This is a genomic window from Flavobacterium aquidurense, assembly GCF_001404985.1.
GTDB classification, from domain to species: Bacteria; Bacteroidota; Bacteroidia; order Flavobacteriales; family Flavobacteriaceae; genus Flavobacterium; species Flavobacterium aquidurense_B.
The window spans coordinates 288,358-403,700 of sequence record NZ_JRLF01000006.1; the positions used below are offsets into that span (position 1 = coordinate 288,358).

The window sequence follows — 115,343 nt, forward strand, 5'->3', positions numbered from 1 at the left end:
CAAATACTGCACTCCCTTGAATTTGGTCAGCGCTTCCTGTAGCATATGTCCTGAATTTCGGGAATAAAGTACAACCGGAATTCTTTTTAGAGCTTCAATATCCCGAAGTAATTTAAGAAATCCGGATCCATCAAGATGCGGCATGTTAAAATCCAGGAAAATTATATCGGGTGATAATTTTGAATCCTGAAGTTTTTTTAGAGCTTCAAGTGCACTGCCTTCTACTGATGATCTAATTTCATGATTAATTGCATTTAGAACTAATACAAAAGTCTCTGCATCATCATTTATATCGTTGACTAATAATATATTTTTGTATTTCATTCCCTAACTATAATTTTAGGCCAAAAAATCTAATTTAAGGCAGTTATTGACTTTAAATCACTACAATTTTATGACAAAATAAAACGATATCAAATACCAGTAATGCTAATTTGTAATAACGCTGAAAAACTTTGTAATAACTTACAATCTATGTAAAACTGATGTTGAAGTTTTCATACTATCCTATTTTAAAATTGGGATATAAGGATGTTTTACAGGATATTTTTTTATCTTTGAAATGCAGGATTTTTAATCTAAATGGCTTTATCTTTGAGCCTCTAGAAAATCGATATTCATTATGGAACAGAAAATACATCAGGGGAAAAACGTAAAGCGCTTCAGAGAAATGCTTAACATAAAGCAGGAAGCATTAGCTTATGATCTGGGAAATGACTGGAATCAGAAGAAAATTTCTATGCTGGAGCAAAAAGACGTAATTGAAGATAATCTGTTGAAACAAATTTCAACTGTATTAAAAATTCCTGTAGAAGCTTTTCAGAATTTTGATGAAGAACAGGCTATTAATATTATTTCTAATACTTTTGACAATTGTCAACAACCTGCATCTGTATTTTACAATTCAACCGTTAATCAAATTGATCAATTTATTAAACTACACGAAGAAAAAATTGCTTTATACGAGCGTATGTTGAAAGAGAAAGATGAAATGATGGTAAGGCTTGAAAAATTAATAAATAAATAATTTTTTATAGAAGATATATTAAAACAAAAAAGAGACTTTCGAGTCTCTTTTTTTGTTTTGAATACTATTTACGGGGTGAATTCGGAGACATTTTAATAGCTTTCCTTAAAAATCTTCGAAAAGAGGCTTTTCAATTTTTAAAAAAGCACTAATTGATTTCTTCAAATCAGTTTATTTTAATTTACTATATGCTTCTAAAAGAAGGGATTTATTCCTCTCCAAAAAGGTTTTCAGCGATTCGGGCTGTATTTTAAACTCTGCTATCTCATGAGGATCAACTTTATACCCTTCAACATTTTGCCAGATAAAAGCTTCGGTCCCCCATTTAAACAACCCGCTTTCGGTGGCTTGCTCATCTGTTATACTGATGGCCTCAAATTGTTTACCGGTAACGGATGAAAGCGCATCAGCGACCTCTCCCATTGTAAGTGAATCACCCACTACAGCAAATTCTTTTTTGTTGAATTTCTCGGGGTTTGAAAATGCCTCAGCCGCAAAACGGCCGATATCTTCAGGGGACACCCAGTCTATTTTTGTATCCGGCTCGGTCGGGCTTATTATTTTACCCTGAGAAATAGTAGGAAACATCCATTCATTTTTAGGAGGAAGCAGGTTTACCATGATAAACGGAGGTTTTATGATTGTCCAGAAGGTAAATCCGGCATCTTTAACAGCGTTTATGGCTGCAGCTTTCTCTTCCCAGTACAGTGGCTCCCAGCGGCCCTTTTCCCAGTCCGCAAAGTTTTGGTGATCTCCCGCGCGGGCAACCGAGGTGTGAACTATCTGCTGAATCCCGGCGGCTTTTGCTGCAGCAACCAGATTTTTTGCATGTCTGGTTTCCTCTCCCTTATTCCCAGGGTGTGAACCCATCTGCATCGAGAATACGCCTGTTGCACCTTTAGCAGCCTCAGTCAGACTTTCTAAATCATCGAACGTCGATTCAGCTAATTCAACATTCCTTACAGCGAGTGCTTTTGCAGCTTCACTGTTTTTATTTCGCACAATAGCCCTTACCGCTATATTTTTAGCTAATAATGCATCAATAACTGCTCCTCCCTGAGTACCTGCTGCGCCAGCTACCAGTATTAATGATTTATCTTTCATATTTTTGTGATTTAAATTTTTTGTAAATTTACGCCCTAATTGGTTTACAAAAGATACCAGTTACCTAAAGGATGCCAGATATACAAAAAGATAATGCCGAAAATGCACAGCAAATCAAACATCTGCAAGATGCCCTCTATGTGATAAGTGGGAAGTGGAAACTGCCTATCTTGACAGCTGTACACCAAGGAAACAGTCGATTCCGTGACATTCAGAGGAGTGTGAACGGTATCACAAGCAAAGTCCTGTCAAAGGAACTTAAAGAACTGGAACTAAACAAGCTCATTTTGCGCAGGGTCTATGATGACTCACCTCCGACCGTCGAGTATACAGCATCTGTGTATTGCGATACGCTGCACAATATGATTTCCGAAATGATTGAGTGGGGTAAAAACCACCGTGACAAGATAAGGGAAGTTTAATTGTTATTGCCTTCTAATTTGCCAAAAAAAACTAAAGCTGTTATGATCAAAAGATATATCATTACTCTATAGCAGTCATCTTATTTATCCTCAAAAGTTAAAACTATGAGGCTCCCCTTGCTCTACGAAGTGTTCTTCTTTACGCTGTGAAAATGTCTCTGACTTTGCGACATTTTAAACAAATATAATTGAAAAACAGAGACTTCATTAAGTCTCTGACTTTAAAAATATTTTTCTTAGATACTTTCCTTAATGTAAAATTCCAAGACAATAATAAGAACTAACAGTAAAAAGTCGGGAGACATTTGCGTAGGTTTTCATAAAAACACTTTGAAGAGCGGGAAATAGTAGAATTTATACAAAAAACAATATTTAGCCTTTTACTGATATTTTTAAATCTTATAATAGACATGATACTTATTTGTATATCTCAAATTTGAGAGATAATCAAATAATTACCCAACCATTGCAGAGGAAGACCATATGAAATGAGAAGTCAGTGGAAGCAAAACTTCAATCGAACCTTTAAACTTAATTCTTCAGGAGATTTAATTATTAAATTAAAATGAAAAAATGAAAAAGAAAATATTTATAGCAGTAATATCTCTAATTGTTTTTTATTCAGCTTATTATTATTGGCAAAACAGATATGTTGAACTTCGTCCCGTAATTCCGGCCGAAGAAAACTATACCCGTCAAATAATATTTTTTGACAATGATCTTTACAAATTTGCAGAACCAAATGAAATTTCGCCAAGTTACTATAAAAACATAAAATGGATTTTGGATGGTTCCAGAGTGGATTATATTGAAAAAAACGGAATTATTTATGTACGAAATAAATTTTTGGACGACATGAATATGGTTTGGAATTACACCACTAGAGCTATATCTACGGAGTATTTTGAGTTAGAAAAAAAGAGGGATAGCACTCATCTTATTTACGAAAAGAAATGTGCAGATCTTCGGAGAAAAAAAATAGAATCTATTTTAAAAACTATAAAGACAGACTCTATTAAATTCCATGAAGATCACAAAAATAAAGGGAATTAAATACTCCGCTCTACGAAGTCTTCTTCTTTACGCTACGCAAATGTCTCTGACTTTGCGACATTTTAAACAAATATAATTGAAAAACAGAGATTTCATAAAGTCTCTGACTTTAAAACTAATTTTATTAAAAGATTTTTCCTGAATGTAAAAATCCAAGACTTTCATTCAGGCAATCTTAATTAAAGAAAGAAAAAATACTTTAAAATTTGGAGTAAACTTATTTTTGTATATTTTTGTATCGTTCATTACAAAATAAAAATCAACAATGAGAGGAAGACCAACAATCTACGAAGACGCTAATATTGTAAAAAAAGCACAAGAAGTTTTTTGGCAAAAAGGATATAATGCTACTTCATTGAGCGATTTACAAAAAGCCACGGGAGCCGGAGCCGGAAGTTTTTACAATACTTTTAAAGGCGGTAAAAAAGAGGTTTTTCAAAAAGCAATTGAAGAACGAAGATTGGCATTTGACGCTTTTAAAATTGAATTAAGCAAAAGCGAATCGCCTTTAGAATTGATTAAGGATTTTTTTAGAAGCATCGCTTCCGCGGAAGAAAATGAACATCTTAAAGGCTGTATTATTGCCAATACGGTTGTAGAAATGACTTTTATTGATGGCGATCTGGAAGCAAATGCGGTTCAGATTTTGAAAGAAGTAGAACAAATGTTTACTCAGTCCATTAAAAACGAACAAATAAAAGGAAACCTAAAAACGCAGACAGATCCTGAAATACTGGGTAGATATTTAATAACATTTTGGTGTGGACTCAATACACTGAGAAAAATGTATCCGGACAAAAATATCCTGAAAAATCAAATCGAAATGCAATTAGCTGTTATCAGCTAATTTTTTTGACTATTTATGTATCAATCACTACAAAATTAAACAATAAAAAATGAATTTAAAATTAGAAGGGAAAAGAGCTTTTATAAGCGGTTCGACGAAAGGAATAGGTTTTGCGATTGCAAAACAATTATTAAATGAAAAAGCTGAAGTCATAATTAACGGACGGGATGAAGAAAAAACCAATCTGGCTGTTCAAAAATTAAAAGAAGAATTTCCTGATGCCTCAGTTTCAGGAATAGTTTGCGACTTGGGAAATAAAGAAGAAGTAACTACATTACTAGCCAAACTAAACAATATTGACATTTTAATAAACAATGTGGGAGTTTTTGAATTAAAAGATTTTGAAAATATAGAAGAGGAAGAATGGTATCGAATTTTTGATATCAATGTAATGAGCAGTGTCCGACTTTCTAAGAAAATTTTACCACAAATGCTTCAGAAAAATTCAGGAAGAATTATTTTCATCAGCAGTGAATCAGGCGTGAATATTCCTGGAAACATGATTCATTACGGAATGACAAAAGCGGCTATGATGGCCGTTAGCAATGGTCTGTCTAAATTAACTCTGGGAACTGAAATTACTGTAAATACTATTTTAGGCGGTCCAACTTATTCTGACGGAGTTGCTTCGACAATCGAACATATAGCTTCTTTACAAAACATAGAAGTCGAGCAAATGAAAAGTGCCATTATACAGCAAACCAATCCGCAATCTTTAATACAGCGTTTTATCGATCCTGCTGAAATTGCTTCTTTGGCAGTTTATTTATCCAGTCCACTTTCAATTGCTACAAACGGTTCGTGCCTTCGAGCGGATGGCGGTACATTAAAAACGATTTAAATGATACATACAAACCGCTTTAAAATAAAAACACAAAATAATTACACAAATTCATTTGAAAATAAGCCAATTCCTTTAAATCCTTAATAAAATGATTTGATAATCTGTCCTTTAAGGTTCACAAAAGCCAAAAGGCGCCAATTGAAGACAATTGGCGCCTTTTTTTTTATACCTAATCACATAACTAAAAACTTACGTTTATGCGGCAGGGCTCACCCTTTCCAATTCCTTACAAAAAATTTAAACCCCGCCTGTATAGATATTAATGTAGTCATGAGCAGCAGAGTATAACAATAAGTAATTCCCATAACTGAGCAAGGGTCTTCTATTTAGCAATCAATGCAATACTGGTTTTGGCATACTGGTTAATTGCAATTTTCACCTCATCAAAATTAGGAGCTGAGAATTTTGGTTTATAATTTTTAGAAAATCCAAATCCTTCTGTCGGATAACCAATCATATTTCTATCACATTTTCCGTTATTATTCAAGTCTTGATAAACCGCAATAGCATAATCGCCATCCGGTAGGTTTTTGAACGTGTAGAGCACTTTATTTTCTGTAGCTTTTACTTTTGCGGTGGCAATCTGTGACTCACTATCAAGAAACCCTTTCTCTTTATCGTACAATCCAAAAAAAACAGATCCTTTACCGGGTTTTACGCCCGATACTTCAACGCTGAAATTATGTTGTGCAAACAGTGCCGAATTAACTGCCACAAGTACTATCAAGCTTATCATTTTAATTTTCATAATTTATATTATTTAGGATTTAAAATAGAACATTTTCTAGTTTCTCTTTCTCTAATTGGTTAAAAAAGTGATTCATTTTTTTAACATTCCCTTTTTTAAACGCCTGATAGGGTTCTGATTGTGAGAGCAGCCATTTTTTTATAATACTTTTAAAAATAAAGGTGATTTTTTTTTGGAGAGGATGAATTTTCTCGCGGACCATCTCGAAATAATCGTTCAAATTTTGCTGTCGAAAACCTATAATATTATTTAAATCTTCACCATCTTTTAAAATCCCGCAGTGAAAATTTTTCTCTGCAAACGCCTTTTGTGGAAAATCAGCTTCGCCTAAGCCAAATTCAGCAAACATTTTGTCTAGAAAAGATCCATAAGTAATAACACAATCCTCTCCCCCTCCCAAATTGAATATTTGCTTCTCTAGTTTTTTTTGGTTTTCAATTGCTTTAGCAAAAGCTCTACCCGTATCTTTTGGCGTGCAGATTTCCATTGGTGTATCCAGCGGCATGTGAAACATCAATTTGGATATCTTATGGTTCCCCATAATTGCAGCCAGACGAAAAATACTCCATGATAATTTGGATTTCCTAATCAACGACTCACACAACACCTTTGTTTCTCCATACTGATCTCCCGGACTGGGCTGCAAAATATCATCGACACTTATCTGGGGATTCTTCATCCGATCACCATAAACTGAAATACTGGAACTGAAAATCAAATAACAATCCGGTGAATTCTTCTCTAAAGCGTAAATAAGATTTTCGGTCCCTCTCACATTGACACTGTAAGCCATCTCCGGATCTATATCTGCAAGAGGTGGAATGACCGCTGCCAAATGGATAGCTACATCCTTATTTTGGGTAACTTTTAGCACTTCTTCTCTATTGCTGATGTCACCATAAATAATCTCTACACGAGATCGAAAGGGAGCCAGTTTTTTTACTGAATTTTGGGTTTTTAGATCAAAAACCGTTATTTCATAATCTGTATGCTCAACCAAATGCTGCAAGGTTTCAAATCCTACAGTTCCAGATGCACCCGTCAGAAGTATTTTTTTTCGTGATATCTTGTTTTCCATTTTTTTTAATTTAACATTTATCTTTTTCAATCTGCTTAATTTTTTGATGAAAAAGCTATATTTGTTATACAATATGTTCGATATTTAACTTTGTGTTCTTTTTTGATTACTATGTAAATCTATTAAAGAAGAATGTATTTGCTGTTTCAAAAAAGGGTACTACTGTACTTTAGCGAACAAAGACTACTGCTTTTGTAGCGTATATAAAATAATTTGTGATGGATTTAAGAAAAGACAGAAGGGTTCAGTATACTAAAAAAATATTGCGTGAGGCATTATTTAGTTTGCTGCACGAGAGGGAATTGAGCGAAATTACCATAACCGAACTGTGTAAAACAGCCGATGTCAACCGCAATACATTTTATCGGCATTATAATATTCCGCTGGATATACTGCTTGAAATAGAAAATGATGTTTTTGAAAAACTCTCAGCGGTTTTGCGTAAAAGCACCAATATGGATGATGTAATACTGCTTAGCTGCCAGTTACTGGAAAGCGATAAGCAGATGAGTAAAATTGTGTTTACCAAAGCGGATGGAAGCGGAATTCTGTCGCGAATCCTGAGAAGTGTTCGGAATAATTTTCCAGTTGAAAATCAAATAGAACTTACTGCCGAAGTAAAGCCTTTTACTGAAATGGCATACCAATTTGGCGAAAAAGGAAGTATTGCTGTCATCAAAAATTGGATCGAAAATGATTTCTCTATTCCTGCTGAAAGTATTGCACAAATGATAAGTTATCTGGTAAATAAACTCAATAAATTATAGCAATTTTTATAAGCCTTCAGAATTCCAAAAAAAAATTAGCTTACTTCTCATCTTTAATGTTAGTATGCCTAACGGGTTTATATTTGGAGCATAACAAATGGCTGAGAGAAAAACAGCAAGTTCTTTCATTAAGTTGCAAATTTGTTCACTGTCTTTTTCTACAGCTTTTCTAATGGTTATATCATTTTTTCAGGATTTTAGGCAAGCAGTTCTATATTTTCATACCCTTTCTCACTAGAAATATAGCTTTTCAACGAGGCTATTGTATCACCTTCTTTTCCAAATGAAAATGTAATTTCACTCTCCCTCGCATTAGAAAAAGTCCGGGCAATGCCCTTTTTAATAAAATAGATATGACTTATTTAACACGCCTGATTCCTAAGAATGGATTGCAATGCATAATTTGGTAAAAGCTTGTGCAATAATACAAAAAACAGCGGCTGCGGTATCAAACAAATCCTCAATTACGTTAATATAAACATAATTAAAAACTCGTTTTTTGATTCCTTATTATTTAATGCACTACATTTGGCAAAATTAAATATTTAAGATGCAAGAAGGTACAGTAAAATTTTTCAATGAAGAAAAAGGTTTCGGATTTATTACTCCTAATGATGGAGGAAACGAAGTTTTTGTTCATGTTTCAGGTCTATCAGAAAATATTCGTGAAAACGATTCAGTTCGATATGATATTCAGGAAGGCCGCAAAGGTCCAAACGCAGTAAACGTAGTGATAGCATAACATACTATAGCATTAGTTTATATAAGCACTTGTCTAGACAGGTGCTTTTTTATTTATATCAATTGAATACATATTTATGAATACTTAAATCAGCTTTTTAAGCATGCCGTCAAATATAAAACCATGAAAAGGCAGGACAGCATACCAGTATAACTTCCCCATAATTCCATTGGGTTTAAAAGTGGCAGCCTGATATAAGGTATTGTTGATTATTTTAAACTCCAGCCAGGCTTCACCCGGAAGTTTCATCTCCGCATATAAAACCAGTTTGCCCTGCTGCTTATCGGCATATACCACCCTCCAGAAATCCAGTGCATCCCCTGCGTGTATTTCCTTTTTATTTGTTCTTCCCCTTCTGGTTCCCACACCGCCAAAAATCTTATCGATAAACCCGCGCAGATCCCAAAGCCAGTCGGCATAATACCATCCTGTCTCTCCTCCTATTGACCAGATTCGTGCAATTGTATATTCCCTGTTTATTATTGTTCCTTTTCTTCTATCGATATAACAGCCCCTTTTTGGGACTTTTAAATATTGGGAAACATTTCCTTTGAACTGTCCGCTTATGCGCGAATCTTTCCAGCTGGAAACGATATCATCATCACTAATCTTTTTCAAAGCTCTCTCTAATGCCTGCCGGTAAGAGATAGGTGTAACTCCCAGTAAACGATTAATCCTGTTATCGCTGCAAATAACTTCTACTTTCATACTGCTGACCAACGCTGATGCCAGTTTAAAAGAAGTTGACGTGACAAAATACAGCCAATAAGACGATAATTTCGGGGTCATCACCGGTACCGTATAAATGTATCTTTGGAGTTTTTTTGCTTTGGCAAACTCCAGCAGCATTTCTTTGTAGGTCAATATATCAGGTCCTCCAATATCAAAACTTTCATTATAGGTCAATGGATTTAAGAGCGACCTAATTAAAAATTCCAAAACATCGCTTATAGCAATCGGCTGGCATTTGGTATTGAGCCATTTTGGGGTAATCATAATAGGCAGTTTATCCACCAGATCGCGTATTATTTCAAAAGAAGCACTTCCTGATCCTACTATTATTCCCGCCCTGAGTACAGTTGATGGAACTGCTGCGGTTCTTAAAATTTCTTCTACAGCCTTTCTTGACGATAAATGCTTGGATAATGACTTATCATTTACAATTCCGCTGAGATAAATAATCTGTTTTGCATTTGTCTGGTTTATTTTTTCGATAAAATAATTTGCCGAAATGCTTTCCAGCTGATCATAATTAGAAGCGCCGGACATCGAGTGAATCAGGTAATACGCCGCATCTATATCATCGGGAATATTTTTAAGACTTTCCGGATCCAGAAAATCAACTTCGATGACCTGTATTTTATTTTTAAATTTTTCAGGAAAATAGAACCTGTTTTTATCCCGGACGCAGCAGATTACTTCATTTCCATGATCCAGTAACAAGGGCAGAAGCCTTTTTCCGATATAACCTGTTGCGCCTGTTAAAAGAATTTTCATGTTATGTTGTATTTACAGTTTAAAACTTACCAAACCATAATCCATGGCGAAAACCTGACCCGAAATTGAGGCTGCATCTTCAGAAATAAGATAGCCAGCCATCCGGGCAACTTCCTGGGGTTTCAGATAATTTTTCAAAGGGTGGCGCTCCATCATGTTTTCCTTCATCCTGTCGTTTCTTAAAATAGATCCTGACAAAGAAGTCTCCGTGATAGTCGGGGCAATAGCATTGATGCGAATTAACGGGGCAAGTTCAGCACCCAGCGATTTAACGATTCCCTCTACTGCTGCTTTGCTGGCCGCAATACTGGAGTGAAAAGGCATTCCTAGTTTTGCCGCAACGCTGCTGAATAAAACAATAGAAGGATTTTTGCCTTTTTTTAATGCAGGCAGATAATGCTGAATCATTTTGACGGCTCCTATCACGTTAATTTCAAAATCATTTCTGAAATCATCAAGGCTTAAGCTCAAAATGGGCTTAAGGTTTATGGAACCCGGACAATAAATCAAAGCATCAATATTTTCAAATTCAGGCAAAGCATCCCGCAACACATCGACTGTAAAATGACTAAAATTAGGATGGATCACATCAGGAGCTGTTCTGCTGATATTGAAAACCCGGCAATTTTCCAGCTGCTGTATTAAAACAGCATTCCCAATTCCTTTACTGCCCCCGACAATTACAATAGTTTTCATTTTTTTAAGATTAAATTTAAGAAACGGTATAATTGTTTTTACTGCAATTTTTAAAAAATAAGATATTATTGATTAATTATCAAAAAACTTAAGTGTGTTTTCGTGTAAGATAATATACGAATGTTAAAGGTAATAATTGTTTAACTATTTTTAATAAATATTAAACAAAATAAAAAATATTTTATATAATTTAGCGATGCTCTCATTAATTCTCAACCGGGAATCCTTCAAAAATACGATTATGAAAAAAATAAAACGACAATTTGCAGATCGTGACCTGGACCGCATTATTGAAATGGCATGGGAAGACAGAACTCCCTTTGAAGCCATTGCCTACCAGTTTGAACTTCAGGAAGCGGATGTAAAAGCCATAATGAAGAAAGAACTGAAATTCAGCAGCTATACACTTTGGCGCAAAAGGGTTGAAAATTGTAAAACAAAGCACATGCAGAAACGCAGTGCAGGAATTAACCGCTTTAAGTGCAAAGAGCAGCGGGCCATTTCCAATAATAAAATAGCAAAGCAAAAGTAACCTGCTTATCATTATTGGAATTATGGTACACTATATTGAATCCGTGTAATAGTAAAGTTTTAAAAACCAATAGCTTCGCCATAAGAACCGCACTAATTAAACCTAACCGCTATGTATCAAAATCCAAACCTTCTGCAAAATATAATTGACTCTATTCCACTGCCCATTGGGGTGTATGTGGGAGATAACCTTAAAATTGAACTGGCCAATGCCGCCATGATCAAAACGTACGGAAAAGGAGATAATGTACTTGGAAAATCCTATTTTGAGATTGTTCCCGAAATTGAAAAACAGCAGATTTTCGAACAGGCATTAAATGTACTTAAAACCGGAACAGCCTTTCATGCTATAGGTAAAAAAGTAGATTTGGTAATACAGGGCATTATGACCGAACACTATTTTAATTATAGTTTTATACCCTTGTTTGATGATCAGGGAAAAGTGTATGGTGTACTTAATACCGGCGCTGATGTAACGGATTTCCAGCTGGCAAAACAAGAAGTACAAAACTCGAATGAAAGACTTAAAATGGCTATTGAGAGTTCCGGAATAGGAAGTTACGAAATAGACCTTGCTACAAAAAAAATTAAAACATCCGGAAATTTCAATGCTATTTGCTCCATTGAAAGTGAAGCAACCAGTGAAGATTTAATAGCAAAACTTGATCCTGATGACCTGCCTGCACGTGAAAAAGCACATGAAGAAGCTAAAACAACCGGAAGAATAAGCTATGAGGCCCGAATTGTCAATACTGACAAATCCGCCCGCTGGACTAAAATTAATGGTAAGATTATAAATGATGAGGATGGCAATCCAAAAACTATCATTGGAATTATCCAGGATATCCATGAGCAGCGGGAATTTGAGGAAGAATTAAAAAAACAAGTATCCAGCCGTACCGATGAACTCATACGCTCCAATAATGACCTGATGCATTTTGCCAGCGTGGTCAGTCATGATCTTCGCGAACCAGTGCGGAAAATTAAAATTTTCAATACCCTTTTGAGAAATGATATAGAAGACAATGTTAATGAAAAATCAAAAAAATACCTTCATAAAGTAAGCCAGTCTGCCCAAAGAATGGAAAATATTATCGAGGGGATTTTGACCTATTCTACCCTGGACAAAACCTTACAGCATATCGAAACCATAGATCTTAATGAGATTATTGAAAATATAAAAATAGACCTGGAACTGATCATAAAAGAAAAAGATGCAATTTTAGTTACCTGTGATCTTCCTGAGATTGAAGGAGCGCCAATTCTAATTAACCAGCTTTTCTATAACCTATTGCAAAATGCCTTAAAATTTTCAAAAGCAGATCAGCCGCCAAGGGTAATCATCACCTGTACTGCTGAAAATATTGACGGCGTGGATTCTTTAAAAATTACAATCAAAGATAATGGTATTGGTCTGGATAGCGAATTTGCAGAAAGAATATTTACTGCCTTTGAAAGATTACATTCTAAAAGTGAGTATGAAGGAAATGGCCTTGGCCTTGCTCTATGCAGAAAAATAGCAAAAAGACACAGCGGGACTATCACGGCTGCAGGAGAAAAGGATAACGGAGCTGAATTTATTGTAACACTACCACTTAAACAGACAGCAAATACTATATAAAAAATTAACATCCTTGATGGAAACAATTATTCTGTTCTGAACTAAATGATCGATGATACGCTTAAGGATTATGCTTAATACTAAGATATTTCTTTTAAGTTGAATCTCCTGAAATCCAAAGGTGAAATGCTCGTATATTTTTTAAAATATTTTACAAAATAAGAGTCATCATCAAAACCCAGACAATAGCCAATCTTACTGATGTTGTAATTAGTATCAAGGAGCATTCTTTTTGCTTCTACAATAATCCTTTCGCAGATAATCTCAGAAGGACTCTTATCTAATAATTGACTCGTAAGACCCGATAATGTTCTGGATGAGATCTGCATAAGTTCTGCATAATGGGAGACTTTAAATTCTTTTTTATAATTTTCCTCTACGAGATTAACAAATTTTATCAATTGGAGCTGCTTTTTATCCTCAGGTAAAAACCGGCGCCCATCAAGTATATTTTCTTTTTCCCATCTGTACTGAACCTGAATTAGAAATACTTTGAGGTAAGATCTTAAAAGCTCTTCATGGCTATTTTCATTTTTATCTGTTAATTCATTTTTAATTAGCTTTAAATATTCATCTAAAATAAAGGTATCATCTCTGGCAAGCAAACAAGATGGCTCTTTGCGATTATGCAACAGGCTGTGTTTCGAAAAAAAAGCAATATCCTTGTTGTTCTGTATCAAAAACTCTTCATTAAACTGAATTAAAACTCCGCTGTAATTGGTATTCCTATCGAAATAATGAACATCATCTTTAGTCAAAAAGAAAAGAGTATTTTCATCAACATCATATGCTTTCAGATTAACAAAATATCTGCCACTCCCCTTTTTAAACCAAATGATCTGATAGTGTTTTTCAGCATTAGCTTTCCTTCTTTTTTTATCATATTTTTTTAAATAATTATCAATTTCATATAGAGAAAACCTTGGCACATTGTGCTGATATTGATTTAAATGATACTCAGGAGTATTATTGGTATCCTTGCTAATTTTTTGCATTCACAGCGATTAAAAAATTTACGATTGCCTGAGAGTAAAACCTTCATTAATAATGAGATTTTACTCCCTGCATTTACTATTTCTCACTCTTTATTTGTATTACAACTTTACCTTTCGCACGGCCGCTTTCTACATATTGCAAGGCATCATTGGTTTGTTCAAAAACAAATACTTTATCTACTACAGGTTTAATAACTTCAGCTTCTATAAGATTAGTAATTTCCTGAAGCTGACTTCCTTCGGCCCTCATAAATAGAAAACTAAACTTAACCTGCTTTTTTTCAGCCTTACTTCTTGTCGAAAAACTAAGCAGTGTTGTAATCATTCTAATATACCATGGCAAGCCCATTTCTTTGGCAAATTCGTGTGTCGGCGGTCCTGAAATAGAAATGATCTTACCGTCTGGCTTTAAAATGTTTAATGATTTTTCAAGTGTTTTTTGATCCTGGCTGTTTACTACAACATCATAATCTTTAAGTATATGTTCAAAATCATGCGTTTTGTAATCGATCAGTACATCAGCGCCCAGGTTTTTAAGGAATTCAAAGCTCTTATCACTTGCAGTTGTGGCAACTAGTGCGCCAAGATATTTTGCCAGCTGTATGGCTACAGTCCCCACACCGCCTGAACCTGCCTGTATGAATACTTTCTGCCCCTTTTTTAAATCTACACGCTCAACCAACGCCTGCCATGCGGTTAGTGCTACTAATGGAATAGATGCAGCTTCGTTCATAGAAATGTTTTTGGGTTTGAATGCCACATCTTTTTCATTTATGGCAATATACTCGGCAAAGGTTCCTACATGGTAATCTGCAGGTCGCGAATATACTTTGTCACCAACTTTAAATTTCTTGACATTTTTCCCTACTTCGGTAATGATTCCGGCAACATCATGACCAAGAATCATAGGCAGTTTATAAGGAAGTATCAATTTAAATTCACCTTTTTTAACTTTTGAGTCCAGGAGATTAACACCTGCTGAATAGACCTCAATCAAAACATCGTTGTTACCTACAACAGGAGTTGGAACATCTGCAATTTCAAGAGCTCTTTTAGTATATTTATTTATGATAAATGCTTTCATATTAGTTTTTTAAAAGTTGATGGCTCTTCTTCGGATTAATTAATTTAAAGGCTGTTTTTGGGAAAAACCTATTAATTAGGTTAAACAGTTTTGCGTCGCCCACACGTATTGTATAATGTTCTTTTTGAAGCCCGGCAATAAGGCCTTTTACCATTTCTTCAACAGATATTTTTTTATCTTTCCGGTCTGCAGTCATTTCTGTAGCAACCAGCGGCGGAATCAGTTCAAATATTTTTACATTACTTCCTATAATTTTCAAATGTTCACGAAGTGATACCGTGTAAAATGCAAGTGCAGTTTTAGAAGATGAATAAGTAGCCTCTACCAGCGACGGACTCTGACTAAGTATTGATGTGGTATTTATTATCGCTGCTTCTTTTCTTGATTGAAGCATGTTCATAAAGATGTTGTTAAGCCTTACTACCCCCAAATAATTCACTTCCATTTCGTAGGCAGCACCATCAGTATGTTTGTCATTTGCAATGCCTAAATTTGACGGTGGTACAAGTACAGCAGCATTATTATACAAAATATCAATACCACCCAATTCTTCTACTTTGTTAAAAAGAAATTTGACCTCTTCTTTATTTGCTACATCACTTTGAATTGTTGTGATAGCAGGATTTGCTTTCTTAGCAGCATCAAGTTTGGCCTGATTTCTTCCGGTTACGATTACTTTAGCACCAATTGCCAAAAACTGTTTGGCTGCTTCAAGTCCAATGCCGGATGCTCCGCCGGTTATTAATATAGTTTTGCCTTGTATCTTCATTATGATTTATTTAAAAATTATTTTTTATAAACTTCACTATTTTAGACTTTTTAGTATATTCTATAATATACTTTTTAGTATATTTTTAATCAAAAAAAAATTATATTGTATATTGTTCTAATTCAGACTTTAGACTATTAACAAGTCCCTGCATTGGCTTTGCTGTTCCCATAACTCTGCACATTACTATACCACCTTCAACCGATGCTACTAATTTAAACGCAAAGACAACAGGATCAAGTTTATCGGAAAACTCACCAATATTAATCCCTTCCTGAAGTAAACCCGCTAATTCCTGCTGACCGCTTCTAAATACTTTGGCAACTTTCTCTTTTATAAGCGGATAATTATCATCTGCTTCTACAGCAGTATTTAGTATAGGACAACCACCGGAAATATAAGTTTCAATTGGGTCTTTATAAAAATCCAAAAATGCAAACACTTTGCCTTTAATTGTTTTTGCCTGATAAACCGCTGCTCTAATTCTGTCTGAAATCATTTTCAAGGACAAGTCAATAACCTGATCTGATAAATCTTCTTTATTTTCAAAATGACCGTAAAGGCAGCCCTTGGTAAGTTTTGTAGCTTCCAGGATATCATCAATATTTACTCCCGAGATACCTTTTTCATTATAAAGAGGTACTGCAGTTTCGAGTATAAATTGTTTTGTTCTTTCGGCTTTACTTAGCATTAATAATTAATTAGGGAACAAATATACTAAAAAGTATATTTTAAAATAAAGATTAGAAATGTTTTTTTTTGATTTTCGAAAAATCCTTAAATAACATATAGAATTTTGTCCTTTTGAGGTGACTAAAACCAAAGTTTTGAGTTTATTTATATTCAGATAATAGAGTTTAAAAAAAAAAATCTTCTTACCAACTCTTGTTTTTATCTTCTAAATATTAAAAAATGTTGAATAACTGATTTCATTCCTATATATCGGCTGGAAAATATTGGAAGACTAAAGCAATCTCTGAATTTATAAATTATTTTTCCAAAACTTTATTTATTACGTATCGGAATCTTAAATACAGTAAGGCAGATGATGTTAACAATCCCAGAGTCAAACCATACCAGATTCCCTTTACTCCTCCATCGAAATAAATTCCTAAAACATAAGCCACAGGTAGGCCAATAAGCCAATAAGCAACAAAGGTTATCAAAGTAGGAACGTTTACATCTCCCATTCCTCTTAGTGTTCCCAGTCCAACAACCTGTGTACCATCAAAGAGCTGAAACAGCGCAGCAATTATCAATAAATGTGCAGCCAGCGCTACGACACTTGCATCATTTGTTATTAAGTAAGGTAGATATTGATTAAAGAGTGTGAAAATTACCGCAAAGAACATCATAAAAATGATAACTAAATGATAAGACGCATACGCAAACTTCTGAAGTCTTTTGTAGTTTTGATTTCCGAAACTATTTCCGACTTTAATAGTTGCCGCCGATGCAATTCCTCCTGCCATCATATAGGTCATTGCCGCAAGGGTTATTGCTGTTTGATGAGCAGCCTGTTCTGTTGCGCCTATATTGCCAGCCATTAAAGCTGCAACTGCAAATACTCCAATTTCAAAAACATACTGCATCGCCACAGGCAATCCTATTTTTACAACTTTTAGAATTTTTGAAAAATCAACAAACTTAACAGCGAAATGTTTTATATAAACCCTAAAATTCTCTGATCGAAGCACATACCACATCATGACCAACATCATTAAAACACGATCTATCAATGTTGCAATTCCTACTCCCTGAACTCCCATTGGCTCAATTCCAAACATTCCCTTTACCAGAATGACTGCAATAATTACATTGAGTACATTTCCCCATATCGTGATAGACATTGCTTGTTTTGTAAAACCCAGTCCTTCTGCAAATTGTTTAAAAGTCTGAAATATCATTAAAGGCAGAATAGATAAACTTAAAATAAGCAAGTAAGGTTTTGCTGTTTCTACCACCTGAGGATCCTGATCTGCATGTTGCATCGCAAACATAGAACCATAATATACTATTAAAAAAAGAAAAATTGCAGCTGCGACATTAAGCCATAAACTGTTTGACAGAAGCTCGGCACATTCCTTAAAATTTGATTTTCCATTTTCCTGAGCAATTAAAGGGGTCAATCCGTAGGCGACGCCTAATCCAATTACCAAAACAACCATGAAAACAGAATGAACAAGAGAAACTGCCGCCAAAGATATCGTTCCGGCATAATGCCCTATGATAATGGTATCGAAAGTCTGTACCAGGGTATGCCCTAATTGAGAAATTACAACAGGTCCTGCAAGTGCTATTGTACTTTGGTAATATATCTTATTGGATTTGTATTTTTTGAACATATTAAAAATTTAACTGCTTCAAAGCAGATTGAATGTATTGAAATTAGTATACTTCAAACTTTAATTTTAAAGTATAGCAATTATTTTATTGTAAATTTATATTATTCTGTAATAACCCAATTAAAATACTATGAAAATATACCATTTTGGTAATCTGAAAGGAACTGGCCGCTGGTTATTCTGTCTGAGTTTTGAAAAATCGCATCATGTGTCCGGGTTCCGAAAATTGAAGGCCATAGGCTATCTCAGCAATAGTTTTCCCGGAATGTATCAGGTCATTCTTTATTTCAAAAAGCAGTCTCAGTTTTAAGAGTTCTGTGGCGGTAACATTAAACTGCTTTTTTACACAATCGTTAATTGTAATCCTGCTCACATTTAATAAATCGGCATAATAGTCAATACGCTGCTTCTTCTAAAAGAGTTTTCACATCAGCAATTAGTCTTGTGGTTTCCTTTGGATTTGTACCATCGTAAACCCCGCGAACATGCCTGTCTTTATCTATCAGCAGAAATCCGCCGCTGTGTACAAAACCTCCCGGCTCATTTTTATCAGGATATGCAGTCGCAAAATAGCTTTCGGTTGCAATTTTATAGATGCTGTCTCTGTTTCCCGTAACAAAATGCCAGTTCTTTTTTATATCATTATCTACCGTATAAGCTTTGAGGCGCGGTATAGTATCATGTTCCGGATCAATGGTATGAGAAAGAAACAATACCTTATCATTGTTTTTGTAAACGTCGTACACTTTTTTAAGCTGTGTATTCATTTTTGGGCAGATCGAAGGACATGAAAGAAAAATAAAATCGGCTATATAGATTTTCCCTTTAAAAGTATTATTGTTTATCTGCAGACTATCCTGATTGGTAAACGAAAAATCTTTAATACGAGGATATTGGGTTTCATTTCCTTTTACTATCGGATTTCCTAAAATTGGCAGTTTCTCCTGTGCTTTCTCACACGATATTACAAGTAGAGAATGCAAAAGAATCAAAGCTATTTTTTTCATATTTTTATTATTTAAATATTTAATCCAGCAGATTATGTTATAAACTGCTGACTTGTTTGCATGTATAATTTCAATGAAGATTGATCAATAAAATCCTTTCGGTTTTCAAATAAGAATTGCCAAGCCAATAACAAAAGCGTTGAATGAAGTTGTTGTTATAGCTTGATGAGGTACATAACTTTACAAAACCAACTGTCAAAAACTTTTAAATTTTCAATTTAATCTTTGAGTTTTGTCAAGAATAAATGAATACTTAAAAATCAATTGAGTTTATAGCAATGGTAGTATTGTCAAGTTGCGAAAGACAATGACAAATTTCTTTAATGAATTTGAAAAGAATTTTAGACGTATAAAATAGCGGCGGGCGGACGAAAAGTAGTAGAGGAAATTCCAATTGGTTTGCTGCTTAAAAAAGCAAAAACATTTTTGTGGTATTCTACAGGAGATGCAAAAGTAAAGTTTACCTCAGAGTTGCAGATATAGACAATCTCTAATTTTTCTTTAAGGCTGTCCTGCATTTGTTTTTCGTTATCAGAATATTTTTTTAGGCTTTTCTGCAGTTCGCATCGCCCATTACAAGAGTTAAAAATCTGTTTGCGCTGTACACAAATTGTACTGGCGATTTCCTGTTGATTCAGTTTGAATGAAGCATAAACAAAAATACTACCCAGGGAAGGCAGAAAAATAAGACCGCAAAGTAGTATGATAATATACTTTTTCAAGAATGTCTATTTGTTTATAAATGCAAAAATACACTAATTTTATTTTCATTCTGAAGAAACTTCTTGTTTGCTTTAACAAAAAATATGGAACAAATTGACACCAATCACGAATTTGACAAGCAAAACCATTCCTTCAATAGGATAATTAATTAACCATTCTTATTTTCTTCAGCCAATTTTGGATTTCAACCTGAACTTGTTTTTCTTTTTCGCCTTCCATTACAAATAAAATTCCATCTCTTTCAATACCACCTTTGACAGAGAAACCTTCTAAAACATTGCTTTTTGGACATAATTCTTTGACAGTTTGAAAACTGCTGCCAACTCCATAACCTGCATTGGTATTAAAGGGAATAACTGTTTTTCCTTCCAAATTATATTCTTTTAAAAAGCTTTTCATTGGAGGCGGCAGCTGCATGCCCCAGGTTGGAAAACCCACAAATACAATATCAAATTTTTCTATATTGGTTATTTTCGTTTTTAGAGGAGGCAGAAAACCTGTTTCATTTTCTTTGGAAACCTGGCTCACGATTGCTTTGTAATCTTCCGGATACGGTTTTTGCAATTCAAGTTCTACTAATGCACCACCAGTATTTTTTTGAATGATTTCAGCAACAGCCTTGGTGTTTTTAGTTCGCGACAAATACACAATCAATATATTTTTATCTTTGGACAATTCTGATTTATTTTGAGCTGATTCCTGTGCTTTACTGCAACTTGAAAATAGGCAGATGATTGCAGTTATTACAAACAAGAATGTTGTTGATTTCTTCATCGTATTAAGTTTAGCAAAATTATTTATCTAATCCTTTTTCTTTCAGCCAGGCAGACATCAGATCAGCAATCTGAATATTATTTAAATCAGAAAAAGGAAAATGCGTATTACCTTTAAGACCTGCTTCCGGAAGATGAACCACAGTTACATCGCCACCTTTTTTGTTTACGGCATCACGCCATAATCTTGCCATTTCCAATCGTGCTCTCCATCCGTCAGCAGCTGAATTTTTTGATGGTTTATCCGGAATATTATCTCCATAGTAAATTACTATCGGAATTTTAGTCAGTTTCATAAAATCTTTTATAGGGATAGCAGTAGCTTCTAAAGCACCTGCTGAACTGGCAATTGGAGACGGAACTTCACCTTCAGGAAATAAAAACCCGCTTCCCGGCTCATAAGATACAATGGCTTTTACATTTTCATTTTTAATAGCCGTAATCCAGCCCATTCCTCCAGAATGTGAATGCGTAACCAAAATGGCAGGACCAATTTTCGTGAAAAGTTGTGAAGCTGCATCTGTAGTAACCTCTATATCAATTGCTCCCAGATTTGGTGTCATAGAACGGAAGTACTGATTAAGTGTTTCCATATCACGCGCAAATTGTACTCCTTCAAAATAATCGGGCCAAATTCCCACACGGAAAACACCAAACCATTGCTGTTCATCAGGAACCGGTTTTATCGAAGCTTCTGAAGTACTTCGTCCTGCATTTCCCCTTCTGGGCTGATTAATCAAATAAACAGGGAATTTTCTACGAAGAAAAATATTCTGAAATCCTTCACGTCCGTCTGGTGTCGTTTCCCATGTTTTAGAAAACTGACCTATACCATGCCACATGACCAAAGAATATTTATGCGCTTTAGCTGGTATTTGATAAAAAACGTAAGCGTGATCCCCTCTAAAAGTCTGTCCTGCGGGAGTAATATTGTAAGGATCAAATGTACCAGGGTTTTCAATGATGGTTCCTCCTACTGCAAAACTTCCCTGTTCTTCAATAATTATTGGCTTTTGTTTTATTTTCTTTTGCGCTGTGATCGAACAACTGTTTAATAGGAGGAAAAGACACAAAATGCTGCATCTTGCACTAATTATCTTTTTCATATTATTTTTCTTTTCTCAATTTCTAAAATTTATTATCCAGGTGTCATTAGCTTTGTAAAAGACAATGATCCTAATTTCCAGCCATTACTTTCTTTTACATACACTTCTGTCACAATAAATGGATTGGTAACTTCATTTCCTCCTACTACTGCTAATAATGTAATTTTGCTCAAAACTATCGCAGTATTATCTATAATATTTACTGAAACCTCGTGAATGTCTGCTTTCTTGTAATGAATTCCTCCACTTTTAATCACATTAATTTCCTGAGTTTTCCCCCAACTTCCTCCCATATGAACAAAAACAGATTTATCATCAAACAAAGGTGTGAGTTTATCGACGTTCTTATCGGCCATCCATTGCCATTTTTGCTGTGAAAGATGAATTACTTCCTTTTCAGCAATAGTATTTTGTGCGAAAGAGTTGTTTGCCATTAGAATAAGTACAAGCAATCCAAAAAGTGATTTTTTCATAATGATGTAAATTTTTAATTTCTATATTTTTTTCTATTTATAAATTTGATGCCACATTTAAAGCCACAGATAAGAATTCATCTGTAATAAATAAAATCATTTCTTTTTTTCAGGCGCTTCCACATCAGAAAAAGCTAAAACTCCGGCTGGCAATCTTTCGCCCAAAATTTTAATTCCATTTAATGCTGCATTGAATTCCTGCAATTCATTTGCAGAAAATTTTATTTGAGAAGTCCTTGTATTTTCTAACATATGAGCCATTTGTGTCGTCCCAGGAATTGGTACAATCCAAGGCTTTTGAGCAAGTAACCAAGCCAGAGAAATTTGAGCTGGCGCAGCTTGCTTTTCGTTACTCCATTTCTGGATTAATTCAACCAAAGCCATATTTGCTGGTAGATTGTCAGGAGAAAATCTTGATTCAATACCACGAATATCTCCTTGAGCAAACCTTGTTCCTTCGTCAATTGCTCCAGTAAGAAAACCAACTCCAAGCGGGCTCCATGAAACAAAGCCAATTCCGAGTTGTTCGCAAAGGGGGATAATTGTTTTTTCAGGACCTCTCCATAAAAGAGAATATTCGTTTTGAATTGCGGTAATCGGATGAATGGCATGTGCCCGTCTAACTGTTTCCTGACCTGGTTCGCTAAGTCCGTAATGGAGCAGTTTACCTTCTTTAATCAGGCTTTGTATAGCACCAACCACATCTTCTATTGGAACCTGCGGATCAACACGGTGCTGATATAATAAATCAATTCTATCGGTTTTAAGACGCTTCAGCATTCCTTCCACTACAATTTTTATGTGTTCGGGACGGCTATTTAAACCCGGTAAACGTTTTCCGGTTTCCTGATCGATATTCCATCCAAATTTTGTAGAAATCACAATTTTATCACGGAAAGAAGCGACTCCCTCGCCTAGTATTTTTTCGACCTCGAAAGGGCCGTAAGCTTCCGCAGCATCAAATAAAGTAACTCCATTGTCATACGCTGATCGGATAATTCGGTGCATTTCTGGTCGTGAAGGAATCGTAGTTTGGTAGTTACGGCTCATATTCTGAACGCCGATACCAATGCTCGAAACTTCCAATTTACCAAGCTTTCTTTTTCCGGGAGCTAGTGGCTTGTTATTTTCTTCTGAATTTAACTCCTCAATTTGTGAATTTGCGAGAGAACGCAACGGAAACAAAGCGCTTGTTGCCAATGCTAAACCTGCTGTTTTTAATATTGATCTTCTATCCATTTAAATGTTATTTGGTTTTGTTATCTGCTTAATTTTCTTTCACTTAACCATTTCACCATATTAGGATCTCTGTGGTCAAAAAACAGGCTTGCATTAGTATCCAAAGTCTGGATAGCTGTCATATCTTCGTTTGATAATTCAAAATCAAAAATGTTGATATTTTCTGCCATTCTTTCTTTGCGAACAGATTTCGGAATCGCTACAACTCCCCTTTGAGCGAGCCATCTCAAGATAACCTGCGCAGTAGATTTATTATATTTTTGACCAATTGTTTTCAGAATCTCATTCTGGAAAATGTCATTTTTTCCTTCCGCAAAAGGTCCCCATGATTCAATTTGAATATTATTATCCTGAAGAAATTTTTGAGATTCATTCTGCTGATGAAAAGGATGTGTTTCTATCTGGTTTACTGCCGGAGTAAAGCCTGTATTAGCAACCAAATCCATTACTCTGTCAGGATGAAAGTTAGAAACCCCAATTGCTTTTACTTTTCCTTCCTTATATAATTCCTGCATGGCACGCCAAGAGCCGTAGATATCACCATAAGGCTGATGGATCAGATACAAATCAAGATAATCTAATTGAAGTAATTCTAATGATTTCTGAAAAGCTATTTTTGTATTTTCATAACCTGCATCACTTACCCAAAGTTTTGTAGTTATAAAAAGTTCTTCTCTTGCAATCCCGCTTCTTTTTATACCTTTTCCAACAGCTTGTTCATTCATGTAAGAAGCAGCCGTATCAATTAATCTGTAACCCGTTTTAATTGCATCTACTACCGCCTGTTCGCATTCTGCCATATCCTGCATTTGAAATACTCCAAAGCCTAAAATGGGCATTTCGACACCATTATTTAATTTTATATTGTACATTGTAATATGATTTATAATTTTATTATTACAAATTTCCGAACTTAAACTGACGGCACTGGTATACGGATTACGGAATCTCCTACCAAGATTACTGATGGAGAGCTAATTGCTGTTTAAGCTATACTTAAATAGCTAAATTTGTGTAACAAATAACGAAAGACATGGGACAAGTATATAACTTCGAGACAATTAGTGCATATAATGATTTTAATAATCATGAAACATTATATCCTTTAGTTAGTATAATTGATTTTAGTAAAGCAGAACCAAGAACCGGTTCTAAAATGAACTTTGAATTATATTGTATATTCTTAAAACAGGTAAAATGCGGAGACTTGAAATATGGTCGTAATTATTACGATTATCAGGAAGGAACATTAGTTTTTATAAAGCCGGGACAAACTATCGATGTAGAAAATAAAGTAGATATTTACCAACCCGCAGGACATGGATTAGTTTTTCACCCCGATTTGATCCGTGGTACATCACTTGCTAAAAGTATTACTGAATATAGTTTTTTTGGTTATGATACCAGTGAAGCGCTACATTTATCAGAGAAAGAAAAACAGCTTGTCTTTGACTGCTTTGCTAAAATTGAAGTAGAATTAAAACAATCAATTGACAAACACAGCAAAAAACTAATTGCATCCAATATTGAGTTGTTTTTGAATTATTGCGAAAGATTTTACGACAGGCAATTTATTACCAGAGATACTACCAATAAAGGAATTGTTGAAAAATTTGAAGAACTTTTAAATAGCTATTTTTCCTCAGATAAGCCTAATAGTATAGGATTACCTTCTGTTGCTTATTATGCCGGAGAACTAAATTTATCTCCTAATTACTTTGGCGATCTTATTAAAAAAGAAACCGGAAAATCTGCTCAGGAATATATTCAGAATAAAATTATTGAAACTGCAAAAGACAAAATATTCGACTCGACAAAGACAATCAATGAGGTGGCTTATGAATTAGGATTTAAATACCCGCAGCATTTTACGCGATTTTTTAAACAGCACGTTGGCAGTACTCCTAATGAATATCGAATTATGAATTAAGGAAATGAAGCCGATAAACGTCAGTCATAAAATTTATGTTGCTGTCCTAAACAAATTTTGATGTTTATTTTCTAAAAACATTTATTTAATTTTTAATATTATTTGAATCAAATTCTTAAAGAATAAATCAAATAATCTTATGGATTTCAACCTGAATAAATATTTTAAAAAAAATCAAAACAAAAACCATTCTAAATTATTTGTTTTATAAAAGCCTCACCATTATTATCTTAAAATACTCTTTTAATGATAATTTAGCTTTTCTACGAAATCTATTACCAGTCAATTTTCGTATATGAGGTTAAAGCATTTATCATGGAAACATTATCAATATTTCATATAAAAATTCTGCAAATACTTGCCGGAAGATATGACATGAGCATTACTTTAGAAGAGTTGACCAGCCTTCTTTCTCCTGTATTTAATTCTCAAACAGTATTTATCGACAATATGCCTACCGAAAAGAAAAACCAAGTAATAGTACTAGATGCTTTACTAGTTTTGAACGACCAGGGATATGTCTTTTTAAATTCAGATACAGACAAAAGCTGCATAACTGTAAAAGGTTTGATTCAAATAAACAATAAGATCTTGTGCAATTAGCTTCGATCTGCAAGAAAATGCATCTTTCCCTGAAAAATTAAACTTTGGCTTTCAAAATCTTTGCACGCTTTATATGAAGTTTATATTATCTGATACTTAGCCATTTTAATTATTAGCCGCTATCCAGTCATAAATTTCTGTTTGAGAACGTCTTGATGAATCTTTATTAATTACATCCAAGTCATTTAATCCCTCAGAAGTAATACTTCTTCTTTTTGTATTATCTGCCAACTGCAGCTCAATGACTTTATTTATTTCTTGCATAAGATTTTTATCTGATATAGGAAAAGCAACTTCAATTCTTCTGTTTAAATTTCGGCTTAACATATCTGCAGAAGATAAATAGATCTTCTCTTTGCCGTTATTTGCGAATTTATAAATTCTGCCATGTTCTAAAAACATATCCACAATCCGATAAATTTTAATATTCTCCGAAACATTTTTAATTCCAGGCAGCAAAGTACAGATACCGCGGACAATAAGCGTCACTTCAACACCATTTTGGCTTGCTTCAATTAGTTTTTGTATAATATCTTTTTCATCAACTCCATTTACTTTTAAAAGCAGAGAAGCGTGTTTACCTTCTTTTTTATTTTTTATCTCATTATCAATCATATCTATTAACTCCTCTTTCATATTAAAACCCGCAGCCAAAATATGATTTAAAGTTTTTGATTTTTTTTTCGTTTTTAAAAAAGCGAAAACTTTGTTCAGATTGTTGGTGTATTTTTCTTCTGAAGTAAAAAAACCAAAATCAGAATAAATACTTGCTGTGCTTTCATTGAAATTTCCTGTCGATAAGTAGCTGTAATTCTTCTTTTTGCCTTGCTTATCTTTCATAGTAACCATAGCTGCTTTAGCATGAACCTTTAAATTAGGCATACTTTGAATTATTTTTATTCCGGCTTTCTTCATTTCTTTAGACCAGAATAAATTGTTGTACTCATCAAACCTCGCTTTTACTTCAACGAAAACAGTGACCTTTTTTCCGTTTTTTGCGGCGCTGATTAATGCGTTTGCAATCAGGGACTGGGATGAAATACGATATAAGGTGATTTTAATCTCAGTAACTTCTCTGTGAATTGCAGCCTGATTAAAAAACTGTAAAACGTAATGGTACGACTGATACGGAAAATGAAGCAGCTGGTTCTGTTTGTCTATGATCTCAAAAATAGAATCATTGCTTTCAAAAGGCTGATGTTTTAGAGCGGGATAATTTTTACCCTGCAGTTTGGGCTTTACCGGATTTGGAAATCTGAATAAATCAAAGAAATTATGATGAGTTCCTCCTTTTATCATTTCGTTATCGTGCAGGTTAAATACTTTTTTACAGACTAAAACAGCCTCAGGATCCATATTAGAATCATACAGAAATCTTGTTGAGGACCCATGTTTTCTTTCTGCTACTTTTTCTTCAATTTTGGCTATTAAATCTCCTGAATTTTCATCTTTTATAAGGTAATTTTCATCTCGGTTTAATTTTATTGCATTACAGGAAACAACTTCCATTGAAGGAAATATAAAGGTTAGGCAGTTTTTAATTATAGTATCTAAAGAAATAATATAATGTTTGTTTCCAATACTTTGCAGCTGTTTAAACCGGTCTAATTTGTCTGAGGGAATATTTACATAGGCATAATTAATTTTTTCATTGGCATCCATCAATTTTATAAGAAGATACAAACCTCTGTTGTCCAGAAAATAGTTTTTTGATTTGGGACTCGAAATGTAAATTACCTGAATGTATGACAGTATAAAACTCTTAAAATAATATTCAATTTCCTGCAGGTGATCTGCTGGTATTTTTTGATTTTCATAATAGGTAATATTATTTTCAGCAAGTTCGGGCAATATTGAATTTCTCCAGATTTCTCCAAATCTATTCTGCTGCCTGTTGACCTCTGTCAATATCTGTTCCAATAAATCTATGCTCTTTTTTGAATTCTTCTTGAGCAGTTTGTTTATTTTAACCCTGAAAAATTCATCTAAATTTGAAGAATGAATCGCTAAAAATTTAATTCTTTCATACAATGCGTTAGTAATATCATCAGCTTCATCTAAAATACAATTATTGAATGACAGCCATGAAATTTCTGAGGGAATAAGATAGTTTTGCACGTCTAAAAGGATGTTTAATGAAAATTAAAAAAGGTATAAATTTCAGTAATAATTACTTTTAATTCAAGTTTAACCCAGAAATTAACCATAATTTCATTTAAGGCTAACATTTCTAAAATTGCCAATTTTGATTAATTATAAATTCGGGTCATTTTAAAGTCTTCCGGAAGATGTAAAATCATCGGGAATTTTTCGACTTTTACAGAACTGGTATCCAGTCCAAAACCTTTTTCCTCAGACAAACTGAATTTCTTAAGTAAAAAATAACTGTTCATAATTACTTTTTCAGACCACGTAAAATCATTGTCCATTGAAAGTATTTTTTTAGATAACACAAATTTAAAATCTCCCATTATGTTATTGCTGTTCAATGACACGTAACGGCTGGTTATGTCTACTTCTCTTTTTATTACCATGTCGCGAATCACTTCCTTAAACATTAGATTTGTTTTCATAGGCTCTCTAAATCCAAGATAAAAATCAATTCGGTATAAATCATCCTTTACCATTTCGGTTACTTTATAGTCTCTCCTGTAAGGCTGATCAACAATATTAATGTGAATGAACCAGTAGATATCGGCTCTCTTAGGACGCATTTGTAAGATAGAATATATTGCTTTTTGCTCAATGTCACTTGTTCTTACAGCATTTGTCATGTAAACCAAATGTGTTGCATATTTGGGAATCGATTCGTCTATACTTAGTTCAGAAAGTACTTTTTTATATCCTTCAATTGGGACATATTTGGTGTAATTTTTACTAATCGATTTTGCTTTCCACCAGGTTGCCATTACTGCAATCAGGATCAATGCGACAAATACGGCAACATATCCGCCATGCATGAATTTATTTAAACTGGCAATTAAAAAACTAAGTTCGATTACCATATAAATTGTTATAGATGCCGAAATAATGTACCACGGAATTCTTCTCATGATCAGATAATAATTAAGCAGCAAAGTGGTCATAATCATACACAAAACAATTGCAAGTCCATAAGCGGCTTCCATTTTTTGAGATTCCCTGAAATGAAGTACAATCATAATACAACCCAACATCATAAGCCAGTTTATTGACGGGATATACAATTGTCCTTTTTGTTCTGTAGGATATTTGATTTTCACCTTTGGCCAGAAATTCAATTTTATCGCCTCATTAATCAAAGTAAATGAACCGCTTATTAAAGCTTGCGAAGCGATAACCGCTGCCAGTGTGGCAATTACAATTCCGGCAGGTATAAACCATTCCGGCATCATTAAGTAAAAAGGATTTGCATATTTTCCGCCAAGACTAAATAACGTTTCTCCCTCATGCTGAATCAAATAAGCGGCTTGTCCGAAGTAATTTAACAGCAACGCACTTTTAACAAAAATCCAGCTGATTCTGATATTTTTTCTGCCGCAATGCCCCATGTCAGAATATAAAGCTTCCGCTCCTGTTGTACACAAGAAAACAAAACCCAATACATAAAATCCTTCCGGATGAATGCTCAGCAAATGATATGCATAATAAGGATTTACGGCTTTTAAAACATCTGGATGATGTGTAATTTGCATGATTCCCAAAACTGCCAGCATACCAAACCAGATCAGCATTATAGGTGCAAAAAATTTCCCAACCAATTTAGTTCCAAACTGCTGAATGGCAAAAAGCGCAACCAAAATGGCTATAATTATAGGTACGGTATCAATTTTAGGATATAAGGTTCTCATCCCTTCAATTGCCGATGATACAGACATTGGCGGTGTAATAATTCCATCAGCAAGTAATGCGCTTCCGCCAATAATAGCCGGAACAATTAACCATTTTACTTTCGTACGCCTCACTAAGGCATAAAGCGCAAAAATACCGCCTTCACCATTATTATCAGCGCTTAGTGTAATGAAAATGTATTTTATTGTGGCTTGTAAAGTCAATGTCCAAAGTACCGCTGATACTCCGCCCAAAACTACATTTTTATCAATATTGTGAATTCCAATTATGGCTTTCATTACATATAATGGCGAAGTGCCAATATCACCGTAAATTATTCCTAATGCTATAAACAAGCCTCCCAGCGTTAATTTACTGTGCAAATCGTTATGTTTTCCGCTCATAATTTAAAATATAATACTGCTAATTATTAAACATTTTGTGTTTCGTAACCCTCTATCCATTGTTTTTCTTCAGCAGCAATTATTTCTAACTTCGCTACAATATGAACAAGATTATTCTCCAGAGAAATTCGTCCGTCACGCAATTCTTTGTTATAAAAATCTTTTTCTGATTTGTAAAATCATCTCTCCTGTATAAATATACTCAGAATTATCGTGACTTTTCTTCGGAGAGGTTCTTTTTAAGGCTTCTTTGAGATAAATATCGATTTCAATTAAGGCTCACGATTTTTTTTAAGTTACTGAAGAATCATATTTTTAATCTCAACCGTAATTATTAGATTCTGAAATATTGGAGCGGCTGCGTATTTGTTCGCTAAGAGTTTGTTTTTTGTGTTTAGATTTCAATTTTATTCATTTCTGAGTTTTCAAATCTAAATTTTGATACTAATACTTACAGTAAAATAATTTAAATTTACCTTCACAGACTTGATTTTTTAAGTTCAAAAATCCCTTCTAAAATTTATATCTAGAATCTTATTTTCATTCAATTACCAGTTTTTTAAAATTTATACCTTACGATACATACAAAACATTTTCGAATCAAAATTAGAATAATTAACTAATAACAAAATTCTACTCTATGAAAACTAAACATTTATTAATCAGATTATTAATTTTTAGCATAATGATATTTAATACAAAAGCTTTTGCCCAGCAGGATAATAGAAAAGTTCGAATTGCCAAAATAGAAGTTTATCCCTCTTTTCTAAATGAATATAAAACAGCACTTGCGGAGCATGCAGAAATTGCCGTTAAAGTTGAACCCGGAGTGCTCGCTCTTCAGGCTGTGTATGACAAAAAGCAACCGGAATTGGTAACGGTTTTTGAAGTATATGCCAGTGAAGAAGCATATCAGATACATTTAAAAACACCACATTTTTTAAAATATAAAAATGGTACTTTAAAAATGGTAAAATCTTTGGAACTTATAGAGGTCTCTCCTATTGCACTTGAGATTAAACCTGAATTAATTAAAAATAAAAAATAGAAATAAAGGAAATTAATAGATAATAGTATCCTATTTCAACAACATTCTTTCCGTAATTGTTTTATTTGAGGAAGTCTCAATTCCGGTAACTTCGGCATACTTTACATTGGGCAGCCAGAAAGAACCTCCTTCAATGCGTACAAATATTTTTTCTACCAGTATTCTTTTCTGATTTACACTTACGAAAACATGGTATTTTTGATCTGAATCTATCTTTTTTAAGGTTAAGGGTAACTTTTTGTATGATACAAATTGAATTTCAAACTCTTCATTATCCAGGGTTTTACTTTCTAATCCGTATGCAAATTTTCGTTGCATATAACTAAAATCCTTTTTTTCTCCTTTCTCAGCATATCGAATCCAATAGGCTTTTATAGGATTGTTTTTATCTATTTTTCCATTTTCCTGGTAGTTTATGGCATAAATAGCAGTGTTTATATTGGGATCTCGCTGAATATAAAATAACATATTATCTACATTTTTAGGCGTAGGAAAATGTAATGGCGACGGATTTTTGGATTGTGCCAATAAATTTCCGGAAATTATATTTACTAAGATCGTTATCACGATTAGTGATTTTGTAATATATTTAAATAATAATTTGTTCATAAACGAAATTTTCATTGGTTGTAAATATTTAAATATCCCAAGGCTTCGGGCAATGTCATTAAGTTAAGCTTTTAGAAAATAAAATTATTGCAAATCAAATCCGTTTTATCCGCGTTTTTACGAAGTAAATCTGTTTTATCCGCATCAAAATTAGACGCTGATTTTACGGATTCGCAAAAGCGAAAACGCTGATAAAAACGGATTTTTTAATTATATACTAATTTGATTCGATTACATTCTGTTTTTCATTTGCCTTAAAAACCCAATATTTAATCAGTGGATAATTAAACCCATACGAAACGAAACTATCCGTGATTAATCTTCCGATTCTATAATCGATTTGAAATACTTTTTGCAGAATAAGCGTACCAAATGATTTTAAGGAAATACTTCCCAATACCACCAACGCAAATTTAAAAAGCTGACTATTGATGTGGCTGCTACAACCGGATTGATTTTTAAATACCCAAAATCTATTGATACTAAAATTGACAATGGCGCCAACGGTTCCGGAGATTAGAATAGAAAAGGTAAAATGCATTTTAAATACTTCGGTTAATAAAATCATTAGACCATAATCTGTAATGCCGCCTAAAAATGCCGCAACTTGTGCTTGTAGAAAAGTCATAATAGATTTTTTTCTGAACATATCAGCCTTGGTTTTTATCTTTTAAATCGCCTAATTTTAAAAGCTTTAAGCTATCAATAACATTGATTATAAATAAGATAATAGAGATTAAGCCAGCCAAATAGGTAATTGATCCAGGAAATAAAACTTCTATAATTAAAATTAAAGCAATAATAAATCGAAGTTCTGTTGGGCCAACAAATCCCGAATCTATACTGTACTCATTTGTAATTCTGTATCGTAACTGACTGATAATGATAGACCAGCCATACAATGCGACAAAAGCAAAGGCTACTATTTGTGTGCCATTTTTAGCATAAATATAATAGCCAAAGCCTATAAGTACAATACCAACCCAATCGGCAATAATATCGAGTGCAAAACCATACCAACGGCGTTGAATATTTCTATAATAAGCCAATCTTCCGTCTAAAGAATCGCCTAACCAATTTATAGCCAAACCAATGATACCCAAAAGTAAATACCAATTTGCTACATAAGTGCCTAAAACAAAAGCTAAAAAAACGAATCCTGAACCAAGCGTACCAAGTAAAGTGAGCAAATTAGGCGAAATGAATCCAGGCACTTTTGGAAGCAAGAATACAATCGTTAACTGTTCTGCTCTTTTTAAAATATTAGTTCGCTTACGGTCGGAAAATGTTCTTTGTATAATTGCACTGTAATCTTCAAGCTGTGTTTCTTTTCCCATTAATAACGCAATATTTGCAAGCCTGATACTATAGCCAGTTCCAGTTTTATCATTTTTAGTTTTGCTTTTCTTTGCCTATTTTTAAAAAAATCGGTGGTTCTTTTTAGTTTACCTGATCTAACCAGATAACTAAATGCGATAATAATCAGCATATTATTTTACAATTCCTGCAAAACGTTGATAGAAAACCGTTGGACTGTTCTCATTTTTAGGAGCGTATTTTCCGGCTATAATCGGGATATAAATAACCCTCCTTCTACTTTCTTCGCCACGAATAGATGATTCTGCAACTCTGTGCCACAAACGGCCATCGTGAATCGTTAAATCTCCAGCTTCCGGATTGATGGATACTTCCTGTGGATCCGGTTTATTATCTAAAAAGTATTTTTTACGAAAAAGCATTTGATAAATACTTTGTTTATGAGTACCCGGAATAATTTTAAGACCGCCGTTTTCGGGTTGTAAAGTGCTTAAATGAATCCCCACATTGAGCATCGGGTTTAATTTTGCACCATAAAAAATATCTCTCAAACCATCTGTATGCCAGCCCATTTTAGTAAACTTACTTTCCGGCCCATTGATATAATGGTTAAAAACCATTCCGTCTTTTTCTTCAGTACCTAATCTTGCTTCATCGCCTGCCAATGGCAATAAACTATTAAATCTCGGGTCAAGTAAAAGACCGCTTAAGGTTTGATGATGTTGATTGATAAAAGCAAAACGTTGTACAATAGCAGAGCCATCTAAATCTTTTCCGTATTTAATGGGAACACCGTTTATTTTTTGAAGATTGTTGTCAATCCATTTTTGCTCGACTTGTTTTGAGGCATCAATGATGGATGAAACAGTTTCCGGATTTATAAATTTTTTGAAATGGATGAAACCATGTTCGTTAAAAAACGCAATTTGCTCATTAGTTAATTGCTCAGTAAGGGTAAAGGTTTTATAAGAAGATACCATGATAATATAGATTTAATAAATGAAATAATATAGTTTGAAATTTTATCTAAAACAGAATAACAACAGCAACAACAAAACATTAGCATGTTGGCGTGCATTCGTTTTTCAGATAAATTAAACCTATTTTCTCTTTTATTTGACATACTCTATAGAATTAGTAGAATTTAATACAAACTTAATATAATTTTTCTTTTACAAAGAATATTTTTTTTATTTTTTTTTCGAAAAAATTAAATTTTATAAATTCCGGCAGCCGTTTTTTCGATAAATCCCTTTGGTAGTATGCGATTGGCGTAAACCGAAATGATATTTGTAAAACCCGGAATAACTTCAGATTTTTTATTGAACATGGCTTTTACGGCCATTTTTGCTACTTCATCTGGCTGCATATTAAACTTTTCAGCCATTTTACTAAAAGCATTTAAACCAGCTCTTTCTGCAAAACCAGTATCAACCGGACCCGGACTAAAACAAGTTACTGAAATCGAAGTTTGGGCAAGTTCGAAACGCAAGGCTCGGGTAAACGATAAAACAAAAGCCTTTGTAGCCGAATAAACAGCCAGCGTAGGTACAGCCTGATAAGCTGCGGTACTCGATATATTTAAAATGTAGGCTTGTTTTTGTTGTGAAAGTATGGGCACTAATAAATGCGAAAGTTCTACCACTACATTCATGTTAAGCTGCATCATACCAAGCTGATCCGTTAGAGAAGACTTACTAAAATCGCCCCAAACACCATAACCGGCATTGTTCACTAAAAAACCAACCGGATAGTTATTCGTTTTTATCCAATCTATTACTTTTAGCGAGGCATCATGTATCGAAAGATCAAGCGATAAAACAGCAGCATTTATGCCGTATTTAGCCTTAAGATCATCAGATAATGCTTTTAATTCCTCTTCACTTCTTGCAACAAGCAATAATGGATAACCTTGTTTAGCCAACTCATAAGCAATAGATTTTCCTATGCCTTTGCTGGCTCCGGTTATTAAGGCATATGATTTCGTTTTTTCGCTCATTTTATTCATTTAATCATCAAATATAAAGATTAATTGTAACCTTAGTGTGTACAATCTTTATATTGATTACGCTCACCTTCCCTATCTTATGTGACTTATTACAGTCTGCATTCTTTATGCAGTTGTTGATTTAACGCTTCAAAAAATCTAAAATAAGTTCATTATCTTACATAAAATTAAACTTTAATATTATGGAAACATCCTCTGTCATTTTCATAAAAATTCTTCAGATCCTTGCCTGAAGATACAATATGAGCTTCTCTTTAGATGAGATAACAAAGCTTATTACTTCATTTTCTGATGTTTCGAAATTTACTGAAGACATTAATGCCCAAAAGGAAAATAAAGCAAAACTACTGAACATTTTAATCTTAGTGGATTATGAGGGTTATATTTTTCTTAATCCATACACAGACGAAAGTGTAAAACTATAAAAGGTTTAATTAAGATAAATAATAAAGTATTTTGGAATTAAGTTCTTAAAAGATACCTTCTTCTATTTAGTTTAATTCTGTTTGTAATAATCAAGATATTCATCTTAGATTAATACGAATTATATAAAATAAAACCATATGCATATAAAAACAGAAACAAATTTTAACTGCACCTTTGTGGTTATAAATTATCCTCTGGTTTACTTTACCAAAATTTAATTTCCTATACAAAAAAATCATACAATATAAATAGTTCTGCAGTGTTCATTCCAAGGACTACTATTCTGTGTTTATTTAGTTTTTAATTCAGTTTGATTTACTGAGAAAAATTTTTAAGTAGACATAAAATGGAAGATTATGTTTATTATGGACGCCCGTCTGATATGTAATGTATCCGGCGGGTTTTTCATTTATAATTATCAAACATAAATATTAGATTTGATAATATTTTAAAGCTTATTTTACGTTATGACGGCAGTAAAAAAGTAATTTCTTTTAACAGACGTTAATATTAACATAATAAAAAACTATTTTTTAACTCGTTATCATTTATGCACTACATTTGACCAAATTAAATATTTAAGATGCAAGAAGGTACAGTAAAATTTTTCAATGAAGAAAAAGGATTCGGATTTATAACTCCTAACAGTGGAGGAAACGAAGTTTTTGTTCATGTTTCAGGTCTATCAGAAAACATTCGTGAAAACGATTCAGTTCGATATGATATTCAGGAAGGCCGCAAAGGTCCAAACGCAGTAAACGTAGTCATAGCATAACATACTATAGAATTAGTTTATAAAGCACCTGTCTCAAAACAGGTGCTTTTTTATTTAAACCCATTCAACACCTGTTTTCTCTAAATCCTTAAATTAGTTTTTAAGCATTCCATCAAATATAAAACCATGAAATGGTAAGACAGAATACCAGTATAGTTTGCCCATAAATCCCCGCGGTTTAAAAGTGGCCGCCTGATATAAGGTATTATTGATTACTTTAAATTCCAGCCAGGCTTCGCCCGGAAGTTTCATTTCGGCATATAGAATCAGTTTCCTTCGGTTTTATTGGCGTAAACCACTCTTCAGAAATCCAGTGCATCACCTGCATGTATTTGCGTTTTATGTGTTCTCCCTCTTCTGGTTCCCACACCACCAAAAATTTTATCGATGAACCCGAGCAACTCCCAAAGCCAATCGGCATAGTACCAACCTGTTTGCCCGCCTATTGACCAAATTCGTGCAATTGTATACTCCCTATTAATAATTGTTCTTTTTCTTCTGTCAATAAAACCCCCTCTTTTGGGAACCTTTAGATATTGAGAAACATTTCCCTTAAATTTTCCGCTTACCTGTGCATCTTTCCAGCTGGAAATAATAACATCATCACTAATCTTTTTTAAAGCCCTCTCTAATGCCTAAAAAATACCTTAATAAAATAAGCCAGTCTGCTCAAAGGATGGAAAATATCATAGAGGGAATTCATAGCCTTTGAAAGGCTGCATTCTAAAGATCAGTTTGAAGGCAATAGCCTTGGTCTTGCCCTGTGCAGAAAAATCGCAAAACGACACAATGGAAAAATCACTGCAACGGGAGAGAAAGACAATGGGGCTGAGTTTATAGTTACGCTTCCTTTAAAACAAACGGTCGATACTATATAAAAAACTGTCGTTTGACACTTTTAAAATATCACAGCTGTTTTTATTCATTTAACATTTTATAATTGATTTAGTCCACATTAATCCGGTCAAGAAATTCTTTGGTAATGGGCTTAACGTGAAAAGCAACCACATTGTTATCACTAAGGGATCGTGCGATATCTTCATTATCAATTGTTGAAGATATAATATAGGTTTTGCAATAATTTTTTAAAGTGGGGGACAGCTTATCGTAGGCTTGCATAAAATCAAATCCCGACATGACGGGCATATAAATATCGACAAATATTACCTGTGGCAAAGCGGCAATATTTTCCTGATTTTCCTGGAGATATTTAAGAGCCTTTGCTGCATCTGAATATTCTAAGACATTTTTCCCAAAATTGTTTTTAATGATCATGCGTGACGGAATATAAAGATCTATAATATTGTCATCAATAATCATTACGTTTTCAAATTTTGCTTGTGATCCTGTTATCATGGTTTCAAATTTTTTAGTTTGATAATAAATGTGGTTCCCTGCCCCTTCTCTGACTTTAATTCTATAGAACCCTGCAAAATTTCTATTGTATCTTTTACGATATATAACCCAATACCGGAGCCGTCCTTATTGCCGGAAATTCTAAAAAACATCTCAAATATTTTTTGATGATATTCTGGTGCAATTCCCACTCCGTTATCAGTGATATTAATGTAAAGATACTCTATATCTGAGGCGCCTGTTATTCTTATATATTTTCCTGTTTCTTCTTCTTTATGGTATTTTATGGCATTAGAAATAAGGTTTTCCAAGATGGTATTAAAGCGGAGCCTGTCTGTATAAAATGGCTGCAATTCTTTTAAATCAATTTCATAATTAATTCCTTTTGCTTCGCTCATAGTCTGAAGAGAATCCAGTATATCCGATACTGTTTCCTGAATCGAAATCTTTTCTATTTCAAGTCCTGTACGGTTGTTTCGGGAATAACTTAAAATATTTTTAATAAACTCATCTAAACGGTTGATACTATTGCGTATCATTTTAGCATGTACAAGAGTATCCTGCTCCTCACTTTCGTCTTCTATAAAAGAAAGGAGCCCAAGAATTGAGGTAAGTGGAGAACGTAAATCGTGTGATACACTGTACACAAAACGATCCAGTTCTGAATTGGTTTTGATAAGTTCTTTATTTCGTCTTTCTAAATTTAATTCTGCTTTTTTTCGATCAGTAATGTCGTTTGACAGGATAAAACGTGCCGGAATTCCTTCATAAATTATTTCATGTGCAATAACTTCTACTGGAATAACAGTGCGATCCTTCTTTTGATGATTCCATACCCCTCTATTAAAATTTGTTGCATTAATATCTGAAGAATTAAGGGATTTTATAAAATGATCTTTATCCTTGTCCGGTCTTATATCCAAAACATTCATCAAAAGGAATTCCTCACGGGTATATCCATATTGCAATACTGCCATTTTATTAACATCTAAAAATTTTAAAGTAACTAAATCAATAACCCACATGGGCATTGGATTATGGTCAAAAAGATAGCGGTACTTTTTTTCATTTTCTTTAAGGGTGTTCTGAGCTTTTTTATGTTCACTGATATCACGGACAAAGAGAAGCGTGTTTCCATCTTTTAGTTTTTTTGCAGACAATTCTACATCAAGCAAAATTCCGTCCTTTCTTTTAACTCTTCGTTCTTCCCTTATTGTTTTTCCTCTTTTTAACGCATATACTCTTAAAGGTTTTATCTTAAGATCTTCCTTCAAAAAGAAATCTGCTATAGAAAGCTCTAAAATTTCTGCTTTTGTATAGCCTAATTTATCACATGCATAATGATTTGCCTCTATGATTTTCATAGACTCATCCATAAAACAAATAGCATCACTTGCCTGTTCTATAAGTGAAGTATAGCGCAGTAAGCTCTCTTCTATTTTTTTGCGGGATAAAACCTGTTCTGTTACATCATTGCCAAAGAAAAGAATACCGTCAATAGTACCGTCAATACCTCTGTGTGCCTGATAAATGAAATTTAAATAAGTATCATGCAGTTTTCCATCACCGTGATAATCAAATCTAATGAGCATTTCATTGGCTGAAAAAGTTTCGCCGGTTTTATAAACAATATCTAAAAATTCAAAAATGCCTTGTGCTTCAAGTTCAGGCAAAACTTCTTTTACGGTTTTGCCAATGATATCTTTTTTCTCAATTAGATTTAAGTATAAATTATTTGCCAATTCATAAACATGATTAGGTCCTTTTAAAATTCCCATGCAAGCGGGAGCCTGCAAAAACAAATCATCGAATCGCTGTCTTTCAATTTCAAAGGCTTTTTCTAATTTTTTTTTATCGGTGATATCTTTGGCTATTCCATAGCTAATTTTATAGACATCATCCCAGGCGGCCGACCAGAGTAAGTGCACAACACTTCCGTTTTTATGAACATATCGATTTTCAAACATCGTTAACTGTACACCATTTTTTACATCATTCCCTGCCCCTTCGGTAATTTCAATATCATCATGAAATATAAAGTCCATATACTTTTTGCCTATTAATTCCTCAGGCTTATATCCTAAAATAATTTCTGATGCTTTATTCACATTTACAAACCGTCCCTCTTCATCATAAGAACAAATCAGGTCTAAGGAGAAATTTAAAATTTTATTATGCTCATTTAAGGATTTCTGAAGTTCTTTAGTCGTCCCGGAAAGTTTAATTTCTGCTATTTTACGTTCTGATATATCCTGATGTTCCATCAACGCCATAGTCTGGTGTTCCTGCTTATCGATATGCTGAAGTATAACCACAACTATTTTTTTTAAAAATCCGGCTCTTGTTTTACTAATAGACCTAAGTTTTCCTTTTAAAGGACTCAAGGCAGTATTAAATAACACAAATATTTTTTTGTGATAGGTGAAAATATATAATCTTTTCATTTTATATAATATTGAATTTTAATCCTTAAGTTTTATAAATTTGTTAAAATCCTCCTGTCTTCTTTTTGCAACAGGCAAAACTGTTCCGTTTGAAAGTTCACAGAAATAACCATCCTTTTTTGAGATCTTAACCACGTGACGAATATTAATGATATAAGAATGATGAATTCTAAAAAAATAATTATTGTCCAGAATAGCGGTGTATTCTCCTAAATTCCTGCTTGACATAACCTTACGTCCATTTACCAGAAAAAAATTAGTGTATTTTCCATCAGCCTGGCAGGATATAATTTCTGCCATGGGAATTAATTCTATTTTATCCAAAGAAGCAATGGCAACATATTCATTTGATTGTTTAATTGCGTTTAAAGTATTAACATTATTAATGTTTTGATTTTGGTATAAACGCTCCATTTCAATTCTTTTGATCACTTTGTAAACAGCTAAAATCATGGCATTAAAATCAATTGGCTTTAGGATAAAATCAATTGCATTGTGTTTAAATGCCTTCACGGCAATATTTTTGTTATTAGAAATAAAAACTAATTTGGGAATACTAAATTCCAATTGTTCAAGCATTTCAAAAAAGGCGTCATCCTGAAGTTGCATATCCAGAAACACGACATCAGGTTTGTTATATTTTATTACAGATATACCTTCAATTATAGAAAAAGCTTCACCGATTATTTTTATAATCATAAAGTTCTCTTCTTCAAATTTTTTCAAAATAAGTAAAGTGTCCGTTTGCTCCGTTATGATTATGGCCTTAATAGATGTCATGAGTTGTATGTTGAATGGATTTAGGTTTTATTTTTTAATGTTTAAAATAAATTAGTCATCTGATTTTTATCGCTTTAATTAGAAAAAACAATCTATAAACAGCGTATTTAAATTAAAACAATAATAGCGCACAGCCTGACACATTTACATTTTTTTGAAACATAAAGTAATAAGCGAGGATATATAAGAATAAACGAAAGCAAAGTGCTATAATGAGATGAATTCTCAGCAACAGTATTTTTAAGTGGAATTAGTGAGGAATTAACTGATCGTTTTTCAGTTACATCGTTTTTAACGACAACTATTGTGCCATTAATTATCTTTTAATAATTTAATTGATTGATTACTAATTAATTAAAACCAAAAAGAGAAAAAAGTTACAGTACTGCAAAACTTAACTACAGCTGTTTCTAAGATACTTTAACAACACTTTGTTTGCTTATCAATTTTTCTGGTCGCTATCTACAAAACCGGTTATACCTCATTAAAGATGGGTTGTTACTTATCATTTTCAATTCAAAATCCCTTCGTTTTTATTTGCAAACGAAAATCTATTTATTATCTCAGCTAATGTAAATGATACAGGTTGATGACAAAATCGTACGCAGATAAAAATGGGCAATGTTTTTTAAATTTTAATACTACACCGCAACTAATCAATATTTATGTTATGAAAAAGCCAGCTTCATGTTTACTCTTTCTTATTCCAATCATAGCCTTTTGTTCAAATCCTCCTCCTCCTGGTTTACCGGATGAACCTGTATCTGTACCTATTGACTCTATGATCTTTGTATTATTTGCCGCTGGTATTCTATTTGGCAGCTATATTATTTTCAAAAAAAACAGATCAATTTAAATCCGGACGATCAGCATACATTCAAACTATACTAAACCAAAAGGAATATGAAAAAAATTTTACTCGCATTATCTGTTTTAATTTTTATCAGGAGCGCTGCCCAAATTTCTGTAGGTTCAAATACACCAGTTTATGTAAAGGGCCAGGTGCTTTATGTTGGTCAGAATATAAATTTAAATTCTAACTCAAATCTTTATTTAAGAAACAATTCGCAGTTAGTACAGGGCACAGCCGGATCTTCTGCAAATACCGGAACAGGAATAATCTCGGTTTACCAGGAAGGGACTTCAGATAATTTTGATTATAATTATTGGTGTTCTCCAGTAGGAAACAATATAGCCTCCTTAGTCAATAATAATTTTGGAATTACACAACTTTATCAGCCCACAACTTCAACAGCATCATCTACTGCTGCTATATTGCCTGTAGGGAGTTACAACGGATTAGCTAACCCATTGACTATAGCCTCACACTGGATTTATAAATTAACAAATGCAAATAACTATTCGCAGTGGACACAAGTGGGAAGTGCCACTGCGATTCTACCGGGAGAAGGATTTACAATGAAGGGAACCAGTGGTTTTGACAACACAGATCCAGAGGGAACCGGAATTGTAAATAACCCGGGTATTGGCGCCCAAAGATATGATTTTAGAGGAAAACCTAACGACGGAAATATTAGCGTAGCTGTAGGTTCTAATGACGCAGCAACACTAACAGGTAATCCCTATCCATCAGCAATACATTTAAATGCTTTTCTATTGGATCCTGCCAATAGTGCAGCAACGGGTATCGCCTATTTCTGGCAGCAAGACAAAAATGTTAAATCTCATTTTCTGTCTGCTTACAGAGGAGGTTATGCCACCTACTCTCCTATTGATATCACATCTAATGGCGTCTATGTCGCTGCCACATTTAGATCATACAACACTGACGGAACTGTAAATAGTAATCCTCCAACCGGAACCAGTCAGGCAGTAGCCAGAAAATACCTTCCTATTGGGCAGGGCTTTTTGATAAATGGCAATTCTAACGGAGTAGTCACATTTAAAAATTCTCATCGCGTATTTTACAAAGAAGGCGGCACTTTGTCGCAGTTTGAAAAACCAGCAAGAAATTTAAACCCTAAATTAACTTATACTACCAAAAATGAGGATGATGCTGTGATCAATCCTCCTCTTGTTTATATAAAATTAAACACTATAATAAACAATGAGTTTACAAGACAGCTTGCAATAGCTTTTATTGCTACAGCGACTGACGGGATAGATAAAGGTATTGATGCAAAAAACATGGATGATGACCTTCCTAATGATGTTTCTTTTTGGATCGAAAACGGAAATTATGTAATTCAAGGTGTTAATTTCGATTTGTCTAAAAAAATTCCGCTTTCAGTAAAAGCAACACAAAATACAACCTTTAAATTTTATATCTCTCAAATCACGGATTTCGATGAATCGCAAAATGTTTATCTCTACGATGCACTCGATATGTCTTATCATGACATTAAAAATAGCCTCTACGAAGTCGAAGTCGTTCCCGGCACTTATACTGATCGTTTTAAAATAACTTTTACCAATCAGACCTTAGGAATAAATGATGAGGTAAAAACTAATTTCTTTATTTATCAGGATAATAAAAATCAAGTCTTAAAAGCGTTCAATCCAAACAATGAAATCATCAAATCATTTGTGCTTTATGACATGCTTGGAAAAGCCGTGATTACTAAAGAAAATTTAGAAGTCGAATCCAATTTTAATTTTTCTACATCAGGAGTGAGCTCCGGAATTTATATCGCAACATTCGTTACAGGGGATAATGTAAAAATTACTCAAAAAATTATCATCTCAAATTCTGCAAAATAGCAAAGTCTTTAGATTATAAAGTAGTAACACAAAATATTTCAAAATCTTAAATTAATAATCCAGAATTATGATCATAACCTCATATACTTCAAAAAATACTAGAACCATACTACTTTTGCTTTTGTTTTTTGTAACAATCTCAGGCAATGCACAAGTAGGTATTGGGACTGTTACACCCAATGCAAGTTCAGTTTTAGATATCGTTTCTACTACCCAGGGTATGCTCGCTCCCCGTATGACAACTTCGCAGAGAATCGCTATAGCAACACCTGCTGAGGGATTACTTGTCTATGACACTGATTTAAAATCATTCTATTATTATAGTGCTACAGCCTGGATTGCTATTAATAGCGGCGGAGGTCCAAGATTAAATTTTAAACGTCTCAGATCAACTGATAATTTAGCCGTCGTTCTGGCAACAGAACTTGCTGCTGGTGGCGGCGCAAAATATGTTTTGAGCTCTAATACATTATATGAAATAAATGGTACCGTAATTTTTGATTTTCCTATAGATCTCAATAATGCTTATATACAAGGATTAGATGCCAACGAGGATATAATTTATAAGTCATCAGGAATTATTTTTGACGGGACCACAGGCGGCAGCATTAGAAGTCTTACTATTTTAGCGCCAGGTGCAACTGTTTTTAATTTAAATGCCTCAGCATCGACCGCTACATTTTTACTTAGGGATACTGTAATTGCCAATGCTGCCAATATTGGAACGATATCCGGTTATGGATTAGTTTTTATGAGTATTGTCAATTTTTCAGGAAATACAAATGGTATTACGTATAGTAATATTGGACAATTGCTGCTCAGTAATCAAGCATGGTTTGTAAACAACTCCGGTACCTACGAAAAATTTACAGGAGCCTTTACTTTGATAGAAAAGCAAGGAGGCTTCCTTAATGTGGGTCCCGGAGCATATGGCCTGGATGTTTCGACAGCCGGACTCTCCATTAGTGGTGATGCTGTTTTAGAATCTGTAGTTTTTACAGGTGCCACATCGGCTAATTATGTTAAACCATATGCGCCCGCTTCAACTTACACAGGCTACAATTTTAGTAATGCATGGAGCGTTAGGGCTGCAGGGATTCCCACTGAAGCAGATACCAATGCAACCGGAGATTTTTCTATGGATGCAGAAACCGGAGGTGCTATACCACTGAACATGAGTGCCGGTACTCCCAGTACCAACGTACGAATATATTCACCATCAATTCCTACTGTATCGAGCAATTTATTTCGATTTTCAACCGATGCAACTTACAACAGATTGAAATATGTTGGTAAAAAGAAAAGAATTTTTCAGGTTTCAGGGGCTGTAAATTTTCAGGTTCCATCAGCGGGAACTTATATTGTTTATTTATATAAAAATGGCGTAGCAGTGCCACAATTTAAGTTTTATGGCAGGGGAACTGCAGCAAATGATATTGTCACACTGCCAATTAATGCCTCTATTGAATTAAACACCAATGATTATGTAGATTTTTATTTGCAGCGCTACAGCGGCAGTGATGGTGCCGATGTTCTTATTTCGAACATGACCATCATTATGAAATAGTTTCCTTAAAAAATCTGGTTGAAGCCCAAAATGAATTATTTATGAAGTAATATTTAATAAAAATAATTGTGTTAATTATACAACACTTAACCCGGATTGTATAATTTTTCTGAAAATTCCACCATCACCTTTACCACTTGGAAATAATCCAATTTAAAACAAAAACAAACAAATGAAAATTAAAAATTTACTATTCACCTTTGCTATATTATGTATCGCATTAATTACAGGATGCGAAAACGACGATTTTAAAGAAGTCGTTGGCGTTTGCCCTGTGGTACAGTCGACTACGCCCTTGAGTAATGCATTAAACGTTCCGTTGGGACAAGTCATTACCGCAACATTTAACGAAGAAATGGATCCGGGTTCGATTACTTCGACCACGTTTATTGTAACCGGAACATCTCCTATTGCAGGAACAGTTACGTATTCCGGAAAAACAGCATCATTTACCCCACAGGCTTTGCTTGCAGAGAATATGACCTATACGGCCAGAATTACGACAAAAGCCAAAGACGTAATGGGTAATTTTTTGCAAGTTGAATATGTATGGGTATTTTCGACCGGCGCAACTTTAAGACCTGTAGTTATTACTTCAGATCCTATTGATACGGCTATTGCTGTGCCTTTAAATCAAAAAATTTCGGCCACATTCAATATGGCTATGGATGCATCGACTTTAAACACTACCACTTTTAAAGTAAATCAGGGTATTAACGCTGTAACGGGAACAATCTCGTCTACCGGATCAACAGTAACTTTTGTTCCTGCAAGCCCTTTATTACCAAACAAAATTTATACTGTAACGATTAGTACCGGTGCAAAAAACACATTGGGTACTGCAATGGCAACACCATATACGTCGAGCTTTACAACAGATATGATACCTACGGTAACTGCGACAGACCCCATGAATAATGCTGTAAATATTGCCCTAAATCAAACTGTAACAGCTGATTTTAGTACTATCATGGATGTAGCCTCAATAAATACAGCAACCTTTACGTTGAAAGAAGGTGCTACAACAATTGCAGGTACAGTTTCTTATTCTGGCACTACCTCTTCGTTTAAACCGACTACTGCATTAGTATTAGGAAAAACGTATACAGCTACCATTACAAATGGAGCAAAAAGCGCAGCCGGAACACCATTGGCTGTTGATTATGTATGGAATTTTACAACAATATTGTTACCTCCTGCGCCAATCAACATAGATCTTGGTACTGCCGCAATGTTTGGTGCTTTTGGTGGAAACGCCGGAGTGACAAACCAAGGTTTAAATACAGTAATAAGCAATGGAAGCATAGGAACAACTGCTGCTTCAACCCTTATTACAGGATTTCATGACGGTCTTGTAATTTATACCGAAACTCCTCTAAATGTTGGAAATGTTACGGGTGATATCTTTACCGGACCTCCGGCTCCGGGAACAGCAACATCATTAGCCATTGCACAAAAAGCATCATTAGATGCTAATGCGGCGTATTTAAGTATTTCGCCAGCAGCAAAACCAGGTGGTTCAGATCCAAATGCAGGAGAACTAGGCGGATTGACATTAGCTCCGGGAGTATACAAATCAGCAAGCGGTACTTTTAAAATCACCAATGGCAACCTGACTCTCGATGCTCAGGGTGACCCAAATGCTACCTGGATTTTTCAAACTGCTTCAGGACTTACCGTGGGAATTGCAGGACCTACAGGTGCTAAAAGTGTTATAATGACAAACGGCGCCTTAGCCAAAAACGTTTTTTGGTATGTAGGTAGTGCAGCGACTATTAACAGTGCCGGTGGCGGAACAATGGTTGGAACTATTATCGCCAATTCCGGGGTTACTTTTTCTACCGCGGGCAATGCAAATCAAACAGTGCTAAACGGAAGAGCAATATCTTTAGTCGCATCTGTTACAATGGTAAACACAACCGTAAATGTTCCCTAAATAACACAACTCAATAGTATATCCCGTTTTCGAACGGGATTTTTTTCATAAAAAAACACCTAAATAAAAAGAAATGAAAACTAACATTAGTTTTAAATCAAAATTATATATAACGCGACTTTCAGATAAAGTTCTCTTAAACAAGTTCTTACTCTTAACTTTGTTATATATCGGGGCTCAAACAACGCTCCAGGCACAGGAAGTATATTACACCAAACCTTCATGGTTCTTTGGTGTTGCCGGTGCAACCAACTACAGTTTTTACCGTGGTTCAACCAATCAGCTTAATTCAAATTTGACTCCGCCGGTCACGTTTCATAATGGCGAGGGAGCCGGACTTTATCTGGCGCCGTTAGTTGAATTTTATAAACCAGATACAAGATTAGGTTTTATGTTTCAGGCCGGTTATGACAGCAGAAAAGGTTCTTTCGATCAAAAAATTACGCCTTGCAACTGTCCCGCAGATTTATCTACAGGATTAAGTTATATTACTGTAGAACCAAGCATTCGTTTTGCACCTTTTAAATCTAATTTTTATGTATACGCAGGTCCGCGTTTGGCCTTTAATATTGATAAATCATTTAAATATACGTTAGGAACAAATCCTGCCTATCCGGATCAGGAACCGTCTGAGGCAGTAAGAGGCGATTTTGATCATATCAGCAAAACGCTTATTTCTATGCAAATTGGAGCCGGTTATGATATTCCGTTATCCTCGCAAAATCATAAAACACAATTTATTTTGTCTCCTTTTATAAATTTTCAACCTTATGTTGGGCAACATCCCCGCACGACAGAAACCTGGAATATAACGGCTCTTAGAGTTGGTATGGCACTTAAATTTGGACAAGGAACTGCAATCGAAACACCTCAGGCTCCGGAGTCTAAAGTTCAGTTTTCTGTAAATGCTCCTAAAAATATCCCGGGAGAAAGAAGTGTTCGTGAGGTTTTCCCGTTACGTAATTATGTTTTTTTTGATCTTGAGTCCAACAAAATACCAAGTCGTTACAAATTATTGAAAAAAGAAGAGGCAAAAGATTTTAATGAAGACCAGATTGGGATCACAGCCAGTACAAATTCATCAGGTCGTTCTGCAAGACAAATGGCAGTTTACTATAACGTCATTAATATTCTGGGAAATCGAATGGTAAAAAATCCTGGAGCAAATGTTACACTTGTTGGTTCGTCTGAAAAAGGAACTGAAGATGGTGCTGCGATGTCTGAGTCAATCAAAACCTATTTAGTGAGTGTATTTGGAATCAGTGCATCGAGAATCACCACTAAAGGGCAGTTAAAACCAGCCATTCCGTCTGAACAGCCCGGAGCCACAAAAGAATTGGTTTTACTTCGCGAAGGAGATCGCAGGGTTTCTATCGAAAGTAATTCGCCTGAATTATTGATGGAATTTCAAGCTGGTCCTGATGCCCCATTAAAACCTTTAGAGCTTGTCACTGTACAAGAAGCGCCTATCGACAGTTATATTACAATCGATGCTCAGGGTGCGCAAAAAGCATACTCGTCATGGTCTTTAGAAACTACAGATCCAGACGGAAAAGTAAAAACTTTTGGTCCTTATACTCAGGAAAAAATAAGTATTCCCGGTAAAAGCATTATGGGAACCCGCTCTGAGGGTGATTATAAAGTAAAACTGATTGGTACAAACAAAAACGGTACTACCCAGGAAAAAGTTACCACTACACATATGGTATTATGGACGCCTGCCAAAACAGAAGAAGGTCTTAGATACAGCATACTTTTTGAATTTAATAAATCAAAAGCAATTGCTATGTATGAAAAATATTTAACAGATGTTGTTACGCCTAAAATACCTAAAAATGCTCTTGTGATCATTCACGGTCACACTGATATTATTGGTGAAGAGTCGTATAACCTTAACTTATCTTTAGAAAGAGCCAATGAAGTAAAAGGCATTATAGAAAAGACCTTGATAAACTCAGGCAGAAAGGATGTGAAATTTGAAGTACATGGTTTTGGAGAAGACGAAAATATGTCGGCTTTTGAAAACAAACTTCCCGAAGAACGTTTTTACAACCGTACCGTAATAATTGACATTATTCCCTCAGTAAAATAAAATTTAAATTTTGGTGTAAACCAAAATAGGCTTCGCTAAGGTTCACAAAGCCACGAGTTCACAAATTTTTATACTATATTGAGCACAATTATTAAATCCCCATTCTTGACGAACGGGGATTTTTTTATGTTTTTCCTCTTATGTACTATCGTATTCTAAAGCTTAGATATGCATATTTATTATGCCAGACAATCCATCTGAACCTTATTCCTGATTTTCTCTACTCCCCTTTCTTTTATTAGCGCCACGGCATCGAGCATTTTGGTTAAATGAATGTAAGGCGTCGTTAGGTCTGTGTCAGGATCTCCGGCACGGGGAGACAATGAAAGCTCCAGGATTAAACATAGAAATAATTGAAATTCTTCGAGTGTTTTTTCATCAAATGCGTTTTGAAATACAATAAAAGGATTGTCGTATTCTTCCTTGGTTAGTGAAGAAAGATGAAGAACTGTTTCTGAGTGCAAGGAATCCTTTACTTTCCATTTTTTGCGTTTCTTTTTCAGGCAGTAACACACTTTAAGCAAAGATTTGATCACGGTATACAACACAAAAACACCCGAAGGATTGTCTTGTTGACACACTTTTGTTTTATAGCTGTAAATTAATACCTCGGTTAAATTTTGCTTGTAATAATCAAGATCTGCAAAGTCAAAAAGGGAATCGATTGCCTTAAATGGGTTTCCTGTTACAAAGCTTGACCAAAAACCAGTGTCGAACGATATTTTATTCTTTTTCATACTCAAGGAGATTTAAAATTCTTAAGCGAAGTTCCATTCTTTTAAAAAGATAAACTATTCTAAAAAAAGATATATTATCTTACAAAATATATGTTTTACCAGATATTTTTTTATCTTTGAAATTCATGCTTTTTAATCCAAATGGCTTTATCTTTGAGCCTTTAGAAAATAGATATTCATTATGGAACAGAAAATACATCAGGGGAAAAACGTAAAGCGTTTCAGAGAAATGCTTAACATCAAGCAGGAAGCATTAGCTTATGATCTGGGAAATGACTGGAACCAGAAGAAAATTTCTATGCTGGAGCAGAAAGATGTAATTGAAGACAATCTGTTGAAACAAATTTCGGCAGTATTAAAAATTCCAGTTGAAGCTTTTCAGAATTTTGATGAAGAACATGCGATTAATATAATTGCAAATACATTTACTAATAATGATAGTGCAATTGGTATTCAGAAGAATGATAATTGTACGTTTAATACAATTGACAAAATTGTACAATTATATGATGAAAAAATTGCGTTGTATGAGCGTATGTTGAAAGAGAAAGATGAAATGATGGCGAGGCTTGAGAAATTGATAAATAAATAATTGTTTATAAAGATATATTAATGCAAAAAAGAGACTTCAAAAGTCTCTTTTTGTGTATTATTTAAATAAAAAAATATTACAATTAATTATATTACTTCTTTTTTTTAAATTTAAACTGTAATACTTCCAGATTTAAAAACTAATCTCTAATTGGGATTTTTTTTTACAATTATTTACTGAAAACCCAAAAGATTTTTCGATATTTATTAGTGAGATAAAAAATAAAGCCATCTTTAAATCGCTGGAGTTTCAAAATTATATTTTTTTAACTCTGTTTTGTATTTAAAACTCCAGTTATATTATTGTCCTTTAAGTAATAAGTACCGCTAAACCCTAATGTTCCAAGGTATTCTTTTCCAAATGTAGCTCCACCTATCACTTGTTTTTCACCAAGAATAGTCCATACAATCTTTAAATTATTCTCTTTCAGATACTGTAAAAATGGTTTTTTTCTAATTAAAAAGTAAGAATTAGAATTATTATTAGTACTTGCATCAAAACAAGTTAAATCACCATTAGAATTGAGAAATTCTCCTTCCTTATCCGAATATTGTAGTTTCATTCCATTAAAAATTCCTAAACTTGGCTTCATAAAAGTGATTGTTTCTTCTTTAGATTTATCAAATTCTTCTTCCCACATATAAGTTTCTACTGGTATAAGTACTGAGGAAATAAAACTACCCGTTTTTCTGTCATATACATCCCGTTTCTGACCTTCATACTCTAATTCATAACAGATGTCTCTATAAGCTTGCGACCAATAATATTCTCTATTAAAAACCTCGTATTTTTCTCTATTTTCAGGCATCCACCTACCCATAAAATCTTGTTTAACTGACCAACTCGTAAAATCATCAAAATCCTTTTCTTCTAAAATGTAGCTTCTAATTTGACACCACATTCTTTTATGCTGGTTATCCCATTTTTCCTCACCAATTTTTTTTGCTTCAGACCATCCGGGGTGTCCTTCTAAAACAAGCCACTCATTCTTTTCACTATCAATTACGTTGATAAGTTTTTCAATAACTGGAAGATTGTCAGATTTCTTTACCCAATCCTCCAAAGAACAATCCCAATTAAATGTATCTTTACTAATCCACCAATAATCTATCTCTTCATCTTCTCGGTAGGTTTCCGTAGTTTTTATTAAAATTGTAGGATCGATATCTCTTATATAAGGATTCCAAGGACCTTGATATGGTTCTTCTTTTCCATCGTTTGCCCATCTTTCATATTTTTTAAAATTATCAGATACTCTCGCTGTAATTTCGTACAATGCCAACCATTGATATTTTTTGCCAATCCTCTCAATGATTGCTGCTTTTCTTCCATTGTATTCTAAACTATTGTCATACTCTCCATGTTTTTCAACATCATACCCATATTTTTTAAAAATCCAGTCAACTGCAATATTACTTAAATCATCTGGGTTTACATCCCAAGTACTTAATGCGCTCTGAAAAGTATACCTACCAAAATCACCATATCCACCTGTACCTCTTCCGTATTCAGTTGTCATAGAACTTAAAATCTCATTCTGTGACCAGTATATTTTTTTAAAACTTGGATCATCATAATCAAATTTATACAACTCGTCTATTTCTTCATTTGACAACACCGTTTCTGGGAAATAACTTTTATAAGGAGGTCTTGCATCTATAATATCAAAAGTTAATTTCTGCTTTAAATAATAGGTATATTCAATAACTCCTCTCGCATAATCACGTAGCAAAATGTGAGGATAAACTTCTTCTTTTTGTTTAAATATTGATTTATAAATATATTCACTTAAATCTGCAAGCTTTTCTATCTGTTTAGTTCGCAAACTACATCCATAAGCCACGGCGAAAAGTCTTTCATAAACAGATGGATCATTACATTTTTCAAAACTTTTTAAAACCTCAATCAAGACACCAATTCTATTCTGTAATAAGTTAACAAGCGCTTTTGTAGAGCTGTCCCTAAGCTCTCTGTTTGTAGAAGTATGAAACCACGCTAATGTAATGCTTGTTAATTTAACAGACTCATCTGAGATATGAAGTTTATTCTCTTGGTTCCATCCCCAATCTATAAGTCTTTTAAAAGATGAGTCATTATCAAATTTATCTTTTAAAAGATATGTCCAGGTTGCATCTCTATCTGCCATACTGAGACTAGACAAATGTCTATGTAACGAGTATGCGTTATAAAAATGTTCTGGCACAGAAGTTACCGATATAATTGTTTCCCAAAATAATTTATGAGTTTCATCATATGAAAACACAACCTCGTCAACATACTTTTCTGAACTATCATTTATAGTTTCATATTTACGCCATAGAAGACTTTCAACAAATGATTCTGCTATCGTGTAGTTGTCTTTTAAATTAGGAATTAATTCATAAAATTCTTTGTTGATCTTTTCAGGAATCTGAATAGAAAAAGCATCAATTAGTCCCTTATTAAAATATAAAGCATTTTCATCCTCTATATATTTAAAAAAACTTCCTCCTTCTTGAAATTCAGTCTCCAAATTTAAATCTGTGTTCAGTAAATATTTACAAGTAAGATGATCTTCAAACCTTTCATAAGCCAAATAAATTCCTTCTTCATAATTATCCTTCTCAATCCAAAATAAATTCTTTGCAAAAACTCCTTCAGAAATAAGCTCATCTAAAAAAGTTCCTTTTTTGGTAACAAATTTTGAAACAATTTCTTCAATTATTTCTATTGCTTTTTCATAACTGACATATCTTAAATCGCTATCTAACTTGTAATGTATAATAGCTTCTACACATCTATCTGCTAAATTAATGCCAGTCGAATAATCAAATCTTTTAGAACTTGCCAATACAGTATTCACATTCTTTATGAAAAAATTAATTATTGAGCTAATTCCTTGAACTCCATCTGGTATTTTATTTTGACCAGATTTAGATATACCCTCACAAAAAAGTTTTAGAAATAACGGATTGTGAAACTCTGGGTGTAAAAGAGGTATGCTAGGCAGTTGAATTCCATAATTGGAAAAAAACAATTTACAGGCATCGTATTCATTATTTCTAAATCCATAAAGCTTATTTTCAATAAGACTTAATTCTTTAATATCTTCTTTAGGAAATATTAAATCCTTATAGGATGAACGCACGCTTAGAACCAAACCTAAGTATTCATATTTTTTTACTTCAGAAATAAAACTCCTAATATTCTCTGGCCAAATATACTTTCCCCTTCCTTCATTAACTGCATCAATAAAAATTATAATTCTCTTTTCTGTTATTTTTGCTCTCTCGTTAATGATACTTAAAAACTCTTCTGATGTTGTATTTTTTATCTGGAGCCAGCTAAATATTTGAGTCCATGGATTATCCTCTGTTGTAAACTGTTGCCCTAGAAGGAAAATACTTTCGTAATTTTTTTTAACTCTTTTAGTTACTATATCTCCTAACATATGGGATTTCCCTATACCTGCCTCGCCTTCTAAAATTAAATAAGGATTATTAGCTGTTTCACATAAACCATCTTCGATGAAATCCCTAAATTTATAAATATTGTTTTCAAAATCTCTAAGATTTCTCAATTCAGTTCCATATTTATGATAATGCGAAAAATCATTTTTTTCCTTTTGAAGTTTATATTCTTCCTTATTATAATACTGTTTTAATTTACCCGTAATTTCTTCAATTGAATCCAAAATGGTTATAAAATTGTCAAATCCTATTTTTTCATTATTTTCGAAATCTATTGCAGAATAGAACTGATAAATTTCATCAAACTTCTGCTCTAATAATTCAACATCTTCTTTTACTTCCTCTTTCTTTTTTAATACTTTTCTTCCCTTAATTAACAGTTCATCAATGATAGCAGCTATAGATTTTTTAAAATCTGAAGTGCGTCCAAGTGCGTCAAAAATTTTTGAGACTTCCAGAGCAAAATTAAGTTCAGGAGTATATCGCTTTCCTAAGACAATAATTGATTTTTCACATTGATTCTTAAACCAATCTTTATCCGGAATAAAATTTAATGAGGATTTTATATCTATAATCTTTTCGTGAATATCATCAACTTTTACTTCAATACTATTTAGCCTTTCAATAGTTTCAAATATTTTAGTTTTATAGTTTTCATCGATAAAGAGAGACTTAAGTTTTTTGTCTTCTTTTATTTTGGAAGTAAACCTCCCGTAGAAAAATTCTAATTCTTCTTTAGTAGGAACTATAATGTTAGGATTTTCTTGAAATCTATGAAGCAAATCTTCGTAATTAATAGTCTGTTTTGCAAACAAAAGATATTTATTCAATTCCTCAAATATTATCTGAGATTGGAAAAAATAAAATTTAGAGTCACCTTCCTTTACTAAATAATGCTGGCGAAATTCCGTTATCGTTTCAAGAATAATTTCTATTAATTGATTTTTATATTTCTTTTTCGGAAAAAATAAGTTTTTTAATCTACCGTAGCCTTCTTCTTTTGTGAATTGATCTAGAAATTTTAAACTTACGTAACCTGCAATCGTAATTAAAGTAATTGGTTCCATGTATGTTCGTTTTTATTTAAATGTTATTATATTTCCTTGTATAAAATGCTTTAAGATTAATGTTTACTAAAAAAATCAACACATTTTTTTTATTACTCTATTGCATTGTTCTATTTTCATTTGATTTTCTTAATCACATGCTAAGTTAAAATTTATTGCTAAAATGTAAAAAAAATGATACATTTTTCGAATTAATTAAAAATTAATATAGAAATAAAACTCATAAAAGAGATTTCAATTGAAATCTCTTTACTTTCCCAATGTTAGAAATTCTTTACCAGGACTAATATATTATAGCCATTAATAAACCAAGCGGCTTGTTGGTTCACAAATCAATTTATGCGCGCGATGCAAAAGTGTATGCCATTCAGGAATTGAGAAATCAAATTGGGAAATACAGAATTATAAACGAAAACACAACATTTAAAAAAAGGCATTAAAAATCAACTACAAATTGATACTCAATGCCTTTAATATTATAACAAAAACTACTTATTTTTTCGCTTTCAAAACTTTAAAACATATAAAAAGAATACCTAACCAAATAGGAATTAATTCTACGGATAACTTCATATTTGTGATCCACATGATGGACAAAATACCAAATAAAAACACAAAACAGATATAATTACTTACCGGATAAAATAAGGAAGGAAACTTAGTTTTTGTGTTTTCCTTGTCTTTCGAAAGTCTAAATCTTAGATGCGTATACGAAATCATAACCCAGTTAATAACTAAACAAGACACTACTAAAGACATTAAAATACTAAAAGCTTCTTCGGGCATTATTTTATTTATTAAAATACAAATCGCTGCAAAACACGAAGAAATTAAAATAGCATTAATGGGCACTGAATGTCGGTTTAGTTTCTTTAAAAACTTAGGAGCACTTCCCTGATCTGCTAAACCATATAACATGCGTGAGTTACTATAAACACTGCTATTATATACAGATAATGCTGCAGTTAATACAATTAAATTAAGCACATTGGCAATAAGCTTTGTAAAAAATATTTTGGTACCAAAAAGCTCAAATTCCATCCCATTTAGATTTTGAAAAACCATTACAAACGGGCTGCTATCTGTCGTAATTTGTCTCCAAGGTGATAAAGCAAATAAAATGACCAATGCACCAACATAAAATATAAGGATTCTATAAATAACCTGATTTGTTGCTTTCGGGATGTTTTTTTCTGGGTTTTCGGCTTCTGCAGCGGTAATTCCAATAAGTTCTAAACCTCCAAAAGAGAACATAATTAGCGCCATTGCAGATAATAAACCCTGAAAATCACCAGTTGCAGTTTTTTCGAAGAAACCTTTAGGGAAAAAGCCTCCATCGTTATATAAATTATGAATTGTTGCGTGCTCTCCTCCTGTTCCACTTATTAGCAAATACGTTCCAAAAAGAATCATGGCAATAATGGCAACCACTTTTATGATCGAAAACCAGAATTCAGTTTCTCCGTAAACTTTTACAGAGGCAAAATTCAAAGCATTAATCACCAGAAAGAAAAATAAACTGGATGCCCAAAGCGGAATTTCGGGCCACCAAAACTGCACATAAACACCAATGGCAGTAAGTTCTGCCATACTCACTAAGATATATAAAATCCAATAATTCCAACCGGATGCAAAACCCGCAAAAGAACCGCAATATTTATAAGCAAAGTGACTAAAACTTCCTGAAACAGGTTCTTCGACCACCATTTCGCCAAGTTGCCTCATGATAAAAAAAGCGATAATTCCGGCAATGGCATATCCTAAAATAACAGATGGTCCTGCTAATACAGCCGCCGGGCCAATACCCAGGAAAAGTCCTGTACCTATTGATCCGCCTAAGGCAATTAACTGAATGTGGCGATTCGTCAGTCCGCGTTTAAGCTGATTATCTTGTATGTTTTCTTGTGTGTTTTTCACAAATTAGTTTTTTAAAATGAGTAAAATGTACCCACAAATGTATAATCAGCGAATATAAGTTAAAAAAGGAATCCTGCAAAGCATGAAGATGATAGTTGTTTTCTTTAAAGAGATTTATAAAAGAAATTTTTAATGAATAGTAATAATGTCAACAAGCGAAGAAAGTCCACAATTTATGCCGTTAGAAAGAAAACATTGGTAGTATAGAAATAAATAAGTCCTAAACGGGATTTCAATCGAAATCTCGTTTACTTTTGCCCAATGTTAGAAATTCTTTACCAAGACCAATATATTATCGCCATTAATAAGCCAAGTGGCTTGCTGGTTCACAAATCATTTTATGCGCGCGATGCAAAAGTGTATGCCATTCAGGAATTAAGAAATCAAATAGGTCAACATGTTTATCCTGTTCATCGTTTAGACCGCAAAACATCTGGTGTTTTGTTATTTGCACTGGATAAAGATGTTTTGAAAATTATGAATGATCGTTTTGCAATTCGCGAAGTCGAAAAAAAATATCTGGCAATTTTACGTGGCTGGTCGCCTCAAGAACAAACAATAGATTATGATTTAACGAATGATGATGATGTTAAACAAAATGCAATAACACACTTTCATCGTTTACAAAATGCCGAAGTTGCCTTAGAATTCAACAATAAACCCACTTCACGATATTGTTTGGTAGAAGCGATTCCTGAAACCGGACGTATGCATCAATTGCGAAAACATTTTAAACATATTTTTCATCCCATTTTAGGAAGTCGGCCACATGGCTGCAACAAACAAAATAAATTATGGCTGGAGAATTTTAACCTTACAGGAATGATGCTTCATGCACATCAGTTAATTTTTAATCATCCCATAAACAATCAGCAACTAATCCTGAATGCCAAGATCAATGAAGAGTTTAGCAGAGTTGGTACTATTCTAAATCTGGATTTGAGTAAGTATGAATAGAATAATCTTTGGATAATTATAAGTATTAGCAAATCAGCAACAACCTATATTCTCCTTCATTTTCTATTGGCGCCCTATGAATGCAAGGCAATACTTGTTGTTTTGGATGATCTACCGCAAGTCGCCAAAGATGTCCTAAACCTAAATTAACAGGCTCTGCATTTTCATGAATCTGATAATGCAAATCAAAATAATTTTCTTTCAAAAACTCTTCAAATCCTTCCTCTGGTCCATCATACAGTTCTTTTAGTTTGGTTCGGATTTCCGGAATTATAATTTTTTGTTCTGCCTGCGAATTAGCAATAATATCGCTTGCGGCTCCGTGATAGGTACATAAAAAAGTATCTGTTGCAACGGGCGAACGATCAACATGAAACGAATACACATCTGTAGCTATAAAATCAAATTCGTCATCACGTTCGTAACACTTTAGTAAATTAAGAGAAGGCGAAGCGCCAAAATCAGCTAATAACTGTAGATCATTCAAAATTATTTCCCTTGCCATATTTCCCTTTTCTGATAGCTGCAGGGCGATTAGGTCTTCAGGAAAAACTTCGGTTATATTTTCTTTTAAAGATAATTGGGTTACAATCTCCTTAAAATCGCCATCTAAATTTCTGTGCCAGCATAACGCATTCATTTCTCCATTGAAACTGGTATTTACAAGCTCAGAGAAAGTAGATACGGTCCCAATTTGGCTGTTGTCAGAAAATGTATTGCTCATAGTACGATATTAAGAAGCTAGTTACTTTATATATCGCAAAATTATGTAATAGCAGTCAGTTGTTGGTGTTTTTATCGCTATAATTTTTGCTGTTACTGCTTTTTTTGTCACAAAAATTGATAGACATCAACTGCTTCTTTTAAAATATTTGGGTATCAAAAAACCTAAATTGAAGTTATTACGTAATTGAGTGAAATACAAAATTAGTACTAATGAATAATCGGAATTGCATGCTGAATAAATACTTTTTTAAATCCTTATTTTTCCTTTTTGTTTTTTCCTTTTCTTTTGGGGCATTTGCACAAAAGAATCTCTATGCAGGAATTGAAATAGGAAGTAAGGGAATTAAGTTTTCTGTTATAGATGTAAATAATATTAAAAAAGGAGATTATGATATCATCGAATACTGGACAGAAAACGTTGGTATAGCAAGAGGTATTTCTATCGATGGTAATCTGGCTCAGGAAGACATAAACAAAGCCGGAACTGTCGTACTTGAAAATTTTTCGAAAATAAAAAAGATGTACAGTGTTGCCGATGAAAATATTTTTATCGTAGCTTCTTCCGGAGTTGCCCTTGCACACAATACGCAATTATTAACGGATAAAATTAAGGCTTTAACAAACAAAGACCTGGATTTTATTAACGCAGAAACAGAAGGCAAAATGTTGCTAAAAGGCGCCATTCCTCCTACTGACTATCAAGATGCGATTGTTTTGGACATAGGCGGCGGAAACACAAAAGGTGGTTATGTAAATGTGCTTAATGACAATAAATTTGAGTTTTTTCCTTTAAAATTAGATTACGGTACGATCACACTTACAGAAGCAATTAATAAAACGATTGTAATCCCGAAGGAAATAAACAGTATGTCAGTCTATACGGAGAAATCATTTGAGTATGCTCCAATTTTAAGACAAAAAATAAAAGACATGCTCAATAGTAAACCTTTATCACTCCAGAAAAAGAAAATATATCTTTCAGGAGGAGCTGTTTGGGCATTTGTAACCTTATACTACAATAAAAATAACGAAGATCATTTTGTGCCTTTAAAAATGGAAGATATTGTAAACTATGATGCCATTTTAAAGAACAACTTTATTACGTATGAAAACCTGGCTAAAACAAGTAAAGAAGCCGAAAAAGTAACCAATACGTACAGCCAGAAACATTTAATTTCAGGAAATAATATTTTGATATCCTGTCTGGAAAGTATTCCGGATTTGAAATCGAAGAAAATTTATTTTGCAAAAGAAGGTCAAATAGCCTGGTTAGTTTCTTATGTAGTGGACCGCTCTAAGAAAATTAAAAACAATTTCTAGTATTCGCATAAAAGCCAGAGTTTACTAAATATTCTAAAACCTTTACCCACCATTAAATATAAATAAAAACAATAATTTAAAATAGTTTAATATGTCAGATTTTTTACAACAATTTGGGGATGAAATTAAAAAGAACATTCCCGGTTATATTGCAGTTGCAGTAACCGAAATTAAAAGTGGTATTTCTTATTTTAGCGACTCTGTTGTTGCTGATTTTGATCCTGAATTGGCCTCGGCTTTTAACTTAGAAGTAGTAAAAGCTAAATTAAATGCGATTAGTGCTTTAGGCTTACAACAAAATATTGATGATATTATGATTACACTTACAAATCAAATTCACATCATTGATATCTCAGAAAATAATGAATACTTTATTTATCTGGCTGTAGATTCTAATAAAGCAAATTTAGGAATGACAAAAGCCCTTTTGAATAAATTTAAAAAAGATATAACTCAAAAAATGTAAGATCCTTTTTATTGAATTTATTACTCTTTTTAAAGTTGCATTTATTAAATCAACTTTAATTTGTAATTTGAAATTCTTAAAATAAAAAAGCTTGTTGAAAGATAATTTCAACAAGCTTTTTTTATTAATAGATTATGGTTTTGGCTGAGATAATGTCAAAACCAAATCTTATTTATTTAGAATTGCTAACAAAAATAGCATCTACAATTTTCTTTTTAATAGTCTCCTTTTCTTTTGAAACCACAAAAACCAAACGATAAGCCAAAAGAAATCCAACGAAACCTAAACAAGTCAAAAATATCCAATTTGCCCTGTAACCATAATCTGCAATAATTGCCATACCCGTTTTTGTACTCAGGATGTGCGCAACACTATAACTCATAGTAAATGCTGCCATAAATTTGCCTTCCTGCTTTTTTAAAGATCTTTTTTTAACAAATGAATTTGCAAAAGGAAAAGTAAACATAATCCCGATAGTCATAAAAATCATCATGACAATTAAGGCTAAAACACTATGCTCGATCAGTAAAAACAAATAACTGATAGCCATTGACAGTATTCCAAAAGAAACCATCAAGAGCTTATTAATGTTTTTAGATTCTACATAACTTACAATTGAAAGTTCGAAAAGTAAAATCAATACTCCGTTAAGCGCCAGAAACAGTCCACTTTCTATACTTGAAAAATTAAAAACTTCTTTATAGTAAAGCGAGAGTGTTGTAAACATTTGAAAAAACAATATACCGGTTATCAAAGTAACCACAAGGTGTATTAAAAATGGTTTATCCTGAAAAATTGAATTTTCTTCTTTTAAGTGTTTAAACGTATTTAATTTATAAGGCAGTTTCTTTTCTTTTACAAAAAAGGCAAACAACAAAATGCTCAAAATACAAGTAAGTCCATCAATATAAAACAAAAAAGTATAGTCTAAAAATGTAATAATGATCCCTCCAATCAGAGGTCCAAACATAAATCCTAAATTTACCGAAGAGCGAATTAATGATAATGCCTTGGTTCTTTCCTTTTTACCCGCATAAGTATCTAATGAAACCAACATTGCCGGGCGGTACATATCAGATATAGTCGTTAAGATCAATACTCCAAAACAAAAACTATAAAAAGTAGTTAGAAATTGTAATAAAATAAAAACAACTCCACTACCCAAAAGACTAAAAATCATTACTTTATAAAAACCGATTTTATCAGATAATTTTCCGCTGATCCAGGTACCTATAAATGAACCTGTACCAAAAAATACCATTACCCACCCAATCTGATTATAACTAAAATGAAGCTGCTCTAACATATACTTCGAAAGAAACGGAACAACCATTGCTCCCAGCCTGTTGATAAATGTAGTAATAGCCAAAACTTTGACTTCTACAGAGAACTGAGTGAAATTATTTAAATAGTTTTTAAGTAATTTAGTAATCATAAATGTATAATTATAGATGAAAATTAAAAGAATTATTAGGCTTAAACCAAGTTGTTTTTAGTGTGATAATTTCATTTCGTAATAATAATAGTTTGAAATAAAATTAGTTCGTACAAAACCAAAACTTTCATAAAGCTGATGAGCTGCATAATTCTCTATATCTGTATTTAACGAAATATGATCAACTTTGGTTTTTTTTGCATAATCAATACACCTGATCATAATTGCTTTTCCAATTTGTTTTCTTCTATAATCAGGTTTGACATATAAATATGAAATATGCCAATTGTATTTTGTTTTTGAAGATGTACTCATCTTGTAATATAAAACGATAAAAGAAATTGGAATATTCTTTTCTTTTGTGATGAAAATTTTAGCCTTATTTCTACTCAGTTTATCTTTTATAAACAGTATCGCATTTTCTAAATTAAGCAACTTTTCATCTATCAGTTTAGACTCGCAAATGATATCTTTTACTAAGTGAAAATCCTTATAATTTATTTCTGAAATTTCATGCAGATCCTTCATTGTAAAAAATTAAAATAAATGCATGATAAGTTCTTGTTTTTAAGGTGTTTCACTACTTTTTTTAAAGGCACAAAAATACATTATTTTTTGGTATATGAACAAAGAAAATGTGGAAATATTTAGTCTTTTTTTTCAATTAAAAACATAATTTTTTCCAAACTTATTTATCACAAAAAGAAGCATGTTTTTATTATTTAAAAATGATTTTAGCATGGGTAAATTTGAAGTAAATACTTTATAAAAAAAAGGAGAAATCCTGACTATTATTTCTCATCGCAGCAAAATTTATTAAAGTTAGATTTTGTTGCCAAATTATCGAAACTTTACCATCAAGGACAAAAGATAAATACCATCTTTTGTCCCTTTTTTTATTGTTTAAAACAAAGTTATAAGTGTCAAAAAGATTTTGACTACATATAACTTCTTCCCCATCTTTCTACTTAAACCATTCTAAATTATCAGGAGATTGCCCATGACAGAAAATCCCTTTCTCATAGCATTAAATTGTCTACTGAAGCATATTTTGATATTTCGATTCTAAACATACTGTAGATTTACTTTTAAATATAAGAAAATAACTATCAATTTTTATTATTGACTTTCTACTTTTTAAAAACGAACAAAATAATATTATATAAGATGCTGGAATTAATACTAAAAAAAAAAATGAGGAAAAGATAACTGTTGACAATGAAGATTTTATAAATCATGTCAATATTATTATTCAGAAAAAAAAACGGATTCTTCCTTTAGTGTACCTCAATTAGCAGAGCAAATGCAAATAAGTAAATTGACGCTTAACCGTAAGTTATGCCAAATTGGTTATTCGCCCGCGAAGCTCATTTTATATCATAGAATGAAATTAGCAAAAGAAATGCTGAACTCAGATTTGTATTCAATCGAAGAAATAGCCTATCAATCCGGATTTAACGGACTAACTGGCTTCAGTCGTAAGTTTAAGCAGGAATTTAACAGCAGCCCATCTGAATATCGCAAGAACGCATTAAGGCAAAAGCCTGAAGCATGGAGTTGGAAAATCCCTCTGGATGAAAATTATTTTAATGAACTTATTGAACTTAAAAAAAAAATAAATGGTTGGCAAAGATGTTTGTTGTCATTGTGGACAATCTCGATAACGATTTGTTTTCTGTAGAAGAACTGTCTCACCGGTTATTTATGAGCCCATCAAATCTTAACCGTAAAGTACAGCGTTTGTTTGGATTTTCTACTTTGAAACTGGTACGCGATTTAAGACTGCAACAAGCATCAGAATTGCTTAATATAAAAGACAAATCAGTAAATGAGGCAGCTGAAGGAGCCGGTTTTTATGATGCAGCTCATCTTTCGCGCTATTTCAAAGAAACTTTTGGATGTTCGCCCAATGATTACAGAGAGATAAATGTGGCGTTTTCTTATATAGATAAATTAAAAGAAGAATCGATGAAGCAAATTGATAAATAGTTGCACGTTTCATACAAAACGAATAGGAAATACCACTGTAATTTTGACTTATTAGAATTGATCAGGTGCACAGTGAGATTCTAAAAAAACAAATTCATCAACTGATTCTGCAGATTAGGAAATGAAAAAACCAAGAGTTATCTGAAAGTAAAATCTTATTCAAAAGTGTACATGAGATTTTTATCTCGAATAGCAAAAGAACAGTTTTATTGTTTAAGAAGGTAAAGACAGATTTCTCAGGTAAAACAAAACATAAGTATATCAGTGGAGCAGAACCCACTTTAAAAAACGAAAAGAGTAACCCTCATATCAACTAACAAATTTGAACAACCAACCAAATCATGCAAAATTTGTCCTTGTTTTTTTGACCATATGAATCTTCAGTATTCAAAAATCAAATATGCGTTTGATATAAAAAACAGCAAACCAACAACGTGCATAATCAGGGTAATGTTCAAAACTAAAAACATTAAATCATGGATAAAATTAAATTAAACTTCATTAACAGATCTGGAGATACCAACAACAGTAGTGTAGTAATTTTTCAGCAAAATGTGGCTGAGAGTTTTGGAGAAATTGCAATTGCATGGAAAGTTATTGCAAATTGCGGAAGACTGGATAACCACCCTTTTGTTTACCCATTAAATTTTAAAGTTTCAGCGAGTGATTCTTACGGAAATTACACCCCGCAAATTGATGCATTTGATGGTCAGGCTTTTGATATGATAAAAAGTAGTTCAGGAGATATTCTTCAACTATCTACAACTCCTTCAACAAGTCCTACTGAAGTTGAAATAAGAAATAATCTTGGTACAGGTGCCATCAATGCTAATTGCTATAAAGATGGTAATTTACTGGCTACAAAAACAGGTTTAGCCCCTAGCCAAAAAGCCGTTTTTGAGTTTCATCCTCGTATTTATATCGGAGTTATTTCTCAGGTTGAGGAAGGAGCAGTAATGAATTCTGCCATTATTTCTCAATTTAATTCAGAAATTAATTTATTCGGTATTTCCAGTGCTGATATTGTAATGACAGGAGGCGGACCAGGTAAAGGTTCAACTGCATTCAATTTTACCTTAGAAAATATCAATAAATAATACTTTTTTGAAAAAAAGAAACACAGTAAGAATTTATTACTGTGTTTCTTCTTATTCAAAATCTCAAATTTAGAAATCTGCTATTAGATCTACATAAAAAATGAAACGTTATGAATGAATTAGACAAAAAATCATGGTATTCTGGAGACTGGACGCCAATAAACAATCTACAGGTTCCTTATAATGGATTGATAATTTCTGCCACGCCTAATTATGGTCCGTCTACAAGCCCGCCAACTCCTCAAAAGCTGACAGCTATTTTGATCGATGTGGTCGATTATACTTATGATCCAAATGGTGTTTCCAGCCAATTGACGCTTACAAAAGGAGGCTGGAACGATATTCCCATTCCTGAAGATAACAGTGTATCCCCTCCGCAGCCCAATTTCAAATTCACAGTTTCGGGTACCGGCAATTCAGACTATGGACAAATACAGCTAACGACTACCTCTCAGGGAATTTATTTAAATATTCAGTTTTGTTATGGTCCAGAAAATAAAAAGAGAGAAGAATTGGGATTTATCATGAAATTTTTAGAGACTTATACACCAGGTGGTGATATTGAGACTATTGAAGTAGAGTGTTAATTTAATAAATACGGTCATGTTTACAGATATTTATTTTACAAATTTAGGCCCCACTTTATCAGATACCGGTATTTGCTTTTTACAAAATACCTCGAAAGCAATTTCATCAGAAACTCCGTTTAAGGTCATTAGCTGTTGTCAATATGGTTGGAACCATAAGTTCTCTATACCGTGGGATCTTCATTTTCGTTTAATAAAATCATCAGGAAACAGTTCAGAATCATATTCTTTATGGCCTATATCTGTGCAGAAGAAGAAAAAAACACTGATTAGTAAAGAAGGAATTGTAACCGTTATGCAGGAGTATCAAAACGGAAAACAAGTCTTTCATTTTGAACAAACCAGAGGCAATGCATATTCAGGAGTGCAGCTATATCGCGGATCATTGCTTGTAGCTACACAGTCATTTATACAAAATCATGCACAAATTGATCTGGATAGCACTATTTTTTTGGTCGAAAACAGACATTCTGATGCACAAAAATATGCTCAGGAAAACAATGCAAATTCGGTACTAAGTTTTGACTTTACCGGACTCAAGGCCGTACATCTGTTTTTGGTTCATACCAAAGAAAAAAGAGAACTGACCATTCGTAAAACAGAGCATTGGTAAGCCTTTGCAAGTCATACATCCAGCATTTAATTCCTATCAGAAAAACAAATTATTAATAAAACTAAAAAAAATATTATGCAAGGTTATATCATTTTATATTCAAGAGAAGGGTACTTTTTGATTTTTGAAAAAAGAGAAGAAGCTTTCTTTTTTCATGGTTCTAACGGAAGACCATCTGAAATTTTTCCACCAAACGGAATCCCAATTACAAATGGTCCGGGCAGGTTTGCTTTTCCTGGAGGCGCGCTTGACCCTGGCGAAGAGCCATTTAAAGGCTGTTTGAGAGAATTTAGGGAAGAATGCGGTAATGCCATTAGTTTTGGTTATGTACCAGCCAACCAGCCTCAGTCTTTGTTATATCTAGACAATTTAACAATCGATACCGCCCAGTATAGTATTCTATCCAACCAGCTTAATACTGTTGGGAGTAATTATACGACTTTGTATCTGGAATTTTCTAATGATGATCTGAGACAAATTCAGAATCTCATTTTAACAACCAATTTTGAAGCAGCAAAAAAGGTACGTTTAGGTATTCATAATAATCAAATACGAGACTATGATTCTATTTTTAGAGACTATCCTTTTTGTCCGTTAGATGATGAACTGGGCCAGGTAGAAATTTGGCATGTAAGAAGAGAAATTAATGAAATTAGAGATCTTAGAACAAACAGAGCAACAGATTGGTATTACAACATGATTGTGTTTTTAGCCAATGAAATACTGCAGTTCAATATTAATTATTAATCCTAAATATAGTTTGCAATTATTTTTTAGACAATCTGAAACTAGAAATCAGAAGATAACTTTATCATTTTTACGCAAACATGGAAAAATAAAATAACCGGGAAGCCAAAAACGGGAAAGAGTCGGCAAAAAATAAAAAATTAATAATATGGCAATTTTATCAATTACTCAAAAAGTTACTTTACAAAATTTAGGCCCGCTTACCCGTGACGGATACCCCACAGGTCCCGGTTATATAAGTGGCGATGATGATGGTTTGTATAATGCAGCTTGCTGGAGTTGGGCACTCAGAGGGGAATATATGTCCGTAACTAATCATAATTCAGCACCTTATATCTACGAAAATCTTTTTAAATGGGGAAAAGGAATAGATAAACCACCTACAAGTGTAAACAGAGATAGTAACAGTCTGGCAGATAAATTGACGGATACAAATCCTATTATAATCCCGATACTTTTGGATGTATTAGATGAGAATTTAGCCAATGCAACCAAAGGCGATAAGAGTAGCCAAAATGCAGTTCGTATTGCACTTTTAAGAATTAGTGCCATTGCCAACGGTTTTACTCTGGGCAATCTTAGTGTGACTAATCTTGTTGCAAAGGATAATGATGTATCAGATCCTATCTTAGGTGATTATGCGCTACATATGCGCGGTACTAGCTGGTATGGCTGGGACCATTGGGGCATAAGTATATTACTGCCTAACGGTACCCGTAGTTTTGTGCAAAAAGTAAACGGTAGTAATCCTGCCAAACCCGGATACAAAGATGGTCACGTTTTTAGAAATGGCGTTGCACTGTGGGATGAGGGCATGCCACTGACCTCTATTGCCATCAATGAGTTATTACAGGCACAGGTAACTATAATTGTGGAAGTTTAAAATCAAAAAAGGGAGCCACTTAAAGGTGTTGCCTGATTTAGTAACGAGAAGCAAAATATAAAATTTTATAATTTCTAATTTCAATAAACAATCTATAAAATGCAGATAATAGAAAAAAAATGGGAGGATAAAATCTTTCCGGATATAAAAGATGGTCTCGTTATTGTGTTTAAAATACCTGTCTCGGCAGATAAGAAAGACTCAGGGCAAATATTTGCTGAAATGTTTTGGAAAAATGCACCAGGTGAAAGTTATGCTATACCTCCTATGGTTTTTTCTTCTAAAAGCAATATTTATTACACCTTTAAGAATGGCATTACCATTATAGGGATGTTACAGTGGGAAAAAATCAATAATCCCAATATTATTGATACAGATGGGATATGGAGTAATTTTAAATATTATAAAAAAGATTTTCAAACTTACATCTGGCATACCGAAGGATTCCTGATTAGTTTTAATCCAAGAAAAAAGCCTGAAGATATAATACCAATACCTGTTCCTATAGAAATTATTGAGGAAGACGAACCTATTGATCCCAACATTATTTTAAAACCCGCAAACGGAGCAAATTTATACAGCGATTTGTTTCCTTATGTTTATATTTCAGGCTGGCCAAAAATATCTGAGACAGATAAAAAAGACAATTTTTTCGGCTATACTATTAAAAACAGCAGTCCGCCCTTAAATACTTTTTATGATCAGTTAAAAGTTTTAAAAGCTGCCGAAAACAGAAGTAGAATGCAAAATGAGGCCATTCTTTTTCTGGAAGGAGCACCGCCCTACCAGAACCAATTTGTTTATCAGGTAAATAAACTGCCAGGATATATTGGTTCTTTTACAGCATTATACAATCATCTTGAAACCACAAAATCAACGGAGAATGTCGTTATTTTGGTATGCAATTTCCTGAAAACCGATGTAATTTCAATTGTAGATTATCTCAATTCAATGGGGTATAATGAATCGAAAGAACGTCTTTGGGATTCGTATTTTGCCTTATTGATTGAAATGGGTTATAAAAGCAGCGATTTAGAATCGATAATAAAAAATCTTACTATCTGTAACTATTTAGAAACCATTTTTAGTCATCTAAATTCTAAAAAGACAGCTACCATTTTACAGAATGCTACTTTGTATAATTTGTTTCATGCTACCATACTTTTAGACAAAGCTATTTTTCCGTTACCCCCTGATTCTACTTCACCGCCACAACCTATGCCTATTCCTCTTATACCATATGCAATAGGAAATTTGCAATTGGTAAAGTACAAATTGCTGCGTTATGAAATGGGAGAATTAGCTCATATTACCAGTGTAATGCCCGGTGAAAAAAGAAAAGTAGTGAATCGTAAACTGGATCGCATAACCGATAAGGAAGAAACTACAACTTATAACGAAACCACATCTGACGATAAAACGACTGAAAAGATCCATGATTTTAGCAAAGAATTATGGAAAGCGATTGCAGAAACCACTCAAACCAGTAATTATCCTGATCCGGGTTTAGTGTCTACTTACGGCCCGCCAACAAACATTACAATAATGGGTTCTTATACTAAAGCTCAAACCACTCAGACACCGGAGAAAAAGCAAATTGCCTTATATGCAAAAAAAGTACTTAACCTGACAACGCAACGCATTTCTGAAAAGATAAACAAAGTGCGTTCGCATACCCAATTAAAAGAATTTGAGGATACTGCCACAAGTATATTAGACAACTCAAGCGGTAAAGATCCCGCTTATGGAATGTACAGCTGGTTAAACAAAGTTTATAAAGCTAAGGTTGTTAATTATGGAAACAGAATGCTTTTTACTTTTTTGATTCCAAATCCTGCAGCCAATTATATTTCGCAGGTCAAAATTATCGAAGGTAATAATCTGACAGAACCACTTTCGCCGGCAGAACTACATATAAAAACTTATCAGGATATAACACCGGATAACTATTTGGCTTTATGTCAATATTATCAACTCAAAACATTTCCTCTTGCGCCAAATTCACAGCTTGTTATTTCGGATATCATGCAAAGTGGCGAAAGCAAATTAATAGGCATTCCAAAAGGATATGAAGCATCGCAAGCTACGATTAATTATGCTTTTGGTGAAGGTAATGGCACAACTGTAATAAATGGTTTTATTGGCAAAAGCAGTTTCAGTTTTGACCAGTCTAAAGGAAATACAGGTACGCAAAATTTTGATCTTAATAAGGAACAAAATAGTATTGCTGTGGGAATTGTTTCCAGTAATTGCATTTCGGTCTCACCTCCAGAGCCACCGGGAGATTTTCAGTTATCTGTTGAAATAATTAGTTTGCTAAATGCCGAAAACCTGCTGAGTTGGCAAATTTCAATTTATCAGCTCATAAGCGCGGCGTATAATGAGCAATATGTAATTTACAACCAAAAAAGCAATGTTTCGCATGGTAAGGACGAAAGAGTGAACCCCCTGAAAGATTATTTAATTGTAAAGCAGGAACTCGAAAAAGCAGTGCGACAACAATTGCAAAATCATATTATGAGTACGGTAGGATTACCTGCTGATTATAACCCGCAAACGACTCCGCCGGGAATAAACTACAACTATCCTGAAAATATGCAATACATTAATTCATCTTTAGAATGGAACGAAATGACGTATACTTTTTTGGATGAATATGACAGCCAAAATGAGTTGTTTGCCGTATCATCACTCTCACCGGATTATTTTTCGGGTTTTCTAAAAGCCGCTTACGCGAGAGTAACTATTCCGGTTGCTCCTCAATATAATTATGGGTTTCTTTATTTTTTAAGTACCGGATTTGTTTGGTCATCGGCAGATCATTTTGCACCTTGTTTTGATGATTCTCAGGTAGAGAACAATACAAGTACAGATCAGGCTACTATTATTCAGGAACTTAAAAATGTTTTTAAGGAACCCAATCTTCCGGAAAAAACAATTGATTCGTGGGAAGTGGTTATTCCTACTTCCATGCAAATGTTACAAAAAAATAATTCTTTAAAAGTTCAAAACTATGAGTAATCCTAATTTTAATTCTAATTTTAATCTATTTCCTATTAGCTGCCCGGTAGGATCTATTATTGCTTTTGCAGGCAAAATAGGGAATTCTTCTGATTCAAATGAACCGTTTACTACACAACCCATTGAAGCTTTTGGGTGGATGGTATGTGATGGATCAGCACTTAATGCAAGTCAATATCCGGAATTGTATGTCGTTTTGGGAAACCTTTACGGCGGTTCCGGAAACACGTTTAATTTACCTGATCTAAGAGGACAATTTCTTAGAGGAATTGGCGAAGACAATGCCAGTACAGAAAATAGAACCGCAGCACCAAATGGTGAGGTAAATGGCGTAGGTTCTACTCAAACAGATGCTTTACAAACGCATGTACATACTTATGATGAGCCTGCAGGTGCAGCACCAGGCGATTCCGGACCTGCTTTTGCAGCAATAAAACCAGATGTATTAACGGGTATTCCTACCAATGAACCATCTCAGCCTACAGTTAAAGTGAGCCAGTTTGAAAGCCGCCCGACAAACGTATTTGTAAATTATCTAATAAAATTTACCTATCAGTTACCAAGAGGTTTTACCGGTCCAAACACAGAATCTGAATCATAGACAAAAGCCCAACCAAAATAACAAAATCTCAAATGAAGCCTATTAGAAATGTATACATGTGTTTGGTGCATGAAAACCAGGATTGTATTATTGATCTGGTTCGTAACCTAAAGTATTTAGATCCGGATTCAAGCATAATGCTCTATAACGGGGGAACCAATACGGCACTATTTGATAATTTCCCTTTTAGCCAATATAATGCAATCATTTATCCGGAACCAAAAGTTTTAAAATGGGGATGGCTTCATGATTTCGCCATTGATTGTATGGAATATGCCATTATGCATCTGGATTTTGATTTGATAACGGTTGTCGATTCAGATCAATTGTTGTGTAGTAAAAATTATTCGGCTTATGTGGCAGATACTTTTCATAATAACTCAAAACTGGGCATGTTGGGGCAAGTAGCAACACGTATCGATGCTGATACAAAAATAGATCCCGCTATTACGGCGTATACCGAAAAAGATTTGTGGAAATCGTTTTTAGAAAAACTACCTAATGGCAAAGAAGCTTTTTTGCATTGGACATTTTGGCCTTCAACTGCTTTTTCTTATGCTGCAGCTGTCGATTTGGTTCGACTATTCAGAACCGATTTAGAACTGCAATCTATTTTAAAAAAAACCAAGATATGGGCAAGTGAAGAAATTCTGCTGCCCACTTTAACCATTGCATTGGGTTATACTATAGTCGAAAACCCTTGTGTTTATGATTTTGTAAAATACCGTGCATTTTATACCAATAATGATATTCAGCAAGCCATTCAAAAAGAAAATACATTTTGGATTCATCCCGTCGAGCGGAAAATTAATAATACCAATCGAATCTATGTTCGTAATGCCTTTAAAAATTATATTAAGGATTCCTTTTCTAGTTCTTCAATTAATTTAGAATCTTTATTTGATAAAATTAAAAAACAAGTAAATTCTATTGAAGGATGGCTGTATGAAGATGAAATAGCGCTATTAACAACTATTTGTTATACAAAAGCCCAAACAAAAAAAAATCCTGTATTAGTAGAAATAGGAAGTTATTGTGGAAAAGCGACTGCGGTAATGGCGCTTGCAGCAAAAGAAATCAACAGTAAAACGAAAGTATTTGCCATAGATGATTTTACTGGCAGATTGGGTGCAGAAGATACACGAATCGATTTGTATGGAACCAGTTTTGAAAAATTTCAACACACATTAAACCAAACAGAAACAATTGATAAGGTTACCATTATAAAAAGTATGCCTTCTGTGGTTGATTTTAAAGAAGAAATTGATATGCTTTTGATAGATGGTTTACACGATTATGCCAATGTTGCACGCGATTTTTATAATTATGAAAAGCATTTAAAACCGGACAGTATTTTGTTATTTCATGATTATGACACAGGGTTTCCGGGGGTAACTCATTTTGTAACCGAATTACTTTACAGTGGGAATTATCAAATTTTAAGCAAAAGTGATAGTCTGGTCGCATTAAAGAAAACAGAAATACAATCTGAAAAAACATTAAAATCAAATATTAAAATTGCGAACAAAAAAGCAATTATAGATAAAAAAGAACCTATGGTTTCGTGTATCATGCCAACCTATAATCGATCTGAGTTTATAACAAACGCAATTAATCAGTTTTTAGATCAGAATTATCCAAACAAAGAGTTGATTATTATAGACGACAGCGAGAGGTCGATTGCTGATTTAGTACCGGAGTCCAGCCTAATTACCTATATTTATTTAAATGAAAAACTAAACTTGGGAAGCAAACGCAACATGGCTTGCCAAATAGCAAAAGGAGAAATTATTATTCATCTGGATGACGACGATTATTATGCTCCGGATTGGCTGCAGAAACAAATATCTTTTCTGACAGAAAAAAAACTAGACATTACCGGACTCGATGCTCCTGTTTTTCATAAAAAAGAGGAAGATAGTTTTTGGCAATATGTATATCCCAAAAAAGATAAACCCTGGGTATATGGGGCGACTTTATGTTATACCAAACAATTCTGGCAAGCTAATCCTTTTCCTGCAACCAATTGTGGAGAAGACAATGTTTTTGTATGGAATGAGAATGCAAAAAACATACTTGCAAATGATGCCGTTACCTCTTATTTAGGGCAAATTCATACTAAGAATACAAGTCCAAAACAAACAAAATACGAACGTTGGAAAAAATTAGAAAATAATGAATTGGTCAGCACTATTTTAAATTCAATCAAGGATTTATAAATGCCATAAATAATCTGTAAAATGCAGATAACAAAAAAAGGCCCGAATAATTATTCGGGCCTTTTTTATTATTTTTTAAAATTCAATTAGAATTTATAAGCTACACTTCCCATTACGGTGCGTGGAGCCTGAACATTGATTGTTGTATAACCATTGAAATACAATTCATCTGTAAGGTTATTAACTTTTAATGACACTCTGTATTTAGGCTGATCATAATACAATGCAGCATTTACTACAGAATATGAAGGAAGCGCAAAAGTTTCGCCTGGTCCGCTATTGTAGATGTAGTTGGCATCTCCATAATTACCTCCAAACCCCGCACCTAATCCTTTTAGTTTAGTGTTCTGAAGGTTATAACTAAACCAATAATTAATTAGATTTTCCGGTCCTGCAGTTACAGGTCTTAAATCGTTTAATTTAGAGTTGTTGTTTGAGTAACCAACAAGAAGATTTAATCCCGGAATAGGATTAGCAGTAATCTCTAATTCAAAACCTTTACTAAATTGTGTACCGTTTTGTATACTTGCATTTGGTAAATTAGGATCTGCTGTTACAATATCTTTAACTTTAATATCGTAGTAACTAATTGTTGCGCTTACTTTATTTTGGAAAGCATTAATTTTTACACCACCTTCAAACTGATTCGCTTTTTCCGGATCAAATTGTTTCATTTCAAGAACACCGCCTGCATTAGCATTTAAGAATCCTTTGTTGGTAAAACTATTCTGGTAATTACCAAATACAGAAATTTGATCTTTAACGATCTGATACACTACACCAAATTTTGGTGAGAATGCATTTTGAGAAAAAGTATCCGCATTTGTATTTGTTGCTGCATCAAATGATCCTTGATTTTCAAAATGATCAAAACGTACTGCCGCTGAAACGATTAATTTTTCTGTAATGTTGATTGCATCGGCAACATATACACTATATGTTGCTATAGAACTGTTAGTAGTATATGGTGGATTACCATTTCCGGCAAGTGCATCTTTTACATTCGTTGGGTTAAAATCATAATAATTTGTTGCTGTTCCAGTATAATTTATTTCATCGTATGGAGCATAACCCGGTAAACTTTGGTACCCTAATTTATTGGTACCAAAATAAACATCACCACCTACTAAAAAGCGGTTTCTCATTGATCCTATATTAAAATCACCATTAAAGTTTTGTTGGAATTCTATAGCATTGTCTTTTCCATTTGCATCCCAAGCATTTCTTGATAATTTTTGGTTTGGCAAAAGATAAAACCATGTTTGTAAACCAGCTGCTTTGTTAGAACTGCTGCTAAATACAGACTGTGAAGTCCATTTATCAGAGATTTGATAATTAGCCTGTGCAAAAACGTTTAATGTTTTAGTATTAGTCAGGAATTCATCTCCTAAGAATGATCTTTTGAAGTTGATATCTAAATCTTTAGCATTGTTAACTCCCAACTGAGCTATTGAAACCCCAAAAGGAAGATAAATTAAAGACATACCTGAGTTATCCTGATTTCCTATTTCGGCATCAATAGAAATTGTCAGTTTATCATTTACTTTATAAGAGAAAGACGGCGCTACAAAAAAGCTTTTTGAAGAACCAAAATCCTGAAAAGTATTAGCATTTCCAAAAGCGGCATTCAATCTAAAAAGTGCTGTATTATCGTCGTTAACTGCAGTATTGATATCGGCTGTCAAACGGTTAAAACCATAACTTCCATTTTGATATGAAATTTCTCCTCCAAAATTTTCATAAGGTTTTTTAGTAACACGATTGATTAATCCACCGTATGAAGAAACAACATTTCCAAAAAGTGTAGCAGATGGTCCTTTTATAACCTCAATTCTTTCAAGATTCACAGCATCTGTATTACTGTTTACTTTTCCGGCAAGACCATTTCTTACTAAACTCTGCGTAGTAAATCCACGTAGTGAATACCATGAAGCTCCGTCACCTGCACGATTAGTAGCTCCCCATAACTGGTATAAACCCGGAACGTTTTTCAAAGCTTCATCCTGATTTGTTACTAACTGATCTTTAATCAGTTCTTTAGTTACTACATTATATACCTGTGAGTTTTCAAGGTTTTTAACAGACATTCTGGACACATATTGGCTTTCTGATTTTGTATACTTATTGACATTACCTTTCACGAATACTTCTGTAAGAGCTTCAGATGTAGTCACTAATAAAAAATTTTCTACAAGTTCATTTCCTGATGTAACAGTAACATCCTTTTCCTTCGATGAAAATCCTACTACAGAAGCCTTAAGTATATAATTACCGGGTTTTATGTTTTTGATTTCAAAGTTCCCCTGAGCATCTGTAGTCGTTCCAATCTTTGTTCCTTTAAGAGTTACAGAGATGTTGTCAGCAGCTTCATCATTAGACAAAGACACTGTACCTCTTATAGTACCAGTTTGTGCAAACGAATTTGCAGCGGTAAGCAGCATGAAGCAGCAGCTCAATAATGGGATTAATATTTTTACCTTCATAGTTATTTAGAATTGTTTTTAATAGCGCAAATTTATATTTTGTGCTAAAGCAAACCAAATAATTTATATTTATTCCAAATAATAAAACTGTTACGGCTTTTCGATACGTATTTCTCATTTTTTTTATGATAAAAAAACAAAATTCACTTTTTTAGATATATTTACTCTTATAATAACTATTCAAACAGAAGCTTAAATAAATGTTTTAAGCATTTTTAGATTATATTCGTATACAACATCTTGTGATTTAACAAAAAGTCTATTATCTCAGATCTGGCTAAAGGTTTGAATACTTGAAATTTTTAAACGTTACACTTCCCTCTCCTATCGAGCAAAGCGCTATTCTAAGACCTAAAAATCCGCTTAAAGCATTATGATTATAAGAAGAAACTTCGGCAGAATTTTCAATTTTAAGCCATTCAATCCCATCAAGACTATAAAACATATCTACATTATTGTTTGTGTTTTTCAATCGGAGGTATACATGTCGTTTGTGTACTTTTTTCTCCGTTTCAAATTGCCATCCTCTAAGGTTTGCCAGGATATTTTCTTTATCTGCCAAAATTCCTGAATAATAACTTTTGTTATAAAAAAGTACCAATCCACCAATTGCGTCACCTTCAATTTCCATTTCAACATCGGCCGTATAAGAATGAGAAGACGGTACACAAACCATAGGAGAACTGTCTCCTACTCCTTTGCCTTTACTTTTTATGATGATGCTATTATCGATGATTTTAAAACGGGAATGATCAACTCCTCCAAAAAATTTCCATTGTGGCTGAAGTTCTGTACCTGAAAAGGGATCACTTTGTGAAAAACGTGCTACCGGTGTACCTTTTGGTTTCGTAATAGGTTTATCTGTCTGTATTTTTTCCGGAACTTTATACCAGCCGTCTTTAGTCCATTCTACAGGCTGCAATAATGTCTGACGCCCTAAATTGTAATACCCTTTTTCGTACGCATGAAACATCATCCACCATTTGCCATTATAGTCTTCAAAAACTGTACTGTGCCCTTTTGACCACCATCTTTCATCACTATTCTGAGTTCTCATTACAGGATTATAAGGCGAATTTTCCCAAGGACCAAACGGTGTTCTGGAACGTGCTGAAATAACCATATGACTTGTAGATGGTCCGGCAGTTCCGCCTTCGGCAACAGTCAGATAATAATATTCACCTCTTTTAAAAAGTTTTGGCCCCTCCATGCAAAAACATTCAATCGACCATTCTCTAGGAATAGCCCATCCATCATAAGCATGCTTAACTTCTCCAACAGTTTTAAGTCCGTCTCTTGATAAACCAATATAATCACCATTACTAAAGTATAGGTAACGGTCGCCATTATCATCTGTAATATGTCCGGGGTCAATATTACCAATTTTCAGATCTACAGGATCACTCCACGGACCGCTTATATTATCAGCACTTACCACAAAATTGGTTTTATTAGCAGGGAAATAGATATAATATTTGTCCTTGTATTTTACAAGATCGGGAGCCCATACATCGCCTACATATTTCTGAAGTGCACTTGTAACAGGTCTCCAGTTAATTAAATCCTGTGAATGCCATATAGTAAGCCCCGGATAATAATCAAAAGAAGAATGAACTACATAATAGTCTTTACCTTCCCGCAGCAAACTCGGGTCAGGATAATCTCCTCCAAAAATTGGATTTTGATAGGTTGATTTACTGCTTAAAGCTTCAGGTTGGTTTTGTCCGGTCATAGTAGAGACCAACAGCATAATTATAAATAGTTGTATTGTCTTTAGTGGCATTATTAAAAAAATAAATTAGTATTTAAATTAAAAATATAAACATACAATTAAAAAATAATACTTATGGTTTTTATGACTATAAGTTGTGTGATTTTGTTAAATTCTATTTTTTACCGAACTTTTATCTCTTTAAATTAGTACTAGAAATGGTATGCTAATTCTCTATTAATCAGTATAAACAAAAAAATCCCATTTCATAAGAAATGGGATTTTTTATATTTTTTTCAATTTATTCTGTCTAATATCACTAACTGGCCCTAGCCCGAAAAAATTGTATTTGCTTATAGCAATTTGAAAATAGTATTTGGTAAAAATACTATTTGTTATCAAATTCCCTGCGGTTGTAAAAAGAGTCATCATCGCTATAATACACAGAATCAGGATCATTTTCAGGATAATAAGACTTCATTACTTTTCTTTCATATTCCCTGTTAAAATTTTGCTGCGCATTATATCTGCTGGTGTTTCTAAAGGTATCGTATCCTATATTGTTAGCCATAACAATTTTTGTGTCTTTATTTATACTAACAGATCCAATTGGTATGATAACATGACTGTCTCCGTCTTTATAAACAAACTCTCTTCCATTGTCGCTCGCTATAGCATCGTGAACCTCATTACGGCTATCTTCAATTAATGCTTTATCTGCTTTTACATCCAGATATACAACACGTTTCATATCTTTATTAACCCAAAGATTATCAATTGTGCCTATAGTGCGGTTGTCAGCATCGACTATTTTCCATCCCCGAACGTCAGAATAGTTTGAAGCAATTTTATAATCAGAAAGCTCGTCTAATTTGTATAAATTTCTATCTTTATTTTCCATAATTTTTATTTTAGCATTATAAGTATTTCCATTAATCGGCTGCAGGAACTTTTGAATTTATGGTATTTATACATTCATAAAAGTGTTTTATTCCGGCATTTGCTGATTAATTTGTCGTATTGTCTGTACTTGTAGTATTTTCAATTTCTACATTGTTTTGAGTTTGTGTCTCGTTATCTCTCAAAAAGATATAATATATAATTGCTGAGATCAACAGGACCGCTACAATCCATGGCCATACCGGCTTCTTTTTCTCAATTTTAATTTCTGCCATAACTTATGTTTTTTTGATTTATATAATAGTTTTTTAAATACTTTAATTAGTATACTTTAAAGATACAAATGCGATAAGTTTAGAAAGTATTTAATTTCAGCAGGATGTTACACAATTCCCAGTAGGTCATTTTATTGATCCCAAAATATGAAATCACAATGTTTACCCAATTTACATCTTAATGATTTTCAGAATATTATCTTTAGTAAAATATAAAATTATGTCAGATAAAAACAAGAAGTCGTTTGGAGTTTGGATGGATTCGCACAACGCGATTATCGTAGGGAAAGAAAATGTTGATAATGGAGAATTTGTCGTATTGGGACATGTTAAAAATGCTGGGGCAGATAATAACTCCAATGAAAAAAATTCAAATAATCAGGAAATTAGCTTAACACACAAATTTTTCAAAGAGATTGCAGCTAAAATGCCTAATATAGATCAAATTCATATTACAGGAACGGGACAAAGTCAGGAACAATTTATTAAATTTCTAGCCGAAACCCCACAGTATAAAAATGCAATATCAAGTGAAAGCACTTCTAATAAAATGAGTGATGAAAATTTCCTTGAATACATTGCAGAACATTTTAATTAGTCTTTTTCAAAAAAAATAAAATAAGGCCTTAGATAATTAGTATCTAAGGCCTTACTTTTTTTACTCTTATAAGTACTGGTTCAAATCTTAGCAAATACAAGAATTTGAATGTCAAATTTCTATTTTATTATTAGTAAAAAGCTTATGTTTGTTTCTAAAATAATATATCCGCAAGTAACCAGAACTTTAATACCACAAAATAATATGTTCGTTTTTATTTATCAAATTGTAACAAAACCCTTAACTTCAAAAATAATTCCTAATGAAATTTGTCCTGTCTGCAGCAAAAACGACAGCATAGAATTAACCTTATATATGAGGTATATTGCAATGGGAATACCACTCTTTGGAATGGGAAGACGAACTGGTGTTGTTTGTACCAGTTGTGGTAATGTCCTTAAAAATCCCGATAGTTCTATTTTTGCAAGAAAAAAATACTCAGATAATGTAGCTGCAGCTATAAAGGATATTCGAGCCAGTCATAAAAGAACTTTATGGCAATTAGTGTATCCGTGGTCGATTTGGTTTGTTATTCCTGTTCTTATTTTAATTATGTTAGGTATTAGTTCAATTAACAAAAGAAATACGAGCGAAAAAGCTAAGGAATATGCTGAACTGTTAATGCATCCACAAATAGGAGATATTTATAAATCAACCTGGTATGAAAACAATTTATCTACCGGAGTATTGGTTAAGTTAATGCGTATTGATGGCGATACACTGTTTATAGTAAAAACCAAGAAAAATATCCCGATGAGTTTTGCCCAGGAAGAGTGGAATAAACTCACAGCAGATCCCGAAGCATTTGAGACTAAAGAATATAAAATAAAGAAATTTTCATTATTAAAAGAAACTAATTTTGGCAACTTTTTTATGTACAATACTGATACAAATAAAAAAGACTATCCCGTATTTTTAGGTTCTGTACTCAATAGCAAATCCGAAATGGATCTGGGTTTTGAAACTATAGAACGTAAAAAATAAAATTACTGTTTATTTAATGTTTTGAGCCGGTAATCAACGTTATTACCAGCTTCTATAAAAATTTGTTCAATCAAGCTGTAACAACATCCTTTGTTACAGCTAATGAAATAGGTTTAATATCAGAATCTTTTAGATTTTGCCTATTTTCTTCTCCACTACATTATAACTGTTTTATACTCCGTAAACAGCGGTTACTTTTCAATTCCTACATTACAATCATTAAAAAAAAGAAGGCTTTATTTTATTATAATTAAAAGTTCTCTCTGAATAAAAGTAACTTAAACTTGTTCTGAAATCACGACGAAATGAATTATATTCTGAAATAATTCCTGTCCATTCTACTGATTCTCAAGTACTCTAATTACAAATCCGAAAAAAAAGTAAGGGTTGACCAATATTTAGAAAATATTTTTACCCATAATTAACCGAAAACAGCCCCAAATCATCCACACTGGATATTTACGTACCTAAAATCGTACTTTTTTACTCCCCATCCTAATTGTTATTAATCAACTTTGCAGTAATGGATTACAAAAACGTTGTTTTTTATTTTCGTATTGATTCATTCTGATTTTTAAAATCAGGAAAAGTCATTCGTCTCGATCTAATAATGTTTTCACGATCTATTATTTACTAACCATTAATTATTTAATAACCACAAAAACTTTTAAAAATGAAAAAATTTCTAAAATTAACAAGTTTACTATTTATTACTGCAGTAGTGTTTAATTCCTGCGAAAAGGAACAAGATTTAAATGTGTCACAAAGCGTTACCAAAGACGAACAAACAATCGTTAACAATGATGTGACAAAAAGTACTAATAAAGATGCCGTCCAGGCAAATGCTGCTTTAGCCGGTGGCGGTGCCGGAGCCAGAACGCTCACATTGCAAACCAACACATTATCTTGTCCTGGAGGTTTGTGTACATCGTATGGTGTTTGGTCAGAGGGCGTTTACACGGTTTGGTTTCAGATGAAATTTAATTCTGGATTTTATTGGAGCAGAGGCGGTAAATGCGGATATGGAATACTAATTGGTGATCAGAACACCGGTGGCGATCCAGGATGGGATGGCAATGGCGGTAGTGCGAGATTTATGTGGTATTGTCCAAATGGATCAAACACTGCAAAAGGAAGCGGAGCTTATCTTCAGCCTTATGTTTATTATAAAGATCAGCCGGGGCAATTTGGTAATGATTTTGGAAAAAAATATTATATACAAGAAGGGGTTACTTATAACTGCCAGATATCTGTTAAGTTAAATACAGGATCAAATACGAACGGATATGTCAAATATTATGTAAATGGTACCGAAATCCTGAATCAAACAATTCGTTGGGTAACTAATGATGCTAAACGAAATGTAAATGCAGTAAGTCTTCACACCTTCCGTGGCGGTAGTCAAAGTTACTGGACAGCTCCTGTAACAAGTTCTATATATTATGCCAGTGCATCTTGGGATGCTCAATAATATTACGCTCTAAAGGATAATAAATAAAAAGCCCATTTCTTAGAAAATGGGCTTTTTTATGTTTTTTTTCAAGTATCAAATTGTCAATTGCTTTATTGATTTACTTTGTTTTTTTCCTGCCATTCAAAAGTTCCTGTGCGCTTGGCAATAAACCAATTATTATCGATACGAATGTAATCGTCTTTATAAATTGCACCAATTTTGGTCATCATTTTTTTTCCATTCTCGTTGCCTATCAATGTTATTAGACAATAACAAGTTCCTTTGGCAGTATCTCCATCTAAAGTCAAAAACTGCTGACCGTTAAAATGATAAACAGTCTCTATTTCGCTAAGAAATTTTGCAAATGCTGACGCCATCGTTTTTCTTCCTTCCAATTTTAAAATTGTTTTACCCTCAATAATAGTTTCTGATATCGCATTTTCAGAAAATAATTGTACCTGATTGCTAAAATCTTTTTTATCTCCAAGAATAGAAATCTTATCAACAAGTTCTTTAAGTAAAATCCTATCTTCTAATTCTTTATGATTCATAATGTATATTTTTTTTTTTTAAAATGACAGGCAAGTAATAGTCATTTTTGAAAATAATGATTGGTATTATTTTAAAATAAAGGCTATCTAAAAATAGCGATAGCCTTTATAAAAACAGTTGTCTTATATAAAAAATAATATCATGAAACAGTTAGAACAATCTTTCCCTGAATGTGGCCTTTGGCAGCTCGTTGATGTGCTAACCTTGCATTAGCAAGCGGAAAAGAACTATCGATAACAACACGAATTATTCCCTGATCAAGTAAGCTTGCAAGTTTTTTAAGTTGTGTACCATTAGAGCGGACCTGAGTTGCTGAAACTGTTACGCCTAATTTTTCAGCTTCTTCGGCACCGGAGAATCCAAGAGGAAAAATTGGAAATAATGCTCCTCCAGGTTTTAATGTGCGTAAAAAACGACCACTTTCAGCGCCTCCAACTGAATCGATCACAAGATCTATATCGTGTACAATATCTTCTGCCGAAAATTTAGTATAATCTATAAATTCATCAGCCCCCAGTTCTCGCAACAATACTTCTTGTTTTCCTGATGCGACTGCGATAACTTTTGCCCCTTTCCATTTTGCAAGCTGAACAGCAAAATGTCCAACTCCGCCTCCGGCTCCATTTATTAGCACAGTCTTACCTTCCAGAGAAACTGGTTCGTGTTTGTTAGGCTGCAATGGATTTTGTTCGTCATGCCCCACTTCTATCATGAACTGCCAGGCCGTAAGCAGCGACATTGGTGCAGCAGCTGCATGTAAATGATCTATGTTTTTTGGTTTTAATGCAATTTCTGAAACAGGCACGTTTACATATTCAGCATAAGCCTGACTGGGACCGTAACTAGGGAAACGAACCATCGAATAGACTTCATCGCCTATAGAGAATTCCTTCACATCATTAGCAACTGCGTCAATGATACCAGAAATATCTGTACCTAAAATTATAGGAAAAGGAACCTTTGGCTGCCATTCAGGAGGTAACATTTTATATCCGTCACGCAAATACCAATCCGGTGGATTAACTCCTATTGCATGAACTCTTACTCTTACCTCTCCACTATTTAATTCTGGAATAGGAGCATCTTCGTAAATCAATACCTCAGGACCTCCAAACTCATGTTGGCGAATCGATTTCATTACTTTAGCGTGGTCCTTATTATCTATTTTATTTTTTAATTGTTCCATTTTTATTTGTGTTATTAATAAGATACAAAAGTAAATTAACAGTATATTTGTCGCAAGTATGTACTAAATAGTATCTTATATACCAAAAAGTATGTATTATTGACAATCAATTAGTTACACTTAATAAAAAATGAAAAATAAAATAATAAATTCTGAAACTGTACAAATGTGTGGCGTAGATTATGCATTTAAACGAATTGGTGGAAAATATAAAGGACGTATTTTATGGCATTTACATTCAAAAACAGTATTGCGTTATGGCGAGTTGAGCAGAACTTTACCGGATATTACTACTAAGATGCTGACTCAAACTTTGCGTGAATTAGAAGAAGACAAATTGATAACCAGAGAAGTATATCATGTAGTACCTCCAAAAGTTGAATATTCGCTGAGCAGCACAGGTATGGAACTAATACCGTTTATCAAACATTTGCATAATTGGGGTAATGAACAACTCGAAAAAGAAAATGCAACATGTGAAAATTAAGCAATCTATAAACCTTTTTTAAAGAATTCATTTTTTTAAATAAGATCAAGAAGACCACTTTACAAATAAGTTACACTTTGTCAATTCCCGAAAGTTTGGAATTTAAAGTCATCAATTCTAATTTTTTCCTTTTATGATACTGGCCTAAAACAACCCAAAGACCTATTAAAAAGAAAAAAACACCCAAAGCTCCCAAAATTAGTGGATCAATCAAAAAGACATACATTCCATTAATCTCTGCGTTATCCGGATTATTCGGATCATAAAAAACCTTAACCTTGCTTCCTTCCATATAATTGGGAGAATAATATGCTACAGAAGAAGTAAATTTTATTTGCTGACCGGATTTTGCAACAAATGAAACAAATGGGTAATAAACCATTGTATTCTTGCTCGAAACAGGTATAAATTTAATAATTGTGCCACTGGTAAACTCTGCCTTTGAAAAGAAATTTTGTTTATTACTAAAAAGATAAATTGCTAAGGCTAAAAAAAATAAGCCAGGCAGAAAGTAAACATACATACCAGCAGAAATATATCGTTTCATAATTTATTTAATAACTATATTTTATGGTATCTATTGTAATTGACCAATTTTGAATTTGAGCTCAAATTTAACCGTTTATAATTGATAAAAACAATAAAAATATTCCTAAAAGAAGATTTTCTTCTAATCAACTTAGAGTCCATTTTTTATTTAAAAATGTTAAAATAGGTTTCAAATTATAATTTGCATTGAAGATAACGGAATTGGATTTGATGAAGAATTTGCTCCCAAAATTTTTGATCCATTCTATCGATTACATAACACAGGTCAATATGCGGGCAGCGGTCTTGGACTTACATTAGTAAAAAAAATAATAGACAATCATTACGGCTTCATAAAAGCGTCCAGTAAAATTAATTCAGGAACAAAAATGTTTATTTATATTCCTATGTAGAGATTTATAAATGATCATTTCTTATAAAAGTAACGATTGCAAAACCATTGATTATAATAGCATATAATACAAAAATTATAAGCTATAAATCTTTTACGTTAGCTATTATCAGCTCATTATCAAAGGTATAAACCCTTGGTATACCTGTTGCAATATTTACTTTTACAATATCAAGCGGACTTATTTTTTCCAGATACATCATCAGCGATCTCAGGCTATTGCCATGAGCAACAAGTAATACATTTTGTCCCATTTTTAATTTTGGCTCGATTTGTTCTTTATAATAAGGAACCACGCGATTGTAAGTGTCTAAAAGGCTTTCGCCACCTGGAGGACATATATCATAACTTCTTCTCCAGATTTCTACCTGTTCAAATCCATATTTTTTTGCCGTTTCATCTTTATTAAGTCCCTGTAAACTGCCATACATTCGCTCATTAAATGCTTTATTTTTTACTATAGGAATTTTTATCTTCATATCATTTAAGATAATCTCTAAAGTTTCCTGAGCCCTGATAAGCATTGAAGTATACGCAATATCAAAAACATGCCCTTTTAGTTTTTCTCCTGCGAGTTTTGCCTGTTCTTTTCCAAGTTCCGTGAGCGGAATATCGACGATTCCTGTAAATCTGTTTTCTAAATTATAAAGAGATTGTCCATGTCGGACAAAAATTAATTGCGCCATTTTTGTTATTTAAAGCCATATCAAAGCTAACATAAAGATAAAACAAATACTTCTTTAGTTTTCAGAATTCCGCACCATTCAATATTAAATTTCATCTTAAGAAACTAATGCAAAACAAATGAGCCCGATATATATCGGGCTCATTATTACTTTAAAATTAATCTAACCTTTTGGGTTTAGAATTTACAGTATCTTTTTAGGTAATATAATTTTTACTCTAAATCAAACCTATCCAGATTCATTATTTTATTCCAAACGGCAATAAAGTCATTTACAAATTTTTCGTGCGCATCAGCACTTGCATATACTTCTGCAATGGCTCTTAGTTCAGAATTAGAACCAAAAACAAGATCTGCTCGTGTCCCAATCCATTTAGGCTGACCAGTAGTACGATCGTTTCCTGTATATAATTCCTTATCATTTGACACGGCTTGCCATTGGGTATTCATATCCAGCAGATTTATAAAAAAATCATTTGTCAACTGACCCGGGCGATGTGTAAACACACCATTTTTTGTTTTATCCGTATTAATATCCAATACACGAAGTCCGCCTAAAAGCACTGTTAACTCTGGTGCTGTAAGGGTCAATAAATTAGCTTTATCAATAAGAAGTTCTTCTGTAGAAACGGTTGATTTTGTTTTTCTGTAATTTCTAAAACCGTCTGCTTTAGGTTCTAAATAACCAAATGACTCCACATCTGTCTGCTCTGCTGATGCATCCATACGGCCTGGAGAAAATGGTACTTTAGTCGAAATTCCTGTTTGCTTAACTGCATTTTCTACACCAACAGATCCTGCCAGTACAATTAAATCAGCTAATGAAACTTTCTTGTTCGCTGACTGTGCTGCATTAAATTGGGATTGAATGCTTTCCAGTTTATCTAAAACCTGCTTAAGATCTGAAGGATTATTTACCTCCCAGTCTTTTTGAGGTGCCAGTCTTATACGCGCACCATTGGCTCCGCCACGCTTATCTGATCCTCTAAAAGTAGCGGCAGATGCCCATGCGGTTCCTACCAATTGTGATATGCTTAATCCTGAATTTTGTATTTTTTCTTTTAATTGGTTAATATCGTTCTCGTCTATCAATTCATGATTTACTGCTGGAATTGGATCTTGCCATAATAATTCTTCCTGAGGAACATCAGAACCCAAATAGCGGTCACGTGGTCCCATATCACGATGTGTCAGTTTAAACCATGCACGGGCAAAAGCGTCTGCAAACTCATCCGGATTTTCTAAAAAACGACGTGATATTTTCTCATAAGCAGGATCTAATCTTAATGATAAATCTGTTGTAAGCATTGTTGGCAGATGTTTTTTTGTACTGTCAAAAGCATCCGGAATAATTGCTTCGGCATTTTTAGCAACCCATTGATGAGCGCCCCCGGGACTTTTAGAAAGTTCCCATTCAAAACCAAATAAGTTTTCGAAGAAGTTATTGCTCCATTGCGTTGGCGTTTTTGTCCAGGTAACTTCAAGTCCGCTGGTAATAGCATCAGAACCTTTACCGGAACCAAAACTATTTTTCCAGCCAAAACCCTGCAGTTCTAATCCAGCTGCTTCCGGCTCTTTGTCTACGTGATCAGAAGTAGCTGCACCGTGAGTTTTTCCAAATGTATGACCACCAGCAATTAAGGCTACAGTTTCTTCGTCGTTCATTGCCATACGGCCAAACGTATCTCTAATGTCTTTTGCTGCTGCAATAGGATCCGGATTTCCGTCAGGACCTTCAGGATTTACATAAATAAGTCCCATTTGTACCGCCGCAAGAGGTTTTTCCAGATTTCTGTTATGAATATTTCCATCGGCATCATCATCTGATGATACGACACCATGATCTTTTGGTACACCTTCAGAACCGTTGTCATAACGCTCATCTCCGCCAAGCCACGTAGTTTCTGAACCCCAGTAAACAGACTCATCCGGCTCCCAGACATCTGCTCTTCCTCCTGCAAAACCAAATGTTTTAAAGCCCATGGATTCCAGTGCTATATTTCCTGTCAGGATCATTAAGTCAGCCCAGGAAATTTTTTGTCCGTATTTTTGTTTTATTGGCCAGAGCAACCTTCTGGCTTTATCCAGGCTCACATTATCAGGCCAGCTGTTTAGAGGTGCAAAACGCTGCTGCCCTGCTCCTGCACCACCACGACCGTCATGTACACGATATGTTCCGGCGCTATGCCATGCCATACGTATAAAAAGACCTCCGTAATGACCAAAATCTGCAGGCCACCAATCTTGTGAATTAGTCATGAGCTCGTGTAAATCCTTTTTTACGGCTTCAAGATCAAGACTTTTAAAAGCTTCTGCATAGTTAAAATCCTTATTCATAGGATTTGATAAAGCTGAATTCTGTCTAAGGATATTTACCTTTAACTGCTTGGGCCACCAGTCACGGTTTTTTGTGCCCGTTGCGGCTTCATTATCCATGCTGCCATTATGAAAAGGGCATTTGCTGATGTCATTTGATTGATTCTCCATAATTCCAAAATTTTATTTTGATACTAATTTACAAAGTAAAACAAGAGAATGTTATTAGCTTTAATAATAAATAATTTTTATTTGATAGTTAAAATCTATACTTGTAAAAGAATTTTCTAATAATCAATCCTTTTATGAAAACATCAAAATTATCCAAAATCAGGTAAACCATATTTTAAGATGGGAAAATACTGAAAAAAAATTAACAGGATTTGTATTTTTTATAGCCTTTAAAAATTTGAATTATTCCTAATGCAATAAAAAATAAAGGAATAAAAACAGGAATTATAAGTATTGAGAATTGATTTGCTTTTTGAAATATAGCCTGCAATAGTACAATCAAACTAAACATTCCTAAAAAAACGCCTATTACAGTTCCTGCAATATAATAGTATTTTAAATCTCTTTCTACACTAATATATTCTTTGTTAAGTAAATAGAGATTCCAACTTGTCCAGAAAGGCAACTGCAAAAAATTGACCCCATTTAAGATGATACCTATTACAAACGGTGAATACAGTAAATATTCCTGTAAAAAATGATTCGATTTTTCTGTGTGGTTAAAATTTAAATAAAAAACAAAGGCCAAAATAAACATAAACAGTATTGAAAACAAATCAATTATCTTTAATAACTTTTTATTCTGTATGAGCTTTTTGGCAAAAAGTAAGGTAAAATAAATTACAAAAGTTTCTACAAAAACGACTCCAAATAAAAAGAATACCAAATTATGCCATCCTGATTTCGAATAAATTTCTAATCCTGCAAGGTTTAAATATCCTAATGGAATTGATCCCAGAAAGCTTACTAAAAAACCAATCGAAATATTTTTTATTCTTTTCATTTTCAAAAATTCATGATTTTGCTGTTTTGCACGAGATGCAATCTGTATTCCCTCATACCTACTTTATAATCTAGATAAGGAACTCCCATTTTATGGTTTTCAACGCTTATTTCATACATATAAGTAATGTGCCGCGCCAGTTCTTTCCAGGCAAACCAAAGAGAATGTTTAGGATCGTAAATATGTGTGGGTTCACTTGCGGCGCCATTAAGCTCGACGATTTGAAAGTTTTCGCCTCTTTCTAATTCTTCAAAAGTGTTGTACATAATATCAAAACGTCCAAAATAAAATTCCGGGATTTGAATCGCAATTTCATTAATCATATGGGTTAATTTTGGCGTAATCCAATCGCTTCCATCCAGAAATTTTGCTCCGCGGGCGTGATTCCCAAACGGAACTAAATTTAATGTTTCGTCTTTGGCTAAAATACACTGCAACTGATCTCCATATTCTTCTTTTAAAACCTCTAACTGTAATTGAAACCGTGGTGTCTGTTTGATTAAATCTTCTATAGTAGATTTTCCGTCTCCTGTTACAATTAAAAATTCCTTAGACACAATTCCGGTTATTTTTCCGTTTTTTTGAAGCGGATGCCGTACGTAAAAAATACCTACTTCATTTTTAAACGGAATCAAATCCTGTATTAAAAAATCAAAATTGGCTTTTTCAGCATACTCTTTCAAATCAGAAGCGGTTTTAATTTTTTTTACGCCTGAACCGCGCAAACCAATATCCGGTTTTGCGATTAACGGAAAATAGATTTGTTTCTCTACCACGCTATCCACAATGCTTTTTAAGTCCGTTTTCTCCTTAATTAAAATAGTTTTGGGATAATACTTTTTAGGAAGCAAATCATAAATCTGTTTTTTACTTTCCATAATAAATCCGCCATTTTTAATTTTTGGATTAGAAGCATTAAAGAAAAAAACAGATCTTGCTTTGATTGCATAATAGGCCCAAAGAAAATAAATAGGCGCGTACAAAACCTGAAAAGGCCAATACTCCCAATTGGTTATTTTATGGATAAATAATTTCATTTCTCTCAGTTTTTAAATACGAATAAATGTGGTTGAAAAATCTTTTGTATTCAATAAATCATAATATTTCATCATTCCTTTGTTTTTCTCAATTACAGTCTGGGTCACGCTTAAGGTTTTCATTGTGTTTTCCCGGTTTATGACCAAACCATTTTCAGAATCATCACTTTCTGTATTTCGATGAAAATCGAGCATTTGCAAAGCAGATATTTCATTTTTATCACTCAGGAAATCAAAAAACCAATCAGATCGTTTCTTTCTGATTTTGTCAGAATATAAAGTAACTGATGACCAAATATGATTTTTAGTACTGTCCAGAAAAATTTTCATTTTCACAAGACCATCCCAGATCAATTCATACAATTTTCCGTTTTGAAATAAAACCAATGTAAAGGGTTCAATATCTTCGAGATTGATCTCACTCCAAAAATCTTTTGGTGATTGGTTCCCGATAATATCCAATGCAATCAATCCGCGGCTTTTTCTATACGGAAATATCGGATTGTGTTTTGTCGTTCCTCCATTCAACAACACGAGAACGGTTCCGTTTTGATCAATGGCAAACCAGGTTCCTCCGGCTTTTGCATCTTTTGGATACATAATATTTTTACCATTGTGAGAATAATTTCGCGGCACAATAGCAGCGGGACGAATTACTTTTTCGTCCCGGTTTGAAGTAATAATTATAACTCCGCCATTATTTATAAAACTTACTGTACACATTGTCTTCTGTATTCAATTGTGGAACGTGCTACACCAAAATTTTCATTCATTAAGATATTTTCAAATTGCAAAACAGCAACTTTTATCAATGCCTGATGATGAATGCAATGTTCCAGATTATAGAGCAATTCTCTGTAATAATTACTCTGAATCCTGATGGCAAGATGGTCAATTATTTGTTCGAGGTAGATTGTTTTGTTTTCGCTTTTCAATCCTGTTTTAATTTGAATGATAGCTTGTTTGGCAAATGCTGTTTCTGTTTGAATCTGATTATTTCTCGCGCGATTATCGTAATTTAAAACTGCTGAATCGTAGCTTTTTTCAAGACATTGAAACATTTCAATAATGTGCCTTGTATGTTCACCGATGGTAGCATTGCTTAAAGCTTCGCAAGATTTTGAATAATCCTTGTCCGACAATTGGTCTAACAGATCAACCAATTCATCTAAACTGTGACGTATCGATTTTAGTAACATAACTTTTAATTTAGAAGATTAAACAATTTATTTTTATTGAAATAAAGCAATCCTAAACAGCATAACAGCGTAATAACCGCCAAAGCAAAAAGGGTTCCTCCGTCATTTTTAACCACTATTCCCAGAATAAATAAGTGTGATAAAATAGCGCCTGTCATAATACCAAATGCGCCTAAAGCGCCAATCCAGGTGGTTTTGGGTATTAAAATCAAAATTGCTGCAATCAACTCTGCTATTCCTGAACCAATCCTTCCATAAGGTTCTATTCCTAAAGTCGAGAAAATATAAACACTTTCTTCTGCTCCGCTGAATTTAAAATATAGTGTTTGCAATAAAATTACCGAAGCCACTATTCTAAGCATCCATATTATAATTTCCTTTTTCATGGCTCCGGATTATTTGTAGATTTTTTTCCAATTATTATCTGCCTGATTTTTTAAAGTATTCTGGTCTTTGTTCCAGCTTTTGAGCGTATTATTAAAATAGGCATTGTAAAACAGATACAATTTACCGTCGACAATTTTGAATGTTTCCGGGTTTATTGTTACTTTTTCACCGGCACTCCCCATTGCATATGCACACCATCCGCCATATTGAGGTTCATATTTGGACGGATTTACCAGAAAAGTATTTTTATTTTCAGCTGATGAAAAATTATACATTACACCCTGATAAGAAACTGAAATTTCTTTTTTTCCTTTTATTGCTTTTCCCTGAGTAAAATATCCTACAGGATCGTAACCCAGAATAGCAACTTTATTTTCTACATTATACTGGCTAATTCGTTTAGCATCATTTTGAGCAAATGAAACTCCGTAAACCAAAATCAATAAAAATAATACTAGCTTTTTCATGTTTTTTATTTTAAGTTTTTTAATACAGAAACCAGTAATTCGGTTGTTATGCGCTGTTTAAAATCAGGAGAAACATATTCAAAAAGTATCTCACTCTCAGTGTTTACAACAAAAACGGAAGGAACTGGTAAAAAACTCGTATTGATTCCATTAGAATGTACGTTAATTACCGATTTGTAGTTTTCAGGAGCTTCAAAAGCAATTCCAGCTGCTTTTATTAATTCTCCTTTTGAGTCAGAAAGCAAGGTATATTTTACATTATCTTTTTGTTCTGTGCTTTTCAAATTTTCAGCAGAATCCGGGCTTACTGCAATAATCTGATATCCCAAATCCAGAATTTGTTTTTCGGCTTCAGCCATTGCCTGTAAATGCAGATTACAATATGGGCACCAGCCACCGCGATAAAAAACGAGAACTGTTTTTTTCTTTTTTAGTAAGTCCGAAATTTGAACAGCTGTATTTTCAGATGATTTTAAAGTAATGTTGGGGATCTTCTCTCCTATTAATAAAGGAGCGATATCAGTCGCAGATTTAGGGATTGCGTTCTGGGCATTAGCAACCGAACTTAGGGTTACTAGAAACATAAAAAGTAATTTTTTCATAATATATAGTTTTACATCTTTTTTGATGATGTAAAATTATTGTACTATGAAAAAGCAAAATGTCAGCTAATTTACACTTCGATTAAAATAGCTATAATTGGGTAATATCTGTAATGGTAATTTCTTTTCTATTGTACTGTAAAAGATTATTGGTTTCCATTTCATTCAGCAATTGCGTAGCAGTTTGTCGTGATGTACAAATGATTTGGGCAATATCATTTTGGGTCAGATAATTTTCAATTACTACTGTATTTCCGTTTTGAACGCCTTCTTGTTCTGCCCAGTCTTTCAGGAATTGATACAATCTGGTTTTTGCATCTTTAGAAATTAAATTGGCATAACTATTTTTGATGCGTTTCATTTTCAAACCCACAAACTTGGTGTATGAAAGTGCCAATGTTGGGTTTCTAAGCAATAAATCTTCAAAATCAGACATTAAAAAACTACAAATTGCAACGTCGTCAGAAAGCACTTTTGCATATTCTTCGACTTTATTATCTGTTTCTAAGGTCAATTCACCAAATAAATCCCCTTTTTGAATAATGTCTTTTATCGTTTCGTTGCCATTATCATCTATGGCAACAATTTTTATATTTCCTTTTTTGAGTAAAAAAATACGCGGCACATCTGAAGATGAAAAATAAATAATTTCACCTTTTGATGCTTTCTTAAAGCCTGTAATAATGCACAATTGTTTGATCTGCGAATAGCTAAGTGTCCTAAATAATTTATGATCGCGCAAGTACCAATATTTTAACTCTTCGTACATTTTTATTCGTATTATTTGTGTAAATATACCAATTTAACAAATAATAAATTTTTCAGATTTAATGGTAAAGCAAATTTCATTCTTTGATAACAGCTATATGTTGATTTATAAAGATCCTCAGTCTTTCTTGCTACATATAACAAATTAACAAAAATTAGGAGGTTTTTTACTTGGATAAAGCAAATTACATTTTATATATTTGTCACTATTTAAATTAAGTCTAAATAATAATGATACGAATTTCTACATGCCTATTATTCCTGTTCTTCACTATGGGTTCACTTTCTGCCCAACAGATTTCTAAAACAAATACAAATAACGAAAAAGATAAAAATAGTAAAAGCCAGGATACCATCTTAAATGATAAATCAGCAGATAATGAACTACAGGAAATTGTTGTTTCTGCTTCCAGAAAGGCTGAGATTTTAGATGAAGTTCCTTCTTCTGTTACTTTATTATCAAAAAAACAAATACAACAGCAACTCAATATAAGTTCTAATCTTAGTGATATTTTGGGTGCATCAGTTCCCGGTTTGGGATTTACGACCAATAGAACTCAAAATTTAGGTCAGACTTTACGTGGCCGCCGTGTATTGGTTATGATTGATGGTATTCCTCAATCTACACCTTTAAGAGACGGGGCAAAAGACATGCGTTCTCTGGACCCTACCGTATTAGATCGCGTTGAAGTGATTAAGGGAGCAACTGCAATTTATGGTAATGGTGCAGATGGCGGTTTGATTAACTACATTACTAAAAGAGCAAATGTTGACAAAACAATAAGCGGATCAACTGAGGCAGGAACTAATTTTTCTCTTGTTAAACCTAAAGGAACAGCCGGTTTCTTTGTATCTCAGTTATTGACCGGAAAAGTAAACAAAATCGATTATGTTGTAAGCGGCCGTTATGAAGAAACAGGGCTTTATCGTGATGCAAAAGGACGTGTACTTTCTCCTGAATACGGAATGAACGATCTTAAAAACTGGAATGCTTTTGCAAAAATTGGATATGACATAAATGACAATAATCGCCTGGAATTAATGTATAATTATTTCCAGAGCACGCAACATACTGATTATATAGCAAAAGCTGGGGTTTACGGCAATTTTGATTCTCCAACTATTGGAGTTAAAGGACAAAGACCGGGAGATCCGGAAGGAACGCCGTACAATCATAACGCAAGTTTAAGTTATATTGGAAAGAATTTTATTGGAAAAACGGATGTTAATGCGTCTTTGTATTTTCAGGATTATCTAACGTTAATTAATTACAGTGACTTTTTTGAAAATAACGGACAACCTGCTACTCAAAGTAAAAAACTGGGTTTACGTTTGAATTTAAATACGCCATATGAATTCAGTTCGCTTGTATCGGGTAATTTAACGTATGGATTGGATATTCTATCTGATATAACAGATACACATCTTACAGACGGCAGATTGGTAATTCCTGAAATGAAGATGAACAATCTGGCGCCTTATTTCCAGCTCAAAAACATGTTTGGGCCAAATTTGGTATTGAAAACCGGTTTAAGACTTGAAAATGTTAATATCGATGTACCGGATTATACTACTATTGGTATTCGCAATTATGTAAACGGTACTTATGTTGGCGGTGGTGTTGCGGTAAAAGGCGGAGCATTAGATTTTAATGCCCTTATGTTCAATGCCGGATTGCGTTATACAAAATGGAGTTTGTTTAAACCTTTTGTAAGTTTTTCGCAGAGTTTTAGTGTGGCTGATTTAGGTTTGGTGCTTCGTGCTGCAAAAGAAAATACGGTCAACAACACTTCGATAAAAGCGGTTACAGCCAATAATTACGAATTTGGATTTTCAGGAGCCGTGGATAAACTTTCTTATGAAGGAGCTTTTTATTACAGTACTTCAAAATTAGGGGCTTCTTATGTTTATGTAGATGGTAATCCGCAGATTTCACGTTCACCTGAAAAAATTTATGGTTTTGAATTATCAGCAAAATATCGTCTTCATCCAAAAATTGATGTTGGGGCAAATTATTCTTATACAGAAGGAAAACGTGAACTTACAGATAAAAAAGTATATTTGGGAGGAGATCGTATAAATCCGCCAAAATTAGCCGCTTATACTATTTACAGACCTCTGGAAGACTGGTCAGTATTTTTGCAAATGATTAATACGACAGGAAGAAACCGATTTGAACCTGTAAATGGTGCTTATACTTATGGAACCGGACCTATAAAATCTTTTACGGCTTTTAATCTTTCTTCAAGTTACACGTTCAAAGAAAAAAGTACGATTCGTTTGGGTGTCGAAAACCTATTCAATAAAGACTATTATAGCGTTATTTCGCAATGGCAGTCTAATAATATGAATTATGTCAAAGAAAATGGGACTCGCCTAACGATTAGTTTTGCGCAGGCATTCTAAAAAATATTTCTATAATTAAAAATCAACAAAACCTTCAAAGTCATTCTATTTTGGAGGTTTTTTGCTTCAATTCAGTGGCAGGAAACTTAATTTGGTAAGTTCGATAAGTTGGGTTCATATATTTAGTAATTTTATCCTTTTTAGAACAACTTATATGAGCTTAAAAAATGCTTTTTAATGGATCAAATAGTTAGCTTTTTTGTTGCAGGAACAACTTTATTACTGGCATTTTTAATTTTTGCAAATATTAATCAGGTAAACACCAAATCAAATCGATGGTTTGGGACTTTTATAGTGTGTGTTTTTATTATTCAGTTTAATGACTTATTAGAAAAAACTGAGTTTATGAAAACAAGAATGCCAATAAATGATTCTCTTGGTCTGACGGATTTTATAGTAGCTCCTGTTTTTTATTTGAGTGTACTTTATTTTATCCAACCCAATAGAAAATGGCGGCTAAAGAATAATTTTCATTTTGCATTTGCCGTTATCATGCTAATTTTACTCTTTCTTTCGGTAGTAATTGAGGTAAAACCACCAACTGCCATCGATAAAAAAAATGCTGCTATAATACTTAACGTTTTTAATCTTGTTTTTTGTGCTCAGGTTATTTCGTATTGCGTTTTAGCGTATAAAAAAATCAGTTCCTATCAAAATAATTTGTTTTTATATACATCAAATACAGCTGCTATCAACTTAAGATGGTTACAAAAAGTAGTAGTTTGCGTATTACTAATTACGACTCTTTGGCTGATTGACAATGTTTTTAAATTAGCCAAAACAAATATTTTATTTGACCAGTTTGCCAGTGTAATTTATCTTGTCGGATTTTTTTTCATTGCTTATTATTCTTTAAAACAAAAAGAAATTCCAGGACTTAATCAACAAGAAAAAAAAGAAATTGATGACATTATAAGAGAGGATTTCAGCTTAGAAAGCAATCAGAAAAAACTAATTCCGGATGTTGAACTACAAGAAATGAAGTTGATTTTAATTGACGTAATGAATACTAAAAAGCCTTTTTTAGATCCTGAATTAAGCGTATTTAAGTTGGCTTCGCAATTGGATATTTCATCTCATCAGCTTTCATATATCATTAACAAAGGTTTCGACGAAAATTTTTATCACTTTATCAATCGGTACCGAATCGAAGAAGCAAAAAAAATGATTCAGGATCCTAACATGCAGCATTTAAGTTTAATTGGAATTGCTTTTGAGGTTGGCTTTAATTCTAAAACAGTTTTTAATACCACTTTTAAGAAAACAACCAACCAAACGCCATCAGAATTTAAAAAAGCAAATCTTATTTTGGTATAAATTCATTTTAGTATCTTGATTTTTTTTCCAGATTAACCGGGTTGGGGATTATAGTATTTTTAAAGAGGTTCTGATTCCTAAATCAGAACTTTTAGTTGGTAAATGATGCTAATATTTGTATCGAATTTACTTTAAACACTAAAAACACTACCATGATGGTTAAAAAAGAACTTCGAAAATTAAAGCCGAAAAAAATCATTAAAATTAGACTGTTATCTGTTTTTATAGTTCTTATTTCTGTATTCTCCTCAATGTCTTGTTCCGATGATTCTAAAAATCGCGATACAGATTATCAGGAGTCTGCGGTAGATTTAGGAACTCATAAACTGAGGGCGTATACGGTATCAAAAAAATCAAAATATCTGGTTGTTTTTGAATCTGGCCATGGTAACGATCATACATCGTGGTACAGCACCGGAAAATCTTCTGAAATCTTATCCATAGCTCATTTTTTAGGTTCTGATGTTTTATTATATGACAGGGCCGGTTACGGAAAATCAGAATTTAACACGGAACCCAGAACTATTAATAAATTAAGAAGTGAACTTGAAAATGTTGTTAACCAATTTGCCAATGGCAGAAAAGTAGTGCTTGTTGGGCATTCATTGGGTGGCTTGATTATTAGGGATTATGCAATAAAAAATCCGGAAAAAGTTGCGGGATTAGTTTTTATTGATGCTTCTCACGAAAAATACAATCATTTTTCGCAAGATCAAATCAACAACTTCTACACTGATTATAAAAAAATGTATGGAGCAAATTCAGGGATAGCACTAGAAACACTTCAGCTAATTGAAGACTTTAAGTATGCTGCAACATTGCCCAATTTGCCTGATGTTCCAGTTATTGCGATAACCAGTATGAAAATTGATGCGGAACATAATGCTGCAGACAGACAGTTATGGTACGACTCTAAGGAATCTCTTAAAACTGGAATAACAGATTTTAAGCACATCACAACTGTAAAATCCGGACACTTTATCCAGCTTGAGGAACCTAAACTTGTTTTAGAAAATATCCGAACAATGTTGTCGAAACTTCCTTTATAATTTTATTTAAAACATAAAAAATCCTCAATCATTTATAGATTGAGGATTCAATAAAATTATTTGACTGTATCATACATTAACATTCATCTTTTGCAGTTTATTGACTAAAAGCCGAATTCGTTTGTGCAGTATACTTCGGGTAGACTTTTTTTTGAGTTCATAATCTTTCGCACATTTCTTTAGTTCTGCCAGAAGGAACTTAAAATTGTTATATAATGCCGCGAGTTCTTCCATATCTTTTTGAATTTTGGAATACTCTTCGGAGGTTACATTATTTTTGTCAATAACAGACATTTGCTCATATTTATAAAATACATCCAATAAATTCCGATGTTCCCTATTGTCAATTCCCTGCATAGTCCTTAAAATCTTTTAAATTAAAATATAGCATTAAATTAAGGTATTATATGCAGCAAGGGATCAACATCTGTAGTAATGACAGAGAGCGGTAATGATCTTAATGTTGCTGTTTTTTGTTTACCTGTATTGCCTTGTATGTTATTTAATGCTGTCTTTAATAAAATTTCTGAAGGATTACCAAGTATAAAAACTTCTGGTCCCTGAAGTTCATTGGTATAAATAGTTGGATTAATTCCTTTAGAATAATCTCCTTCATGTCTGGAATTGAATAATTTATAGATCGAAGGATACAATATCCATCCTTTCGTTCCGGGAATTCGGTCATCTTCAACAGGAAATCCGGCTACATCTTTGCCAAATGTTTTTTCTCCTATAGTAGTAACATTCATATACGGTTTTAGATTATTGATAATAAGTTCTGAGGCAGATGCGGTACGGTTTCCGCATAAAACATAGACTTTATTTATTGCAGGATGTACGTTGCGTAAAGCATCAAAACTTACCTTGGATTCATTGCTTTGTAATGCCTGCAAAAAGGACTGGTCTATATTGCCTCCGTTGGCATTTCCTTCAAATTTTATAAACAAATCACCCGATTTGATATTTGGCGCTAAAATTATACTTAATGCTGCTGCGGCCGCAATATCTCCTCCTCCATTATATCTTAAATCTATAATTAATTCTGAGATGCCTTTACTTTTTAATTCCTGAAAAACGGGAAGAAATGATTGTGCTTGTCCAACATCAAAATGCGGAATTTCGACATATCCTGTTTTGACATTTTTATCTTCGATTATTTGATACGAAATGGGCTGTAAAAAAGAATATCCCTCTAATAACGAAACTTCTTTTGATGCTGAAAAACCGGATTGTGAAGTATAAGAAGTTGTCTCTAGTTTTAACTGTGATGCAGCAATCATATTTTGATACAAACGGTCGTAATTTCCCTGATTCAGGATTGTTCCGTCTATTTTAGAAATGAGCTGCCCTCTTTTCAGTCCGTTTTTTTGTGCGGGTGAATCGGCTAATACATACAAAATTGCGCCGTAAATTTTACCTTCAAACTCAAAAAATGAGACGTCAAATCCAAATTTTCGTCTAAGGCTTTGTGGTGCTGTTTCAGGTAATGCAGGATGTAATGCATACGAATAAATGTCATCCTTTTGTAATAATCCTGCAAAATATTCCTTTGGATTCATTGATAAGTCATTCTGTTGTGGCATTGTCGCGCTCCAGCGGTAATATTTTTTCATTTGCTGATACATCCAGTCATTGACATACTCATTTGAGCCTTCTTTATAAAAAGCCGCAGAAGGATCATCTGATGTACAGGAGAAAATAATAGTTACCAAAAAAAATAATGGCAAAATGAGAACTGAAGGATATTTCTTCATTTGAAACATTTGAAATTTATAGATCCGGATTTAGCTTTATTTCTGCAACAACAGGAAATCTAATTACTTAAAAACAAAATAATCTGCCAGGTTCAGGATTCCGTCTACTCCTGAAAAAGCTCCATTGGCATCCTTTTTTTCTTCTAATATTATCAATTTTGATTTATTGACAGACATCGTCATATTGAGTGTTATTTTCTTTCCCGGAACATACGATTCTGTTGTACCGTGTTTTACTAGTTCCATTATAATTGTTGGCGGTGAACTAAACGGAAACTCGATAAATGGACTGAATTGATCTTTGCTTATATTTTCTACAACTCCCAAAACCTGACCATTAAGCTTGCGTATGATTCCGTCTAATTTTCCTGTGTAACCTGTTTTTGAATATAAGTTAAGCGTAGGGAAAATAAATCTATAACCGTTATAACCAGGCTGTTTTAAAACTCCTGGTTTTAAAGAAGCAACGTTGTCAATCCAGATATTTTCTTTAGCGTAGAATGAAAGGGTATCTTTTGTTTTTTTTGCATTAAAACGGTAGGTTTTCAACAGTTCTTTTGTTGTTTTACTGGTAAACTCAAAAACTTTTTCCTCGTCATCATGGTATACGAATTCATACTCTTTTTCGACTTTTTTGACAAAAGCGGTACGTTTCTCTTTTCCAAGTTCTACCGGTTTGCCATTTACTGTTATTTGTATCGAATCATTTAATGCACTGTATCCTATAATCACTACTTTTCCGGGCTGATTTTTTTCATTTCCATATAAAGAAGTCAGATCATCATTGGCACATGATTCGAAAAAAGCCAATATAATCGTAAAAATTAAAACCCTTGTCAATATATTCTTCATATTCTTTTGTTTGTATTGTAATAACTGGTTTATCGAAAAGTTGCAAACTTTCACGATTTTATTTTTTGATGAATTTTAATTTTGCTGTTCTATTATTATCTGATACTAAAAGAAAATAAACTCCTTGTGCTAACTCACTAACACTTAAATTATCTTTTTTATAAGGAGTCTCTTTTACCAATACGCCATTGAAATTGTAAATCTTAAGAGTGGCTTCTTCTGCCTGAAATTGTTCTCCTAATTCTAATTGTAAATATTCCTGAACAGGATTCTGATTCATTTTACAAACCGCAGCTCCTGACGCAACATCATCAAGTCCTAAAAGTGCTTGGGCATTTACAGAAACTTTATCAATTTCATAACCAATAAAACCTGTAGTCGTATTATTTCCTAATGCAATATATACGGTACTCTGACCTGAAAACTGAGATATATTTATTGAATAATCCTTGAATTCAGGTTCATCGATTGTTAGTCTTTCAAGCATAATTTTACCAATAAGTGTAAAAGTTGCCGGATCCGGTGAGGTTGATCCATATACAGATAATTCCTGATTACTGTCGTACGCGCTTGGTTGTGCATTTAAAATCAGTGATACTGCTCCGGAATAAAAAGATAAATCCAAAACCGGGGATATGGCTAAGTTATCTTCTAAAGTTTCTAATGGTGATGCGGTTGCTAAATCTATATTGTAAGTTCCTAAAACAGAAGCATTACCGTCTACAATAGCGTTGTTTTCGTCAAGTTTGATATTTTTTCTGGCAATCCAGTTACTTCCGTTACCGTCTTTGTCCAGCAAAATCCAGTCTGAAGCATCAGCGTCATCAAAATCATCTTCCCAAACTGTAAATTGTGCTGATGATACAGCTGAAACCATAATAAATAATACTAAAAGTAGATTTTTTTTCATTTTTTTTATTTTTAAAAACATGGACAGAAATATTCTGTCCATGTCCAATTTTAATAATTTAACCTAATTAAAAATTTGTAAACTTAGTCCAGTTGCTTGTCCAATTGGCTTCTGTTTTAAATGCTCCGGTTGTTCCTGTAAAATTCAAAGCACCATCATTAAAAAATGGTTGGCTTAGTGACCATTTTGTAGCCGGATTAACTGTAGATGTAGCATTACCAATACCACCTAAAACTGTTCCTGCAGGTAAAAGCGGGTTATCAAATCCGTGAATTGATACTCTTAACCATGTAGAACCACCTGGTACAGATGGAGATTCCCATCTAATTCCTGTTTTATATCCGGTTACTGTTGCATCAGTCAATGATATTTTACCAGCTCTGCGTACGTGTATTGCATTTTCATACAATGCAGCTACTGTAGAAGAGCTTACACCAATAATTGATAATTGAGATATAACCGGTCTTGTGATAAGTGTTGTAACAGTTCCTCCTGCATTATTATCTAATTCGATACCATTAGAATCTGGATTTCCTCCGCTTAAACTATGCGTAGAATTACTGTCAGCGATTGCAATAGCTTTTGTAATTGAACCTGTGTAACCAAGATCAAAATCAAAATTATCATCATCTGCAGCAAATGATACTAAATGAGTTGCGTTTACAGTACCTCCAAAAAACTCATAAGAGTCGTCTCTTCCGTAAGAAACCTGAATGTGGTTTACTACTGTTCCGTTACCTACACCTGCAAAAGTTAATCCGTTGATTTCGATATCAGTATCTAAAATACGTCCGGCAAACTCGATACGTACATAAGTTAATGATCCTGCATTATGAGCATTGTTTGTACCACCATAATAGAATTCAGAGAAATTAGCCTGATCGTCTAATCCTTCAACAATATTTGTAGTCAAACCATTGTTTACTTCAGCATTACCCAATACTACTACACCTCCAAAATCTCCTGGAGCTGCTACAGTATTTGCATTACCGTCTAATAAATTATAACTTGTAAAAACTACTGGCGCAGCAGCAGTTCCCTGAGCATCAATCTGACCACTTTTTGTAATAACAAGTACGCCTGTTGCTACTCCTGGAGCTAAAGGTTTTGCCTTGATGAATGTTCCTGGCTGAATGGTAAGTTTAGCACCATCTTTTACAGTAATTACTCCGTCAATTTCCCAAACTTTGTCGTTTGTCCATGTAGTATTGGTTGTAATAGCACCGCTTACCGTCTGAACTGTTGCTGGATACCCTGTGTAATCAGCACCTGAAGCCTTCATAGAAAAAGAAGAATCTGCAGAAGAATCATCATTTTGGCAAGAGCTCACTAATAGAGCTACCATTGCGAATAGAAAAAAATTTTTCATAATAATTTAATTATTGCTATATTTGCCGCTATTACAAACTAGACCTTTGGAGAGAGCAGCAAAATATCTTTCCTTGGGTCTTTCTCTTTTTTGGTAAAGATCCTTTTCTATAAACGATCCCGCTTTACCATCGGGGTTTATACCTAAAATCGCTCTTTCACTCTTAGGTTTTCTTTATCGCAGTGAAGATTCGCTTTCCATCCTTTTAAAATTTTCACATAAAAAGAAAAACAATTTTTGCTTCGATTTTAAAAGACCATCCGAAAGTATTTTCTCAGTTTTTTATTTAATGCACTAAACAAAAAAGAAATCTAATACTTACAACTATATACATTAGCTTTTGAAACTTTAAAATATCATCCCTGATTTTTATTGTTAACGGTTTCTTAATGTTTAAGATTTATACTGTTCTGCTTCTGGATATTTGTGATTAAAAATTATAATTAAGAGATAGTGACGCCGTTCTGCCGCTCCATGCCTTAAATACAACCTGATCTATATCTTCATCGTATTTATCTGTTGCGTGAGCGCCAAGGCTGTAACGATCCCTTGGGTTCGAACCGTACGGTACCTCTTCGATATGCGAGTAACTATTGGTATTGTTGTAGGTTTCAATACCGGCATCAAACATATTTTTTAGGCTGAATTTCAATTCAAGATTTCTTTCCTTAAAAAATTTATAACTAACCTGAGCATCGGTTACGGCATATGGCATTCTTATTTCTTCTGACTCGTAGGCATATCCTACCAGAATATACTGATCTCCAATAGCGTTGTGTCTAAGACTAAATCCAAATCGTTCGCCTACATAGTCTAATCCCAGGTTATAGGTATAAGGTGATTGTCCGTATAATGGCCTGTTGGCTTCATATAAACCGCCTGTTCCGTCCAGGTTTACATACGACGTTACTTTTGTATCATTGAAAGCTGCATTACCGTAAACGAATATATTTTTAAGAGCTTCTCCTTCTCCCAGAAAAGACAAGCTTTTGTAAAACTCCATTTCAACTCCCCACAATTTGGCATTATTTGAGTTAAGATTGTAGATGTTCCTGATTTTTGAAGGCGTATAATTACCCACAGCTTCAATAGGATTGTCTATATTTTTATGATAAACCCCAAAAGATAAAATTTCTCCGCCTGACGGAAACCATTCCATTTTAAAGTCATAATTATCAGCAATACTGGAAATCATTCCGTTTGAATAGTTATAAATTTTTGCTGAGCGAATCGGGTCAAAATAAGGGATACTTACACGTTCAGCAAATTGAGGTCTTAACACAGATCTGTTGTATCCTAAACGAAGGTTCATTTTATTTGTTGGACTAAAAATAAAACTGGCAGAAGGTAAAAATTGCCATTTTTTATCATCTTTCTGATCTGTTATAAAATCACTTGCAGATTCAGCCTGACTTGCAATCTGAGTATAGATATAACTCTCTGCACGTACGCCCCAAACCAATCTGAATAAATTATTTATTTTGTTGTCTAACATTAAATAAGGAGAATGTATTTTGACATCACCTTCGTATTTATCGCCAAAACGTCCGTAATTTTTCCAGCCAAAACCACCATAATAATATTTAGAACCGTCGAGTAATTCAGAAAGTGGTCCATATATATCTGCACGATCCACATTAGTCCCCTGCCCTACAACAACCAATGCATTTGATACCTGCTGGTTTGTCGCTTTTTTATAGGTACCAAAATAACCTGCCTTAATAGTATTGGTGAAAGTGTCGCTAAAGTCGAAAGGATAATTTAAGTTAACAGCCCAGTTGTAATCATTTTCATCATTAGTATAATTGTCCCTGCTAAACGGGAATTTGCTGGTACTGTTATAAACCTGATGATAAAGCAATTCGTCATCACCTACTTTTTTTCTGTAGGTATCAATAAAAGTAGCATCTTTTGTGTCTTTTGTAATATTGCCATAAGCAGCATACCAATCGAGTTTTAATTTGCCAAATTCATGATTTCCTTCGAGTTTACTCTGAATAAAAGTTTGATATACAGGGTAATTTGTTTCAGATGTATAAGGAAGTGCTGTACCATTTACAATTTCTTCAACTCCCACATTGTCCCTCCATCCGGTTATTTGAGTAAGTTGATTATTATAAATATGCATTGCGGTATTACGCATGGTAATTTTATTGCTGCCTAACTGAATCGCAGTATTAAACATTCCGCCCAAAGTACTGTTATACGAATAATTGGCACCACTGTTTCTAAATCCGAATTTCTCGAAAACGGAATATTCCCTGCCTTCTTCTCCTTCCTGACCAAATTGAGAGTTGCTCATAAAGTTTCCTCTTTCGGTATGTTCGATTTCTAATTTTTCCTGTGTATTTTTAAAAATCAGAGACCCTACAAATCCCCACTTATTATTATCTTTTAACTGATAAGAACGTCCTATAGCAAACTGAAGCGTAGTTCCCGGTGCTGCATAAGTTTTATAGGTAGAAAAATTATCTTGTGTAAATCGTTTCGATTGTTCGATAAAAGGACCGGACTGCGCTTCGCTTGTTGGCACATCCAGAGAAGCCAGATTGGATGGATAATCACGTCTTCCGTCATCAAAACCCCAATAATCATAATCTCCTTCTTGCTTGGTAAGTCTTTCTTTAAAAACACTTCGGCTATTATAAGAAGTACTTACAGAAACACTTGTAAAATCTTCTTTAGGAATATCTTTTGTTTTTATCTCTACAAATCCTCCTGCAAAATTGGCATACATATCCGGAGTAGCTGTTTTACTAACTACAATACTTTCTACCATTGCCGTTGGGATAATATCAAAAGAAAAGTTTTGTTGGTAAGCATCTGTACTTGGCAGCGTAATACCATCCATTACAGCCTGGTTCCATCGTTCTCCCATCGAGCGAACCACAACATATTTGTTGTCAATTGTTGTTACACCTGTGATACGTTTAAGCGAACTTGCCACATCTTTGTCCGGCGTTCTGGCAATTTGCTCTGCCGAAATACCATCAGAAAACTGCGCTGCTTTTTTCTGTTGCAGCAACATTCCCTGTACTGATGCAGTTGCTTGTTTGTAATTTTGAACAATTACTACTTCTTTCAGCGATTCCGCATCCTCTTTTAAAGAAACTACTAATGGAGTTTCTATACCTTCCAGAACTTTAACTCCCGTAATTTTTTGTGTTTGAAAAGAGATTACACTAATCTCAACCGTATAGTCGCCCGGTTCTAATTCAAGAACATAATTACCATCGATGTCAGATTGAGTTCCCAAACCCAGTTCAGCTACTTTTATATTGGCGCCGGGTAACGAAAGTCCGTTGATATCTACAACTTTACCAGTAATTTTTCCTTTCTTTTTTTTTTTGCCGGAATCCTTACTGTTTACGGCTATATTATTCTCGTTTCTTCTAAAATTTAAGTTGGTTTGATTTTGTAAATCATTTAAAATTTCATCTATCGAAACATTATCTTTTTTAAGTGTAATTAATGGCAGGCTCAAATCCAGATCTTTTTGATAAACAAATTGATAAGGTGTACGGGATTTTAAGTTATCGATGATTTTTTGTGGTGACGAATTTTTAAAATCAACCGATACCGTTCCGGTTTGAGAATAGATAGTATTTATTCCGCAGAAAAAGCCAAAAAATAAAATCCAAAAGGCAAATTGCCTCGAAAAGTCATTGTTCATAATTGATGATTGTTAGTTTATTTGAATTATTTTAATCGTATTAATTTGGGTCAATATCGTTCTGTAAATGCTACAGTTATCCTGTCGCCTAACAAGCAGGTATTTCCTGCCTGATTAAGCCACAATCGTTTTTCTAAAATTTAGTATTGTTTATTTGCTGATCAAATAGGTATTATTGCCTGTAGATCTTATTTTGATTTCAAGCGCAAATGCAATAGTCTGAAGCATCTCATATAAACCTTGTCTGGTATCAAGCGTTCCTTGTATCGTCAGGTTTTTTAGATCTTTATTAAGATAACTAACCTCAAACTGATGATCTGTCTTTAGTTTGTCCAGAACTTCCTCCAGTGTTAATCCGTCGACATAAATCAGGACCTTTTTCCATTCAGGCTCTAATACAGTTGTTTTTTGTTTTGATAACGTCGACGTTTTTGCGCCGTAAACTGCTTTGTAACCTCTCTCCAGCAAAACCATGTTCTGTACGGTTTCAACCCGTACTTTACCGGTTCTTACATTTACCTCAGGTTTATCGTTATTGTATGCATTTATATTAAAAGATGTTCCTAAAACAGTTGTTTTTATGGCACCTGAAGTAATAATAAAAGGTCTCGATGGATCACGTTTTACTTCAAAAAAAGCTTCTCCTTTTAAAGTTACCGTTCTTTCGTGTTTTAAAAAGGTAACAGGATATTCAATTTCAGAATTCTCATTCAGCCAAACCCGTGTTCCGTCTGATAAACATAAAAGCCGGATATCATTATCGAAGGTTTTTGTTGCTATGATTTCAATTTGATTCTTATTTTTATTAAGCTGAGTAAAAATCTGATAACTTGTAATCGAAAAAATAAATACAATACAGGCAACCGCTGTCCAATTATAAAAACTTTTATACTTATCAATGGTAACATTTCGTATGTTGTTCCACATACGTGATTTAGTTTCATCCGGAAGAATTCCTCTGTTAGGTATTGCATTCCATTCTTCTTTTAATTTTCTGGATCCCATTTACAATTGACATTTAATATTTAAAACTCAGGTAAAATCTATCGATTCAACTACATTAGATTTTCAGTCTGTCAAATATCATGGGGCAACATTACTATTAACGTTTTCTTAATGTAAATGCACATTATGCCTGCCTTGATTTTTAAGTACAATAAGCTGTTACACTACATAAAATAGCGCAAACAGAGAGTTGATATAAAACATAAAAATTAAGGCGGAATTACGATACTAACTCTGACTGGCTAATAAAAAATAAGGCAAACCAATAGAGTTCATGGTTTTTTACAGCATTCTTTTTAAGAAATTGCAATGTCTTCGAGATTTGGTTCGCTACCGCACTTTGCGACATATCCATTTCGGCTGCGATTTCTTTGTAGCTTCGGTCTTCAAATTTATGAAGGCTGAATATTTTTCTTCTTTTTGCAGGTATTTTATTTAAGAGATATTCTATTTGCTCTAATTTTGCAGTGATATCTTCTTCTGTTTCTGATACCGTATCAAGTTCCTTAATGAGCTGATCGTTTTCTACAGAAAATATCTTATTTTGTTTTTTATACCATTTTGAAATTTCCTGTTTTGAACTTTTAAACAAAATTGCTTCTATATCTACTCCCGGATCTAATTTTGTTCTGTATTTCCAGAGATGAATAAATACATTTTGTGTTACATCTTCAGCATCTGCAAGTTGAGATGTATATTTTTTAACAAAACAAAAAACTTTAAAATGATACAAATCATAGATTTCTTTAAAGCTGGAATCATCTCCTGCACGTAAGCAAATTAGCAAATTAGAACTCATAATATACTTTTAAATTGTTAAAGAAGACCCTTACAAAAGTATAACAAACCTCTTTTGATATTTTTGCGAAATGGTCATTTAATAATTTATTAATATTGCGCTATTTTTATGAATTCATTAATGCTGAACCACTACTTCTATAGATTGATTTCGTTTTTTTTCAAATTAATATCTTCATTATTAAAGAAAAGTAAATTTTATTTGAATTTGTAATAGGTGATATTCAAAAAAAAATAATTAAATTTAAATCCCCTAAATTTCTTTTAATTTCATAAACAAAAATTCTAACCGTCTAAATTTTAGAATATGAAATGGTTTAACGACTTGGGAATAAAACTTAAGAATATCTTTTTTAAATCAAATTCCAAACAGGAATTAATAAATTTAAAAAGAGGGAAAGAACTCTATTTGTCCAATAAATTTAGTGAAGCTTTATTATATTTTGATCATTCAGTTAATTCCGGATTCGATTTAAAAGTTTTTAAATTAAGAGCAAAATGTCTGCAAAAATTAAATAAGCATTCTCAGGCAATCGAAGATTTTGATAAATTGATTGAAGATAATCCGTTAGAGTTTTCAAATTATTACAGACGTGCTATTTCAAAAAATGCCATATTTGATTTAAAAGGTCAAATTGAAGATCTTCATACTTGTATCTACTATTACAAGAAAAATAAAAATATTGAAAATAATATTTTAAAAAATCTCGAAACAGATTTAATTGACGCCGGAAATTATATCGAAAAAATAAAAAATTCTGTTACTTCAATTCATAATGTCCCCTATTTTGAAATAAAAAATCTGGTCAATGAATCTCTGAATCAAATCAAAAAAATAAAACTTCAAAATAATAAATTTAAGAAGTTAGAAAATAAAGAAACCCACTGGAAAAACCCCAATTCAAAATTGATTATAACAAAAGCCTGACTTTGCAGTCGGGCTTTTTTATGCACAATATACAGATGGATCTAAAGCTGTAATATACATTCATCTCCATTTTTCTTCCTTCCAGTTCAGAAAAGCACACAAGCGGTTAACTATAATTTAATTTATTGGTAACATATCCTTCTTCGCTTATTGATTTGTGTTATAACTTGTTTATTCACGCAACAAAGCTGCAATATATACTCAATTTGCAGTATCGATTTTATTGACTTTAGCCATAACAAATAATCTTAATCCTGTTAACTTTTTGTTAACGGTATTATAATACCTATAAGATAGTACGATTTCTCTTTTAAGGTACTTATAACCAGTAAGAATTATAATTCAAAAACCAACTGATTTGTCCATTTAAGAAAAAAGTTTTTCTGCTGATAATTACTTGAAATGAATATAAATAGGTTATAAACAATTAAAACTAGAATTATGAAAAAACAGAATCGAAAAAAGGTATTAAGCAAAGTCTTAATTATGATGTTATCCGTTATTACATTTTCCTGTCAGGATACCACATTAGAGGAAGCAGAAACTGCACCTGTGGCAGAAGTACAGCAAAATTTTAAAAAAGTAAGTATTGCCGCAAGTTCTGATTTGGCAAGAAGATGGGCGCCTATTCATTATAAAGATGTAGATGCTACGGGAACTTATGCCGAAGGAGGAAAATCAGATTACCTTACTGCAATTAATTACGACAATGACTGGAATGGCGAAAACAACTGGAACAATCTACCTGCTTATGCAAATTCTTTAGCGGCACATTGCTACTATTCGATAGTCGAATCGAATACACATTGGTTTATTACTTATGCTTTTTTCTCTCCAAGAGATTGGACAGATAACCCGCTTTTGTACCAATTAGACCAGCATGAAAATGATTTAGAAGGGGTATTAATGATTGTAGAAAAAGACGGATCTGTTTATGGTGCCTTAAAAGGAGCTGTTACAGTAAGCCACTCAGACTTTTTTTCGTATGTACCATCCGGGAGTTCTTTTGTAAGCGGATTGGAAAGTATTGATGGAACATTACAAATGAGAGACTATAACGGAGAATTGCATCCGGTTACCGCACAAGATGCTAAGGGACACAGTCTTAAAGCATGGCCTCAGCACGATATAGATGGAGACGGAATTATCTATTACCCATCAGCAAGCGGAGTGGCACAAATACCAGCTGATAATTATGATAACTATGTAGAATACAAACTTGTGAATATTTTTGAAACCGGAGGATTGTGGGATCAGCGATTTAACACCCAATTATTTTCCAGCCCGGCGGGAGGATTTACAGGAAATGATTTTAAAACTGGCGGAGCCAATGCTCCGTGGGCATGGAATGATGGAAATGATGCAATCGTACAAGGCGGGGAATTTGCAACGGATCCTGCAAAACTAGCTGATAATTATTTTGATGGCGTTGGTAACTTTTCACGTACTTATACTGATAATAAATACAATGCTTCAGCCGGAGGTATTGTAACGGTTTACCAAAATTGTAATTATACCGGTTATGCAATCGCTTTGCCTGCCGGTAATTATACCCTGGCACAGCTAAAATCATATGGCATTGTAAATGATGATTTATCTTCTGTACGCCTGGAAAACGGATACAAGATTACCATGTATCAAAACGATAATTTTGGCGGAGAATCTGTTGTAATAACAGGAAATAACAGTTGCTTGGGAAGTTTTAATGATAAAGCCAGTTCTGTAAAAATTACTGCGATATAAACCGCTTACTAAGTATTTGGATATGCAAACGCGAATAAAGAAAAAAGCTTCTTTACATTCTTGCTTGCATATCCAATTTTTATTTTGATAATAATTGAAGCCTGTCAATTCCCGTTATGCGGCTTTTACCTTTGGAAACAACTTTATGATTAGTCCTTTAAGGCGTTGTTGATAATCTTCAATCAGCCATTTTTTGTAGTTGGTGCTGGCATTTTCCAGACATTTTACGTACTGTTTAACCCTCCATTCAATTTCAGGCTGTAATGCATCGGCCAATAACAAAGCTTCTGATACCGTTAGCGCATTATCAAGACACATTTTTGCCTGCTGTCTTATAGACTGCTGAATAACCGTTTTAGGCTTTTTATCAGTATGAAGCACTTCCTGATAATGTTCTTCAATATCAAAAGTCATTTCCAGTGTATTAGGAAACTGAGCTCTGAGTTCTGCCGAAAATCCATGAGATTGTACAGCCGATGTGCCGCCTCCCTGATAATGAAGCTGTTTAGCAAAGACATCAGGATGGTCAAAAACATTTTGCCAGTCAACTGGTTCTTCCCATTTACCAAATCGCTGGATATTATTGCCAAGATCGATAATCTCAAAAGTTTTTTTAGAAGGCAGGCTCCTTGCGCCTCTTCCTATCATTTGGTGGTATAATGTTATCGAAGTTGTAACACGGTTTAGTATAACATTCTGAACTGATGGCTCATCGAATCCGGTAGTCAAAATAGAAACCGAAGTCAAAACGGCGTCTTTTGTTTTTTTAAACCATTTTAGAATTTCCTTCCTTTCCTGCTCAGAACATTTATTATCGAGATGTTTAATCAAAATACCGGCATCCGTAAAGGTTTCATACACTTTTTGCGAAGCCGCAATTCCGTTATTAAATATCAGTGTCTTTTTTCCCGCAGCACGTTCTTTATAAGCTTTTAATAATAGTTCCTGCATGACCGGAGAACTGTAAAGATCATTAGATGAACTAACCGTATAATCGCCATGCAATCCGGTTTTCAGCGAATTCAGTTCTACTTCATAAACATAGGATGTGGGTTTCGCCAGAAAACCTTTCTCAATAAGGCTAGAAATATTCTCACCTGAAATTAGTGACTTATAATGACTATTCATAGGTTTGGTAATATCAGAGCTAAAAGGTGTTGCAGTAACCCCAATCACAAAAGCCTTCTTAAAGCTCCCCATTAATTTCCTGAAAGAATTATGATGGGCTTCATCTACAATGACAAGACCAACATCTGCGGTTTTTATTTTTTTCGACTTTATCCTGTTACGCAGTGTTTCTACCATAGCAACATAGCAGTCGCAGTTTGCTTTAAGATTACCACTTGTACTATTTATAATACGGTTTTCAACTCCCATTTTTTTCAGCGTTTTAGAAGTCTGTGTACATAATTCCCTGCGATGGGTCAGGATCATAACCTTTTTATTAAAGCGCTCCATGAATTGTCTGGCAATTTCTGAAAACACAACTGTTTTTCCTCCGCCTGTAGGCAGTTGATATAAGAGCTTCAAATTTGAAGCATTTTCCAGCTGGTCCAGTATATTATTAATATCCGTTTGCTGATAAGCATATAATGCCTGAACAGGTTTTGTAGTCGTTTTCATCTTGTATCTGATTTTGTTTATGCCATTTGTTTTTGTTACGTTTTTAATCATTGACAAGCAGAAATTATCGATTCAATTTTCCTGTCATTAATTATAATTAAAATTATTATATAGAAATCAGAGTTGCTTTACAGTTTTGCATTGCTTTATTATATTATCCTCACTGTAATAAAGAAATAAAGTGGCAAGAGAAACAGTTCGTGAGACAACATTAAACTTTAGGTTGATATATAATAATGTAGTGAAGATGAGAATTTAACAATCCTTCGCTAAAATTGTATAAAATCAGCTGTAGGCATATAATGTACTTTTAAATTATATTCTATTTGAAAAAATAGATCATTAGTACACTATTAATTTAAACCTATTTTTATGAAATCTGACAATTACTTTTTTGGGTCTGAGGAATCTGCAGGCGATATGACATATTATGAAGAACAACTATTATTAAATTACGATGATTATCTGGACAATGCTTTTGAAGCAGAATTAACAGCCAGCAATCATTACAACCTTGAACTTGGAGACCTGGAAGAGGATCTTGAAGATGATATGCATTCTGAATACGACGAAAATGATTGGGAAGAACTGGATTCAGAGAATGATCCCGAAGGAGAATATGATAAAACCGAAGAACAGCCGGGAACTTTTTTAATGTAAAATTTAATCCGGATTTACAATACTATAAAAAGCCGATGAGAGATTCATCGGCTTTTGTATGAACAATAAATAATACATGAGAATTATAAAACATTAAACTAAAATTATGTAAGAAATATTAAAATCATAATATTTATTTTTCTTTCTTATATTTTTTTCAAACCAACCCATATATGACAAAACTTTACTTAACTATTTCTTCATTAATTTTCGGTTTACTTATACATTTCAGTAAAGGCTTTGCCTTTTATAATTAAACCCAAAAAGATAATGATATACAAAAACATACTTCAAATCGACGATGATATCGACGATTGTGAATTTTTTATGGAAGCCGTTCAGGAAATTTCAGGCGCTGCTTATACTGGCATGCAGAATCCTGTTGAGGCTTTACGCAAATTAATTGGAAAACAAATTCAGCCGGATGTTATTTTTCTGGACCTGAATATGCCGGTAATGTCCGGATTTGAATTCTTAACTGAAATAAAAAAACAGGATATCATCAAAAATATTCCCATCATAATATTTTCTACTTCTCAATTGAATGAAGTAATATTAAAAGCAAAAAATTACGGTGCCAACGAATATATTTCGAAACCAAGCGATTTTAATGAATTAAAAAAAATTCTTAGTTATTATATCATATAATACATGTCTATACCTAATCCTATATCTGCGCTATTTTTTAAATGTCTTCTTTTTTTTGCTATTTTTATTATTGAATTAAGGTTCAACTTCATTTTATTTTAAGAGGAAGACAATGAAACTATCGACTCAAATATTGTGGGCATTCACTCTTGTAATTTTACTTTCTATTGCAGATTCGTATACCAATTACAATATGTCGAAAAAAGTACAGCTTAATTCGCAATTTCTCTCCAGATCTGAAGCTATAATTAGAAATTCAAACAAAACGCACAGAGCAATTCTTGAAATGCAAAGTGCCGTACGCGGATATTTCCTTACTAACGACACTACGTTTTTAGATGAATATTATCAGGGCATTAAAACAGTACCAATTTTTTTTGCAGAACAACAAATCCTTGTCGGACAAAATAATTCACAACGGTCCATACTCGATTCTATAAGCGTCCTTCACACACAATGGCTTACTTATTCTTCTCAATTAATTGAGGCAAGAACCCATAACGCTAAATCGTACGAGACCCTTTTTGAAACCGGATTAAAAAAACATTATGGTAAAAATATAAACGATAATATTACTCAAAAGTTTAAAAAGTTTGACAAAATAGAATACAAAACCCGAAAATATCACAGCGATATGTTACTGCATTCGTTAGAAAAAACCAGAATATTTTCATTGATATTTCTATCGTTAACTGTCTTTTTAGGCTTTTGCAGTATCATTTATATTATCATTATGATTACCAACCGAATCAACTCTATGGTTCAGGTGGCAGACACGATCTCAAAAGGAAAATTCACGGTTATAGAAGATTACAGAAACGAT

General features: G+C 33.5%; 108 protein-coding genes and 1 pseudogene (2 of these 109 only partly in view). 47 read left to right on the forward strand and 62 right to left on the reverse strand.

What is annotated here, in order from left to right:
* A protein-coding gene (locus RC62_RS02945; RefSeq protein WP_055092459.1) for a response regulator crosses the window boundary here: on the reverse strand, positions 1–324 show its 5' portion. The gene continues 69 nt to the left of window position 1, outside the view; only the first 324 of its 393 coding nucleotides appear in the window; its start codon is at positions 322–324; its stop codon lies beyond the left edge, outside the window.
* A gap of 298 nt (positions 325–622) precedes the next feature.
* Here RC62_RS02945 and RC62_RS02950 point away from each other — a divergent pair, with 298 nt between their 5' ends.
* Positions 623–1,027 (forward strand): helix-turn-helix domain-containing protein, encoded by a 405-nt coding sequence (locus RC62_RS02950; RefSeq protein ID WP_055092461.1) that lies wholly within the window; start codon positions 623–625, stop codon positions 1,025–1,027.
* A 171-nt stretch (positions 1,028–1,198) separates the two neighbouring features.
* Here RC62_RS02950 and RC62_RS02955 read toward each other — a convergent pair whose 3' ends face one another.
* Positions 1,199–2,131 (reverse strand): NmrA/HSCARG family protein, encoded by a 933-nt coding sequence (locus tag RC62_RS02955; RefSeq protein WP_055092463.1) that lies wholly within the window; start codon positions 2,129–2,131, stop codon positions 1,199–1,201.
* Positions 2,132–2,202: 71 nt separating this feature from the next.
* Between RC62_RS02955 and RC62_RS02960 the strand changes: the two genes are divergently transcribed.
* From RC62_RS02960 to RC62_RS02975, 4 genes are all read left to right on the forward strand, one after another.
* Entirely contained in the window at positions 2,203–2,553 is a 351-nt protein-coding gene (locus RC62_RS02960; RefSeq protein ID WP_055092465.1) for a winged helix-turn-helix transcriptional regulator, read from the forward strand.
* Positions 2,554–3,126: 573 nt separating this feature from the next.
* Entirely contained in the window at positions 3,127–3,606 is a 480-nt protein-coding gene (locus RC62_RS02965) for a hypothetical protein (RefSeq protein ID WP_055092467.1), read from the forward strand.
* Between the two features lie 265 nt (positions 3,607–3,871).
* Positions 3,872–4,453 carry a TetR/AcrR family transcriptional regulator gene (locus RC62_RS02970; RefSeq protein ID WP_055092469.1) on the forward strand — a complete coding sequence of 194 codons (582 nt, stop codon included), beginning with the start codon at positions 3,872–3,874 and terminating at the stop codon, positions 4,451–4,453.
* A 49-nt stretch (positions 4,454–4,502) separates the two neighbouring features.
* Positions 4,503–5,294: an SDR family NAD(P)-dependent oxidoreductase gene (locus RC62_RS02975; protein WP_055092471.1), complete on the forward strand. Its 792-nt coding sequence runs from the start codon at positions 4,503–4,505 to the stop codon at positions 5,292–5,294.
* A 325-nt stretch (positions 5,295–5,619) separates the two neighbouring features.
* Here the strand turns inward: RC62_RS02975 and RC62_RS02980 are convergent, their stop codons facing one another.
* Entirely contained in the window at positions 5,620–6,045 is a 426-nt protein-coding gene (locus RC62_RS02980) for a DUF2141 domain-containing protein (RefSeq protein WP_055092473.1), read from the reverse strand.
* Positions 6,046–6,064: 19 nt separating this feature from the next.
* Positions 6,065–7,153 (reverse strand): NAD-dependent epimerase/dehydratase family protein, encoded by a 1,089-nt coding sequence (locus tag RC62_RS02985; RefSeq protein WP_245176766.1) that lies wholly within the window; start codon positions 7,151–7,153, stop codon positions 6,065–6,067.
* A gap of 188 nt (positions 7,154–7,341) precedes the next feature.
* On the opposite strand from RC62_RS02985, the gene RC62_RS02990 reads away from it, so the two are divergent.
* Positions 7,342–7,890 (forward strand): TetR/AcrR family transcriptional regulator, encoded by a 549-nt coding sequence (locus tag RC62_RS02990; protein WP_055092475.1) that lies wholly within the window; start codon positions 7,342–7,344, stop codon positions 7,888–7,890.
* A 550-nt stretch (positions 7,891–8,440) separates the two neighbouring features.
* Positions 8,441–8,632: a cold-shock protein gene (locus RC62_RS02995; RefSeq protein WP_055092477.1), complete on the forward strand. Its 192-nt coding sequence runs from the start codon at positions 8,441–8,443 to the stop codon at positions 8,630–8,632.
* Between the two features lie 84 nt (positions 8,633–8,716).
* Here RC62_RS02995 and RC62_RS03000 read toward each other — a convergent pair whose 3' ends face one another.
* A complete protein-coding gene (locus tag RC62_RS03000) occupies positions 8,717–10,129 on the reverse strand; it encodes an SDR family oxidoreductase (RefSeq protein WP_055092479.1) in 1,413 nt (470 codons plus the stop codon).
* Positions 10,130–10,141: 12 nt separating this feature from the next.
* Positions 10,142–10,825: an SDR family NAD(P)-dependent oxidoreductase gene (locus RC62_RS03005; protein ID WP_055092481.1), complete on the reverse strand. Its 684-nt coding sequence runs from the start codon at positions 10,823–10,825 to the stop codon at positions 10,142–10,144.
* Between the two features lie 241 nt (positions 10,826–11,066).
* Between RC62_RS03005 and RC62_RS03010 the strand changes: the two genes are divergently transcribed.
* Together RC62_RS03010 and RC62_RS03015 are read left to right on the forward strand one after the other, a co-directional pair.
* A complete protein-coding gene (locus tag RC62_RS03010) occupies positions 11,067–11,357 on the forward strand; it encodes a TIGR03643 family protein (protein WP_055092482.1) in 291 nt (96 codons plus the stop codon).
* A 111-nt stretch (positions 11,358–11,468) separates the two neighbouring features.
* Positions 11,469–12,977 (forward strand): PAS domain-containing sensor histidine kinase, encoded by a 1,509-nt coding sequence (locus tag RC62_RS03015; RefSeq protein WP_055092484.1) that lies wholly within the window; start codon positions 11,469–11,471, stop codon positions 12,975–12,977.
* Between the two features lie 80 nt (positions 12,978–13,057).
* Here the strand turns inward: RC62_RS03015 and RC62_RS03020 are convergent, their stop codons facing one another.
* The 13 genes from RC62_RS03020 to RC62_RS03075 all read right to left on the reverse strand — a co-directional run bounded on the left by RC62_RS03020 (position 13,058) and on the right by RC62_RS03075 (position 24,363).
* Positions 13,058–13,972: an AraC family transcriptional regulator gene (locus RC62_RS03020; RefSeq protein ID WP_055092486.1), complete on the reverse strand. Its 915-nt coding sequence runs from the start codon at positions 13,970–13,972 to the stop codon at positions 13,058–13,060.
* Between the two features lie 76 nt (positions 13,973–14,048).
* Positions 14,049–15,056: an NADP-dependent oxidoreductase gene (locus RC62_RS03025; protein WP_055092488.1), complete on the reverse strand. Its 1,008-nt coding sequence runs from the start codon at positions 15,054–15,056 to the stop codon at positions 14,049–14,051.
* Between the two features lies 1 nt (position 15,057).
* A complete protein-coding gene (locus RC62_RS03030; RefSeq protein ID WP_055092490.1) occupies positions 15,058–15,825 on the reverse strand; it encodes an SDR family oxidoreductase in 768 nt (255 codons plus the stop codon).
* Between the two features lie 100 nt (positions 15,826–15,925).
* Complete coding sequence (locus RC62_RS03035; protein WP_055092492.1) at positions 15,926–16,516, reverse strand: TetR/AcrR family transcriptional regulator; 591 nt, start codon at positions 16,514–16,516, stop codon at positions 15,926–15,928.
* A gap of 298 nt (positions 16,517–16,814) precedes the next feature.
* Positions 16,815–18,170, reverse strand: coding sequence for an MATE family efflux transporter (locus RC62_RS03040; protein WP_055092493.1), 1,356 nt, complete (start codon positions 18,168–18,170; stop codon positions 16,815–16,817).
* A gap of 175 nt (positions 18,171–18,345) precedes the next feature.
* The gene (locus tag RC62_RS22615; protein WP_245176767.1) at positions 18,346–18,543 is read right to left on the reverse strand and encodes a helix-turn-helix domain-containing protein; all 198 of its coding nucleotides are present in this window, start codon (positions 18,541–18,543) and stop codon (positions 18,346–18,348) included.
* Positions 18,544–18,565: 22 nt separating this feature from the next.
* Positions 18,566–19,177 (reverse strand): SCO family protein, encoded by a 612-nt coding sequence (locus tag RC62_RS03045; RefSeq protein ID WP_055092495.1) that lies wholly within the window; start codon positions 19,175–19,177, stop codon positions 18,566–18,568.
* Between the two features lie 341 nt (positions 19,178–19,518).
* Positions 19,519–19,899, reverse strand: a complete 381-nt coding sequence (locus RC62_RS03050) for a hypothetical protein (RefSeq protein ID WP_055092497.1) — start codon at positions 19,897–19,899, stop codon at positions 19,519–19,521.
* A gap of 145 nt (positions 19,900–20,044) precedes the next feature.
* A complete protein-coding gene (locus RC62_RS03055) occupies positions 20,045–20,674 on the reverse strand; it encodes a flavodoxin family protein (protein ID WP_055092499.1) in 630 nt (209 codons plus the stop codon).
* Positions 20,675–20,693: 19 nt separating this feature from the next.
* The gene (locus tag RC62_RS03060; protein ID WP_055092501.1) at positions 20,694–21,779 is read right to left on the reverse strand and encodes an alpha/beta hydrolase; all 1,086 of its coding nucleotides are present in this window, start codon (positions 21,777–21,779) and stop codon (positions 20,694–20,696) included.
* A gap of 32 nt (positions 21,780–21,811) precedes the next feature.
* Complete coding sequence (locus RC62_RS03065; RefSeq protein ID WP_055092503.1) at positions 21,812–22,252, reverse strand: nuclear transport factor 2 family protein; 441 nt, start codon at positions 22,250–22,252, stop codon at positions 21,812–21,814.
* A gap of 96 nt (positions 22,253–22,348) precedes the next feature.
* A complete protein-coding gene (locus RC62_RS03070) occupies positions 22,349–23,491 on the reverse strand; it encodes an aldo/keto reductase (RefSeq protein WP_055092505.1) in 1,143 nt (380 codons plus the stop codon).
* Between the two features lie 20 nt (positions 23,492–23,511).
* Entirely contained in the window at positions 23,512–24,363 is an 852-nt protein-coding gene (locus tag RC62_RS03075) for an aldo/keto reductase (protein WP_055092507.1), read from the reverse strand.
* A 161-nt stretch (positions 24,364–24,524) separates the two neighbouring features.
* Between RC62_RS03075 and RC62_RS03080 the strand changes: the two genes are divergently transcribed.
* Together RC62_RS03080 and RC62_RS03085 are read left to right on the forward strand one after the other, a co-directional pair.
* A complete protein-coding gene (locus RC62_RS03080) occupies positions 24,525–25,421 on the forward strand; it encodes a helix-turn-helix domain-containing protein (protein WP_055092509.1) in 897 nt (298 codons plus the stop codon).
* Positions 25,422–25,736: 315 nt separating this feature from the next.
* Entirely contained in the window at positions 25,737–26,024 is a 288-nt protein-coding gene (locus RC62_RS03085; RefSeq protein ID WP_055092511.1) for a hypothetical protein, read from the forward strand.
* A gap of 105 nt (positions 26,025–26,129) precedes the next feature.
* Here the strand turns inward: RC62_RS03085 and ppk1 are convergent, their stop codons facing one another.
* Both ppk1 and RC62_RS03095 read right to left on the reverse strand, forming a co-directional pair.
* The gene (ppk1, locus tag RC62_RS03090; RefSeq protein WP_055092513.1) at positions 26,130–28,142 is read right to left on the reverse strand and encodes a polyphosphate kinase 1; all 2,013 of its coding nucleotides are present in this window, start codon (positions 28,140–28,142) and stop codon (positions 26,130–26,132) included.
* 131 nt (positions 28,143–28,273) lie between these two features.
* Positions 28,274–30,238, reverse strand: a complete 1,965-nt coding sequence (locus RC62_RS03095) for a KUP/HAK/KT family potassium transporter (RefSeq protein ID WP_055092515.1) — start codon at positions 30,236–30,238, stop codon at positions 28,274–28,276.
* A 640-nt stretch (positions 30,239–30,878) separates the two neighbouring features.
* Between RC62_RS03095 and RC62_RS03100 the strand changes: the two genes are divergently transcribed.
* Positions 30,879–31,286, forward strand: a complete 408-nt coding sequence (locus tag RC62_RS03100) for a putative quinol monooxygenase (RefSeq protein ID WP_082421199.1) — start codon at positions 30,879–30,881, stop codon at positions 31,284–31,286.
* A 30-nt stretch (positions 31,287–31,316) separates the two neighbouring features.
* Here the strand turns inward: RC62_RS03100 and RC62_RS03105 are convergent, their stop codons facing one another.
* The 5 genes from RC62_RS03105 to RC62_RS03125 all read right to left on the reverse strand — a co-directional run bounded on the left by RC62_RS03105 (position 31,317) and on the right by RC62_RS03125 (position 35,211).
* The gene (locus tag RC62_RS03105; RefSeq protein WP_055092938.1) at positions 31,317–31,895 is read right to left on the reverse strand and encodes a DUF4833 domain-containing protein; all 579 of its coding nucleotides are present in this window, start codon (positions 31,893–31,895) and stop codon (positions 31,317–31,319) included.
* A gap of 217 nt (positions 31,896–32,112) precedes the next feature.
* Complete coding sequence (locus tag RC62_RS03110; protein ID WP_245176768.1) at positions 32,113–32,523, reverse strand: GtrA family protein; 411 nt, start codon at positions 32,521–32,523, stop codon at positions 32,113–32,115.
* Between the two features lie 22 nt (positions 32,524–32,545).
* On the reverse strand, positions 32,546–33,232 hold the full coding sequence (locus RC62_RS03115; RefSeq protein WP_055092521.1) for a CDP-alcohol phosphatidyltransferase family protein: 687 nt from the start codon (positions 33,230–33,232) through the stop codon (positions 32,546–32,548).
* Positions 33,233–33,385: 153 nt separating this feature from the next.
* Positions 33,386–34,192 carry a phytanoyl-CoA dioxygenase family protein gene (locus RC62_RS03120; RefSeq protein ID WP_055092522.1) on the reverse strand — a complete coding sequence of 269 codons (807 nt, stop codon included), beginning with the start codon at positions 34,190–34,192 and terminating at the stop codon, positions 33,386–33,388.
* Between the two features lie 230 nt (positions 34,193–34,422).
* On the reverse strand, positions 34,423–35,211 hold the full coding sequence (locus tag RC62_RS03125) for an SDR family NAD(P)-dependent oxidoreductase (RefSeq protein ID WP_055092940.1): 789 nt from the start codon (positions 35,209–35,211) through the stop codon (positions 34,423–34,425).
* A 251-nt stretch (positions 35,212–35,462) separates the two neighbouring features.
* On the opposite strand from RC62_RS03125, the gene RC62_RS03130 reads away from it, so the two are divergent.
* Together RC62_RS03130 and RC62_RS03135 are read left to right on the forward strand one after the other, a co-directional pair.
* The gene (locus RC62_RS03130) at positions 35,463–35,645 is read left to right on the forward strand and encodes a hypothetical protein (RefSeq protein WP_055092524.1); all 183 of its coding nucleotides are present in this window, start codon (positions 35,463–35,465) and stop codon (positions 35,643–35,645) included.
* A gap of 584 nt (positions 35,646–36,229) precedes the next feature.
* Entirely contained in the window at positions 36,230–36,421 is a 192-nt protein-coding gene (locus RC62_RS03135; RefSeq protein ID WP_055092526.1) for a cold-shock protein, read from the forward strand.
* Positions 36,422–36,514: 93 nt separating this feature from the next.
* Here the strand turns inward: RC62_RS03135 and RC62_RS23160 are convergent, their stop codons facing one another.
* Both RC62_RS23160 and RC62_RS23230 read right to left on the reverse strand, forming a co-directional pair.
* Entirely contained in the window at positions 36,515–36,673 is a 159-nt protein-coding gene (locus RC62_RS23160) for a DUF2867 domain-containing protein (RefSeq protein WP_262494057.1), read from the reverse strand.
* A 50-nt stretch (positions 36,674–36,723) separates the two neighbouring features.
* A complete protein-coding gene (locus RC62_RS23230) occupies positions 36,724–37,032 on the reverse strand; it encodes a DUF2867 domain-containing protein (RefSeq protein ID WP_410501009.1) in 309 nt (102 codons plus the stop codon).
* A 105-nt stretch (positions 37,033–37,137) separates the two neighbouring features.
* Between RC62_RS23230 and RC62_RS23170 the strand changes: the two genes are divergently transcribed.
* Positions 37,138–37,299, forward strand: a complete 162-nt coding sequence (locus RC62_RS23170) for an ATP-binding protein (protein WP_262494061.1) — start codon at positions 37,138–37,140, stop codon at positions 37,297–37,299.
* A 67-nt stretch (positions 37,300–37,366) separates the two neighbouring features.
* Here RC62_RS23170 and RC62_RS03145 read toward each other — a convergent pair whose 3' ends face one another.
* Genes RC62_RS03145 through RC62_RS03155 form a run of 3 tightly spaced genes read right to left on the reverse strand, consistent with a single transcriptional unit; the run spans position 37,367 to position 41,001 of the window.
* Positions 37,367–37,777, reverse strand: coding sequence for a response regulator (locus RC62_RS03145; RefSeq protein WP_055092528.1), 411 nt, complete (start codon positions 37,775–37,777; stop codon positions 37,367–37,369).
* Positions 37,774–40,221 carry a PAS domain S-box protein gene (locus tag RC62_RS03150; RefSeq protein WP_055092530.1) on the reverse strand — a complete coding sequence of 816 codons (2,448 nt, stop codon included), beginning with the start codon at positions 40,219–40,221 and terminating at the stop codon, positions 37,774–37,776. Before RC62_RS03150 ends, RC62_RS03145 begins: the two co-directional genes overlap by 4 nt.
* An 18-nt stretch (positions 40,222–40,239) precedes the next feature.
* Positions 40,240–41,001, reverse strand: a complete 762-nt coding sequence (locus RC62_RS03155; protein WP_055092532.1) for a LytR/AlgR family response regulator transcription factor — start codon at positions 40,999–41,001, stop codon at positions 40,240–40,242.
* Positions 41,002–41,904: 903 nt separating this feature from the next.
* On the opposite strand from RC62_RS03155, the gene RC62_RS03165 reads away from it, so the two are divergent.
* From RC62_RS03165 to RC62_RS03180, 4 genes are all read left to right on the forward strand, one after another.
* Positions 41,905–43,722 (forward strand): T9SS type A sorting domain-containing protein, encoded by a 1,818-nt coding sequence (locus RC62_RS03165; RefSeq protein WP_055092536.1) that lies wholly within the window; start codon positions 41,905–41,907, stop codon positions 43,720–43,722.
* A gap of 67 nt (positions 43,723–43,789) precedes the next feature.
* Positions 43,790–45,289, forward strand: coding sequence for a hypothetical protein (locus RC62_RS03170; RefSeq protein ID WP_245176769.1), 1,500 nt, complete (start codon positions 43,790–43,792; stop codon positions 45,287–45,289).
* A 172-nt stretch (positions 45,290–45,461) separates the two neighbouring features.
* On the forward strand, positions 45,462–47,225 hold the full coding sequence (locus RC62_RS03175) for an Ig-like domain-containing protein (protein WP_055092538.1): 1,764 nt from the start codon (positions 45,462–45,464) through the stop codon (positions 47,223–47,225).
* A 73-nt stretch (positions 47,226–47,298) separates the two neighbouring features.
* Positions 47,299–49,317, forward strand: a complete 2,019-nt coding sequence (locus RC62_RS03180) for an OmpA family protein (protein ID WP_055092539.1) — start codon at positions 47,299–47,301, stop codon at positions 49,315–49,317.
* A 179-nt stretch (positions 49,318–49,496) separates the two neighbouring features.
* Here RC62_RS03180 and RC62_RS03185 read toward each other — a convergent pair whose 3' ends face one another.
* Complete coding sequence (locus RC62_RS03185) at positions 49,497–50,054, reverse strand: hypothetical protein (RefSeq protein WP_055092541.1); 558 nt, start codon at positions 50,052–50,054, stop codon at positions 49,497–49,499.
* 181 nt (positions 50,055–50,235) lie between these two features.
* Between RC62_RS03185 and RC62_RS03190 the strand changes: the two genes are divergently transcribed.
* Positions 50,236–50,646: a helix-turn-helix domain-containing protein gene (locus RC62_RS03190; protein WP_055092543.1), complete on the forward strand. Its 411-nt coding sequence runs from the start codon at positions 50,236–50,238 to the stop codon at positions 50,644–50,646.
* Between the two features lie 265 nt (positions 50,647–50,911).
* On the opposite strand, the gene avs2 is transcribed toward RC62_RS03190, so the two are convergent.
* A complete protein-coding gene (gene avs2, locus RC62_RS03195) occupies positions 50,912–55,162 on the reverse strand; it encodes an AVAST type 2 anti-phage system protein Avs2 (protein ID WP_055092545.1) in 4,251 nt (1,416 codons plus the stop codon).
* 290 nt (positions 55,163–55,452) lie between these two features.
* Between avs2 and RC62_RS23200 the strand changes: the two are divergent.
* Positions 55,453–55,560: pseudogene (locus RC62_RS23200) on the forward strand (pseudouridylate synthase); the annotation flags it as partial.
* Positions 55,561–55,654: 94 nt separating this feature from the next.
* Here the strand turns inward: RC62_RS23200 and RC62_RS03200 are convergent.
* Positions 55,655–57,079 (reverse strand): amino acid permease, encoded by a 1,425-nt coding sequence (locus tag RC62_RS03200; RefSeq protein ID WP_055092546.1) that lies wholly within the window; start codon positions 57,077–57,079, stop codon positions 55,655–55,657.
* Positions 57,080–57,340: 261 nt separating this feature from the next.
* Between RC62_RS03200 and RC62_RS03205 the strand changes: the two genes are divergently transcribed.
* A complete protein-coding gene (locus RC62_RS03205) occupies positions 57,341–58,036 on the forward strand; it encodes a pseudouridine synthase (RefSeq protein ID WP_055092548.1) in 696 nt (231 codons plus the stop codon).
* A gap of 25 nt (positions 58,037–58,061) precedes the next feature.
* On the opposite strand, the gene RC62_RS03210 is transcribed toward RC62_RS03205, so the two are convergent.
* Positions 58,062–58,760: a DUF1826 domain-containing protein gene (locus tag RC62_RS03210; RefSeq protein WP_055092550.1), complete on the reverse strand. Its 699-nt coding sequence runs from the start codon at positions 58,758–58,760 to the stop codon at positions 58,062–58,064.
* Positions 58,761–58,972: 212 nt separating this feature from the next.
* Between RC62_RS03210 and RC62_RS03215 the strand changes: the two genes are divergently transcribed.
* A complete protein-coding gene (locus tag RC62_RS03215) occupies positions 58,973–60,082 on the forward strand; it encodes an exopolyphosphatase (protein ID WP_082421200.1) in 1,110 nt (369 codons plus the stop codon).
* 91 nt (positions 60,083–60,173) lie between these two features.
* The gene (locus tag RC62_RS03220) at positions 60,174–60,548 is read left to right on the forward strand and encodes a hypothetical protein (protein ID WP_055092555.1); all 375 of its coding nucleotides are present in this window, start codon (positions 60,174–60,176) and stop codon (positions 60,546–60,548) included.
* Between the two features lie 172 nt (positions 60,549–60,720).
* Here RC62_RS03220 and RC62_RS03225 read toward each other — a convergent pair whose 3' ends face one another.
* Positions 60,721–61,983, reverse strand: coding sequence for an MFS transporter (locus RC62_RS03225; protein ID WP_055092556.1), 1,263 nt, complete (start codon positions 61,981–61,983; stop codon positions 60,721–60,723).
* Positions 61,984–62,040: 57 nt separating this feature from the next.
* A complete protein-coding gene (locus tag RC62_RS03230) occupies positions 62,041–62,511 on the reverse strand; it encodes a GNAT family N-acetyltransferase (protein ID WP_055092558.1) in 471 nt (156 codons plus the stop codon).
* A 775-nt stretch (positions 62,512–63,286) separates the two neighbouring features.
* On the opposite strand from RC62_RS03230, the gene RC62_RS23065 reads away from it, so the two are divergent.
* The 10 genes from RC62_RS23065 to RC62_RS03280 all read left to right on the forward strand — a co-directional run bounded on the left by RC62_RS23065 (position 63,287) and on the right by RC62_RS03280 (position 73,740).
* Positions 63,287–63,664, forward strand: coding sequence for a helix-turn-helix domain-containing protein (locus tag RC62_RS23065; protein ID WP_245176770.1), 378 nt, complete (start codon positions 63,287–63,289; stop codon positions 63,662–63,664).
* A 23-nt stretch (positions 63,665–63,687) separates the two neighbouring features.
* Positions 63,688–63,972 carry a helix-turn-helix domain-containing protein gene (locus tag RC62_RS23070; protein WP_055092563.1) on the forward strand — a complete coding sequence of 95 codons (285 nt, stop codon included), beginning with the start codon at positions 63,688–63,690 and terminating at the stop codon, positions 63,970–63,972.
* 476 nt (positions 63,973–64,448) lie between these two features.
* Entirely contained in the window at positions 64,449–65,069 is a 621-nt protein-coding gene (locus tag RC62_RS03245; protein WP_055092564.1) for a hypothetical protein, read from the forward strand.
* A 110-nt stretch (positions 65,070–65,179) separates the two neighbouring features.
* Entirely contained in the window at positions 65,180–65,656 is a 477-nt protein-coding gene (locus tag RC62_RS03250) for a hypothetical protein (protein WP_055092566.1), read from the forward strand.
* A gap of 16 nt (positions 65,657–65,672) precedes the next feature.
* Entirely contained in the window at positions 65,673–66,269 is a 597-nt protein-coding gene (locus RC62_RS03255) for a hypothetical protein (RefSeq protein ID WP_055092568.1), read from the forward strand.
* Between the two features lie 75 nt (positions 66,270–66,344).
* On the forward strand, positions 66,345–67,016 hold the full coding sequence (locus RC62_RS03260; RefSeq protein WP_055092571.1) for an NUDIX hydrolase: 672 nt from the start codon (positions 66,345–66,347) through the stop codon (positions 67,014–67,016).
* 301 nt (positions 67,017–67,317) lie between these two features.
* Entirely contained in the window at positions 67,318–67,899 is a 582-nt protein-coding gene (locus RC62_RS03265; RefSeq protein WP_157472331.1) for a hypothetical protein, read from the forward strand.
* 99 nt (positions 67,900–67,998) lie between these two features.
* The gene (locus tag RC62_RS03270) at positions 67,999–70,920 is read left to right on the forward strand and encodes a hypothetical protein (RefSeq protein WP_055092575.1); all 2,922 of its coding nucleotides are present in this window, start codon (positions 67,999–68,001) and stop codon (positions 70,918–70,920) included.
* A complete protein-coding gene (locus tag RC62_RS03275; protein WP_055092577.1) occupies positions 70,913–71,521 on the forward strand; it encodes a tail fiber protein in 609 nt (202 codons plus the stop codon). The genes RC62_RS03270 and RC62_RS03275 overlap by 8 nt, the downstream gene beginning before the upstream one ends.
* Positions 71,522–71,553: 32 nt before the next feature.
* Positions 71,554–73,740 carry a glycosyltransferase gene (locus tag RC62_RS03280; protein ID WP_082421201.1) on the forward strand — a complete coding sequence of 729 codons (2,187 nt, stop codon included), beginning with the start codon at positions 71,554–71,556 and terminating at the stop codon, positions 73,738–73,740.
* An 86-nt stretch (positions 73,741–73,826) separates the two neighbouring features.
* Here RC62_RS03280 and RC62_RS03285 read toward each other — a convergent pair whose 3' ends face one another.
* The 4 genes from RC62_RS03285 to RC62_RS22970 all read right to left on the reverse strand — a co-directional run bounded on the left by RC62_RS03285 (position 73,827) and on the right by RC62_RS22970 (position 79,109).
* Entirely contained in the window at positions 73,827–76,223 is a 2,397-nt protein-coding gene (locus RC62_RS03285; protein WP_055092581.1) for a TonB-dependent receptor, read from the reverse strand.
* Positions 76,224–76,500: 277 nt separating this feature from the next.
* On the reverse strand, positions 76,501–78,006 hold the full coding sequence (locus tag RC62_RS03290; RefSeq protein ID WP_245176771.1) for a family 43 glycosylhydrolase: 1,506 nt from the start codon (positions 78,004–78,006) through the stop codon (positions 76,501–76,503).
* A gap of 316 nt (positions 78,007–78,322) precedes the next feature.
* Positions 78,323–78,835 (reverse strand): PRC-barrel domain-containing protein, encoded by a 513-nt coding sequence (locus RC62_RS03295; RefSeq protein WP_055092585.1) that lies wholly within the window; start codon positions 78,833–78,835, stop codon positions 78,323–78,325.
* 106 nt (positions 78,836–78,941) lie between these two features.
* A complete protein-coding gene (locus RC62_RS22970; RefSeq protein ID WP_167343843.1) occupies positions 78,942–79,109 on the reverse strand; it encodes a hypothetical protein in 168 nt (55 codons plus the stop codon).
* 220 nt (positions 79,110–79,329) lie between these two features.
* Between RC62_RS22970 and RC62_RS03300 the strand changes: the two genes are divergently transcribed.
* The 3 genes from RC62_RS03300 to RC62_RS03310 all read left to right on the forward strand — a co-directional run bounded on the left by RC62_RS03300 (position 79,330) and on the right by RC62_RS03310 (position 82,162).
* Positions 79,330–79,707, forward strand: a complete 378-nt coding sequence (locus RC62_RS03300; RefSeq protein ID WP_055092587.1) for a hypothetical protein — start codon at positions 79,330–79,332, stop codon at positions 79,705–79,707.
* Between the two features lie 108 nt (positions 79,708–79,815).
* Positions 79,816–80,691: a hypothetical protein gene (locus tag RC62_RS03305; RefSeq protein WP_055092590.1), complete on the forward strand. Its 876-nt coding sequence runs from the start codon at positions 79,816–79,818 to the stop codon at positions 80,689–80,691.
* Between the two features lie 673 nt (positions 80,692–81,364).
* On the forward strand, positions 81,365–82,162 hold the full coding sequence (locus RC62_RS03310) for a polysaccharide lyase (RefSeq protein ID WP_055092592.1): 798 nt from the start codon (positions 81,365–81,367) through the stop codon (positions 82,160–82,162).
* Between the two features lie 92 nt (positions 82,163–82,254).
* Here the strand turns inward: RC62_RS03310 and RC62_RS03315 are convergent, their stop codons facing one another.
* Both RC62_RS03315 and RC62_RS03320 read right to left on the reverse strand, forming a co-directional pair.
* The gene (locus RC62_RS03315; RefSeq protein WP_055092594.1) at positions 82,255–82,695 is read right to left on the reverse strand and encodes a nuclear transport factor 2 family protein; all 441 of its coding nucleotides are present in this window, start codon (positions 82,693–82,695) and stop codon (positions 82,255–82,257) included.
* A 140-nt stretch (positions 82,696–82,835) separates the two neighbouring features.
* Positions 82,836–83,882: an NADP-dependent oxidoreductase gene (locus RC62_RS03320; protein WP_209435084.1), complete on the reverse strand. Its 1,047-nt coding sequence runs from the start codon at positions 83,880–83,882 to the stop codon at positions 82,836–82,838.
* Between the two features lie 130 nt (positions 83,883–84,012).
* On the opposite strand from RC62_RS03320, the gene RC62_RS03325 reads away from it, so the two are divergent.
* On the forward strand, positions 84,013–84,369 hold the full coding sequence (locus tag RC62_RS03325; protein WP_055092596.1) for a winged helix-turn-helix transcriptional regulator: 357 nt from the start codon (positions 84,013–84,015) through the stop codon (positions 84,367–84,369).
* A gap of 70 nt (positions 84,370–84,439) precedes the next feature.
* Here RC62_RS03325 and RC62_RS03330 read toward each other — a convergent pair whose 3' ends face one another.
* A complete protein-coding gene (locus RC62_RS03330) occupies positions 84,440–84,916 on the reverse strand; it encodes a DUF3592 domain-containing protein (RefSeq protein WP_055092598.1) in 477 nt (158 codons plus the stop codon).
* 181 nt (positions 84,917–85,097) lie between these two features.
* On the opposite strand from RC62_RS03330, the gene RC62_RS23235 reads away from it, so the two are divergent.
* Entirely contained in the window at positions 85,098–85,310 is a 213-nt protein-coding gene (locus tag RC62_RS23235; protein WP_369819523.1) for an ATP-binding protein, read from the forward strand.
* A gap of 82 nt (positions 85,311–85,392) precedes the next feature.
* On the opposite strand, the gene RC62_RS03335 is transcribed toward RC62_RS23235, so the two are convergent.
* The 10 genes from RC62_RS03335 to RC62_RS03380 all read right to left on the reverse strand — a co-directional run bounded on the left by RC62_RS03335 (position 85,393) and on the right by RC62_RS03380 (position 93,786).
* A complete protein-coding gene (locus RC62_RS03335; RefSeq protein WP_055092601.1) occupies positions 85,393–85,995 on the reverse strand; it encodes a 2,3-bisphosphoglycerate-dependent phosphoglycerate mutase in 603 nt (200 codons plus the stop codon).
* A 212-nt stretch (positions 85,996–86,207) separates the two neighbouring features.
* Positions 86,208–88,481, reverse strand: coding sequence for a catalase/peroxidase HPI (gene katG, locus RC62_RS03340; protein ID WP_055092603.1), 2,274 nt, complete (start codon positions 88,479–88,481; stop codon positions 86,208–86,210).
* 202 nt (positions 88,482–88,683) lie between these two features.
* Positions 88,684–89,325, reverse strand: coding sequence for a hypothetical protein (locus RC62_RS03345; protein WP_055092605.1), 642 nt, complete (start codon positions 89,323–89,325; stop codon positions 88,684–88,686).
* 2 nt (positions 89,326–89,327) lie between these two features.
* Positions 89,328–90,362, reverse strand: coding sequence for an ATP-grasp domain-containing protein (locus RC62_RS03350; protein WP_055092607.1), 1,035 nt, complete (start codon positions 90,360–90,362; stop codon positions 89,328–89,330).
* A gap of 12 nt (positions 90,363–90,374) precedes the next feature.
* Positions 90,375–91,085 carry an NRDE family protein gene (locus RC62_RS03355; protein ID WP_055092609.1) on the reverse strand — a complete coding sequence of 237 codons (711 nt, stop codon included), beginning with the start codon at positions 91,083–91,085 and terminating at the stop codon, positions 90,375–90,377.
* Entirely contained in the window at positions 91,073–91,561 is a 489-nt protein-coding gene (locus RC62_RS03360) for a hypothetical protein (protein WP_055092610.1), read from the reverse strand. Before RC62_RS03360 ends, RC62_RS03355 begins: the two co-directional genes overlap by 13 nt.
* Before the next feature lie 5 nt (positions 91,562–91,566).
* On the reverse strand, positions 91,567–91,947 hold the full coding sequence (locus RC62_RS03365; RefSeq protein WP_055092612.1) for a DoxX family protein: 381 nt from the start codon (positions 91,945–91,947) through the stop codon (positions 91,567–91,569).
* Positions 91,948–91,956: 9 nt separating this feature from the next.
* Positions 91,957–92,415 (reverse strand): YHS domain-containing (seleno)protein, encoded by a 459-nt coding sequence (locus RC62_RS03370; protein ID WP_055092614.1) that lies wholly within the window; start codon positions 92,413–92,415, stop codon positions 91,957–91,959.
* Positions 92,416–92,420: 5 nt separating this feature from the next.
* On the reverse strand, positions 92,421–93,017 hold the full coding sequence (locus tag RC62_RS03375) for a peroxiredoxin-like family protein (RefSeq protein ID WP_055092616.1): 597 nt from the start codon (positions 93,015–93,017) through the stop codon (positions 92,421–92,423).
* Between the two features lie 91 nt (positions 93,018–93,108).
* The gene (locus RC62_RS03380; protein WP_055092618.1) at positions 93,109–93,786 is read right to left on the reverse strand and encodes a Crp/Fnr family transcriptional regulator; all 678 of its coding nucleotides are present in this window, start codon (positions 93,784–93,786) and stop codon (positions 93,109–93,111) included.
* Positions 93,787–94,016: 230 nt separating this feature from the next.
* Between RC62_RS03380 and RC62_RS03385 the strand changes: the two genes are divergently transcribed.
* From RC62_RS03385 to RC62_RS03395, 3 genes are all read left to right on the forward strand, one after another.
* Complete coding sequence (locus tag RC62_RS03385; protein ID WP_082421202.1) at positions 94,017–96,191, forward strand: TonB-dependent receptor; 2,175 nt, start codon at positions 94,017–94,019, stop codon at positions 96,189–96,191.
* A 177-nt stretch (positions 96,192–96,368) separates the two neighbouring features.
* Positions 96,369–97,508, forward strand: a complete 1,140-nt coding sequence (locus RC62_RS03390) for a helix-turn-helix domain-containing protein (protein WP_055092621.1) — start codon at positions 96,369–96,371, stop codon at positions 97,506–97,508.
* A 152-nt stretch (positions 97,509–97,660) separates the two neighbouring features.
* The gene (locus RC62_RS03395; RefSeq protein ID WP_245176772.1) at positions 97,661–98,557 is read left to right on the forward strand and encodes an alpha/beta fold hydrolase; all 897 of its coding nucleotides are present in this window, start codon (positions 97,661–97,663) and stop codon (positions 98,555–98,557) included.
* A gap of 395 nt (positions 98,558–98,952) precedes the next feature.
* Here RC62_RS03395 and RC62_RS03405 read toward each other — a convergent pair whose 3' ends face one another.
* The 7 genes from RC62_RS03405 to RC62_RS03435 all read right to left on the reverse strand — a co-directional run bounded on the left by RC62_RS03405 (position 98,953) and on the right by RC62_RS03435 (position 108,919).
* Positions 98,953–100,311, reverse strand: a complete 1,359-nt coding sequence (locus RC62_RS03405) for a S41 family peptidase (protein WP_055092948.1) — start codon at positions 100,309–100,311, stop codon at positions 98,953–98,955.
* A gap of 63 nt (positions 100,312–100,374) precedes the next feature.
* Entirely contained in the window at positions 100,375–101,163 is a 789-nt protein-coding gene (locus RC62_RS03410; protein ID WP_055092625.1) for a hypothetical protein, read from the reverse strand.
* Positions 101,164–101,221: 58 nt separating this feature from the next.
* Entirely contained in the window at positions 101,222–102,073 is an 852-nt protein-coding gene (locus RC62_RS03415; RefSeq protein WP_055092949.1) for a T9SS type A sorting domain-containing protein, read from the reverse strand.
* 67 nt (positions 102,074–102,140) lie between these two features.
* A complete protein-coding gene (locus RC62_RS03420) occupies positions 102,141–103,442 on the reverse strand; it encodes a hypothetical protein (RefSeq protein WP_055092627.1) in 1,302 nt (433 codons plus the stop codon).
* 430 nt (positions 103,443–103,872) lie between these two features.
* The gene (locus RC62_RS03425) at positions 103,873–107,115 is read right to left on the reverse strand and encodes a TonB-dependent receptor (protein ID WP_055092629.1); all 3,243 of its coding nucleotides are present in this window, start codon (positions 107,113–107,115) and stop codon (positions 103,873–103,875) included.
* Positions 107,116–107,265: 150 nt separating this feature from the next.
* On the reverse strand, positions 107,266–108,120 hold the full coding sequence (locus RC62_RS03430) for a FecR family protein (protein WP_055092631.1): 855 nt from the start codon (positions 108,118–108,120) through the stop codon (positions 107,266–107,268).
* Positions 108,121–108,340: 220 nt separating this feature from the next.
* A complete protein-coding gene (locus RC62_RS03435) occupies positions 108,341–108,919 on the reverse strand; it encodes an RNA polymerase sigma factor (protein WP_055092633.1) in 579 nt (192 codons plus the stop codon).
* Between the two features lie 306 nt (positions 108,920–109,225).
* Here RC62_RS03435 and RC62_RS03440 point away from each other — a divergent pair, with 306 nt between their 5' ends.
* Both RC62_RS03440 and RC62_RS03445 read left to right on the forward strand, forming a co-directional pair.
* Entirely contained in the window at positions 109,226–109,846 is a 621-nt protein-coding gene (locus RC62_RS03440) for a hypothetical protein (protein WP_055092635.1), read from the forward strand.
* Positions 109,847–110,287: 441 nt separating this feature from the next.
* Positions 110,288–111,589: a hypothetical protein gene (locus RC62_RS03445; protein WP_055092637.1), complete on the forward strand. Its 1,302-nt coding sequence runs from the start codon at positions 110,288–110,290 to the stop codon at positions 111,587–111,589.
* A gap of 114 nt (positions 111,590–111,703) precedes the next feature.
* On the opposite strand, the gene RC62_RS03450 is transcribed toward RC62_RS03445, so the two are convergent.
* Positions 111,704–113,212, reverse strand: a complete 1,509-nt coding sequence (locus RC62_RS03450; RefSeq protein WP_055092951.1) for a DEAD/DEAH box helicase — start codon at positions 113,210–113,212, stop codon at positions 111,704–111,706.
* Between the two features lie 372 nt (positions 113,213–113,584).
* Here RC62_RS03450 and RC62_RS03455 point away from each other — a divergent pair, with 372 nt between their 5' ends.
* The 3 genes from RC62_RS03455 to RC62_RS03465 all read left to right on the forward strand — a co-directional run.
* Positions 113,585–113,872: a hypothetical protein gene (locus tag RC62_RS03455; RefSeq protein ID WP_055092639.1), complete on the forward strand. Its 288-nt coding sequence runs from the start codon at positions 113,585–113,587 to the stop codon at positions 113,870–113,872.
* Positions 113,873–114,142: 270 nt separating this feature from the next.
* Positions 114,143–114,520: a response regulator gene (locus RC62_RS03460; RefSeq protein WP_055092641.1), complete on the forward strand. Its 378-nt coding sequence runs from the start codon at positions 114,143–114,145 to the stop codon at positions 114,518–114,520.
* Between the two features lie 112 nt (positions 114,521–114,632).
* Positions 114,633–115,343, forward strand: the 5' portion of a protein-coding gene (locus RC62_RS03465; RefSeq protein ID WP_082421203.1) for an ATP-binding protein. It continues 735 nt past the right edge of the window; only the first 711 of its 1,446 coding nucleotides appear in the window; the start codon lies at positions 114,633–114,635; its stop codon lies off the right edge, out of view.

What these genes read in the sequence shown, in the direction of transcription:
- RC62_RS02950 (WP_055092461.1), top strand. Translation starts at nt 623, where the DNA reads ATGGAACAGAAAATACATCAGGGGAAAAACGTAAAGCGCTTCAGAGAA.
- RC62_RS02955 (WP_055092463.1), bottom strand. Translation starts at nt 2,131, where the DNA reads ATGAAAGATAAATCATTAATACTGGTAGCTGGCGCAGCAGGTACTCAG.
- RC62_RS02960 (WP_055092465.1), top strand. Translation starts at nt 2,203, where the DNA reads ATGCCAGATATACAAAAAGATAATGCCGAAAATGCACAGCAAATCAAA.
- RC62_RS02965 (WP_055092467.1), top strand. Translation starts at nt 3,127, where the DNA reads ATGAAAAAGAAAATATTTATAGCAGTAATATCTCTAATTGTTTTTTAT.
- RC62_RS02970 (WP_055092469.1), top strand. Translation starts at nt 3,872, where the DNA reads ATGAGAGGAAGACCAACAATCTACGAAGACGCTAATATTGTAAAAAAA.
- RC62_RS02975 (WP_055092471.1), top strand. Translation starts at nt 4,503, where the DNA reads ATGAATTTAAAATTAGAAGGGAAAAGAGCTTTTATAAGCGGTTCGACG.
- RC62_RS02980 (WP_055092473.1), bottom strand. Translation starts at nt 6,045, where the DNA reads ATGAAAATTAAAATGATAAGCTTGATAGTACTTGTGGCAGTTAATTCG.
- RC62_RS02990 (WP_055092475.1), top strand. Translation starts at nt 7,342, where the DNA reads ATGGATTTAAGAAAAGACAGAAGGGTTCAGTATACTAAAAAAATATTG.
- RC62_RS02995 (WP_055092477.1), top strand. Translation starts at nt 8,441, where the DNA reads ATGCAAGAAGGTACAGTAAAATTTTTCAATGAAGAAAAAGGTTTCGGA.
- RC62_RS03000 (WP_055092479.1), bottom strand. Translation starts at nt 10,129, where the DNA reads ATGAAAATTCTTTTAACAGGCGCAACAGGTTATATCGGAAAAAGGCTT.
- RC62_RS03005 (WP_055092481.1), bottom strand. Translation starts at nt 10,825, where the DNA reads ATGAAAACTATTGTAATTGTCGGGGGCAGTAAAGGAATTGGGAATGCT.
- RC62_RS03010 (WP_055092482.1), top strand. Translation starts at nt 11,067, where the DNA reads ATGAAAAAAATAAAACGACAATTTGCAGATCGTGACCTGGACCGCATT.
- RC62_RS03015 (WP_055092484.1), top strand. Translation starts at nt 11,469, where the DNA reads ATGTATCAAAATCCAAACCTTCTGCAAAATATAATTGACTCTATTCCA.
- RC62_RS03020 (WP_055092486.1), bottom strand. Translation starts at nt 13,972, where the DNA reads ATGCAAAAAATTAGCAAGGATACCAATAATACTCCTGAGTATCATTTA.
- RC62_RS03025 (WP_055092488.1), bottom strand. Translation starts at nt 15,056, where the DNA reads ATGAAAGCATTTATCATAAATAAATATACTAAAAGAGCTCTTGAAATT.
- RC62_RS03030 (WP_055092490.1), bottom strand. Translation starts at nt 15,825, where the DNA reads ATGAAGATACAAGGCAAAACTATATTAATAACCGGCGGAGCATCCGGC.
- RC62_RS03035 (WP_055092492.1), bottom strand. Translation starts at nt 16,516, where the DNA reads ATGCTAAGTAAAGCCGAAAGAACAAAACAATTTATACTCGAAACTGCA.
- RC62_RS03040 (WP_055092493.1), bottom strand. Translation starts at nt 18,170, where the DNA reads ATGTTCAAAAAATACAAATCCAATAAGATATATTACCAAAGTACAATA.
- RC62_RS03045 (WP_055092495.1), bottom strand. Translation starts at nt 19,177, where the DNA reads ATGAAAAAAATAGCTTTGATTCTTTTGCATTCTCTACTTGTAATATCG.
- RC62_RS03055 (WP_055092499.1), bottom strand. Translation starts at nt 20,674, where the DNA reads ATGAAGAAATCAACAACATTCTTGTTTGTAATAACTGCAATCATCTGC.
- RC62_RS03060 (WP_055092501.1), bottom strand. Translation starts at nt 21,779, where the DNA reads ATGAAAAAGATAATTAGTGCAAGATGCAGCATTTTGTGTCTTTTCCTC.
- RC62_RS03065 (WP_055092503.1), bottom strand. Translation starts at nt 22,252, where the DNA reads ATGAAAAAATCACTTTTTGGATTGCTTGTACTTATTCTAATGGCAAAC.
- RC62_RS03070 (WP_055092505.1), bottom strand. Translation starts at nt 23,491, where the DNA reads ATGGATAGAAGATCAATATTAAAAACAGCAGGTTTAGCATTGGCAACA.
- RC62_RS03075 (WP_055092507.1), bottom strand. Translation starts at nt 24,363, where the DNA reads ATGTACAATATAAAATTAAATAATGGTGTCGAAATGCCCATTTTAGGC.
- RC62_RS03080 (WP_055092509.1), top strand. Translation starts at nt 24,525, where the DNA reads ATGGGACAAGTATATAACTTCGAGACAATTAGTGCATATAATGATTTT.
- RC62_RS03085 (WP_055092511.1), top strand. Translation starts at nt 25,737, where the DNA reads ATGGAAACATTATCAATATTTCATATAAAAATTCTGCAAATACTTGCC.
- RC62_RS03095 (WP_055092515.1), bottom strand. Translation starts at nt 30,238, where the DNA reads ATGAGCGGAAAACATAACGATTTGCACAGTAAATTAACGCTGGGAGGC.
- RC62_RS03100 (WP_082421199.1), top strand. Translation starts at nt 30,879, where the DNA reads ATGAAAACTAAACATTTATTAATCAGATTATTAATTTTTAGCATAATG.
- RC62_RS03105 (WP_055092938.1), bottom strand. Translation starts at nt 31,895, where the DNA reads ATGAACAAATTATTATTTAAATATATTACAAAATCACTAATCGTGATA.
- RC62_RS03110 (WP_245176768.1), bottom strand. Translation starts at nt 32,523, where the DNA reads ATGACTTTTCTACAAGCACAAGTTGCGGCATTTTTAGGCGGCATTACA.
- RC62_RS03115 (WP_055092521.1), bottom strand. Translation starts at nt 33,232, where the DNA reads ATGGGAAAAGAAACACAGCTTGAAGATTACAGTGCAATTATACAAAGA.
- RC62_RS03120 (WP_055092522.1), bottom strand. Translation starts at nt 34,192, where the DNA reads ATGGTATCTTCTTATAAAACCTTTACCCTTACTGAGCAATTAACTAAT.
- RC62_RS03125 (WP_055092940.1), bottom strand. Translation starts at nt 35,211, where the DNA reads ATGAGCGAAAAAACGAAATCATATGCCTTAATAACCGGAGCCAGCAAA.
- RC62_RS03130 (WP_055092524.1), top strand. Translation starts at nt 35,463, where the DNA reads ATGAGCTTCTCTTTAGATGAGATAACAAAGCTTATTACTTCATTTTCT.
- RC62_RS03135 (WP_055092526.1), top strand. Translation starts at nt 36,230, where the DNA reads ATGCAAGAAGGTACAGTAAAATTTTTCAATGAAGAAAAAGGATTCGGA.
- RC62_RS23160 (WP_262494057.1), bottom strand. Translation starts at nt 36,673, where the DNA reads ATGAAACTTCCGGGCGAAGCCTGGCTGGAATTTAAAGTAATCAATAAT.
- RC62_RS03145 (WP_055092528.1), bottom strand. Translation starts at nt 37,777, where the DNA reads ATGATAACAGGATCACAAGCAAAATTTGAAAACGTAATGATTATTGAT.
- RC62_RS03150 (WP_055092530.1), bottom strand. Translation starts at nt 40,221, where the DNA reads ATGAAAAGATTATATATTTTCACCTATCACAAAAAAATATTTGTGTTA.
- RC62_RS03155 (WP_055092532.1), bottom strand. Translation starts at nt 41,001, where the DNA reads ATGACATCTATTAAGGCCATAATCATAACGGAGCAAACGGACACTTTA.
- RC62_RS03165 (WP_055092536.1), top strand. Translation starts at nt 41,905, where the DNA reads ATGAAAAAAATTTTACTCGCATTATCTGTTTTAATTTTTATCAGGAGC.
- RC62_RS03170 (WP_245176769.1), top strand. Translation starts at nt 43,790, where the DNA reads ATGATCATAACCTCATATACTTCAAAAAATACTAGAACCATACTACTT.
- RC62_RS03175 (WP_055092538.1), top strand. Translation starts at nt 45,462, where the DNA reads ATGAAAATTAAAAATTTACTATTCACCTTTGCTATATTATGTATCGCA.
- RC62_RS03180 (WP_055092539.1), top strand. Translation starts at nt 47,299, where the DNA reads ATGAAAACTAACATTAGTTTTAAATCAAAATTATATATAACGCGACTT.
- RC62_RS03185 (WP_055092541.1), bottom strand. Translation starts at nt 50,054, where the DNA reads ATGAAAAAGAATAAAATATCGTTCGACACTGGTTTTTGGTCAAGCTTT.
- RC62_RS03190 (WP_055092543.1), top strand. Translation starts at nt 50,236, where the DNA reads ATGGAACAGAAAATACATCAGGGGAAAAACGTAAAGCGTTTCAGAGAA.
- avs2 (WP_055092545.1), bottom strand. Translation starts at nt 55,162, where the DNA reads ATGGAACCAATTACTTTAATTACGATTGCAGGTTACGTAAGTTTAAAA.
- RC62_RS03205 (WP_055092548.1), top strand. Translation starts at nt 57,341, where the DNA reads ATGTTAGAAATTCTTTACCAAGACCAATATATTATCGCCATTAATAAG.
- RC62_RS03210 (WP_055092550.1), bottom strand. Translation starts at nt 58,760, where the DNA reads ATGAGCAATACATTTTCTGACAACAGCCAAATTGGGACCGTATCTACT.
- RC62_RS03215 (WP_082421200.1), top strand. Translation starts at nt 58,973, where the DNA reads ATGAATAATCGGAATTGCATGCTGAATAAATACTTTTTTAAATCCTTA.
- RC62_RS03220 (WP_055092555.1), top strand. Translation starts at nt 60,174, where the DNA reads ATGTCAGATTTTTTACAACAATTTGGGGATGAAATTAAAAAGAACATT.
- RC62_RS03225 (WP_055092556.1), bottom strand. Translation starts at nt 61,983, where the DNA reads ATGATTACTAAATTACTTAAAAACTATTTAAATAATTTCACTCAGTTC.
- RC62_RS03230 (WP_055092558.1), bottom strand. Translation starts at nt 62,511, where the DNA reads ATGAAGGATCTGCATGAAATTTCAGAAATAAATTATAAGGATTTTCAC.
- RC62_RS23065 (WP_245176770.1), top strand. Translation starts at nt 63,287, where the DNA reads ATGCAAATAAGTAAATTGACGCTTAACCGTAAGTTATGCCAAATTGGT.
- RC62_RS23070 (WP_055092563.1), top strand. Translation starts at nt 63,688, where the DNA reads ATGAGCCCATCAAATCTTAACCGTAAAGTACAGCGTTTGTTTGGATTT.
- RC62_RS03245 (WP_055092564.1), top strand. Translation starts at nt 64,449, where the DNA reads ATGGATAAAATTAAATTAAACTTCATTAACAGATCTGGAGATACCAAC.
- RC62_RS03250 (WP_055092566.1), top strand. Translation starts at nt 65,180, where the DNA reads ATGAATGAATTAGACAAAAAATCATGGTATTCTGGAGACTGGACGCCA.
- RC62_RS03255 (WP_055092568.1), top strand. Translation starts at nt 65,673, where the DNA reads ATGTTTACAGATATTTATTTTACAAATTTAGGCCCCACTTTATCAGAT.
- RC62_RS03260 (WP_055092571.1), top strand. Translation starts at nt 66,345, where the DNA reads ATGCAAGGTTATATCATTTTATATTCAAGAGAAGGGTACTTTTTGATT.
- RC62_RS03265 (WP_157472331.1), top strand. Translation starts at nt 67,318, where the DNA reads ATGTCCGTAACTAATCATAATTCAGCACCTTATATCTACGAAAATCTT.
- RC62_RS03270 (WP_055092575.1), top strand. Translation starts at nt 67,999, where the DNA reads ATGCAGATAATAGAAAAAAAATGGGAGGATAAAATCTTTCCGGATATA.
- RC62_RS03275 (WP_055092577.1), top strand. Translation starts at nt 70,913, where the DNA reads ATGAGTAATCCTAATTTTAATTCTAATTTTAATCTATTTCCTATTAGC.
- RC62_RS03280 (WP_082421201.1), top strand. Translation starts at nt 71,554, where the DNA reads ATGAAGCCTATTAGAAATGTATACATGTGTTTGGTGCATGAAAACCAG.
- RC62_RS03285 (WP_055092581.1), bottom strand. Translation starts at nt 76,223, where the DNA reads ATGAAGGTAAAAATATTAATCCCATTATTGAGCTGCTGCTTCATGCTG.
- RC62_RS03290 (WP_245176771.1), bottom strand. Translation starts at nt 78,006, where the DNA reads ATGCCACTAAAGACAATACAACTATTTATAATTATGCTGTTGGTCTCT.
- RC62_RS03295 (WP_055092585.1), bottom strand. Translation starts at nt 78,835, where the DNA reads ATGGAAAATAAAGATAGAAATTTATACAAATTAGACGAGCTTTCTGAT.
- RC62_RS22970 (WP_167343843.1), bottom strand. Translation starts at nt 79,109, where the DNA reads ATGGCAGAAATTAAAATTGAGAAAAAGAAGCCGGTATGGCCATGGATT.
- RC62_RS03300 (WP_055092587.1), top strand. Translation starts at nt 79,330, where the DNA reads ATGTCAGATAAAAACAAGAAGTCGTTTGGAGTTTGGATGGATTCGCAC.
- RC62_RS03305 (WP_055092590.1), top strand. Translation starts at nt 79,816, where the DNA reads ATGTCAAATTTCTATTTTATTATTAGTAAAAAGCTTATGTTTGTTTCT.
- RC62_RS03310 (WP_055092592.1), top strand. Translation starts at nt 81,365, where the DNA reads ATGAAAAAATTTCTAAAATTAACAAGTTTACTATTTATTACTGCAGTA.
- RC62_RS03315 (WP_055092594.1), bottom strand. Translation starts at nt 82,695, where the DNA reads ATGAATCATAAAGAATTAGAAGATAGGATTTTACTTAAAGAACTTGTT.
- RC62_RS03320 (WP_209435084.1), bottom strand. Translation starts at nt 83,882, where the DNA reads ATGGAACAATTAAAAAATAAAATAGATAATAAGGACCACGCTAAAGTA.
- RC62_RS03325 (WP_055092596.1), top strand. Translation starts at nt 84,013, where the DNA reads ATGAAAAATAAAATAATAAATTCTGAAACTGTACAAATGTGTGGCGTA.
- RC62_RS03330 (WP_055092598.1), bottom strand. Translation starts at nt 84,916, where the DNA reads ATGAAACGATATATTTCTGCTGGTATGTATGTTTACTTTCTGCCTGGC.
- RC62_RS03335 (WP_055092601.1), bottom strand. Translation starts at nt 85,995, where the DNA reads ATGGCGCAATTAATTTTTGTCCGACATGGACAATCTCTTTATAATTTA.
- katG (WP_055092603.1), bottom strand. Translation starts at nt 88,481, where the DNA reads ATGGAGAATCAATCAAATGACATCAGCAAATGCCCTTTTCATAATGGC.
- RC62_RS03345 (WP_055092605.1), bottom strand. Translation starts at nt 89,325, where the DNA reads ATGAAAAGAATAAAAAATATTTCGATTGGTTTTTTAGTAAGCTTTCTG.
- RC62_RS03350 (WP_055092607.1), bottom strand. Translation starts at nt 90,362, where the DNA reads ATGAAATTATTTATCCATAAAATAACCAATTGGGAGTATTGGCCTTTT.
- RC62_RS03355 (WP_055092609.1), bottom strand. Translation starts at nt 91,085, where the DNA reads ATGTGTACAGTAAGTTTTATAAATAATGGCGGAGTTATAATTATTACT.
- RC62_RS03360 (WP_055092610.1), bottom strand. Translation starts at nt 91,561, where the DNA reads ATGTTACTAAAATCGATACGTCACAGTTTAGATGAATTGGTTGATCTG.
- RC62_RS03365 (WP_055092612.1), bottom strand. Translation starts at nt 91,947, where the DNA reads ATGAAAAAGGAAATTATAATATGGATGCTTAGAATAGTGGCTTCGGTA.
- RC62_RS03370 (WP_055092614.1), bottom strand. Translation starts at nt 92,415, where the DNA reads ATGAAAAAGCTAGTATTATTTTTATTGATTTTGGTTTACGGAGTTTCA.
- RC62_RS03375 (WP_055092616.1), bottom strand. Translation starts at nt 93,017, where the DNA reads ATGAAAAAATTACTTTTTATGTTTCTAGTAACCCTAAGTTCGGTTGCT.
- RC62_RS03380 (WP_055092618.1), bottom strand. Translation starts at nt 93,786, where the DNA reads ATGTACGAAGAGTTAAAATATTGGTACTTGCGCGATCATAAATTATTT.
- RC62_RS03385 (WP_082421202.1), top strand. Translation starts at nt 94,017, where the DNA reads ATGATACGAATTTCTACATGCCTATTATTCCTGTTCTTCACTATGGGT.
- RC62_RS03390 (WP_055092621.1), top strand. Translation starts at nt 96,369, where the DNA reads ATGGATCAAATAGTTAGCTTTTTTGTTGCAGGAACAACTTTATTACTG.
- RC62_RS03395 (WP_245176772.1), top strand. Translation starts at nt 97,661, where the DNA reads ATGATGGTTAAAAAAGAACTTCGAAAATTAAAGCCGAAAAAAATCATT.
- RC62_RS03405 (WP_055092948.1), bottom strand. Translation starts at nt 100,311, where the DNA reads ATGAAGAAATATCCTTCAGTTCTCATTTTGCCATTATTTTTTTTGGTA.
- RC62_RS03410 (WP_055092625.1), bottom strand. Translation starts at nt 101,163, where the DNA reads ATGAAGAATATATTGACAAGGGTTTTAATTTTTACGATTATATTGGCT.
- RC62_RS03415 (WP_055092949.1), bottom strand. Translation starts at nt 102,073, where the DNA reads ATGAAAAAAAATCTACTTTTAGTATTATTTATTATGGTTTCAGCTGTA.
- RC62_RS03420 (WP_055092627.1), bottom strand. Translation starts at nt 103,442, where the DNA reads ATGAAAAATTTTTTTCTATTCGCAATGGTAGCTCTATTAGTGAGCTCT.
- RC62_RS03425 (WP_055092629.1), bottom strand. Translation starts at nt 107,115, where the DNA reads ATGAACAATGACTTTTCGAGGCAATTTGCCTTTTGGATTTTATTTTTT.
- RC62_RS03430 (WP_055092631.1), bottom strand. Translation starts at nt 108,120, where the DNA reads ATGGGATCCAGAAAATTAAAAGAAGAATGGAATGCAATACCTAACAGA.
- RC62_RS03435 (WP_055092633.1), bottom strand. Translation starts at nt 108,919, where the DNA reads ATGAGTTCTAATTTGCTAATTTGCTTACGTGCAGGAGATGATTCCAGC.
- RC62_RS03440 (WP_055092635.1), top strand. Translation starts at nt 109,226, where the DNA reads ATGAAATGGTTTAACGACTTGGGAATAAAACTTAAGAATATCTTTTTT.
- RC62_RS03445 (WP_055092637.1), top strand. Translation starts at nt 110,288, where the DNA reads ATGAAAAAACAGAATCGAAAAAAGGTATTAAGCAAAGTCTTAATTATG.
- RC62_RS03450 (WP_055092951.1), bottom strand. Translation starts at nt 113,212, where the DNA reads ATGAAAACGACTACAAAACCTGTTCAGGCATTATATGCTTATCAGCAA.
- RC62_RS03455 (WP_055092639.1), top strand. Translation starts at nt 113,585, where the DNA reads ATGAAATCTGACAATTACTTTTTTGGGTCTGAGGAATCTGCAGGCGAT.
- RC62_RS03460 (WP_055092641.1), top strand. Translation starts at nt 114,143, where the DNA reads ATGATATACAAAAACATACTTCAAATCGACGATGATATCGACGATTGT.